The following is an 86794-nucleotide window of genomic DNA, read 5'->3' on the forward strand; positions in this document are numbered from 1 at the left end:
GTTTTGCTATTCGTGAAGGTGGTCGTACTGTTGGTGCCGGTATCGTCTCTAAGATCATCGAATAAATAATGCTTGTTTAAGGGGTGTTAAAAGTGTTTTAGTTTTGAGAGTTAGGGGTATAGCTCAGTTGGTAGAGCGGCGGTCTCCAAAACCGCAGGTCGCGGGTTCAAGTCCTGCTGCCCCTGCCAAAGGGGAATAGAATTTTACATATAAGGGAGTAGATTTTGCTGCCTTTTTCGCTTTTTTTGATATAGGGCTTGTTTTTTTGTGTATGAAACGGTATTGAATAGGAAATAAGGAAATTGCATAAGTCTGAAAGTTGGCTTTTGCATTTTTTTCTGTTTATTTTATTGTATAAAACACGATAGGGCTAGAGAGAGTATAGTGTGACGATGGCATCTAAAACCAATCCGATTACCTTTTTGAAGCAGGTTTATGCAGAGACAATTAAAGTGAAATGGCCTACACGTCGTGAGACGGTTATTTCTACTATTATGGTTTTGTTGGTAACTGCGTTGGCTTCAGCTTTCTTTTTTATTGTGGATCAGGTTATGCATTTTGGTGTTTGGCGGGTTATTGATCTTCTGAAATATCTTTTTAGTTGAGAATGTAAGGAAGTGTGACTGTGGCAGCTCGTTGGTATATTGTTCAGGCATATTCAAATTTTGAAAAGAAAGTAGCGGAGGCTATTGATAAGGAAGCAAAGCAAAAAGGACTTGATCATCTTTTTGAAAAGATTTTTGTTCCAACAGAGCGTGTTGTAGAGGTTCGTCGTGGACGCAAAGTTGATGCTGAGCGAAAATTTTTTCCTGGTTATGTTCTTGTTCATGCTGAGTTAACAGATGAAGTTTATCATCTTATTAAGAATACACCTAAAGTGACAGGTTTTTTAGGATCGGATGCGCGTCCTGTTCCCATTTCTGATCGAGAGGTTGAACAAATTCTCAAACAAGTTCAAGAAAGGGTTGAGTCTCCAAAGTCTTCTGTATTGTTTGAGGTTGGAGAGCAGGTTCGCGTTGCTGATGGTCCTTTTGTTTCGTTTAATGGTATTGTTCAAGAGGTTGAAGAAGAGCGCTCTCGTCTTAAGGTTGAAGTGCTTATTTTTGGGCGTCCTACGCCTGTTGATTTGGAATTTGGTCAGGTTGAAAAACTCTGATTAAACTTAGAGTAGTTTTAATTACTTTAAGGAAGGAGTGGGAGGTGATTTATGGCTTTTGTCGGCTTAATGATCCGAACCACGTAACTGCAGCGGGTAGCGGGCAAGATAAATTGTCAGTATACCAGTGAGATTAAAGGCAGATTGTTATGGCAAAAAAAAGTATAGGTCAGCTTAAGTTGCAGGTTCCTGCAGGGGCTGCTACTCCATCTCCACCGATTGGTCCAGCTCTTGGGCAACGCGGTATTAATATCATGGAATTTTGTAAGGCGTTTAATGCAGCTACACAAGAAATGGAAAAGGGAGCACCGATTCCAGTTGTTATTACGTATTACCAAGATAAGTCTTTCACATTCTCTCTCAAGACGCCTCCTGTATCATTCTTTTTAAAGAAGGAAGCAAACCTCAAATCTGGTTCAAAAGAGCCTGGTAAAGTGTCTATAGGAAGCATTTCTCGCGATAAAATTCGTTCGATTGCGGAATCAAAGATGAAAGATCTTAATGCGAATGACATTGAGGCAGCAATGCGTATGGTTGAAGGTTCTGCTCGCTCGATGGGCTTGGAAGTGGTGGGCTAATATTATGGCAAAAGTAGCAAAAAGAATAAGAAATATCCGAAAAGATATTAATTTTAATGAACTTTACGCTTTAAAAGATGCCGTTTCAATGGTTAAGGAGCGTGCAGTTGCTAAGTTTGATGAAACAATTGAAATTTCAATGAACTTGGGTGTTGATCCTCGTCATGCTGATCAAATGGTTCGAGGAGTTGCTCATTTGCCTAATGGAACAGGGAGAAATATTCGTGTTGCCGTTTTTGCTCGTGGGGATAAGGCTGAGGAAGCTAAGGCGGCAGGAGCTGATATTGTGGGGGCCGAAGATTTGTTTGAAAGCATTAATGGAGGGACTATAGACTTCGATCGTTGTATTGCAACACCAGACATGATGCCTCTTGTTGGTCGTCTTGGTAAGATTCTTGGTCCGCGGAGTTTGATGCCGAATCCGAAAGTTGGTACTGTAACACTTGATGTTGCCGGTGCTGTCAAAGCTTCTAAAGGTGGTGCTGTTGAGTTTCGTGTGGAAAAAGCTGGTATTGTGCATGCTGGTATTGGTAAGGCTTCTTTTGGTGTTGAAAAAATCGTAGAAAATATAAAGGCCTTTGCAAGTGCAGTTATTAAAGCCAAACCGCAAGGTGCAAAAGGTGAATATATTAAGCGCGTTACTGTTTCTTCGACTATGGGGATTGGTATTAAAGTTGATCCAGCAACAGTTCGTTCAGAGCTAATATAAGCTGATTTATAATTTTATTTTGAGGTGTGTGAATATCAAAATTGTATTTAAAATGCTGGTTTTGATCAGCATTTAGCTATCTAAGCTTTATAGGGCTTAGGTTATACCGGAAGAAATTCCGGAATATCCTGTCCGAGATTGTAGGTGATGCTTTTAAGTATCTTAATCAAAAAAACCTGCATGAGACTGGGGTAAAAACTGAGAGTTAAAAGACTTAAAGGGTTTGAGCCAAGGTTGCCTTTGAACGCTGTGCGTGAAAAAGGGGACAGGATCCTCATCGGTGACATGAAGTATTTTATGTTATCAAAGGTAACCAACAGGTTTGTTTTAAGTAAATCTGTTAAATGGAGAGAGACAGTGAATAGAGCGGAAAAACGCGAATTTGTTACATGGCTTAACGAGGCTTTTCGGAAGTCTGGTTCTGTTGTTGTTGCACATTATTCCGGTCTGACAGTTTCACAGATGAATGATCTACGTTCGAAAATGGGTGAAGCTGGCGGTGCCGTTAAAGTCGCCAAAAACCGTCTTGCTAAAATCGCTCTTCAGGGCACGGAATCTGAATCGATAGTGGGTTTGTTTACTGGACAAACACTTATTGCTTATTCAGAAGATCCAATCACAGCACCGAAAGTTGCTGTTGATTTTGCGAAAAGCAATGACAAATTTGTCATCCTTGGCGGTTCAATGGGTGCAACAAGTTTAACTGTAGATGCTGTGAAGTCATTGGCTTCATTGCCTTCATTAAACGAGTTGCGTGCAAAACTTGTGGGTATGATTTCTACCCCTGCGACCCGTATTGCACAGGTTGTTAATGCTCCTGCTGGTCAGGTTGCACGTGTCATTGGAGCATATGCTCAGGAGGATAAGGCGGCTTAAGGCTGTTTGTATTCACGTTTATGGAAGGGCTTTAATGCTTTTCTGTTTTTTTGGATAAGATTTAATAATGGTTCAAATCTTTTAATTGAAGGAATTTAAAAATGGCTGATCTAGAGAAGATCGTAGAAGACCTTTCTAATCTAACCCTTTTGGAAGCCGCTGAGCTTTCTAAGTTACTTGAAGAGAAGTGGGGAGTTTCGGCTGCTGCTCCTGTAGCTGTCGCTGCTGTTGCTGGTGCTGCTGCTCCAGCTGCTGAAGAAAAAACAGAATTTGATGTTATTCTTGTTGAAGGTGGCGCGCAAAAAATTAATGTTATTAAGGAAGTTCGTGCTCTTACTGGACTTGGTCTTAAAGAAGCTAAAGATCTGGTTGAAGGGGCACCTAAGCCTATTAAAGAGGGTGCTTCTAAAGAAGAAGCAGAAAAAATTAAATCTCAACTTGAAGCTGCTGGTGCTAAAGTGGAACTTAAGTAAATTTAATTTTATCGGCGGGCATTTATGTTCGCCGATTTTCTTTCTCTTAATACAAAGAGAAAAAATAATGAGTAAAAAAACCTTTTCCCAACGGTTTCGTAACAGTAACGGGATAGGTTGGCACTACCCGTCCCTTCATCATAGAGTCAAAAAGATAAATGGCTTATGTTGATGGGGAAAGTTAAAGATGCTCATTATTGAGTATCAAGTGAACTGGTCTGCATATGCAGGTTAATGATATAAGGCTTTCAAGGTTGGTCTACCTTGAAGAGTAAAGATCAAGGAGCGACGATGGCTCAGACTCACGCAATGATGTCTCAATTCAATGGTCGTAAGCGCGTACGCAAATTTTTTGGTAAGATTCCTGAAGTAGCAGAAATGCCGAATCTTATTGAGGTTCAAAAAGCGTCATACGATCAGTTTCTCATGGTTGAGGAACCGAAAGGTGGACGACCAGATGAAGGTTTGCAAGCTGTTTTTAAATCGGTTTTTCCTATTTCAGATTTTTCCGGTACAGCTATGCTTGAGTTTGTTGGTTATGAATTTGATTTACCAAAATTTGATGTTGAGGAGTGCCGTCAACGTGATTTAACTTATGCTGCCCCATTAAAGGTCATATTACGTTTGATTGTTTTTGATGTTGATGAGGATACTGGCTCCAAAGATATCAAAGACATTAAAGAGCAAGGCGTTTATATGGGCGATATGCCTTTAATGACGACGAATGGTACCTTTATTGTTAATGGTACGGAACGTGTTATTGTTTCGCAGATGCATCGTTCTCCTGGTGTCTTTTTTGATCATGATAAAGGAAAGTCCCATTCATCAGGAAAGCTTCTTTTTGCTGCTCGTGTTATTCCATATCGTGGTTCTTGGCTTGATATTGAGTTTGATGCTAAGGACATCATTTATGCGCGTATTGATCGACGGCGCAAGATTCCTGTTACTAGTCTTTTGATGGCACTGGGTATGGATGCGTCAGATATTTTATCGACGTTTTATGATAAAGTGACTTATGAGCGTGATGGAGAAGGATGGCGAGTTCCTTATTCTGTTGATCGCTTTAAAGGAATGAAGCTCATTTCTGACCTTATAGATGCAGATAGTGGTGAAGTTGTCGCGGAGGCTGGTAAAAAATTAACAGTTCGTACTGCGAAGTCTTTGGCAGAAAAAGGACTTAAAGCGGTTAAAGTTAGTGAAGATGATTTATTAGGTTGTTATCTAGCCGAAGATATCGTCAATTACGAAACAGGTGAAATTTACCTTGAAGCTGGTGATGAAATTGACGAAAAAGTATTAAAGGTTTTGCTTGATGTTAGTGCTGATCAAATCAATATCCTTGATATTGATCACATGAATATTGGCGCTTATATCCGCAATACTTTAAAGGTGGATAAAAATGAAAGTCGGCAGGATGCGTTATTTGATATTTACCGAGTGATGCGTCCAGGTGAGCCCCCAACAATCGATACAGCAGAAGCAATGTTCCATTCATTGTTTTTTGATCCAGAGCGTTATGATCTTTCAGCCGTTGGGCGTGTTAAGATGAATTTGCGTATGGATCTTGATTGTCCAGACACAGTTCGCATTTTACGCCAAGAGGATATTCTCGCTGTTGTTAAGATGTTGGTTGAATTGCGTGATGGTCGTGGCGAAATTGATGATATTGATAATCTTGGCAACCGTCGCGTTCGTTCCGTTGGGGAGTTAATGGAAAATCAATATCGCATTGGTCTTCTTCGTATGGAGCGTGCGATAAAAGAGCGTATGTCATCGGTTGAAATTGATACAGTTATGCCACAGGATTTGATCAATGCAAAGCCTGCTGCAGCAGCAGTTCGTGAGTTTTTTGGGTCTTCGCAATTGTCGCAGTTTATGGATCAAACTAATCCATTGTCGGAGATTACCCATAAGCGCCGTCTTTCTGCTCTTGGTCCAGGTGGTTTGACTCGTGAACGTGCGGGTTTTGAAGTCCGTGACGTACATCCTACGCATTATGGTCGTATTTGTCCGATTGAAACACCGGAAGGCCCCAATATTGGTCTCATTAACTCCTTAGCAACATTTGCGCGAGTTAACAAATATGGCTTTATTGAAAGCCCATATCGAAAAATTGTTGATGGAAAAGTCACAAAAGAAGTTATTTATCTTTCAGCGATGGAAGAAGCAAAGCATTATGTCGCTCAAGCTAATTCGTCATTAGATAGTGAAGGTCGTTTTACAGAAGAGTTTGTTGTTTGCCGTCATGCTGGTGAAGTTTTAATGGCGCCGCGTGATCATGTTGATTTGATGGATGTTTCACCAAAACAGTTGGTTTCAGTTGCAGCAGCGCTTATTCCTTTTTTGGAAAATGATGATGCGAATCGTGCGCTTATGGGATCGAACATGCAGCGTCAGGCAGTTCCTCTTGTACGTGCTGAAGCGCCATTTGTTGGGACGGGAATGGAAGCCATTGTTGCGCGCGATTCAGGAGCTGCTGTGAGTGCAAAACGTAGTGGTGTTGTTGATCAAGTCGATGCTACCCGTATTGTTATCCGTGCAACAGAAGATTTAGATCCTTCAAAATCAGGCGTTGATATTTACCGCCTACAGAAATTTCAGCGTTCTAATCAGTCCACTTGTATTAATCAGCGTCCTCTTGTACATGTCGGTGATAGGGTAGAGAAAGGTGATATCATTGCAGATGGCCCATCCACGGATCTTGGTGATTTAGCTCTTGGGCGGAATGTTCTCGTAGCCTTTATGCCTTGGAATGGATACAATTATGAAGATTCTATTTTGTTATCCGAGCGCATTGTTGCTGATGATGTTTTTACTTCAATTCATATTGAGGAATTTGAAGTTGCAGCACGCGATACAAAACTTGGGCCTGAGGAAATTACGCGCGACATTCCTAATGTTGCGGAAGAAGCGTTAAGAAATCTTGATGAAGCTGGCATTATTTATATTGGTGCTGAAGTTCAACCAGGTGATATTTTAGTTGGAAAGATTACCCCAAAAGGTGAAAGTCCCATGACGCCGGAAGAAAAGCTTCTGCGTGCAATTTTTGGGGAAAAGGCATCCGATGTTCGTGATACTTCTATGCGTATGCCTCCTGGAACTTTTGGTACTGTTGTTGAAGTTCGCGTTTTTAATCGCCATGGCGTGGAAAAAGATGAACGTGCGATGTCAATTGAGCGTGAAGAAATTGAGCGTTTAGCAAAAGACCGTGATGATGAGCAGTCTATTCTTGATCGCAATGTTTATGCGCGCCTTACTGATATGTTGACAGGTAAAGTTGCTGTAGAAGGTCCGAAAGGCTTTTCGGGAAGCAAAAAGCTTGATAGTACAGTAATGGGGCATTATCCACGATCCCAGTGGTGGCAATTTGCTGTTGAGGATGAAAAGCTTCAAAATGAAATTGAAGCTTTGCGCAAGCAATATGATGAATCAAAAGAAGCATTACAACGTCGCTTTATGGATAAAGTTGAAAAGGTCCAAAGAGGTGATGAAATGCCTCCTGGTGTCATGAAAATGGTGAAGGTTTTTGTGGCTGTGAAGCGCAAAATCCAACCAGGTGATAAGATGGCAGGACGTCACGGGAATAAGGGTGTTGTTTCACGTATTCTTCCCGTAGAAGATATGCCATTTCTTGAAGATGGGACTCATGCTGATATCGTCTTGAATCCGCTTGGTGTGCCTAGTCGTATGAATGTTGGACAAATTCTTGAGACGCATCTTGGTTGGGCATGTGCGGGGATGGGCAAGAAGATTGGTGATTTGTTAGAATTGTATCAAGAGACTGGAGATATATTGCCGTTGCGTCAGCGTATTGAAAATCTTATGCCTGATGATAATCAAAATGAACCAGTCCGTCAGTATGATAATGAAAGCCTTTACAAATTGGCATTACAGATGAAGAAAGGGGTTTCAATTGCAACGCCTGTTTTTGATGGAGCACATGAGTCTGATATTAACATGATGCTGGAGGACGCAGGCTTAGATAGTTCAGGGCAGGTTACGCTTTATGATGGTCGTACTGGAGAGCCTTTTGATCGTCCAGTAACGGTGGGATATATTTACATGTTGAAATTGCATCACCTTGTTGATGATAAGATTCATGCACGTTCTATTGGTCCCTATTCACTTGTTACGCAGCAGCCATTAGGAGGCAAGGCACAGTTTGGTGGTCAGCGTTTTGGTGAAATGGAGGTTTGGGCACTTGAAGCTTATGGTGCTGCATATACTTTGCAGGAGATGCTAACAGTAAAATCAGATGATGTGGCTGGTCGAACGAAAGTCTATGAGGCAATTGTGCGTGGTGATGATACATTTGAGGCGGGTATACCCGAAAGCTTTAATGTGTTGGTAAAAGAAATGCGCTCACTTGCTCTTAATGTGGAGCTTGATGATGCGCGTGAACTTATTGCACAGCGGGCATTGTCTGATACAGCAGAATAATAATTCAAGGAGCGCAGTAGAAAAAGGTTGCGCTCTGATTATTTTAAGAGGCTCAATAACCTTATTAAGGTTATACAGGTCATTTTTAAAAGTAAATGTATTTTAAAGAAGATCTGTTATAAAACAAATGAGATATTACAACAGGTTCTAAGAATCTTTGAAGGAGAACAGCATGAACCACGAGGTCATGAATCTTTTCAATCCTCAAGCGCCAGCGCAGACATTTGACTCTATTCGCATTTCTATTGCGAGTCCTGAGAAAATTTTGTCCTGGTCGTATGGTGAGATTAAGAAGCCTGAGACTATTAATTATAGGACTTTTAAACCAGAGCGTGATGGTCTTTTTTGTGCACGTATATTTGGCCCTATTAAAGACTATGAATGTCTATGTGGCAAATATAAACGCATGAAGTATAAGGGCATTATTTGTGAAAAATGCGGTGTAGAGGTTACTCTTTCGCGCGTACGTCGTGAGCGTATGGGGCATATTGAACTTGCGGCACCTGTTGCGCATATATGGTTTCTTAAATCATTACCAGGTCGTATTTCTACACTTTTAGATTTAACTTTAAAGGATATTGAGCGGGTTCTTTATTTTGAGAATTATATTGTAACCGAACCAGGATTGACATCTCTTAAGCTCCATCAGCTTCTTTCTGAAGAAGAATATATGCTTGCTATTGATGAGTTTGGAGAAGATCAGTTTACAGCTATGATTGGCGCTGAAGCTATTTACGAGCTTTTAGCTGGTATGGAGTTAAATAAAATCGCCAATGATTTGCGTCTCGAATTAGCTGAAACAACTTCAGAGTTAAAGCAGAAAAAATTGATTAAACGACTTAAAATCGTTGAAAATTTTCTTGAATCTGGAAATAAGCCAGAGTGGATGATTATGAAAACAATTCCGGTTATTCCACCGGATTTGCGTCCATTGGTTCCGCTTGATGGTGGGCGTTTTGCGACATCAGATCTGAATGATCTTTATCGGCGGGTTATTAATCGTAATAACCGCTTGAAACGGTTAATTGAATTGCGTGCTCCTGGAATTATCGTGCGCAATGAAAAGCGTATGGTACAAGAAGCTGTTGATGCATTGTTTGATAATGGACGGCGTGGGCGTGTGATTACTGGAGCCAATAAACGTCCTCTCAAGTCTTTATCAGATATGTTGAAGGGCAAGCAAGGACGTTTTCGTCAGAACTTACTTGGGAAGCGTGTTGATTACTCAGGGCGTTCTGTTATCGTGACTGGTCCTGAATTAAAATTGCATCAATGTGGTCTTCCCAAAAAAATGGCTCTTGAATTGTTTAAGCCTTTTATTTATGCGCGGCTTGATGCAAAAGGCTATTCATCAACGGTAAAGCAGGCAAAGAAGCTTGTTGAAAAAGAACATCCAGAAGTTTGGGATATCTTGGATGAGGTTATTCGTGAACACCCTGTTTTACTCAACCGTGCGCCAACATTGCACCGTTTGGGGATTCAGGCTTTTGAACCTATCTTAATTGAAGGCAAAGCTATTCAACTTCATCCACTGGTGTGTACTGCTTTTAATGCGGATTTTGATGGAGATCAGATGGCGGTTCACGTTCCGCTTTCTCTTGAAGCACAGCTTGAAGCCCGTGTTTTGATGATGTCGACCAATAATATTCTTCATCCGGCTAACGGTGCCCCAATTATTGTTCCCTCACAGGATATGGTTCTTGGTCTTTATTATCTTTCAATTGTTTCTGAAAAAGAACCAGGTGAAGGAATGGCTTTTTCTGATATAGGTGAGCTTCATTATGCCTTGGAAAATAAGGTTGTAACGCTTCATACGAAGATTAAAGGCCGCGTTAAGAATATGGGGAAGGATGGAAAAGAAGTTTCTAAACTTTATGATACGACACCTGGTCGTTTGATTATCGGTGAGCTTTTGCCAAGAAATGCGGATATCTCATTTGATATTGTCAATCAAGAAATGACGAAAAAGAATATTTCCAAAATGATTGATCATGTTTATCGGCACTGTGGACAAAAAGAGACGGTTATTTTTTGTGACCGTATTATGCAGCTTGGCTTTTCTTATGCTTGTCGTGCAGGAATTTCATTCGGTAAGGATGATATGGTTATTCCTGATAGTAAGTCGCGTTTAGTTGCAGAGACAGAAGCTTTGGCTAAGGAGTACGAACAGCAATATAATGATGGTTTGATTACACAAGGTGAAAAATACAATAAGGTTGTAGATGCTTGGGGTAAATGTACAGATCGCGTTGCAGATGAAATGATGAAACGTATTCAAGCCGTCGATTTTGATCCTAAAACAGGTCGTCAACGGCCGATGAATTCGATCTATATGATGTCACATTCTGGAGCACGTGGTTCTGCTAACCAGATGAGACAATTGGCCGGTATGCGTGGATTAATGGCAAAACCATCGGGTGAAATTATTGAAACCCCCATTATTTCAAATTTTAAAGAAGGTCTAACTGTTAATGAATACTTCAATTCCACGCATGGTGCACGTAAAGGACTTGCTGATACTGCGTTAAAGACGGCGAACTCTGGTTATTTAACACGGCGTCTTGTTGATGTTGCACAGGATGCTATTATTTCAGCAGTTGATTGTGGTACCGCAAAAGGGCTTACTATGCAGCCAATTGTTGATGCAGGACAAATTGTTGCCTCCCTTGGGCAAAGGATTCTTGGTCGTACAGCGCTTGTTGATATTCTACATCCTGTCTCTGGAGAGGTTATCCTTGAAGGTGGAGCGATGATTGAGGAAGCTGATGTCGCGAAGATTGAAGAAGCTGGGATTCAATCTGTTCAAATTCGTTCTGCTTTAACATGTGAAACACGTCTTGGTGTTTGTGCAAAATGCTATGGGCGTGATTTGGCGCGTGGAACACCTGTTAATCAGGGAGAAGCCGTTGGTGTTATTGCTGCTCAATCCATTGGTGAGCCGGGAACACAGCTTACTATGCGTACTTTCCACTTAGGAGGAACTGCGCAGGTTGTTGATTCATCTTATTTAGAGGCATCTTATGAAGGTAAGGTGGAGATTCGTAATCGTAATGTGGTTCGTAACTCTGAAGGACATTTGGTTGTGATGGGGCGTAATATGGCTATCCTTATCAAGGATGAGTTAGGAAAAGAACGCGTTGTACATCGTGTTAGCTATGGTGCTCATATTTTTGTTGATGATGGTGATATGGTTAAACGTGGCCAACGTATAGCAGAATGGGATCCTTACACACGTCCAATTTTAACGGAAGTTGAAGGCTATGTGGGTTTTGAAGATATGATTGATGGTTTATCTGTCACTGAAACAGCTGATGAATCTACGGGTATTACGAAGCGTTTGGTGATTGATTGGCGCGCTAATCCACGTGGTGCGGATCTTAAACCAGCCATTATTATCCATGCAGATAAAGAAGGTGAATCCATTGCTAAATTGTATAAGGGAGGTGAAGCCCGTTATATGATGTCAGTGGAAACTATTCTTTCTGTTGAGCTTGGTGCTCATGTTAAGGCTGGTGATGTTATTGCTCGTTTGCCAATGGAAAGTGCCAAGACGAAAGATATTACGGGTGGTTTACCACGTGTGGCTGAGCTTTTTGAAGCGCGTCGTCCAAAGGATCATGCGATTATTGCTGAAGTAAGTGGTACGATTCGATTCGGCCGTGGTTATAAGAATAAACGTCGTATCATTATTGAACCAAATGATGAAACTCTTGAGGCAGTAGAATATTTGATTCCAAAAGGTAAGTTGTTTCACTTCCAAGAAGGTGATCAAATTGAAAAGGGAGATTATATCCTTGATGGAAATCCAGCACCTCATGATATCTTGGCGATTAAGGGGGTTGAAGCTTTGGCATCTTATCTTGTTAATGAGATTCAGGAGGTTTATCGTTTGCAGGGAGTTCTTATTAATGACAAGCACATTGAAGTGATTGTTCGTCAAATGTTGCAAAAAGTTGAAATTACTGAATCTGGAGATTCTGGTTATATTCCAGGTGATAATGTTGATCGTATTGAACTTGATGAAATCAATGATAATTTGATTGCAGAAGGGAAGAAACCTGCATCTGGTAATCCCATTCTTCTTGGAATTACAAAAGCTTCTCTTCAAACGCCTTCTTTCATTTCGGCGGCATCGTTTCAGGAAACAACACGTGTTCTTACTGAAGCAGCAGTTTCTGGTAAAATTGATACTTTGCAAGGACTTAAAGAGAACGTTATTGTCGGTCGTCTTATTCCAGCAGGTACAGGTGGTACGATTTCTCAAATCCGTCGTATTGCTGCCGTTCGTGATGATTTGATTGTAGATGAGCAGCGTAAGTCTAGTAATAACGAAGTGGCAAAGGCTATGTTGACAAATATGACAACTGGGGCTGTTGCTGAATAATTTAAATATAACATCACATAATAAAAAAACGTCTGAACTTTCTATTCAGACGTTTTTTTATCTCGAAATGCAGAAGTTGCATATTTTCCTGAAAATATCAAAAATTATAAGGCGATAGTTATTTTAAGCATCTTTAGTAGCTTATTATTTTGTAATGATGCTTATCTTTTTTGTTGCTTTATTTTAAAGTTTCTTAATTTCTAAAAGCAGTATAGAATTTTTCCAAAATATGTGAAGCTCAAAAGCCATATTCAAGGAAAAGAGTTGATTATCTACAAATTGAATAATGATTGATTTTGAATTTTAGGAAAATTGTTGATTGATATCTTCTATAAAGATTTTAAAGGACTTATAATGAAAGATCGATAGTCTTTTCTGTAATCTAAAAAATAATTAATTCTCTACTATACAATACTTGTGTGACAAGAATGTATCTTCTTCTAAATTAGAATGCAGGAGAGTAGAGATTAGGGTGCTCACTAAGTATTATAAAAAATAGACATATTTCTTATCACAATGAGATCTATGAAGACAGAATGAAAAAATGTACGAATATTATTCAATTGGAAAATTAACACGTGAGTTTTCAATAACAGCTCGGACTTTGCGTTATTATGAAGAAGAGGGACTTCTTATTCCTTTTCGGCGTGGAAATACACGGCTTTATACACAAACGGATCGTCATAAGTTAAAACAAATTCTGCGTGCTAAAAGAGTTAAATTTTCGTTGTCTGAAATATCTGATATGTTGACAATGGTTGGAAAACCACCTGATGATGAGAAAAAGCTTAAGAAATTAATTGCAGGAATTCATAAAAAACGAGCTGATTTAAAGCAGATGCAGCATGATATTGATGATCTTCTACAGGATTTAGAACGAATTGAGGAGAGTTTTTTTGAGAGCTTAGCGGAGTTGGGGGTTAATCATTGATTATAAAATTTATTTCATCTGCTTTTAGACAATTTTTTTCTATTAAAAGAGATGGGTTATACTATCTCTAAGGGGAATCTTTAACACTACGTGAAATGTGTAAGTTATTTAAAGAAATAGAGTGTTCGAAAAAAGCTGCGAAGGTATTTTCGCAATATATTGTCCTTGATAAGTAAAAAATTATTTTTCATAAAGAAAGTAAAAACAATGGCAGTCTCTCCTATGAGTGTTTTTCAATCTATTTTATCACGAAAGTCAATTCGCGCTTTTACTGATCAGCCAGTTAGTTTGGAAACAATCAAAGAAATCTTAAAACTTGCAGCACGTGCACCATCTGGAACAAATATTCAGCCATGGCAAGTGATTGTGCTTACAGGAAGTGTATTACAGAAAGTAGGGCAAGAGCTTTCACAACTTGTGCTTTCAGGTGTAAAAGGAGAGCGTGAGTATAGTTATTATCCACGTCAGTGGCGTGAGCCTTATATTTCAAGGCGTCGAAAAGTTGGTTTGGATCTTTATCAGAGTCTTGGAATTCAAAAAGGTGATGAAGAAAAAATACTTCATCAAAAGGCGCGAAATTTTTTATTTTTTGATGCACCTGTAGGACTCTTATTTACAATGGATCACGACATGGAAATGGGGAGTTGGCTTGATTTGGGTATGTTTATGCAGACCATTATGTTAGCTGCACGTGGATTTGGATTAGATACCTGTCCTCAAGCTGCTTTTGCTGATTATCATAAACAGATTCGTACGCTTTTATCTATTCCTTCTGATCGCCATATTATCTGTGGTATGGCACTTGGTTATCGCGATATGAGTGCTCCAGAAAACAATTTTGAGACAGAACGAGAACCGTTAGAAAACTTTGTACGTTTCATTGAAACATACCCATAAAATATTTTATATAATTAAGCATACGTTTTGAAGAACTTGGTGCATTATGAAAAATATTTCCGATAAGAATTTCGCATCCTTATTGAATTTTAATATTGCATATTAACACTTATTTTACTACGTTTGAAATATTAAGAGCGGTGGCTCTAGGGGCATTGTCCGTTTTTTGAAGGTGAGTCTAATGGAAAACACTATAGAGAGAAAGTGTTGGGTGGTAGCAAGACGAGCGACATTCGTGTTTATTGCTGTCATTTTTTTAGTTTATCTCGCAATTTGATTTTAAACGGGACAAACGTTATGAAAAAGCATATATGCTCAAGCTGTACTATAGTTTTGAGGTGATACGTGTTTCTATCTGTTTTTGAACTTTTTAAAATTGGGATTGGTCCTTCTAGCTCACATACGATGGGACCGATGACAGCTGCTAATATGTTTTTGCAAAAGATAGGAGATTTTTCTCGGTCGTCTGATATTCAAGTTTCTCGTATACGTGTTTATCTTTATGGTTCTTTAGCTTTCACGGGTATTGGTCATGCAACAGATAGGGCTATCATATTAGGACTTTTAGGAGAAAAAGCTTCTACTGTTGATCCTGATAGCATGGGGGGATTGTTAGAAAAAGTTATACGTGAAAAAAAAGTGCAACCAGAAGGACATCCCGCTTATCAGTTTGATGTGCAGCATGATCTTATTTTTGAACGAAAGAAAATCCTCCCAGGACATACAAATGGACTAGCCTTTGAAGGACTTAATACTGATGGGAATGTTCTGTTGCGGCAGATTTATTATTCTATCGGTGGTGGCTTTGTTGTGACTGAGGATGAGTTAAGCCATATGAATGATAATATACAACCAGAAACATTAGAGGTGCCATATCCATTTGATTCTGCTGGTGCAATGTTATCAATGGCAGAAAAATCAGGACTTTCAATTGCTGAAATGAAGCGCTTAAATGAAGAAACAAAGATAGAGCGTTCTTCTCTTGATACAGGGCTTGATGAAATTTTTTCAGCGATGACAAATTGCATTGATAGAGGTCTTTCACAAGAAGGTGAGTTGCCTGGTGGATTGCGTGTTCTAAGGCGTGCTAAAAAGCTGCATGAAACGCTTTTGGAAAATCAAAAGAAAAATCGCAATTATCCACTTTGGGCAAATGATTGGCTTTCGGTATATGCTATAGCAGTCAATGAGGAAAATGCAGCAGGTGGTCGTGTTGTTACAGCCCCAACAAATGGGGCAGCTGGTGTTGTCCCAGCAGTTTTGCGTTATTATCTTCAATTTAATGATGATTCAGATCGAGAGGGAATACATAATTTTCTATTAACGGCAGCAGCTATAGGCGGTGTTATCAAACATAATGCCTCTATTTCTGGTGCAGAAGTTGGGTGTCAAGGTGAAGTTGGAACGGCATCTTCAATGGCCGCAGCAGGGTTGACTGCAGCGTTAGGTGGAACGCCAGCTCAAATTGAAAATGCGGCAGAAATTGCGCTTGAACATCATTTGGGAATGACATGTGATCCTGTTGCAGGTCTTGTACAAGTTCCTTGTATTGAGCGTAATGCAATGGGAGCTGTTAAGGCGGTAACGGCTTCTTCTCTTGCATTATATGGTAATGGAGATCATTTTGTTTCTCTTGATGCTTGTATAGAAACAATGCGCCAGACTGGTCATGATATGAGTGAACGCTATAAAGAGACAAGTAAAGGTGGTCTTGCAGTCAATACAATATCTTGTTAGGAGCTGAAACATTTTTCAATCCATAACTGGAATTTTTGGGAGGGGGATCGTATTTCCTGATAAAGCTTATGTTTTTTTGTTACTTATAAATCAAAATTCCACTTTAATGCAACAGCAGCTTGAAATAAATTTGAGATGATTCAGTGTTTTCTTAACGAATAGTAGTTTTGGCATGCAAGTTTGGAGGGGGAGTAGTATCAGTATCTATCTGATTTGTTTCTAAAATGGGAAAAAAGTCTAATTTAGAAAAAATAAAAAAGCGTAAAGTAAAATTAGTGATCAGTCTGCCATTATTTTTTAGCTGGGTTTTATGGCTTTTAAAAGTTTCCATAGCCATATCTTTTAAGTAATGGAAGATTATGCCTGAGTATCCAAGGAAAATTTGTGTTAAATCTGAATAATTATGATGAGGAGAGAGAATTTTAAAGATTTTAATTTTTAGAAGTGAAGATTTTTTGGTACCTAGTATGGTAAAAAAATACCTTGAAAAGAAACGCTAATTTACAATAATTAAGAGATATATTGGAAATATCTTTTTTATTTATAATTCTGTACCATCAAAAAAACTAAAATAAATTAACGTATACATTAAAAAATATTTATCAAAATTCTTATGAGAATAGAATGCACACGATAGAACATTATCGTGTTACTCATTCATGAGTTTTTTTTAAAAGAAATATCTCTTAACGCTTCCAAACTCATTTCGCGATGGCATTTGTGAATGGTATAACGATAAATCCATTGAGCTATCCCCATCTTTATACTTAATAAAAAGAGTACGCCGGCACGATTACCAACTCTGCCAGCCCCCCTTTATGGGGATCAAAGCCTTTGGCATTTGAAACAGTTCATTATAGACATTTTGAATCTTTTTTGTACAGATTACTAATCTCGCTCATAACATGCAATAGAAGGGGTTTGATTGATTCAACATAAATAAATTTCAAATGAGAGAATCTTAAGATATTCGAGATTCTCATCTAACATAAAAAATAATGAACTATCTTTATAAATCAGTATTTTGCATATGAATAATACAATGTAAGTTTTCCATGAATGGTATAAAATCTATAGAGTATAAGCATCTTTATTTATAGACGGAAAAAACCAACACTATCATCCTTTTTTTCAACTTTCAATGTTACAAAAGATCCTAGAGTATTTGAAATGATTCATAAGAGATATTTTGATTTCTTTTTTAAATAGTTTATATGCCAATCTTGCTCGTGATGAGCAAGCGAACGACTTTGACTGATTCAATAAAAGAAAATAAGAGAATTTTACGAAAACCTCTTATTCAATATACAAAAAATAAATTATAAATTAAAATCTTATGGAAATCGTTATCACGATATTTAATCTGATAATTTCTTTTACGTTTTTTCATCGATGTATTTGTATTTTCCAATTTGCTTTGTCTGTTGAAAGAAATAAAAGTAAGAGGAATTAGATTATTTTTTACAGCGTTTATGTTGTAGAGGCACCATTATTAAGAGGGACTTCCTTTATTGAACTTTTACAATAATCCCTAAAATGATGAAGCTTTCATCCAATGAAACTATTCATTTTTTCCAAAAAGATATCAAGGATAATTTTTATATTAAATCCAGAAGTGGAAAAATATTGGGTGTTTTTTATGTCTTTAATAATGGTTTTATTGAAAGCTTGGAGGTATTGGATAGTTGGAAAAGCTGTCAGCACATTCCATAATTTAAGAAAAAAGTATGTTTATCAAAGGGCTTCCTAAGGCTGTAGATAATGGTTAGTAATAAAATAATTTTTTAGAGATGGTCTGTAGAATTAGATATTTGTTGCTCCTAGACGGATTTTAATAGGCACATTACCAGTTTGGCTAGCAACGCGTAAGTGAATGCGTACAGGAGGCATTATGAGACGACGGTTGCGTATTGTTTGGCAAATGAGAAGGTTAACAAGAGATTGTGTATCTAATGCAGTCGAATTACATTTTAAACCAGTAAGTTTTGCGGCAGCATCGTGAAGAGAACGCAATGAAAGGAGGGATGATTGCTTCAATAAAATTTCTTTTTTATGGAATGAAGCAAAAGCATTATCTGTCATAATACTATCCTTAACGCAGAATTCAAAAATTTTTAGTAGGCTACAGTATAGCAGTTAAAATTTGCTTTCTTTAATGTAGAGCAAGCATCAAATGCAGCTTTTTTTGATTGAAACCCTGTAAAGCGGGCTCGGTAATAACGCTGCCCACTTTTTTCAAACAGTTGCATGTGTGAAGATGCGCGCTTTAAAGTAGAAAAAGCTATATTTTTTGCTTTTAAAAGTAAAGTTTTTGCTTGTTCCTCACTAGGAAGAGAACCAATCTGGATAGCCCATCCGGCATTTGTGGACAAAGAGGCTGTTACAATTTTATGAGTCTCAACCGGTATAGTTTTTTGAGGGTTTGGTATTGGTATAATTACCTTGTTTACAGCCGTTATTGCGATATTGGAGTTTTTAGGTTGTTCTGCAAATGCTGTCAACATAGTTGCAATTTCATCGTCAAAATTACTTGAATCAGCTTTAATGGTCGGTATAGGAGTATTGGCGCCAGTCGGTAAGTGGTAGCGTACAGAAGCCATTAAACGTTCACCACTTTTCATTTGGCTTGCTTTGGGTAAATATTGATTCAATAGGCTAGCCATATGCTCGTCACGTGCAGTAGATGATTTACCTCCCATAACAACAGCGACAACAGAGCGCCCATCAAGACGCATTGAAGTTGCTAAATTAGAACCTGACATTTGTGTGTATCCTGTTTTAATTCCATCGACACCTTTCATTATTTTAACGAGTTTATTGTGGCTGTTAATTTTATGTCCACGGAAATTAAAACTTTTTGTTTTGAACAATTTATATTGTTTTGGAAAATGTTTACGTAAAGCTAATGACAAAGTCGCTATATCTCGTGCTGTAGAATAATTGTGCACATCCGGAAGTCCTGAAGCATTTGCGAAATGTGTATGTTTCATGCCAAGTTTACGAGCTTTTATAGTCATCATTTGAGCGAATTTTTTTTCACTACCTCCAAGATATTCTGCAATGGCAGCAGCAACATCATTTGCGGATCTTGTAATGAGTGCTTTAGCTGCTGATTCTGCAGAAATTGTTTGGCCTGCTTTAAACCCAATTTTTGTCGGTGGACGCATTGCTGCATAATGTGAAACAGGAATTGGTGTATTTGGTGTCACACGACGCATCTGCATAGCTTCAAAGAGTAAGTACAATGTCATCATTTTTGTCAAAGAAGCAGGATAACGTTTCAGTGTTGCATTGGCTTGAAATAGAGTTTTTCCCGTAGTAGCATCTATAACAATAGCCGCATACTTATCAGGATAGGCTCCTTGAGGTGTGGCTGATGCCCAACAGTAAGAAAAAGCTAACACAACAAAAGAAATTGCTATTGTTTTACAGTAGCGCATAATTTTTTGATAATTAATATACACTTGCAGTATCCTATTTCTCCATTTATCCAGAAAAACTTCTATAAAGCTTCCTTTTCTGTAATTTGTTGATGCAGTTTAGACGAATGGTATTACTAATTTGTTTACAGAAGTTATTTTATGAGTGAGGGATTGAAGTCTAACCATAGAGGGAATCTTTTCCTAATACATACAGGTATTGCAATAGTTATGAAAGAATTTAAAATTAATAAAAATGTGCTGCATGGAGAACGGTAATGGGACAGACGCTCATAATAAACTCTATAGCTCATATTATGCATAATGAAAAGGGCAAGAATTGGGATGAAGTTAGGCATGGTGCGGTTATAATGCCTAAGGCTAGAGCAAAACTCGAAAAACCTAAATTATGTCGAGTTTTTTTGCTTAATGATGATTACACACCTATGGATTTTGTTGTTTTCGTTTTGAAGAACTTTTTTAAAAAAAGTTTCGAAGAGGCAACGCAAATAATGTTAAATGTTCATCACAGTGGGATAGGAGAATGTGGAACTTATACTTATGAAGTTGCTGAAATGAAAATATTACAAGTGAGGGAGTGTGCGCGTCAAAATGAACATCCGTTACAATGTGTAATGGAATGGAAGTGAGGAATTATGCCATCTTTTACACCTAGTCTTGAAGAGGTTTTGCATCGTGCATTAACAATTGCTACTCAAGCACGGCATGAATACGCAACATTAGAGCATCTTCTACTTGCGCTATTAGATGATGCCGATGCAAATTCTGTTATTCAGGCTTGCCAGGTAGATGTGGAGGAATTGCGAGAGCGCTTAACCAATTATCTTCGCTCAGAGTTAGATGAACAGATTAGAACTGATGAGGATACGAAGCCTACAGCTTTTTTCCAGCGTGTTATCCAACGTGCGGTGATTCATGCACAATCAGCTGGAAAAGATGAAGTATCGGGGGCAAATGTTCTTGTTGCAATTTTTTCTGAACGTGAAAGCCATGCAGCATATTTTCTTCAAGAAATGGGAATGACACGCTATGATGCTGTACGTTTTATTTCGCATGGTATCACACGTGATGATGGGTTATCCATGTTACTTGAAGGACTTGAAGAGCAATTAGATCAGCAGATTTCGGATAATGGTGAAAGAGGAACAAGTGCTTTAACGAATTATTGTGTTGATCTCAATTGTAAAGCGCTTAATGGAAAAATTGATTTATTAATTGGCCGTGAAGTAGAAATTTCACGCATGATTCAGATTTTATGTCGAAGGTCAAAAAACAATCCGCTTTTGGTTGGTGATCCTGGAGTGGGGAAAACCGCTATAATTGAGGGATTGGCAAAGCGCATTGTTGATGGGCAAGTGCCTGAAGTTTTATCAAATGCAACAATATTTTCTCTTGATATGGGGGGGCTTGTTGCTGGTACACGTTATCGCGGTGATTTTGAAGAACGCTTAAAGCAAGTTATTAAAGAGTTTGAGCTGTATCCAGATGCTATTTTATTTATTGATGAAATTCATACCTTAATTGGAGCAGGAGCGACATTAGGAGGAAATATGGATGCAGCAAATCTTTTAAAACCTGTATTATCTTCTGGAACTATGCGATGTATTGGTTCGACGACTTACAGAGAATATCGCAAATTCTTTGAACAGGATCGTGCTTTAGAGCGTCGTTTTCAGAAGATTGATATTAATGAACCTTCTGTTACAGATGCGATTAAGATTTTGCAGGGAATGAAGCCTTACTTTGAAGATTTTCATCAGATTAAATATACAGATCAGGCGATGAAGGCATCGGTAGAATTATCTTCGCGTTATATAATTGACCGTAGGTTACCTGACAAAGCAATTGATATTATTGATGAAAGTGGCGCAGCGCAAAAGCTTTTGCCACAAAAACAACGCAAGAAGAGTATAGGTGTTAAAGAAATTGAAGCAACTGTTGCTACAATTGCAAGAATTCCACCAAAAACAGTTTCTCGGAATGATCAGAAGATACTGAGTAAGCTTGAAAGAGAACTCAAACATGTTGTTTATGGGCAAGATCAGGCAATTTCCGTCTTAGTTTCATCCATAAAATTGGCGCGAGCAGGTTTACGCGAACCGGATAAACCAATAGGAAGTTATTTATTTTCAGGACCAACAGGTGTAGGAAAAACTGAAGTTGCGAAACAGCTTGCATCATATTTATGCATTGAATTATTGCGTTTTGATATGTCAGAATATATGGAACGGCATACGGTAGCACGTTTAATCGGAGCTCCTCCAGGTTATATAGGGTTTGATCAAGGAGGTCTCCTTACAGATGCTGTTGATCAGAAGCCTCACGCAGTCCTATTGCTAGATGAGATTGAGAAAGCACATCCAGAGTTATTTAATATTTTATTGCAGGTAATGGATTATGGTAGATTAACAGACCATAATGGTAAGAAAATTGATTTCCGCAATGTTATTTTGATTATGACAACCAATGCTGGTGCTTCAGATATGGCAAAATCAGCTATTGGATTTGGGAAAGTACATCGTGATGGTGAGGATATAGAAGCAATCAATCGGTTATTTCCACCAGAGTTTCGTAATCGGTTAGATGCAATTATTCCGTTTGCACCTTTATCTCATTTAATCATCAATCAGATAGTGCAAAAATTTATTTTTCAGCTTGAAGCACAATTAGCTGATCGGGGAATTTGTTTTGAATTAAGCCCTTCTGCAACTTTATGGCTTTCCAATAAGGGATACGATTCTCAGATGGGAGCACGCCCATTAGGGCGTGTTATACAAGAATATATTAAAAAGCCATTAGCTGATGAAATTTTATTTGGAAAGTTACGCAACGGTGGCATTGTTCGCGTATTGACACAAAAATCAAATGGCAAAAAAGAAAGCTTACAGTTAGAAATTTCATCTTCCGATATATCTGCAAGTTCAAAGAAAAGTAAAATGGAAAATTTTACAAAAAAACGTGTAGGAAAAAAAAGCACAACAACTTAAGAGTGTGTTATAAGGCTGCACGGATTTTCTTTGCATTCTCTTCAAGTATTTCTGTAGGCGTTATTATATTATTATGAGGGGTAAGTTCTATTCCCTCCATACGTGGTATAATATGGAAATGGAGGTGATAAACGGTTTGTTGACTAGCTGCTTCATTAAATTGCATGACAGTTATGCCATCTGCTTGAAAGGCTTTTTTGACGGCATTTGCAATTTTTTGAACAGCTTTAATAACAGGAAATAATGTTTCAGTATCTGCATCAAGTAAGTTTCTAGAGCCTTTTTTAGGAATGACCAGCGTATGACCTGGTGCCTGTGGCATGATATCCATAAATCCAATAACATCATCATCTTCGTAGACACGAACAGAAGGGATTTCATTGCGAATCAATTTAGCAAAAATATTGTTATTGTCATAAGCTTGTTTCATACAAATATTTCCTTTTATTGTAAGTTTAAGATTTTAATTAAAAACGAAAAAATACAAAGTTTATCAGAGTTTAAGACAAAGAAGTATTTTGACTTTAGTTATATTTAGGATGGTGCACTGTCTTAATGAAGGCTTAGATTTCTATGATGGCTTCAACTTCTACAGGAACATCCATAGGAAGAGAGGCAACACCAATAGCAGAACGGGCATGTTTTCCAATTTCACCAAGGATATTGACGAATAAATTAGAAGCTCCATTGGCAACAAAAGGAATATCGGTAAAATGAGAATCTACAGCCACAAAAACAGTAATTTTTACCACACGTTTTATTTTATTTAAGTCACCTAGAGTTGCCTTGAGTTGAGCGAGAATATTGATAGCGCAAGCTTCTGATGCTTTTTGGGCTTGTTCGGTATTCACAGTTTCACCAACTTTACCGATGGCTATTGGTTTTCCATTAATAAGAGGGAGTTGTCCAGAAATAAAGAGTTGATTGCCACTTTGTGAAGTGGTGATGTAATTGGCAAGGGGGGGGATTACTTCAGGAAGAGTGATTCCGAACTTCTCTAAGTTTTTTTCAATCATATTGGTCATAATTTAAACTCCATAGCTACTCTATAATACATTCATTGTATAATCTATTTTTTGATTTAAGGAAATGTGTGGTTAATTGAGAAATTAGCCTTTTTTGCCTTATTGTATGATGTTATGCAACGGGGATAAAGTTCGGAATTTGGGAATGATTAGATCATTATTTATAATAATTTTATATATTGTTTTTTTATGTACAGCGAGAGCTGAAGAGCCTATTTTTATTGTGCCTCATCGAGCAATTTATGATTTTCATCTTGATAGCGTTTCTCATGACATGACAATTTCTGCGATGTCAGGGCGAATGGTTTACGAGCTTACTGGTTCGGCATGCCAAGGCTATAGCACACGTTTTCGTTTTATTAGCCGTGTTCACATTGAAGATATGCCGGTACGTTTAACGGATCAACAGACGACGAGTTATGAAACAGGAGACAGCCGTACATTTCGTTTTAATATTACAGATCAGGAGGGAGAAGAGGTTGCGCATCGTGCTGAGGGGGTCGCGGAGCGTACTCAAGATGGTATTACAGTTACTTTAAAAAAGCCAAAGGAAAAAAAGTATAAGCTTGCAATGGCTGAATTTCCAATGATGCAACTAAAAAATATTATCCGCCATGCAAAAGCAGGACATCATTTTTATAATGTTACTGTATTTGATGGGACAAATAAAGCAGATAAAGTTATAAAAGAAAGTATCGTCATAGGGGAAAAGAAGGCGCTTTTATCTGATAGCGAAACGGAAAAAGTGAGAAAATTGGATGAAGACAAATATTGGCCTGTGACAATTTCTTATTTTGATGATGGAGAAAATAAAGATGGTTTGCCGGTTTATCGTAGCAGTTTTCTCTTACATGAGAATGGTATCATGCGTGATCTTCATATAGATTATGGAACTTTTTCAGTGCGTGCAAAATTGAACAGTCTTGAATTCTTGGAGCTTGGAAAAGATCTTAATCAATGTGAAAATGCAAATATTAAATGATTAAAGAAAATGACTTGAAAAAGAATCAAATATTAGTATGTTTGCGCTATTCCACACGCGGAGTTTGGGTGTTTGAAAATAATTTGTGAGAAAATTCTAGCAAGCATCCGCCGGTAGTAGGTTTTCCTGCTTTTTCCGCGGAGGTTGAACCGGAAAGGATAAAATTTATGGCACTACCCGATTTTACTATGCACCAGCTTTTAGAAGCAGGTGTGCATTTTGGTCACCAGACTCATCGTTGGAATCCCAAAATGACTCCTTATATTTATGGTCAGCGTAATAATATCCATATTATTGACCTTGCTCAGACCGTTCCGCTTTTACACCAAGCGCTTAAACTTGTTTCAGATACTGTTGCGCGTGGTGGTCGTATTCTCTTTGTTGGTACGAAACGGCAAGCATCTGATATTATCGCTGACGCAGCGAATCGTTCTGCCCAGTATTACGTTAATGCACGTTGGCTTGGCGGCATGCTCACAAACTGGAAAACGATTTCCAATTCAATACATCGTTTGCGAAAGCTTGACAAAATTCTTGCTGCTGAGGCGCAAGGTTTTACTAAAAAAGAACGTTTAAATCTTGAACGTGACCGTGAAAAGCTTAATCGTGCGCTTGGTGGTATTAAAGATATGGGATCTGTTCCAGATCTTATATTTGTCATCGATACGAATAAAGAAAATATTGCTCTTCAGGAAGCAAAACGTTTAGGCATTCCTGTTATTGCTATTATTGATACCAATTGCGATCCTGATGACGTAACGCATCCGATACCAGGTAATGATGATGCTTCACGTGCAATTTCTCTTTATTGCGATCTTTTTGCTCGTGCCGCCCTTGATGGTATTGCACGTCAGCAAGGAGCAATGGGTATTGATTTAGGAGCTCAAGTTGATGCGCCTGTTGAGCCTATTTTGGAAGAAAATGCGGTTTCAGAAGTTTCTGAATAATATAAAACGCCTAATTAAGGTACTTTTATTATCTAGAGAAGAAGTTATAGGCGTGCAGAGGGGTTTTGCACGCTTTCACTATTACAAAATAAAGAGGCAAATATGAGCATTACTGCTGCACAAGTAAAAGAACTTCGAGAACTATCTGGCGCTGGTATGATGGACTGTAAAGCCGCTCTAGCTGAAACCAGTGGTGATATAGAAGCTGCTGTTGATTGGCTTCGTAAAAAAGGAATAGCTAAAGCAGATAAAAAGGCTGGTCGTACAGCGGCTGAAGGATTAATCGGAGTCGTATCAAAAGATTTAAATGCGGTTTTGGTTGAGATTAATTCTGAAACAGATTTTGTTGCACGCAATGCCGGATTCCAAGACATCGTGCGAAATGTAGCAACTGCTGCTTTAGATACGCCAGGTGATGTTGAATCTGTTTCTGTTTCTCTTTATCCTGGTTCTGAGAAGACTGTAGAGCTTACGATTAAAGATGCAATTGGTACAATTGGCGAAAATATGACATTTCGTCGTTCCGCTAAATTGTCTGTTGAGAATGGTGTTGTTGCGACTTATATACACAATAGTGTAGCTGATGGTCTTGGTAAGCTTGGTGTTTTGGTTGCGATTGAAACAACAGGAAATAAAGAGGCTTCTCTTGCTTTTGGTCGGCAGGTTGCGATGCATATTGCGGCAACCAATCCGTTAGCGCTTACAGCACAAGATGTTGATGCTGTTGCTATTGAACGTGAAAAAGCGATTTTTTCAGATCAAGCACGACAGTCTGGAAAGCCTGAAAATATCATTGAAAAAATGGTAGAAGGACGTATGCGTAAGTTTTTTGAAGAGGTTGTTTTGCTTTCTCAAGCTTTTGTTATGAATCCTGATATGACTGTTGAGGCAGCTTTAAAGGATGCTGAAAAATCAATTGGTGCACCAGCAAAAATTACAGGCTTTATTCGTTTTGCATTGGGTGAAGGTGTGGAAAAAGAGGAGTCTGATTTTGCTGCAGAGGTTGCTGCTGCTGTAAAAGGCTAGTTATTGCAAACTCTTGATTAGAGATTTAAAGTCATATCGTTGGTTGTAGAATCTCTGATGGGGATGATGTAATTGTTGAGAGGGCGTCACGTGAAAAAAGTGGTGCCCTTAGTGATGTCAAAAGCAAAAAGTAAATGTGCTTTTGGGGAGATTATTAATGGCATTAGCACTTCCGTATAAACGTATTCTTTTAAAGGCTTCTGGTGAAGCTCTTATGGGGGGGCAAAGTTTTGGCATTGATGTTTCTGTTGTAGATCGTATTGCCGCTGATATTGCAGAAGTGCGCACAATGGGGATAGAAGTTGCGGTTGTTATCGGTGGGGGAAATATTTTTCGTGGCGTTGCTGTTGCTTCACATGGTGGAGACCGAGTGACAGGTGATCATATGGGAATGCTTGCAACTGCTATCAACTCTTTAGCATTGCGAACATCTTTGACAAAATTAGGGGTTGAAACTGTTGTACTCTCTGCGATTGCTATGCCACAAATTTGTGAAAGTTTTTCGCAACGTAAAGCAATAGCTTATATGAATCAGGGAAAAGTTGTTATTTTTGCGGGCGGTACAGGAAATCCATTTTTTACCACTGATTCTGCTGCTACTTTGCGTGCAGCTGAGATTGGTGCGGATGTCCTTCTTAAAGGAACACAAGTTGATGGTATTTATTCAGCAGATCCAAAGATAGACCCTACGGCTAAGCGTTTTGACCAATTAACACATGTTGAAGTGTTACAATGGGGATTATCTGTTATGGATTCAACGGCGGTCACTTTAGCACGTGAGAACAATGTACCGATTATTGTGTATTCCATTCATGAAAAAGGCGGTTTGGCTAAGGTCTTGAATGGAACAGGACGCTTTACAATAGTATCAGAATAAGGGTAAGCTTCAAAGGACAATTGAAGGAGACAGAAATATGAATGTTACATCAATTATGGATGATCTGAAACGTCGCATGGATGGTGCTATTACGGCTTTTAAACATGAATTAGGTGGTTTGCGGACTGGACGTGCATCGGCCAGTTTATTAGAGCCGTTGACCGTTGAATCTTATGGTTCTGTTGTGCACATAAATCAGGTTGCTAATATTTCTGTTCCCGAGCCTCGGATGCTTTCTGTTTCTGTATGGGATAAAACGATGGTAGGAGCTGTAGAGCGCGCTATTCGCGATTCTGGTCTTGGTTTAAATCCCATAACTGAGGGTACGAATTTACGTATTCCTTTGCCTGAGTTGAATGAAGAGCGCCGTAAAGAACTTGTAAAAATTGCGCATCACTATGCAGAGCAAGCGCGTGTTGCTACACGTCATGTTCGTCGGGATGGTATGGACAATTTGAAAAAGTTAGAAAAAGATGGTGAAATTGGACAAGATGAAGCCCATAGTTTGTCTGAAAAAGTTCAAAAACTCACAGATGAAACGATTGCTGATATTGATAAAATTTTAGCCGTAAAAGAATCTGAAATTATGCACGTTTAAGACGATTTTGTTGTTAGAAAAGGATGTTTACTCCCAGCCTGTAAATTGTTTCTATAGATAAGGGAAGTGGTGTGCTCTGTGATAACAAGGTGTGATGCAGGAAGGTATTTTATCATTTTGATATGGGAGAGATTGATTTGAAAGGGCAGATGTTTTAATTTTTTAATCTGCGTGGTAAATCATGTCCTTTGCTGGAAGACGCTATTGAGCAGCGTGGTGAGGGCTTTCAGTTTAGCATGTCTTTGTTAAACAGCATAATGAAAGCATTCTTAGAAATTATTTAAATATTCTAAGATGAGGGTTGGGGAAAGAATATAACACAAAAAAACAAACCTAACCTTTCTCTTATTTTCCATTATAAAACATGTGAGTATAATCGATGAAGCAGATGCTATATGGTGTAATTCGTTTTTTTACGACGAATATTTGATAGAGAAGTGTTTTTATATGAAACCTATATTAGTTAATTTATATGGGGCATAGGTAGCTGCTTTTTCATTTTATATTTGAGAAAATATTAAAAAAAATACTTTAGGATCAATCTTGACGGAGATTTCCGAAGCTGTTTTCATTGATTATTTGTCTCATAAGTGCTATCTTGGTAAACTAAATTGTTTATGATAAATTATAAGGGAAATTTATACAAGTATGAAATAAAAATATTGCGTAGGGAGGTTTTTCTTACGTCAATTTTAGAGCTTGTATTTTCTATTTTTATTGTTTGGATGTTGTTTTGTCTAATTTGGTTTATCGTGTTCTGACAGCTTTTGTGTTTGGTTTTATTGCATTGTATCTAACATGGTTGGGAGGAATCTCCTTTTTTTTATTTGTATGGTGTATTGGCGGTTTTGTTCTTTATGAGTGGATGAGTATTACTAAAGAGAAATGGTGTATTTTACAAAAAATATTAGCAGGTACCTTTTATTTGATCTTTGGCTTTTTTTTAGTGTTGAGTGTATCTGCTTCATTGATTTTTTGTGTTTTAATCGTTTTGGCTGCGGTGTTGGCTATTATATCTATAAAAAAGAGTGGTTGGGTTTTTTGTGGTTTTTTATATGCATCTTTTCCTGTTGTTGCTTTATGCTTTCTACGGGATCATGAAATGTTGGGGTTCCAAGTTGTTATTTTCTTATTTACGATAGTGTGGGGAACAGATATTGGTGGGTATTTTATCGGACGTGCATTAGGGGGACCTAAATTAGCACCACAATTTTCTCCTAATAAAACATGGTCAGGAGCACTTGGTGGTACATTTGTCGGAGTTTTCGGTGGTATATGGGTTGCTTTTGGATTTTTTGATATAAATTTAGCAAGTTTTTTTGTGCCACTCCTTACACTTGTTTTGTCAATTGTTTCACAATTGAGTGATTTAGGACAATCATGGCTCAAAAGACGGTTTTCTGTTAAAGATTCTAGTTCTTTATTGCCTGGACATGGTGGTTTTATGGATCGTATAGATGGATTGGTAGGGGCAGCTTTTCTTCTTTATTTAATTGGTTCATTTATGTCTGATATGGATGCACCTTTTAATCTTTTTAGTATGATCTAATTGGGAGAAGGTAGTTTGGGACTTTTAAATTATATCGTCACTATGGGTGATTTTCTTTTAAGAAGTTTGAGTATTCTTTTCATCATTATGATTATCATTTTTGTGCACGAATTTGGGCATTATCTCATTGGTCGGTGGTGTGGTATTAAGGCGTTAGTTTTTTCGCTTGGATTTGGGCCAGAAATAGCGAGTTATAAAGATAAGCATGGCACGAAGTGGCGCTTAGCACTTATCCCCGTAGGAGGGTATGTAAAGTTTGTTGGGGATGAGAAAAAAAATGATACGGTATCATCCCAATCATCTCTGATTGTTGACGGTTCATTTGCTAGTGCGCATGCTTGGAAAAAAGCAGCAACTGTTTTTGCCGGTCCTTTTTTCAATGCCCTTTTTACTGTTGTTATTCTAACATTTTTTTTCTTTATCTATGGTCGTGTAGCTATTGAGCCCGTTGTTGGTTCTTTGGTAAAAGATAGCCCTGCTCTTCAGTCTGGTTTGGAGTTAGGTGATCGTTTTGTTGAAATGGATGGACGACGGGTTGAAAGTTTTGAAGATTTGATGAATTATGTGGCTTTTCACGGAAGAGAACCCATAGAGTTTAAAATAGAACGCATGGGGCGATTCTTTACAACGGTGATTACTCCGAAAATCGTTGAGCGAGATGATGGATTTGGTAATCGAACACGAAGTGCTATGATAGGTGTAGGTGTTCCTATTGATTTAAATAATCCTGCACATTTAGATCCAACTTATATAAAACATATTCGCTATGGTTTTGTAACAGCTGTAAGAGAAGCGTCAGACCGTACTGTGTTTATCGTCACTCAAACCGTTCTTTTTATGAGTCGTTTAATAGGAGGAAAAGAGGACCGTTGTCGGCTAAGTGGACCTTCTAAAACCGTTAAAATTGCTTGGAAAGTGAGCGAGACAGGTTTTGTCTCTTTGTTGAATTTGGCAGCTTTTCTTTCAATAAGTGTTGGGCTTATTAACCTTTTTCCGATTCTACCGCTTGATGGTGGGCATCTTTTATTGCATGTCATTGAGGTCATTACTGGGAGGGAAATATCTGCTAAAATCCAAGGAATTATTTTTCGTTTAGGTTTTTCCATTCTTCTCCTTTTTATGATCTTTGTCTTTTTTAACGATTATTTTTGTTGGTTTAGCTAATTAAATTATGGAAAACGCTTTATAAATTGAGTAATAATAGCGAAAACAAATTGAAGGTTGTTTACCATGTCTGCAAAATGTTGTGGCGTCGTACATTATAATGAGTAATTAAGGAATGAAAAGTCTCGCTGTAAAAAGGTTGTTATGGCAGTTAGCTTTTTAAGGCATCATGTCCAAGGAACAAGAGTAAGGTAAAAAAGCCAATGACTACAAATTCAAAGTTTTTAAATGCAGCATCTGTATTGGTGTTAAAAATGGGGATGATTACCCCAGCAACGGTTTTTATGTCAATTGCTGCGGTTGGAGAAATACAAGCATCTGTAGTCCGTTCTATTGAGGTTCGTGGGAATAAGTTTGTAAGTTCTCAGGCGATTCGAGACAATATGGGGATTAAGGCTGGACAAGGGGTTTCCAGTGCTGATGTTGATAATGCTGTGAAGAATCTTTTCGAATTGGGTTTATTTTATGATGTTAAAATAAATCCGGTAGGTGATAAATTGGTTGTATTCGTAAAAGAATATGAGGTTGTCAATCAGATATTGTTTCAGGGAAATAAATCTTTTAAAGACCCAGATCTTAAGCGGTTTATTTCTTTAAAACCGAATGAGCCTTTTAATTCTGCTAAGCTTTCTGCTGATATAAATACAATTCGTGAAGCTTATAAAACTCTTGGTCGTAATAATATCACTGTCAACGTTCAAACGATTAACCTTGGAAAAGGGCGGGTTAATGTGGTATTTAATGTTGTTGAAGGGCAAAAAACAAAGATTGGTGATATCACTTTCAAGGGAAATAGTGTCTTTGGAAGTCGCCGTTTGCGTGATGTGATTTCAACAAAAACTTCAGGAATTTTTTCGAAGTTGTTGGGAGGTGATGTTTACAGTGAAGAGCGTCTCGCTGCTGATGAAGAAGCTTTACGTCGCTTTTATTATAATCGTGGTTATGCAGATTTTCGCGTAGTTTCTTCTAAAGCGACTTTTGATGCAGCAAGCAATACGTATAAAATTTCTTTCGTTCTTGATGAGGGTGTGCGCTATAAAATTAGTGATATTCAGGTTGAAAGTGATGTTGATGGAATTGACGTTCAATCTGTGAAAAGGGTGCTTAAAACCCAGCCAGGTGATGTCTATAGTGCAGAAGATATTGAACAGTCTGTTGCAATTATTAATAACAAGGTTGCTGATTCGGGATATGCTTTTGCTAAAGTTGAACCGCGGGGAAATCGTAATTTAGCAAATCATACAATTTCAATTTTATATAATATTGAACAGGGGACACGTGCTTATATTCAGCGTATTGATATACGTGGCAATGAGAAAACGCGTGATTACGTCATTCGCCGTGAGATTGATTTAAACGAAGGGGATGCTTACAATCAAACTTTATTACAGCGGGCAAAACGTCGTCTAGAAAGTTTAGGTTTCTTCAAAGCCGTTAATATTTCAATGGTTCCCACAGATCAATCTGACCAAGTTATTTTGGTAATAGATGTCGTTGAAGCTTCAACAGGAGATCTCTCTCTTTCTGGAGGGTATACAACAGGGGGAACAAGTCCTGGTATGTCACTTGAAGTTTCTGTTACTGAACGTAATCTTGGGGGACGTGGTCAATATGTTCGTTTAGGATTAGGTGCGGGGCAAGAAAAATCTCGTAATTATAATTTATCATTTGTTGATCCTTATTTCTTAGGTTATCGTTTATCTGCTGGCGTTGATGTTTTTCGTAGTACTTATCGTGCTGATAAGGCCTATGATGTACGACAGACAGGTGGATCGCTGCGGTTTTCGTTACCTATTAATAATCAATTATCTGCTAATGTAGCTTATTCTTATGTGCAAGAAGAATATGATTTTGGTGGAGAGTATGATTTTGACAAAGAGAGTGACGTAATAGAATTATATGGGAAATATTCTGGTGCGATTGTTCAAGCTGCAAAACAAAGTCCTTGGAAACGTTCATCAATTAGTTATGGTTTCACCTATAATACGATTGATGATATGAGATCCCCCCATGATGGGTGGTACGTGCACCTTCTTCAGGAATATGCAGGGCTTGGTGGAAGTGCAAAGTTTTTGAAGACCACGGGTAAGGCGATGGTGTACAAGACCCTTTCTGACCAGAAAGATATTGTTGGTTTGCTTTCCTTTGGGGGTGGTTATATCCACGGAATGGGCCGAGATGGTGTTCGTATTTTCGATATGTTTAAAGCGAATACTGATATGATTCGAGGGTTCAAATATAATGGAATAGGTCCGCGTCAGGTTTCCAGTAAAGGTGAGGTTTATTTCTTGGGGGGAACGACATATATGAATGCGACTGCTGAAGTACAGTTTCCTATCCCTGTTGTGCCTGAAGGGTTCGGGTTGCGCGGTGCTTTATTTGCGGATATTGCCACGCTTTATGGCAATAATTATAAAGCTGTTTTTAAGGGTGAACCGTCTGTTACCAATACCAAAAGTGCTTGGCGTTCATCTGCAGGTGTGAGTTTGATGTGGGATTCTCCGTTTGGTCCTTTGCGTTTTGATTATGCTTGGCCAATAACGAAGCAGGAAGGTGATCGTTTGCAACAATTGAATTTTGGTATTTCTACGAAGTTCTGATTTGAGCGATTTTAAGAAGGAAAAACTTGAAGAGAATAGCTTAAGCTGGGAGAGAAAGTGTTTTGATGGCGGATACATTTTTTTTTACGCCGTCCCGGCAATTGACAGTTGCAAATGTTGCTGAGTTGACGGGTGCAAAGCTTCTTAATCCAGAGTTTTCTCATAAAGTTATCAATACTCTTTCTTCACTTGAGAGTGCTGTGGAAGGTTCTCTTGTTTTTGTAGAGCATCGGAAGTTTTCTGATGCTCTACTGGACAGTTCCGCTGTTGCTGTTTTTTGTACGAATGAGATTGTTTTTAAAGTTCCGGAAACTATGGCAATTTTGGTAACATCCACACCACAGCGTGACTTTGCTCAGATTGGTCGTATTTTGTTTCCAGATTCTGTCAAGCCAATGCCTTGGTTAGGACCGAAGGGGATTTCATCGCATGCGCATATTCATCCAACGGCTAAGTTGGCACATGATGTGTGTATTGAAGCGGGAGCTGTTATTGGTAGAAATGTTGAGATTGGTGCAGGAACTCTTATTTCATCCACAGCTATTATCGGTGAAAATTGCCGTATTGGATGTGACTGCTATATTGCTCCTAAGGTAACAGTTCAGTGTTCTATAATAGGTGATAAGGTTCAGCTTTATCCTGGTGTTTGCATTGGGCAAGATGGTTTTGGTTATGTTGGGGGCGTTTCTGGAATCGAGAAAATTCCACAGCTTGGTCGCGTTATTATTGAGGATGGTGTAGAAGTTGGTGCGAACACGACAATTGATCGTGGGACATTTCAAGATACTGTTATTGGTGAAGGAAGCAAGATTGATAATCTTGTACAAATTGCCCACAATGTAAAAATTGGCCGCTATTGTCTTATTGCCGCTCAATGTGGCATTGCGGGAAGTACATCGATAGGAGATATGTCTCAGCTTGGCGGAGGTGTTGGAGTAGCCGATCACATCATAATAGGTAAATGTGTTCAGATTGCTGCTCGTAGTGGTGTTATGAATGACATTCCGGATGGCGAAAAATGGGGAGGTAGTCCAGCGCGACCATTTAAACAATGGTTTCGTGAAGTAGCGACGTTGCGCAGTATGGGAAAAGTTAAAAAGGAGAAACGCTGATATGATCAGCAGTGAAAAGACTAAAAACTTAGAGGCTGTCGATATTGAAAAACTATTATCAATATTACCGCACCGTTATCCATTTTTATTAATCGATCGTATCGTTGATATTGATGGTGAGCAAGAAGCGATTGGTATTAAAAATATAACGATTAATGAGCCGCATTTTACGGGACATTTTCCCGCGAAGCCTGTTATGCCTGGAGTTTTGATTTTAGAAGCTATGGCACAAACAGCAGGAGCAATAGCACTTTTAAATTTAGGTAATAAGCAAACAAATTTAGTTTACCTTATGACGGTTGATAATGCAAAATTTCGTAAGCCGGTTATGCCTGGTGATCAGCTCAAGATTCATGTTCAGCTCTTGAAAAAAAGATCTGGTATGAGACGTTTTTCGTGCGTTGCAAAAGTAGAAGATGTCCGCGTCGCTGAAGCAGAAATTGCTGCGATGATTGTCGAACAAGAATAAAAGATATTTGATGGGAATTTAAAAATGTCCGGTACGAAAATCCATCCAACTGCTCTTGTGGAGAATGGAGCGCAGCTTGGTGAGAATGTACAAGTTGGACCGTTTTGTCATATTAGTTCAGATGCTGTTATTGGTGATGGATGCAGTTTGATGAGTCATGTTGTGATAATGGGGAAGACAACGTTAGGAGCCAAGAGTAAAGTATTTTCTCATGCAGTTTTGGGAGCAGATCCGCAAAATAATAAACATAAGGGAGGGGCTACGACTCTTTCGATTGGTAAAAACTGCACGATTCGTGAAGGCGTAACAATGCATAGGGGTTCCGATTCGAGTGTAGGAATGACAGTTGTTGGTGATAATTGCCAATTTTTTTGTTATGCGCATATTGCTCATGATTGCCATGTAGGGAATCATGTAACATTCGCAAATAATGTGATGATAGCTGGTCATGTTATTATTGGTGATTATGTGATTATTGGTGGGGGTGCTGCTGTGCATCAATTTGTTCGTGTTGGGCATCATGCATTTATTGGTGGTGTATCGGCATTGGTTGGTGATCTCATTCCCTATGGAACAGCTGTTGGGGTACAGGCAAAACTTGCTGGCCTCAATATTATCGGCATGAAGCGTGCAGGACTTGAGCGTCAAGATATTCATGCACTCCGTCATGCGGTTGCCATGCTTTTTGATCATAGCAAACCATTTAAAGAGCGTGTCAGTGATGTTGCTTCTTTCTATTCTTCTTCTCAGTCTGTTCTTGATATAGTTAATTTTATTAAGGAAGAAGGAAAACGTTTTTATTGTACACCAAAATTTGAAGGTGATAGAGTAAAAGAACGTAAGGATTAAAAATGCCTATGTGGGGAGCCAGAAGTTTTCTTTCCGGCCGTACTGCTATTATAGCAGGAAATGGTGTTCTACCGATTACTGTTGCGCAGGCTCTTGAGAAGAATGGAGAGAATCCTTTTCTTGTTCTTTTGCGTGGTGAGGCAGATTCTGTTCTTTATCGCTATGAGCATTGCGAGCTATCAATTGTGGAGTTAGCGCGACTCGTTAAAATCTTAAAAGAGGCTGGAGTTTATAATGTTGTTTTGGCAGGTGGTGTGAAAAAGCGCCCACTTCTTAAACAATTGCGACTGGACTGGACAACATTTTTAGCTCTCCCTAAGTTAATCGGAGCTTTGAAGAGAGGGGATGATGCGTTATTAAAAACTTTTATACGGATTATTGAAACGTATGGTTTTCGTGTTGTTGGTGCTCACGAGATAGTCGCAGATCTTTTAGCTCCCGTAGAGTTTGATTTAACAGTGCGGCGTGCTACGCGAAAAGAAAAAAAAGATATTTTTTTAGCAGCAGAAGCAGCAAAGCTGTTAGGTCAATTAGATATCGGGCAAGCCGTTGTCGTTGTCCAAGGAAGGGTGGTTGCACTGGAGGGCGCTGAGGGAACTGATAATATGTTGTGGCGTGTTTGTGAAATGCGAGAAAGAGGGCAAATTCCCCTTAAAGGTGGCGTTCTTGTAAAATGTGCAAAACCACAACAGGATAATCGCGTTGATTTACCATCAATTGGGCCCGCGACAATAATGAATATTGCAAAGAGTGGTTTATCTGGTGTTGCGGTGGAGGCAAATAGAAGTCTAATATTATCGGTGAAAACAACAATAGAAAAAGCCAACAAATATTCTCTATTTATAGAGACATTTGAAAAGTTTGGTCATGAATAATTGTTTTTTAAAGATTGCTGTGATTTCAGGGGAGGAATCTGGTGATTTACTTGCGTCCGATTTAATTTCTTGTTTATCACAACAAACAGGATGCAATATTCATTTGATTGGTGTTGGGGGGAGGCATTTAAAGGCATTAGGTTTAAAAAGCTTTTTTGATTCCCATGATATTGCTTTAATAGGTTTAAAGGAGGTATTGAAAAAACTACCATTATTGTTGCTACATATTCGCAATTTATCCAAATTTATTGCACAAGAACAACCTGATTGCCTCATTATTATTGATAGTCCTGATTTCACGCATCGTGTTGCAAAAAAGGTGCGCGTTTTAGCGCCTTCTATTCCTATCATTAAATATGTTGCACCAACCGTTTGGGCATGGCGTCCAGAGCGCGCTAAAGCTATGCGCAAGTTTGTTGACCATGTTTTAGCGGTTTTTCCTTTTGAAGAAAAGATTATGCAAGATTTGGGTGGTCCTCCCACGACTTATGTTGGACATCGTCTTTTGACATATCCTTCCCTTTTGATAGTTCAGTCAGAAAAAAAATGCCAATTAGAACAAAGAAATTTGATTGATACACAAACATCATCGCCTACATTAGTTATTTTACCAGGATCACGCAATTTAGAAATTCGTTCTTTAATGCCTATTTTTCGAGAAACAGTAGAGATTCTTGTAAAACGTATTCCTCATTTACGTATTATTTTACCAACCTTACCACGTTTAGCGGATAAAATTCGTGATTTTGTACAAGGCTGGAAAAGCAAAGTGGAAATTGTAGTTGGTGAAGATGCAAAATGGCGTGCTTTTGCACAAGCAGATGTTGCACTTGCAGCATCTGGAACGGTTTCACTTGAATTAGCATTAGCTAAAATTCCAACGGTCCTTTGCTATAAACTTGATCGTTTTTCTAAATTCTTTATTTTCCCTAAAATAATTTTATGGAGTGCAGCTCTTCCCAATATTATTTCTGATAAGCCTATTGTACCGGAATATTTTGATGAATTTCTACGCCCAGGCATGTTAGCAAGACAAGTAGAACAACTTTTGTTTAATCCTTTAATACGACAGGCACAACTCGATGCCTTTGAGATGGTAGAACAGAAAATGAAAACTGAAGTACCATCGAGAGTTGTTGGCGCACAAACAATTATCACTCTTTTAAAAAGCAGGAATAAAATTGTATAAATAAAGCAATATATTAATAATTAATATTTAATTTTAGCAAGAAAATTACAAGCACGTTGGCTTTTAGGATTAGTAAAAAATTCTTCAGAGGCTGTATCTTCAATAATTTTTCCATTTTCTAGAAAGAGTATTCTTTCTGAGACTTTACGTGCGAAGCCCATTTCATGGGTAACACAAAGCATTGTGATCCCTGTATCGGCCAATCGAGCCATCACGTCTAAAACTTCTCCCACACTTTCTGGATCAAGAGCAGAGGTTGGTTCATCAAAAAGCATGACTTCAGGTTCCATACAAAGTGCACGGGCAATCGCAACACGTTGCTGTTGCCCACCAGAAAGTTGTAAAGGATATTTTTCACAGTGTTTTTCAATACCAACATGCGTTAAGTAACGAATTGCCCGTTCTTGTGCTTGTTGTTTGGAAAGTCCTTGAACTGTCATAGGTGCTAAAATACAATTTTGTATAACGCTCATGTGGGGAAATAAATTAAAATTCTGAAAGACCATTCCTATCTTACGAAGAACATTTTTTTGCTGTTGTATAGGAGCGGTATGGATATCAACATTATGGATACAGATTGAACCTTTTTGTGCTTGTTCTAATTGATTAATACAACGGATTAACGTTGATTTTCCTGATCCCGATGGTCCACAAATAACGATATGTTCACCAGCTTGAACATTAAAGTTGATATCATGTAGGACCTGAAAGTTTCCATACCATTTATTTAGATTTCGAATAGAGATCACAGGGTTTTTACAGGGAGAGATCGATTTATTATTTTTCAAATTCATCTTATTTTATTCTTTCATTGATGAATAACTTGATTAATTTAATATTTTTGTTTGTAAAGTTTTTTATGATCATTTTATTTACCGTAAATATCGAGTGAGGCGCTGTTCGATAAAAACAATAAAACGATGAATGAGTTCAACGATAAAGAGATAGATAAGAGCAGCCCAAACGTAAACTTGAAAATCGAAAGTCCGTGAATAAGTGAGTTTAGCAACCCCCATTAAATCATAAACAGTAATAAGTGAGGCAAGAGCACTGGATTTAATCATTAAAATCAACTCATTTCCTAGGGGGCGTAATGCTACAATCATTGCTTGTGGAAGAATAACTCTAAAAAATGTGACAGAGTTACTTAGACCTAAAGCTTTTGATGCTTCACGTTGCCCAGTTGTTACGGATAGAAAACTTCCTTTAAAGATCTCAGATTGATAGGCAGCAGAATTGAGAGTAAAAATAAAAAGACAACAATACCACGCGTTTTGAAAAAACCACCACAAACCAACCTGCTGCCAGAAGTCATTCATTGAACCAAGTCCATAATAAAAAAGGAAGAGTTGAGCTAATAAAGGAGAGCCACGGAAAAAATAGACATAAGCGTTTGCACAATACTGTAAAAATGTATTTTTTGATAGACGTGCAAAAGCAATAAGCATACCAAGAAAAAAACCAAGAGAACAAGAAATAGAAACAAGCTCAACAGTAACAATAAAGCCATTAATAAATTTTGGTCCATAATGGCTTAAAAGATCAGGATTGAAAAGGAAATAAAGCCACTCAGGAATCATTGACGTAGCACCTTTTTATCGCCTATTTGAGTGTATGTTTCCAAATGGCGTAAGATTGCAGTAAAAACCGCTGAAAATAACAAATAGAGTAAGCATGCTACAAGATAAAATAGCATGGGTTTATTGGTAGCAGCGACAGCTAAGTTCGTTTGTCGCATGAGGTCAACAAGTGCGATGGTTGAAACAAGGGATGTATCTTTCAGTAAAGTAAGCCAATTATTAGAAAGTCCTGGCAAGGCATTTCGGATGAGCTGAGGGAAGACAATACGAAAAAATGTGGTTGATCGTGAAAAACCTAAAGCTTTAGCCGCTTCGTATTGGCCTTTATCAAAAATATTAAATGCTCCAAGCCAAACTTCACAAGAAAAAGCTGCAAGAACCATACTAAGCGCAAGAACACCAGCAACAAAAGCATTGATACTGAACATGACTTCAAAATTAAAATAGTCAAAGACATTTTGAATAAGGCTTTGTAACCCGTAGTAAACTAAAAACAAAGTTAAAAGCTCTGGTAGCCCACGAAATACCGTTGAAAAGAGGCGTGCCATCGCTTTGGCAATCTTAATATTGGATCGAATCATCACTGCATTTAGAAGACCTAGAGGAAGTCCTAGAAGTCCACAACATAATGCCAATGACAATGTCATTCCTGCACTAGAAAGTATAACCGCTCCCCATCCACCATTGCTAAATGATAGCAATGCTAAATTTTCAATCATTCTTGTGTTCCTCATGAAAGAGTTAGATAATATTTTTCAGAAATAACTAGCGGGTTTCATTTAAACATCATATTGATATTTAATAGATATCACTTGTAAAATATTTTTTCATAATTTTCTCATAAGTTCCATCTAAACGGATTTCTTTTAGCGCCTTATTGAACTTATTTTTAAGATCATTATTATTTTGACGCAGTGCAATTGCAACAGGAAAATTTGTTTCTTCTAGAGTTCCTAGGAGGAGACAACAATCTTTTCCTTCATTTTTAAGCCAATTTAATGCTTGTAATTTATCAACAATAATCACATCAAGTCGATGATTTAAAAGGTCACGATTCACTTCTATTGTGGAAGGGTAGAGTTTGATTTTCACCTCTTCAGAAGCATAATGATCTTCTGCATAGAAAGCTTGTGTTGTATTTGATTGTACACCAAGATTTTTACCTCTAAAGTCTTGTGTTGAGATTTTTTTAATTCCCGAATCTTTGGTAACAATAACAGCCAGTGCTGTATCGTAGTAAGGATCTGTGAAGTCAATTTTTTGTAAGCGCTCTTGTGTGAGAGAGAGGGAGGCAATGATAGCATCATATTTTTTTGCAATAAGTCCAGGGATCATTCCCTCGAAGTCTTGTGTGACAACAGTACACTCAACATTCATTTTTTTACAAAGTGCATAAGATATATCAATATCAAGTCCCTGCAATTTATTATTTGAGTCAATATAACTAAAGGGAGGGTAGGTGCCTTCACTCGCAATTTTTAATGTTTTTGCATCAGCCAATTGGGTGAATAGTGCGGCGCTTATTATAAGAGCTCCTGCTAATAGTTTCATGATGTTCTCCTATTGGATAAGCGGCAAATATGAAATCACTATGTTCTTATAATCTGTAAGCTTTTTTGGAGCAATTCAAAAATTTATTGATGTTTATTTTAGATCATTATGCTGGACATTATTATCAAAAAATTATCTTTTTATTGATAAAAAAAGAATAAATATCTTATTGCTTGTATGATAGCTTAATTTTCACAAAATGATTGATTTGAATCATTTCATGAGTAAAAATTAAGGATTTTTCTTGAAAATAAGGCTATTCAATTTGAACATAAAGAAAAAATTAGATTTTGATACGATAAAAATACAACCTTATAGGTTTCATTATATTCTATAAAATGTTTAGATATCGAAGAACAATTAAAAGTTATTTTGATAAATGTAAATTTTCTTACAAAAATGCCGAAATTCCAATTATATTTCCATGTCCCATAAAGAGTTTAAAAATACTCCTTAAATATAAAGCCTGAATTTTAATTCATAGTGATATCTAATCGGTATCGAAAGTAAAATATTTTTTCATAATTTTTTCATAGGTTCCATCGGCGCGAATTTCTTTTATTGCTTTATTAAAACTGTTTTTAAGATCATTATTATTTTTACGGAGTGCAATTGCAACAGGAAAATTTGTTTCTTCTAGAGTTCCTAGGAGGATGCAGCAATCTTTTCCTTCATTTTCAAGCCAATTTAATGCTTTTAATTTATCAAATATAATGATATCAAGCCGATGGCTTAAAAGATCACGATTAGCTTCTGTTGCTGTAGGATAAAGTTTGATATTCACTCCTTCAGAGGCGTAATGATCTTCGGCATATGTAGCTTGTGTTGTATTCGATTGTACTCCAAGATTTTTACCTCTAAAATCTTGTGTTGAGATTTCATTAATTCCCGAATTTTTGGTAACGATAACAGCGAGTACAGTATTGTAGTAGGGATCTGTAAAATCAATTTTTTGTAAGCGCTCTTTTGTAGGAGAAAGGGAAGAAACGATAGCATCGTATTTTTTGGCAAGAAGACCGGGAATCATTCCTTCGAAGTCTTGTGTGACAATAGTACATTCAACATTCATTTTTTTACAAAGCGCATAAGATATATCAATATCAAACCCTTGAAGCTTGTTATTTGAGTCAATATAACTAAATGGCGGATAAGAAGCATCGCTTGCAATTTTCAGCGTTTGAGAATTAGCCGATAGGGTAAACAGTGTTGCGCTTATTATAAGAGCTCCTGCTAATAATTTCATTATGTTCTCCTATTAGATAAGCTGGCAAATATGAAACCATCATGCGTTTTTATAATCTGTAAGCTCTTTTGGAGCAATGTAAAAAATTTATCTATGTTTATTATGCTAGATATCATTATAAAAAAATGATTTATTCTTATCAAGTATGGGAATAAAAAATACAGGAAAGAAGTACACTTCTTGTTGATTATATGATGATTTTTAATAATTTTATTTAAAAATCAATAAATTATTTTTAAGAGGAAAACTATTAACTTAAATACAAAGAAAATTTAAGCTCTTAACAGGATAAAATGTAAAGTATTTTTATTCTAATCTACTTGGGGAGGGATAAGAAGTTTTTGGCATTTTAAAGAAGCAATTAATGTAAGCCTTTTGCAATTTTATCTAGAGAAGATAGAAAGTAAAATTCTGACATTGCTAGATTTTAGTATATAATAAGGTTTTTAAACATGAGGCAATGACAGGGAATACACTTCCCTTAAAGATAATGAGAATTATAAAGTAAAATTTTCAATTTCTTTTTGCTAAATGTTTGGCTAATTTGCAGAAGGATGTTCTCAATTGAAAACTTAGAATTTTTTAGTAAATTTTTATGATGAGATTACCTCTGTAGAAAGAGTTTTTAAATCACGTTTTATAAAAATTCTTAAAGGATGTTTTTGGATTATTCTCAATAAAGCTTCAGTTTACTGAAGCTTTATTGATTTCTTTTTTTAATTTGCACGTTCATCTATAGGAACATAGTCACGCATAGCATAACCTGTGTAGAGTTGTCGAGGACGACCAATTTTTTGTGCAGGGTCTTCAATCATTTCTTTCCATTGTGCTACCCACCCGACACTGCGCGCCAATGCAAAAAGAACAGTAAACATTTCAGTTGGAAAACCTAGAGCTTTTAATGTAATACCGGAATAGAAATCAACATTGGGATAAAGCTTTTTTTCAATAAAATATTCATCACTTAAGGCAATTTTTTCAAGTTCTATTGCAATATCAAGAAGCGGGTCATCTTGAATGTTGAGTTCTTTTAAAACTTCATGACAGGTTTTTTGCATGATTTTTGCACGTGGGTCATAATTTTTATAGACACGGTGCCCAAAGCCCATAAGGCGGAAAGGATCATTTTTATCTTTTGCACGTGCAATAAATTCAGGAATTCTTTCAATAGAACCTATTTCTTGTAGCATTTTTAGACATGCTTCATTGGCACCACCATGTGCTGGTCCCCAAAGGCATGCAACGCCTGCTGCAATACAGGCAAACGGATTAGCACCCGAGGATCCAGCAAGACGTACCGTAGATGTAGAAGCATTTTGTTCATGATCTGCATGAAGGATAAAGATTTGATCCATCGCTCGAGCAAGTACAGGGGGTATTTTATATTCTTCACAAGGAACAGCAAAGCACATACGAAGGAAATTTGCAGCATAACTAAGATCATTACGTGGATAAACAAATGCTTGTCCGATACTGTATTTATAGGCCATAGCAGCAAGCGTTGGAACTTTTGAGATAAGACGAACAGAAGCAATCATTCTCTGGTGAGGATCTGTAATATCAATAGAGTCGTGATAGAACGCAGACATAGCGCCAAGGCAGGCAACCATGACGGCCATAGGATGAGAATCACGGCGGAAGCCATGGAAAAAGCGTGCAAACTGTTCGTGTACCATGGTATGCTGCATAATACATCGATCAAATTCATTTTTTTCTTGCTGTGTTGGGAGTTCACCATAAAGTAAAAGATAACAACTTTCGAGAAAGTCTCCTTTTTCAGCTAATTGATCAATAGGATAACCACGATAAAGTAATATGCCTTTATCACCGTCGATATAAGTAATTTTTGATTCACAAGAAGCTGTTGAAGTAAAACCAGGATCATAAGTAAAAATATCGGCTTTTTTGTAGAGAGAAGCAATTTCAATGACTTCAGGTCCACTCGTGCCTTTACGCAAGGGAAGCTCTACTTTTTTATCATTCACAATAATATATGCGTTATTCTCAGACATTCGGTATTCCTTTCAGATCCTTCACTTCTAAAAATTAAGACTCTGCTTCATCAGAGTGGGGGATGTATAACTGAAGCTTTTCTTACTTATATTTAAAGGTAGATTGCCTCTAAAAGTGGGCACATGCAATCTAAAATATTTCCTTATTGATCATTATTACTCAATAAAAAATGTATTTCAATGATATAACATAAAAACTCTTCTAGGGCACGTTGAGATATCTGTATAGATCCCTATTTGAGAAAATATACTCAGTACACATCATGAACATATTGTTGTGATAAGTTGGTCCTTGATGCGATTAAGGGATTCATCGCGTCCTAATAAAATAAGAACATCCAAAACACCTGGTGATGTTACACATCCTGTAAGAGCTGCGCGCAGTGGTTGGGCGATAGATCCAAATTTGAGATTCTGTGTTTGTACACAAGAGCGCAGTGTTTCATTTAGGGTTTTTGTATCCCAAGAGGGGCAAGCTTTCAAGGCAAGATAAAGATCATTTAAAATGGTTCGTCCATTTTTATCTAAGAGCATTTGTGCCTTTTCATCAAGTTGTAAAGGTCGTTGCGTAAAAATGAAGGAGGCATTGTCAATCAGTTCGCACAGTGTTTTTGAACGTTCTTTTAAATGCGGGATTGCTTTTAAAAATTGAACACGGCGTTTTTCATCAAGTCTTTCAATAATTTGTGCTCCCCTATCGGTTTCTGGTAGAATATTAAGAGCGGCATCAAAAAGTTCTTGATCATTACTCATGCGCATATAGTGTCCGTTGATGGAATCGAGCTTTTTGAGATCAAAACGAGCAGCACCTTTGTTAATATCCTCAATGTCAAACCAAGAAATCATATCTTTAAGCGACATCAGTTCGTCATCACCATGACTCCAACCTAAACGGACAAGGTAATTACGCAAAGCAGCAGGAAGATATCCCATTGTTCGGTAGGCATCAACACCGAGTGCACCATGTCGCTTTGATAATTTTGCACCGTTTTCACCATGAATAAGAGGAATATGTGCCATAACAGGAATGTCCCATCCCATTGCCTTAAAGATGATCATTTGTCGGGCAGCATTGGTAAGATGATCATCACCACGTATAATATGTGTAATGCCCATATCATGATCATCAACGACAACAGCATGCATATAGGTAGGCGAACCATCAGAACGCAAAATAATAAAGTCATCGAGATCTTTATTAGGAAAACGAACATCACCTTGAACACGATCATGTACAATCGTTTCTCCATCTTCAGGGGCTTTGATGCGAATAACAGGCTTAATACCTTTAGGAGCTTCAGAACGATCACGGTCCCGCCAACGTCCATCATAACGTGGTGGGCGCCCTTCTGCACGGGCTTTTTCACGCATTTCAGCTAACTCCTCAGGTGAAGCATAACAATAATATGCTTTGTCATTTTCGACCAACTGTTTGGCGATTTGGCGGTGACGTTCAGCACGTTCAAATTGCGAAATAGGGGCGCCATCATAACTAAGCCCCATCCAGTGCAAGCCATCTATAATAGCTTTTACAGCTGCTGCTGTTGAGCGCTCTCGGTCCGTATCTTCAATTCGTAAAAGCATTTTTCCACCGGTATGTTTTGCATAAAGCCAATTAAAAAGAGCAGTACGAGCGCCACCAATATGAAGGAAGCCAGTGGGTGAAGGGGCAAAACGAGTAATAACAGACACGAAATATTTTCCTTTAAACTGAGATATTACTTATAGAACTTTATAGAAAAATCATGTTAGCATAGGTGATGGGGTGTGCAATAGCCATTATTGCGAGTTAAAGTGGGGGGCGGATGTTTTATCAAAGTAAAGTTAAAGAGGGTTTATCCGAAAAATCTGTTACAGAAAGAAAAAAGCCATGTCAAATAGGGCAGAGTATTTTTTCTAGATATGATGATGCAAAGAACGGTAGTTATAACCAACAAAAACTTTTTTTATTGACACTCTCAAAAGAAGTAATCATTCGTTTTCGCAAATGGCTAGAAGATTGTATCAATAAAGAAGTTTCTTTTGGTATCCTTTTTTCGCTGATTTTAGTCTTTTTTGCCCTAGGAATCATTTTTTATTTTCATTTAGAGTGGGAGCCAAGTTGGGGACAATTGGGGGCGTTGGTCAGTATTTTTCTGGGAATATTCTATGTTGCACGTTTTTATCGAAAAATATGGATTCCCGTGGGATTTTTGTTTTGTATTATATTGGGTGCTTTGGCGGCAAAAATAGAAACGTGGCGTATTGCAACACCCATGTTAAGCAGTGACATCGTCACCACATTGACGGGAAGAATTGTTTCTATTGAGTCAGGCACCAAAGGGGGATTTCGTTTAGTTTTGGATGTTTTGAGTACAGAAAAGCCCATATTATGCCATAGTCTTCATCGTATTCGTTTATCGGCAAGATATTTGCCATCTGGCTTAGCAATTGGTGATGGACTATATGGGAAAGTTAAGATTCGTGCATTTTCTGGGCCAGTGCGTCCAGGAGGCTACGATTTTAGTTTTCATAATTATTTTAAAAGAATTGGGGCACAAGGCGTTTATTTAGGAAAACCAAGAAAAATATCGGTTTCGCAGCCTGATGGAATATTCGCTATCATTCTACAGAAAATTGAAAATTTACGCACGAAGATGACACAAAGAATCCGTATAGCCCTTGAAGGAGAAAAGGGGAGTGTTGCTGCTGCTCTCATAACAGGGCAGCGTGCTGGCATTTCAAATGAGACAAATGAAGCATTACGTACGGCTGGATTAGCCCATATTTTATCAATATCAGGTTTACATATGGCGTTGTTAAGCGGCATAGTTCTTTTGAGTATCCGTAGTTTTTTAGCATTTTTTCCAGTTTTTTCTTCCTATTATTCCAGTAAAAAATTTGCTGCTATCGTTGCGTTTATGATAACAGCTTTTTATTTGTTATTGTCGGGCTTAGCAATATCAGCACAAAGAAGTTTTGTGATGATTGCTGTTATGTTGTTTGCTATATTGTGTAATCGCTCTGCTATAACAATGCGTAATTTTTCTATTGCAGGGTTGATAACCCTGGCGATGACACCCCATGAAATATTAGGTCCTAGCTTTCAAATGTCCTTTTCTGCGACTGCTGCTTTGATCGCTTTTTTTGATTGGTGGAGTGGAAGATCATTTTTTCGTAAAAGAAAAACAACTCCCTCTTATGTTGGAGGAGGAGTGATAAATTTTGCTTTCTTATCGATGCTTTCAACATGTGCTTCTTCCCTTGTTGCAGGGAGTGCAAGTGGAATTTATGCTGCTTATCATTTTTCTAATACGGCATCTTTGAGCATTATCAGTAATGCTTTTGCTTTGCCTGTCATTTCAATTTTCGTCATTCCTTTTGGATTAATTGCAGTCCTCGCAATGTTAGGAGGATTCGAATGGCTTCCCCTTCAAATTATGGGGTTTGGTGTTGATCTTGTGATAAAGATTGCGCATGCTATCAAGGCTATTTCTCCTGATTTGAATCCTGGTTTTATGCCGTTATCTGCGTTGGTTTTATTGAGTATAGGCTTGGTTGGACTGACTTTTTGCAAAACACCCATCCGGCTCTTTTTTAGTTTGTTTATTTTGGCTGGTATTTCTATTTGTGTAATGCATTCACCTGTACAACTGATTATAGCAGATAATATGCGTCTCGTGGGCGTTATCCATGATAAAAAATTATATATTGATCGTTACCATATTTCTAAGTTCACGACATCCATATGGAAAAAGTCATTTCGTGTGAATGAAACGATTAAACCAACAAAATATGGTCCTTCATTGCACGGACAATTTATTTGTGATTATCATGTATGTACGTCATTATTAGAGAATGGATTAAAAGTGGTTGTTTTACAGAGAGAAACAGATCAATGTGTAGAGGCAGATATTCTCATTCAGACATTTGTAATGCGTAATCCAACATGTTATAAGAAGGCAAAAATAATATTTACGCCTCAACAATTGTTATCACGAGGAAGCGTTATGATGACCAAAGGTGGAGATATTATTTGGTCTTCGCTAGGGTTTCATAGACCATGGAATATGCACAGACAGCATTCATAAAAAATATAATCTATCATATTTTGCTTCACATTTGGATAATGATAAAACAAAAAATAATAGAAGACTTTTCTGATAAAATTTTGCGGTATTTAAATTAGTAAGTTTATCAAAGTCATTGAAACGAGATAATAACCTACAGTTTTCTAGAAATAGATGATTTTTATATCTGATCATTTTAAATTTTTCAAAAAAAATCAATATGTGCATCCTATTGATAGCACAAGATAAATCAAAAATTCTTATTGAATGAGAAAAATGCTAACAAATTTTCTCAAAGAAATAAAAAAGATAATTGTTGATTATTCTATTTTATTCTTATCATATATTTGTATAACGAGTAACATCTCTTCAAGAAAAAGATGATGGTAAATTTAAATAGATTGCGTCAAGAGGTTATCTTTTATTATCATTATTATCGGTGGTAATAAGGATGATAAATGCTGCTTATACGGATAAAAGGCAAAGTCATTCATGGATGTTCAGCAGTTAAAAAAAATGGCAGCTATTAAAGCGCTTGAATTTATTGAAGATGGTATGCGGCTTGGTATTGGATCTGGTTCGACAGTCAATGAATTTATTCGTCTTCTTGGTGAGCGTGTTGCGAATGGTTTGCGAGTGACTGGTGTTGCTACTTCACGATATTCTGAACAACTCTGTCGTAAGTTTGGAGTGCCTGTTAGCACTTTAGAACAAATACCTGAACTGGATCTTGATATTGACGGAGCAGATGAAATTGGTCCTGAGATGATGCTCATTAAAGGTGGAGGGGGAGCATTGTTGTATGAAAAAATTGTAGCATCGGCATCCCGTGCAATGCTTGTCATTGCTGATGAAACAAAGGTGGTAAAACGACTTGGTGCTTTTGCACTACCAATTGAAGTTAATCCATTTGGTATCCATACAACACGCAGAGCCATCGAAAAAGTCGCTGATGACTTAGGGCTTTCTGGAGAAATTGTATTGCGAATGAATGGAAAAAATCCTTTTGAAACAGATGGTGGTCATTTTATTCTTGATGCATTTTGGGGCTGCATTTTGGAACCAAAACCATTATCGGACGCACTTCTTGCCATTCCTGGTGTTGTTGAGCATGGCCTTTTTTTGGGATTGGCTTCACGTGCAATTGTAGCTATGGCCGATGGTCAAACAAAAATTTTAGAATCTTTTGATTTTTAGAGAAGACAGTTTCATGACGATATGTTAGCACAGTAAAAAAAGATCTTAAAGATTTTAGATAGAAAACGAATTAAAATTATAATTAGCGATCGGGGTAATCATTAAATGAGAATAATATTTTCTTTTCAGCGTTTTGTCGTATATTTTGGTGCAATTGCTATTTTTATTGTGAATATTGGAATGGCTTATGCACAAGGTGTGAGCGATCAACATTTAGCTTCAGCTAGAAAAGCTATAAGTGCCATTCACGCAACAGATCAGTTTGATAGTTTTTTACCAAATGCGGTAGATGATCTTAAAACTGCACTGATGAGGGATGATCCAAATTTGGCAGAGGCTATTTCTGATATTGTTGATAAGCAGGCGCTTGCTTTAATTAAAAGGCGCTCTGATCTAGAAAAAGAGATTGCTCATGTATATGCAAAATATTTTACTCAAAAAGAGCTTGATGCAATAACAGCATTCTACAGTTCTGATACCGGTAAAAAGTTTTTGACAGAAGTCCCCAATATCGCACGTGATTCTTATTCAGCGTTTGATGTATGGCGTTCTGCGCTTATGCGGGATCTTGTAGAAAATGTGAAAAAAGAGATGTCTGAAATACTTAATTTGAATAATTCTACTATGCCTACAAATATACCTATAAAATCAGAATCTTCAGAAAATAAAAAATAGCTTGATTGATATCATGACAACCAATGGGCAATTTCTGATTTTTTAAATAGCGGCGGTTTTTCCGCCGTTTTTAATATTTTAATGAGAGTAGGTCTTTTTAGAATACGGCATTTATAAAAAATGCTTCTTCAAAAGAAGAAAAGACTTTCATTTGATAATAAATGATCTTAGCCTATTCTTGCAGGTATATAAGAAGGAATAATTCATGGGCTCTTTTGACTTTGATTTATTTGTTATTGGAAGTGGTTCTGGTGGAGTGCGTGCAGCACGGCTTGCTGGAGGACTTGGTAAGCGAGTTGCTATAGCAGAAGAATATCGGATAGGGGGCACTTGTGTTATTCGTGGTTGTGTTCCCAAAAAACTTTATGTTTATGCATCACAATATGTAAAAGAATTTAAGAAAAGTGTTGGTTTTGGGTGGAAATATGCGGATCCAATTTTTAGTTGGGAGAAGTTGGTTGCAGCTAAAAATAAAGAAATATCAAGATTAGAAGGGCTGTATCGTAAGGGATTAGAGAATAACAATGTGCATATTTATGAAAGTCGTGCTACTTTTGTAGATGATCACACATTAGAGCTTTCTGCCACGGGTGAGCGGGTAAGTGCAGAAAAAATTTTGATTGCAACAGGGGCAAAAGTTGCACCAAATACTTCCATAGAAGGCGGTGGATTTTGCCTCACTTCTAATGAGATTTTTGACCTTGATCAACTCCCAAAATCAATAGTCATTGTTGGTGGAGGGTATATTGGTGTTGAATTTGCTAATATTTTTCATGAATTAGGTGTAAAAACAACGCTGCTCCATCGTGGTGATTTAATCCTTCGTGGTTTTGATCATGATTTGCGTCAATTGCTCAGCGATGAAATGACTGAAAAAGGGATTTCTATTCTCTATGGCCTAACAATTTCTAAAGTGCAGGCTGCAGAAAATTGTTATGAAGTTATTTTATCAAATGGGCAAACGATTAGTGCCGATCAGATTATGTTGGCTACGGGGCGTGTACCAAATACAACAGGTTTAAGACTTGAGCGAGCAGGTGTTCAAGTGGATGAATTTGGTGCAGTTGTTGTTGATGAAAGAATGACAACGAATGTACCCCACATTTGGGCTGTTGGTGATGTAACAGGTCATATTCAATTAACACCTGTTGCGATTCATGATGCAATGTGTTTCGTGAAGACTGCGTTTGAGAATATTCCCACGACACCTGATTATGATTTAATTACGACGGCAGTTTTTTCTCAGCCAGAGATTGGAACAGTTGGTCTTTCAGAAGAAGATGCGGTACGTCGTTATAAGCGTCTTGAAATTTATCGTACAGTTTTTCGTCCTATGCGTAATGTTCTTTCTGATAGTTCAGAGAAAATGCTTATGAAACTCATTGTTGATGGTGAAAGCCGTATTGTTGTGGGCGCTCATATTTTAGGGGAAAACGCTGGTGAGATGGCACAGCTTATTGGGATAGCTCTCAAAGGAAAGCTGACGAAGGATATCTTTGATGAAACGATGGCAGTGCATCCAACGATGGCAGAAGAATTGGTAACGATGTATAAACCAAGTTATATATATGAAAATGGGAAGAAAATAGAAAGTTAAACAGCATATATTGCGGTAAAAAGCTTTTGATATGCCAATCTGTAAGATTAATCTTTAGAGAGAGTGTAATGATAAAAGAATGGGCACCTGACTCTTGGAGAACAAGGCCAATTAAACAAGTTCCGACTTATCCGGATAAGTCTATGTTAGAAGATGTTGAACGAAAACTGAGAAGTTATCCTCCTTTAGTTTTTGCTGGTGAAGCACGTGATTTAAAAAATGAATTAGCAGCTGTTGCAAAAGGACAAGCTTTTTTATTGCAAGGTGGTGATTGTGCCGAAAGCTTTGCAGAACATGAAGCTGATAATATCCGTGATTTTTTTCGTGTATTTTTGCAAATGGCGATTGTTTTAACCTTTGGTAGTTCTAAACCGGTTGTTAAAATTGGTCGTATTGCTGGTCAATTTGCAAAGCCCCGCTCTTCTGATATCGAAAGCAAAGAGGGAGTTGAATTTCCTGCTTATCGGGGGGATATTATTAATGGCATTGAGTTTGAAGCCGATTCTCGTATTCCAGATCCGCAACGGATGTCTATGGCTTATCGCCAATCTGCGGCAACACTTAATCTATTGCGTGCTTTTTCACAAGGTGGCTATGCTAATTTAGAAAATGTACACACATGGATGTTGAGTTTTGTTTCTAACAGTCCGCAGGGGGAACGTTATGAATTATTGGCAGAGCGTATTTCTGAAGCAATTGATTTTATGCGTTCTATAGGGATTACATCCAAAACACATTCTTCATTGCGTGAAACATCTTTTTATACCAGTCATGAAGCACTTTTGCTTGGTTATGAAGAGGCTTTGACTCGGATTGATTCAACTTCAGGAAATTGGTATGCAACATCCGGTCATATGGTATGGATTGGTGATCGTACACGTCAGATTGACCATGCTCACGTTGAATATTGTCGCGGCATTAAAAATCCTATAGGATTAAAATGTGGTCCTTCCATTGAGTCTGATGAGCTTTTAAAATTAATTGATATTTTAAATCCAGAAAACGAGCTGGGGCGGCTTACTCTCATTACGCGTTTTGGGTATGATAAAGTTGAAAGTTATCTGCCTAAACTCATCCGTGCCGTTGAACGTGAGAAGCGTGCGGTTATATGGTCATGTGATCCAATGCATGGCAATACGATTACTGCCAATGGTTATAAGACGCGTCCCTTTGATTATGTTTTAAAAGAAGTAGAGAATTTTTTTGCAGTACATCATGGAGAGGGAACTTATCCAGGAGGCATCCATATTGAGATGACAGGTCGTGATGTTACTGAATGTACAGGAGGGGCGCATGCTATTTCTGTAGACGATTTATCTGATCGTTATCATACGCAATGTGATCCACGGTTAAATGCAGATCAAGCGTTAGAATTGGCTTTTCTTGTTGCTGAACTCCTTAAAAAAAATCGTGTGACTGATTCGTTAGGAATTGCTGCTGGTGGGTAGGAAAAAATTTCCTAATATACTTTTAGGTCATTATGGCAGAAGAGAATTTTTAAAAAAGTGATATTTCCTGATGATGAAGAATAAAGTTGTGGTTGCTAAACTGATGAAATGATACAAAGGCTTATGAAAAATGATTTTCGGGTATCAATTGCCCAATTAAATCCTATAGTTGGTGATATTGAGGGGAATTTTTCTTTGGCTGTCATGGCACATCAAAAGGCCAAAGAAGAGGGGGCTGATCTTGTTTTATTCACGGAACTTTTTGTAAGCGCTTATCCGCCGGAAGATCTTGTTCTAAAACCTGCTTTTACAAAAACATGTGAAGAGACTGTTAAGAAATTAGCAAAGATAACCGTAGGCGGACCAGGAATTGTCATTGGTCTTCCATTAAGACGCAATGGCAATATTTACAACGGTGTCATGCTTCTTGATGAAGGGCGAGTCATTGCCGAAAGTTTGAAGTTTGATCTACCTAATTATGCTGAATTTGATGAAAAGCGTTTATTTTCTTCAGGCCCACGACCTGAGCCTCTTATCTATCGTGGGGTAGGACTAGGAATAGTGATTTGTGAAGATATTTGGAATGATTCTTCACTTTGTGCGGAGCTTGGTAATAAAGGAGCGGAAATTATTCTTGTCCTTAACGGATCTCCCTACTATCGTAATAAAATCTTAAAACGTATAGATGTTGTTCATACGCAAGCTCTACGATCTGGGGTACCAATTATTTATGCTAATCAAGTTGGTGGTCAAGATGAGCTCGTTTTTGATGGTGGGTCTTTTGCCTTGAATGGAGAAGGAAAAAAGATATTTCAAATGAAGCACTTTGATAGCCATATTGCTTTAAGCCATTGGCAAAAAATAACGACGGGATGGCACTGTATTTCAGGTCCTAATGAAAGTCTTCTCAATGGATTAGCGGCCGATTATCAAGCTTGTGTTTTAGGTTTGAGAGATTACGTTAATAAAAATCGCTTTAAGGATGTTATTCTTGGTCTTTCAGGAGGAATTGATTCAGCCCTGTGTACGGCAATGGCGGTGGATGCTCTTGGCTCTGAGAGAGTTCGCACCATTATGATGCCTTATCACTATACTTCACAAGAATCGTTAAAAGATGCTAAAGAATGTGCACAACTTCTAGGATGTCACTATGAAATAATACCGATTGAGCAAGCTGTTGAAGTTTTTTTAAAGACAATGACGCCAGTTTTTCTAGGCTTACCCCCTGATATAACAGAAGAAAATCTTCAAAGTCGTATACGCGGTACACTTTTAATGGCTCTTTCAAATAAATTCGGTTCATTGGTGGTAACGACAGGCAATAAGTCAGAAATGGCTGTAGGATATGCGACACTGTATGGTGATATGAATGGCGGGTTTAATCCTCTTAAAGATATTTATAAAATGCAGGTTTATGCATTAGCTGAGTGGCGCAATAAAAATCACTTGCACAATTTGAGAGGACCAGAAGGGATTGTCATTCCATCCAATATTATAGAAAAAGCGCCTTCTGCAGAGCTGCGGGAAAATCAAAAAGATGAAGATTCTCTTCCGCCTTATCCTATTCTAGATGATATCTTGCAATCTCTTGTAGAAAATGACATGAGTATTTGTGATATTATTAAACGTGGGCATTCACGGGAAACTGTTGAGAAAGTTGAACAGCTTCTTTATGGTGCCGAATATAAAAGACGACAATCTGCACTCGGTGTAAAAATCAGTTACAAGAGTTTCGGACGCGATCGTCGCTATCCCATAGTCAATCATTTTCGCGATAAAAATTGAGTATTATTTTATGGTTAAAGTTCGTTTTGCTCCCTCTCCAACAGGTTATATTCATATTGGCAATATCCGTAGTGCGCTTTTCAATTGGCTTTATGCGCAAGCGTATAAGGGAGAATTTATTTTGCGCTATGATGATACAGATGTTGAACGTTCTAAACAAGAATATATCGATGCTATTGCTGTTGACCTTGAATGGCTTGGTATTCAACCAGATTCAATTTATTATCAATCTAAGCGATTTAATCGATATGATGAAGTTGCGGAAACTCTCAAACAACGCGGGCTTCTTTATCCCTGTTATGAGACTGCAGAAGAATTAGAGCGACGTCGTAAAATCCAGCTTTCACGCAAATTGCCTCCTATTTATAACCGTGCAGCATTAAAATTGACAGCAGAAGAGAAAAAAAACTTTGAATCTCAAGGTCGTAAACCCCATTGGCGATTTCTTCTTCCTAATTTTGAAAGTGATCCTTTGCAAACAAAGCGAACAGAAGTTTGCTGGAATGATGCAATAAAGGGAAAGCAGACGATTGATTTGGCTTCTCTTTCAGATCCTGTTCTTATTCGTGAAGATGGAAGCTATCTTTATACATTGCCCTCTATTGTTGATGATGTAGATATGGCTATTACGCATATTATTCGTGGGGATGATCATATTACAAATACAGGCGCTCAAATTGCTATTTTTAAAGCTCTTAATGCAGAATTACCGGTTTTTGCTCATACCAATTTATTGGCGACAGTTTTAGGAAAAGGATTTTCAAAACGTAATAATGATCTTTCTATTCGTTCTCTACGGGAAGAAGGATTTGAATCTATAGCTGTTCAATGCCTTGCCGTTTTGATTGGGACATCGCAAAATGTGCATCCCTATCCTAATCAAGCAGCGCTTTTAGAGCATTTTAATCTCCAAGATACGTCAAGATCCGTTGCAAAATTTGATATTGCTGATCTTCTTGCTTTGAATAGTCATCTTGTCCATGAGTTAACCTATGAGGAAGTAAAAATGCGCCTTAAAAAACTTTCTATTGAGGGAGATAAGGCGGAATATTTCTGGAACGCGATAAGAAGCAATATTAATAAAGTCAATGATGCTGTTTTGTGGTGGAAAATCATTCATGATGAACAGAATTTTGATACAGTGACACTAGAGGATCGTGCTTTTGTGCGCCAATCACTCGATTTCTTACCTGAAGGTGCTTTGAAGGAGGAAAGTTGGAAAATTTGGACAACAGCATTAAAAGAAAAAACAGGTCGAAAAGGAAAAGCTTTATTTATGCCATTACGTCAGGCACTTACAGGCATGGATCATGGACCTGAAATGGGAAAAATTTTGCAGCTTTTAGGGCGTGAAAAGATAGCAGAAAGACTCTCTAGGAAATAAGAGCGGCTTTTTTTAAAGCATTTCGTTCATTTCACTCTTCAAGAGAGTAAAGAACGGATTTATTTACACGTTTTTATAAGCATGAAAGCAGGAATATCATCACCAAATCCAAGGGGCGTGTAATTCTTATTTTTTCGTGGGCGTTGGTGCTCAGAGGGTTTCTCTTTATTATTTGCATTTTTGATATATTCTGTTTTATTCTCTTCTACAGATTTTTTAGTGTGAGCAACAGGCTCTTTGGGAGCAGTTTTCTTTGATGATTTTGAAGATTTTTTCTTTACAACAATATCTTCTGTTTGATCATCGACTATTAAAGTTGAGAGATCTCCATTGAGCCATTCAATTTTTTCATTACTCATTTCCTCAATGGCATTGATATATTTTTGATCAGCTTTTGTGACAATTGTAAAAGCTTTTCCGCTACGATTTGCACGCCCTGTACGACCAATTCGATGGATATAGTCTTCAGCATGTGTAGGAACATCATAGTTAAAGACATGACTTACAGCTGGAATATCGAGTCCACGGGCAGCAACATCAGAAGCAACAAGAAGTGTAAGTTTATTATTTTTAAAATCAGCTAGGGTGTTCATGCGCGAATATTGGTCCATATCTCCATGAAGTGCCCCTACATTAAAGTTATGTTTGATGAGCGATCTAAAAAGTTCAGAGATATCTCTCTTTCGATTACAGAAAATGATTGCATTTTGAAGCTCTGCACCTTCATTATGAATAAGTTCTCGCAAAACAGCTCTTTTATCCCATGACTTACTTCCAGATTTGACGAGCCTCTGTGTAATTGTGGTTGCGGTTGAGGATGCTTTTGTAACTTCAACAGATACAGGAGAATGTAAAAATTGTTTCGTTAATTTTGTAATTTCTGGTGCCATTGTTGCAGAAAAGAACAAAGTTTGACGCGTAAAAGGAGTTAGCTTACAGATGCGTTCAATATCAGGAATAAAGCCCATATCCAACATGCGATCAGCTTCATCAATAACAAGGATTTCAACGCCCATCAGGAGCAGTTTACCGCGCTCGCAATGATCAAGAAGGCGTCCTGGCGTTGCGATAAGAACATCAGCTCCCCGTTCAAGTTTGCGATCTTGGAGTTCAAAAGAAACTCCACCAATCAAAAGAGCAACATTTAAACGATGATTTATTCCGTATTTATCGAAATTTTCTTCAACTTGAGCTGCAATTTCTCGTGTTGGTTCTAAGATGAGCGTACGGGGCATTCGTGCTCTTGCACGACCTTTTTCAAGGAGAGTGAGCATAGGCAATACGAAAGAAGCGGTTTTACCTGTTCCCGTTTGGGCGATTCCTAAAACATCTTTTCTTTGAAGGACATGCGGAATTGTTTCACTTTGAATAGGTGTTGGAGTTGTATATCCCGCTGATTTCACCGCATTAATAACCTTTGCGGAAAGACCTAAATCATCAAAACTGTTTAAAGATGGTATCATTTTTTTATCAATTGCTCTGTGATTTTAACTGCGCTATCTAAATGATGATTATAACCAATATTCTACACTCTTAAAAAGTGTTAAGATGTTTTCACAAAAAAACTAACTATAACAATCATATACATATAAAACGCATAATACAATCATTAATAGCGAAATTGTTCTGATAAAATGCGCTCATCCCATGAATGATTTGAGTCAAAAAGGATTGAAGCTGTTACTTCTGTTGCCATTGAAATAGTAACTGAATGAACAGATTTAACTTCAATATTATCTGCAGCAGCGTTGACAGGGCGTTTGTCAGGTTCAAGCATATCAAAGCGCACTATTACTGTATTGGGAAGCAAAGCTCCATGCCAACGCCGAGGGCGAAAAGGACTAACGGGAGTGAGGGCCATAAGGGGGGCCATAAGAGGTAAGATAGGTCCTTGTGCTGATAAATTATAGGCGGTTGATCCAGCTGGTGTAGCGACGAGGACACCATCACAACTTAATTGTTCCATGCGTACGTTGTTATCAATGGTGATGCGAATTTTTGCGGCTTGATAAGATTGCCGAAAGAGGGATACTTCATTAATTGCAAGCGCCTCGATAGAATCTTGACATTCAGATTTTGCAATCATGCGCAGGGGATGAATTTCTTTTTTATGTGCGACAGCAATACGATTGGGTAATTTTTTTTCATGAAATTCATTCATAAGAAATCCTACAGAACCTTGATTCATACCATAAATAGGTTTGCCTGTGTTCATGACGTCTCGTACGGTTTGTAACATTGTCCCATCACCACCGATTGCAACAACAATATCAGTTTCTTCCAGAGAAGAATGACCATAAACGGAAATTAATTTATGGGTAGCTTTGATAGCGTCCTCAGTTTCTGCGGAAATAAAATGAAAGCGACTTGGTAATGTAGTCATTAAAAAATTATCCTGATATTTATAATGTATGTTGTAACTTATTTTTGAGAGTTTTGAAGTTGTAACAAAAGCTCTTTTTATAATAAAAAGAGCATTGAATAAAGAGAAGTTATTTCAAGGTAAAGTATCATTGAAAAGTAAGAGGAGTGTGTTGTTAGATAAGCTACAAACAAGTAATTTTTTATTAAAATGATAATTTAGCATTGAAGCTAAGAGTATGATTGGTTAAAAGACCATAACTGATTTTAATAATCAGTTTGAAGCACCCGTAGCTCAGCTGGATAGAGCGCTGCCCTCCGAAGGCAGAGGTCACAGATTCGAATTCTGTCGGGTGCACCAAATTCTTCAACTTCATATTATCCTAAATAACAATATTACCTAAAAAAAGCCAATTTCCTCTTTTATGAAAATGGTCATTTGAGTTGTTTATTAAGTTTTATAGCGAATAAGAAAATGATTTTAAGAGAAGTAAAGTTTACGGTTGCGTATATAATTTTTCGATTAGTCATTTTGAATATCGAGATAAAAAAGCAAGATTATCTAAATATGCTTTCAATTTAATTATAACATTTATAACATAAAAATACATATTAATTCAATATGTTATTATATAATTGATCTGGCAATTTTGACAGTAGATCGCTAAATATATTGTTTTGAGCATTAAAATAGATAGCTAAATTTGCTTTTATTCTATTTTGGGAGCTAAAGGCTGTTATGGTGAAATGGAACGCGGATGAGGAATATCACCAGTTAAAGGAATAATAATAGGGATAAAAATAATCGTCAAGATTTGAATTATTTCAAAACGCTGTATTCGGTATGGTTCTTATGGTTTTGAGAATGGGTATCGGGTGATTTCTCTATACACCAATATTGCCGGTTATATTGGATGAGGGATTGTTTATCTTTAATCAACCTTTTTATATAGCTAGCGCTAATTATGGTGGTTATTTAGTTGGGAGTATGTTCTTTACGTTTGGCAGAATTGGGAATATATCTCTTGCTCCTCACATGCCTATCTTGTGCAGCTATAGTAATGAGTGCACTTATTATTTCCATGGCGTTAACACTTGGTCCTTTTGATCCGATTTGCTTCTTGTGTTGCGAGTGCAGCAATGATGGTTTTGGGTTCTATTATGGTCATGCAGCATAGCCATAATAGGCGGATTATTGCTTCGCTTTATGCAGGTGTAGGAGTTGGTATTCTACTAGGTAATGAATATGTTATTATTAGTTTGAATAGGGCGCTTGATGCGACAAACATTTGGTTTGAAGTCGGCTTAATGTCTGTTCAAAACTTTTAAAAACATACAGGTTTAATTATAACAACGATAGCAAAAAACACCCCCGTTATTTCTTCTATTGAAAATGAAATCGCTTCTGTTAATAAGAAAAAACCATCCAAAAAATATAAATTGACCAATCAAATGAATTTCGTGACTGGCCATATATTATATCGCATTCGTGCTTTAAAAGATTTTGGTGATGTAAAAAAGTGATCTAGATGGTTTTATTGAAAATGAAAGCAACCATCTTTCATGATGGCAATTGCTGAGTTGCTGATATGCCTGTGTTGTAAAATCTGGTCGTGTTTATGAAAATGCAAGGGGCAATGGCTATGCTGCCATTGGTGGCTATGTGTATGGCAATGCCCTTATATGTGATAAAACTCGCGTGTATTTTGGTGCTCATGTTTATGACAATGCTCATCTTTCTTATAAGGTTTGAGTTTATCATTATGCACGGGTTTATGGAAATGCAAAATTATCCGGTAGTGTAGCTATTCATAGCAATGCCGAGGTTTATGATCATGCTGTTGTTAATATGGCAAGATTTATGGCAATGCCAAGATCTCTGGTTATTTCGTGATTAGAGGTAATGTATATGGCAATGCAAGAATAAAAAGACATAGCGATTTATATTCGGTTCCCATAAAATTTGAGGTTTATGAAAGTGATAACGTTGTCAAGATTGATAAACAGAATAAATGACAGGCGTGGGGAGCGCCTTTTTGATGGCTATAAACCCATCATAAAAGAGAAAATTCATAAAAGAAAGTCGTGCCAATTGATATGACGCGGCTTTTAAATAAAGGTTCTACAGATCATACAAAAGAAATCTATAATGAATGCATATATACAACGTATCATATTGCAAGCGCTCTATTTTATTGATTAAAACTTATCAAAAGGAACGTAAATGACAGGTATGATTTTTAATCACTCATTTGAATTACAGAACCTATAAACACTTTATTTATGGCTATAAAACGTATCAAGAATAACACCTTCATTTTTGAGGGGGGCATTTGAAACAAAGCACATTATCAAAATGCCTCTTTTAAAATGTTTTTTACTTGTTTGCTTGCGTTATATCATTAAAAGACTTTTGATTTCATAAGACATAATATTATCAATATAATACCTGTTTATTACCTGTTGTGATGATAGTATCTATATAATACCTGCTTGTCATTTACTAACTTTTTAGTAAGCGGTGCTTTAAAATCGACTTGTCTTTAAATCCTTTTATGTGTTTTTAATGAATTAAAATCTATCTTATAATAGCTTCAAATGATTATTTCTTTTAAGGTTTTGCTCAAAAAAAGAAAAACCCATACTATATTCTTTAAGCGTATGCGATTTATGTGTGATAAAAACGTATCATAAAATTTATGAACTGTTATGAATGATAGCTGCTTTTCACTTCATTTGAATGTGGACATGTCTTATAAGATTTGCATCATAATTTGCTTTTTATAGTCTATTCATACATGGCAATTGTTTATAAAAAATGGTCAATTGAATCACGTATAAAGTGTGAATTCTAAATGGAATTCATATAAAATAATTTCACACAAACTATTGACTTTGTTGTGTATTTTTTATGATAAGATTATTCTCTTATACGGCATTATCAATTTTATTTGCAAAAATCTGCTTCGCTTTTGACTTTTGATATGAATACAACCTCTTTTGAGGTAGAGCAAAGAATTTTTTAGCCATGGAGAGTGCAACAGCACTCTTCAAAAATCTTGATTGGTCTGTTGAAAAAATTCAAGAGGTAGATAATTATTCAGTACGTTATCAACTACCAGATCGTGAAGTACAAGTTCTTTATAATGACGCAATTATCAAAGTTTATCCGCAATTTGATGTTGGATTTTCGATTAATACTGGTATTTTAGCTGCTGCCTGCATGGTAATTGATCCCTATCAATTCTCAGCATTTACAAGATCTAAAACTTGACTTTGATAAAAAGTGGTTGAGAGTTTGTGAAGAAGAAATATATGCGGATTGGTTGGAATTAGAGCTTGATTATGTCTTGAAATGGGCGATGGAAAAAATTGATCTTCATAAATGCTTTTATTCCAGATATGGAGCACTACCTTGGCAAAAGAGTGAAGTTGAGGCACATAAGGTTATCAAGATAGATGATGCAGGTTATAGCTTACTTTATATTGGTGCACTGGCTTTATTGGGTGATGTTGCAACCTTACAATCTTATTATCAAAGTTTCAGTGCAGGGGATCATTTAGGCTTTGATGAAAATACCCAACAGATTCATCTTGAACGTGCATTGGCTTTAGCCAAAGAAGTAGTGAAATCTAAGCAACTCAGCTACACTTTAATTGCAAAAGTAGCAAAAAATATGAGTTCATCTGAAAGAAAAACAAAGTTCTTAATAAGAGCTTTCCAGAGAGGTGGAGCTTTATTCTTGGAAGGAAAAAAATAGCTAAATTTATCGAAACAAAAGATAAGAAATATCAAGAAGGTCTCAAAAAATTATAGGAACCAGAGTCTAGTTTAACGCTGCCATTATCAGTTGAGTGAACCCAACAATGGCAAAGTTCTATCCATTGGCGGAAATCTGATGTTTGAAAGATGATTTCTTGATGTGAAGCTAATGTTATAATAAATCAATATGTTGTATATATTCATAATTTTTGAGATTAATGACCATTGACAAATAATTTTGCATCATTTTTTCTCTTACAGCTTTTTGTAAACCATCAATGAAAATTTTTATAATGGAAAGTTTATTGATAACATAACTTTTGTATGTTCATTACCTTACGCTTAAAAAATATAAAAATAATGAAATGCAATTAAGTCATCAACTTCTTATTCTTTTCAATTTTTAATCATAAAAAAATCTTTTTATTCATCTTGCTTATAAAAAGAATTAGCTTTTTTCTGGTAAGACAATTGGAGAAATAAGGATTTTAGATATGTTTCGGCGTTCCATTTCAATCACTTTAAAGTGTAAACCATCAGTTTCAAAACTTTCTCCCTCATTTGGTAAATGACCAAACTGCCAAAGCATAAAGCCTGCCAGAGTCGTATAACGATCTGCTTCATCCACAAGGTTACGCCCAAGATAACCACTTAAACGGCGGATATCAGCATATCCCTCAACAAGAAGACTGCCATTTTCAAGTTGTTCTGCGATCATGAGTTCTTCATCGTCATCAGGAAAGTCTCCTGCAATAGCTTCAAGAATATCGGTTGGTGTTGCAATTCCTTCAAAAGATCCATGCTCATCAACAATAATTGCAAGCTGAATCGAAGAATGACGTAATTGCTCCATCAATCGTAAAACACTTGTATTTTCATGAACAACGAGGGGTTCTCGCATAGCTTTTTTCCAATTAATTTTTTCCCCCTCAGCCAAGTTCAAAAGAAGATCTTTTGTCAACGCAACGCCAACAAATTCATCTACTTTTTCACGCGCAAGAATTAAGCGGCTATGTTTAACCTTTTGTAATTCTTCACGCATTCCATTTTCATCAGCATTTAAATCTAACCACTCAATCTCATTACGCGGCGACATGATAGAGCGAACAGGGCGATCAGCTAAATCGAGAACACCACGAATCATCTCCTTTTCTTCTGGTCTAAACAACTCAGAAGCTGCAGCCTGTTCAGCAATAACATCTACAGTCTCAGCAAGATGACTATCTTTACTTCCTCCTCCTAAGAGCCTCAAAACAGCATCAGCTGTTCTACTGCGTAGATCATTTGTTTTAATCATTTTTTCACGGTTACGACGTCCAATTTGATTAAAAGCTTCGATGAGAACAGAAAAACCAATAGCAGCATACAAATACCCTTTGGGAATATGAAAACCAAATCCTTCAACAATGAGAGTAAAACCAATCATCATCAAAAAACCAAGACAGAGAATTACAATAGTGGGATGACGATTAATAAAACGCATAAGAACACCAGATCCGCACATCATTACTCCCATAGCAGCTATGACTGCGATATACATAACTGTTGCCTGCTCTTTTGCAATCATACCTGTTGCGGTAATAATACTGTCTAGTGAAAAAACGGCATCCAGCACCACGATTTGAACAATTACTTGCCAAAAAACAGCATAAGCAACGCCTGTTTTTCTTTCATGTGATACGCCTTCTAACCTTTCATGTAATTCTAGCGTTCCCTTTGCTAGTAAAAAGGCTCCACCACCGATTAAAATAAAGCTATGCCAACTAAAGATAAAAGATGAAAGTGAAAGAATTACCCTATCGAGTCTCATAACCCATCCTATAACTGTAAGAAGGAAGAGCCGCATAATTAATGCTAAAGTAAGACCTAGAAAGCGTGCGCGGTCACGCAAATGCAGTGGTAATTTTTCAGCTAAAATTGCAATAAAGATAAGGTTATCTATTCCTAAAACAATTTCGAGAAAAACTAGCGTGATCAAACCAAACCACGCATGGGGATCAGTGATCCATTCCATCATTCCTCACCTTTTAGAAGCTTAAAAGCGCGCGATTGACAAAAAAAATTCATAGGCTTTTATTCGTATATTGGATCATGAATATTGAATGTAAAAAAATTTATATTCAACGAAAAAAACAGCAAAATATTGCTTGAATGCATGTGATTATTGATAAAACAAAATGACGCCCCATCCCGCTTACAACCACAAGAAGGTTCCTCTAAATTTTGCTCGGGCATTATGCTCGATAATCCTCCAACTGTAGGTTCTGTATAACAATCAGAACATTTATTTATAAAGCTTCCTATAATGGGTTTATTTTTATATAAGATCAAGTGGTGAATATCATATTTTTAACCTTACAGACAATGAGTCTATATAACAAACAACAAAATATCTGGACATCCATCCTTAGGAGCGTTATAGAAACGCTCATTCTCATCTTTCGGGAAGCTTATGGGTGATTAGCTCAGTCGGTAGAGCAGCTGACTCTTAATCAGCGGGTCGTGGGTTCGATCCCCTCATCACCCACCATTTGATTTGATACCATAAATAACGTATTGATTGCGTAAATTTTTTTAAGATACGAGTTGCTAAATAAAATTGGGAAGTAGGATTTTCCCATATGCGTTTGTGTAAAAGTAAAGATTGTTGATATAGCTTAGTCATCAGGTTTTGTACTTTTAGGGGGCTTAAAGATCTTTTAATGCGTATTGTTTCTTTTTTTTAAATCGCAATTGGTAAGGAGAAGTTTCTTACCGACAATTGTGTTATTTAAAGGGGTATAAAAATCAACAGTTTTCACTTCTTTTAATATAAATTGACTAAAATTTTTTGGATTTTGGGCATATTGTTTAAAGATAGAAGAAACGTTACATTTTAGTTGTGTCAGCAGCGTGGATATTTTTTGATAACTCTCCCGCTTAAACAAAAAATCTCTGTAATAATCATCAGTATTCGAAGAGGGTGAATCAAGATAAAACAAAGTAATTAGCTGGAAATAACAGAAATAAAATTAGATCAGTTTAATGGTTTAAAGCTAATACCTGCTAAACGATAGAAAATAAGCTTTAATAAGGATTCAAGTTCTAAAATATTAAACCGTGCAGTTACGTTATGCTGTTTTCCCGTTAGCTTAACCGCTAAAAAGATAAACATTAAGAAAGCTGCTCAGAACCATTATAATATATTTATTTATAATAATTAATTACTATTTTTTAAAAAACTTTATTGTCATAAACTTCTTTTGTTTCAATCCCTCTTATAATGAATTAATTAAAATTATTACTTTTGCGTTATAAATGAGATTAACGTGTGGATAAAGACTATTGAAGAAAAGCATAAAAATGATTCTTATTAACGTTCTTAAGCGTCAAAAGTTATCACAACATTGGAAAAATAGTATAATGGTGCAGGCTTGCTCTTTTATTAAGTATAAAGATGATGGTGCAACAATGGCTTTACTATTATACCATTTACGGGTGTTACTGTGTAATGGGGAAGAGCACTGAGAGATGAAAATTTCGTAAAGTTTTTCCTTGTATTTTTATATGATCGTTCAGGAAAAATTCTTTTATTAAAAGGGTTAAGTATTCTTGATTTATATACTTTTTCTTTTTTTAATAATAAAATGAAGTTATTTTCAGATAGAGGTTTTTAATTTGAGCATTTGTTTTTTGCAATGATGTGTTTTATCCAACATAAAAATCGATTACATAATGAAATAGTCCTTTTAATATTCAAGTCTATGGGAGTTTTTTTGAAGGAAAATAGATAAATATTTCTATGCTTTTTGTAAAGTAAGATTCTTATAAAAGGGGACCTTCAAGTTTCAATATAAAAAAGATAAACACAAGTAATGATTGTGTTTATTTACATCTACAATCGAATTTAGCATGGATGATAATCTTTATAGGCACACAAAAAAGAAGTCGTTGATAGCCTTTTATTTATTCAGGTGGTGTTTTGGAGGCTCTTTTCCAATATTGATGCGCTTCAAAAATGGCGACCACAAATAATGAAATGATGAGCGGTATAATCAAATAAAACATTCTAAAGACAATAAGTGCTGCAATAACATCGGTTGGATTTATATTGGGCATGCCTGTTATGAAGAGAGCTTCAAGAACTCCTACTCCTCCTGCTGGAGCATTGGAGAGAAGAGTTATCGTAAAAGATGCTAGGAAAACACCAAGAACAGAGATAAAATGAATATCTGCGTTGTGTGGGAGAACAGCATATATAATTCCTGCTGCTCCTAAAAGCTCTAGAGGGCTAATGAGAAGCTGTTGAATAACAATTTTCAACCGTGGATAGGAAAGTTTAATTTTCTTACCCAAGCGTAAGGGTTTTAATTGAAGCCAGCTGCCAAACGTATAAAGTGCTATACAGCTGAGTAAAATTGCTCCACTCGTTGTCCCTAGCCATTCAGGAAGTTCTTTATGAATGAGGGTGATAATTTCGGGTTGCAGCACCAAAACGATTCCCAAAAGTAAGATTGTGCCGATTACAAAAGTAAAAGAGCAAAAACCTACTAATATTGCGATTTCTGTTCCGCTTAATCCTTTCATTTTATAGGCGCGATAGCGCACAACGGCACCAGAAAAAACTGAAGCACCGATATTGTGTGAAAGAGCGTAGGTTGTAAATGAACATATAGCGATAAAAATCCAAGAAATTTTATGGCCTAGATGTTGTAGGGCAATTCGATCATATCCAGCAAGAGCAGCATAAGCTAGGAGGGAACATAAACAGGCTAGTAACCAGTGCTGTGCATTTAAATCGCTCAAGCGCTCCAATACATCCCCAAATGAAATGGCAGAGAGTTTCATATAAAGAATCCGAATAGATATCAGCATTGCTAAGATACCAATCAAGGGCCATATAAATTGCTTTATTTTCACGATTCTTTATCCATTTTATGTTTTCTATAAATTTTCATGATTGAGCACATTCTGTACAGATCTTCGTTCCGTTATATACTCCATAATGCCATTGGCAACTTCTTCATCATCCGTTACTACAACATCAGCACCTAAATCAATGAGATATGCTGTTTCTGTGTCGGATAATGCATGTGTGATTATCTGGATATCTTTCTTCATATCACGTATATTCACGATACATTCTCCTACTTCAATGGTGCTTCGCATTGTAATAACAACTTTATGTGCATTATTTATATTTGCTGCGTTCATTATTTCTTGTTGAATGATATTACCGCAAATAGCCTCAAAGCCATCTGCAATCGCTTTATCAGAGAGGCGTTTTGATTCTTCTACGATCACTACAGGGTTACCTCTATTTATTAAAGATAATGCAACACATTTACCAATACGACCATAGCCAATAATTACGATATGGTTATTTTTTAAGGTCATCGGTAAAAAATCTTGGTCAGGATCTTGTGGATCAATATCAATAATTGTTTGGGTATTTTGTGAAGATGCAGAATTTTTTTCTAGACGTTTTTTAATTTTATTACAGGCAATGAAAACAAGAGGATTGAGCAAAATAGAAAAAATTGCTCCTCCAAGAATTAAATCATGAGCGTCATTGTTTAAAAGTCCTAAGCTTAAACTTAAACCAGCAAGGATAAAGGAAAATTCTCCGATTTGGGCAAGGCTTGCAGAAATAGTCAAAGCTGTTGCATTAGAATAGCGAAAAGCCTTAACGATGAAAAAGGCAACAGCAGATTTTCCGATTACGATAATGAATAAGGTTGCCAAGAGAGGAAAAAAATGAGTTAAGAGTTTCTCTGGGTCAAATAACATGCCTACAGAAACAAAAAAGAGAACAGAAAAGGCATCGCGCAGTGGTAAAGATTCTTCCGCGGCACGGTGGCTTAATTCTGATTCGCTCATGACCATACCAGCAAAAAAAGCACCAAGAGAAAGAGAAACACCAAATAAATGAGCAGCTCCGAAAGCTACTCCTAATGCAATAGCAAAAACGCTAAGACGAAATAATTCACGTGATCCCGATTGTGCGCTCATTTTTAAAAGCCATGGGATAACGCGTCTCCCAATGATGAGCATAAGTGCAATAAATACGATCACTTTCAGGATGGTGAGACCAAAAATACCCCAAATACTTAAATCCAACCATTGAACAAGAGGATCCAACGCTTCTTTTTTGGTATTGCTGAGGGCACTTGCCAAGGAAGGAATGAGGACAAGTATAAGGACCATTGCTAAATCCTCAATAATCAACCATCCAACGGCAATGCGTCCTTTTTCTGTTTCAATAAGATGACGCTCTTGCAAAGCACGTAGTAGGATAACAGTACTTGCTATGGATAAAGCAAGGCCGAAGATCAAACTACCACTGAAGCCCCATCCCATAATCAAACCAAGGCACAAACCTAGAAAAGTAGAAAATGCCATTTGTGCAATAGCAGCGGGGACAGCAATAGCTTTGACAGATAAAAGATCTTTTAATGAAAAGTGGAGTCCAACACCAAACATCAGCAAAATAATACCAATTTCAGCAAGTTGATTAATGATAACGGAATCTATTTTAAATCCGCCTGTATTGGGTCCCACAATAACACCGGCTAACAAATAGCCTACAAGTGGTGAAATCCGTAAACGGCTAGCAATCATTCCTAAGAGAAATGCTAAACATAAACCTGCAACAATAGTTGTGATAAGTGGTGTGTCGTGGAGCATGGATTATTTACTATTCTTGATCAAAAAGCGAATGAATGAAAATGACTATATTTCTATGAGAAGAGAAGCGAAATGTATCATACGTATTAAAGGGCATTTTTATTTCACTTTGGTATTCGCACGATTATTTCGCTCACGCCACCAATTTCCTAGCAGGAGTAAAATAGGAGCAGCAATAAAGATAGAGGATGATGTTGCAATAATAATCCCAAAGACCATGGGCAATGCAAAATTATGAACAGCACTTCCACCCCATATCGCCATGGGGAGCATAGCAAGAATTGTTGTGGCTGATGTAAAAAAACAACGTACCAGAACCTGATTAATTGACAGATCAATCAGCTCGCGCAACGGCATTTTTTTATAAAGACGCATATTTTCGCGCATCCTATCATAGACGACAACTTTATCATTTATAGAATATCCAACAATTGTTAAGAGTGCAGCGATAGCCGTTAAATTAAAATCAAATTGAAATAAAGCAAAAAAGCCAATCATTTTTGTGGTGTCTAGAATGAGAGTGATAATTGCTCCAATAGCAAAGAACCATTCGAAGCGTAACCATATATAGAGAGACATGGCAATAGCCGCAAGAATAACAGCAGTAAAAGCAGCTGTGGCAAGCTCGCCTGAAATTTTGGGACCAACAACTTCTATTTGATCGAATGTGGTATCGGGATAGATATTTTGTACAGCTGTTTTAACTTTATCGATGGCGATGGTTTGTTGTGCTTCACTACCGCTTTGTTTCTGCATGCGAATTAATACGGTGTTTTCGTTATCAATATTTTGCAAGGTAACTTCACCAATATTAAGAGTAGAAAGCTTGGAACGCAGAGTTGCTAGATCTGCAGGTGCTTTCGTGGTAATACTCATTTGGCTTCCGCCAATGAAATCAATTCCGAAGTTCAATCCAGGCTTAAAAAAGAGAAAAACTGAAGCCATTGATAAAACAATTGAGACGCCAATACCAATGAAGCGTGCTTTCATAAAGTGGAAAGTTGTGTTTTGTGGCATGATGTTGAAAGCAGAGTGAATATGTAATTTTTTAATTTTCCATTTACGAACGATCCAAATCATGATGATGCGTACAATGGTGATATTTGTAAACATGGAGATGATAATACCAAGCAACATTGTTACGGCAAAACCACGAACCGGACCGGTACCAAACCAAAATAGTAAGACAGTCGCTATAATTGCCGTAACATTTGCATCAACAATGGTTGCAAAAGCGTGTTTAAATCCACGATCTAGGGCTGCAAAAGCACTGACACCTTTTCGACTTTCTTCACGGATACGTTCATTGATGAGAATATTAGCATCAACGGCAATACCGATGCCTAAAATAATACCAGCAATACCAGGTAGCGTAAGCGTAGCTCCCAAAAGACTGAGTGCAGCAAATGTTAAAATCGTGTGCAGAGCTAGTGCTATATTGGCAATTAATCCCCAAATACGGTAGAGAAGAAAAATAAAAATTGCAACAAGAATAAAGCCAATTATGCCGGTGTAAAGTCCCATTTGGATGGCATCAGCACCAAGATTTGGACCTACGGTTCTCTCTTCAATAACCGTGAGTGGTGCGGGGAGGGAACCAGCACGAAGCAGAGCAGCCAGAGTTGAGGCTTCTTTGGGGTCAAAGTTTCCTGTAATTTGACCTTGTCCATTGGGAATGACACTATTGATGGTAGGAGCGGTTAAAACCTTATTATCCAGAACAATGGCAAAAGGACGGTTAATATTTTGTCGTGTTATATCGGCAAATATTTTTGCACCAGCGGAATCTAGAGTAAATGAAATAATGGAACGTCCTGGTATTTGGGGGTCAAAACCTGCACGGGCATCTTTCAGGACATTTCCATCTAAAGCGATTTGATCATAAATTGCATAATGTTGTGTTGCATCAGTATATCCAGGAAGAATAGAAACACCTATAGGGGGATTATTGGGGTCCACATTAGAAGGAACAAGATGAAAACTCATTTTAGCGGTTGTTCCTAAAAGATCACGTAGTTGTTTTGGATCTTGTAGGCCGGGCAATTGGACCATAATACGATCATTTCCGACCTTTTGGATGGCTGGTTCTGAAACACCAACTTGATCTATACGGCGACGGATGATTTCTAAGCTTTGTTCAATAGCATTGCTTACACGGTCTTTTATACCAGCTTCTGTTAATGTGATGCGGAGAGTTTCATTTTGAGCATTGATCGTGATGTTATGTTCTGTTGTACCAAAGCTACTGTGTATGGGGGTTATTAATGTTTTCAAAGCAGAAAGTGCTTTTTCAGTTTGCGATGGATCAGAAATAAGGACAATAACGCTATCTTCAACGATACGCACACTTGAGGTGCGGATTTGTTTTTCACGCAATATATTGCGTATACTGCCTAAAACTATATGTAACTGATCGCGTTTTAACGTTTTGCTATCAACCTCGAGCAGGAGAGAAGAGCCTCCTTGAAGGTCAAGACCAAGTGCTACACGGGTGTCGGGTAAGAATTTGGAGTTTTTAACTTGTTCGTATGAAAATAAATTGGGTAAGGCAACATAAATGCTGCTTAAAAGAATAAAACAATAAAGGGTAGTTAACCAACCAGGTGTACGCATGATATATTCCGCTAATAGGCAATCTAACAGTTATTCAAAGTTAAAAGCACAAGTAAAATAAGATGATCGTTTTATAATTCAAGGAAGAGAATTTAAGTGTGTTCATTAGGAGGAGCGCGTTTATTTGAGAAATATTGCGTTTTAACGCTACGAAATCGTGTATCAATAGCTGGAATCTTTATTAAAAAGAAATTCAGTGTTAGGATTTTTTGAAAGGTTCTTGTAACAATAGATTCTGTATGGAGTGTTACAAGTTTTTTGTTTTCAGTTGTGGTAACATTCAACTGATCACACTTATTGTGTAAATCAAATTTATTCCTTTTAATGATATTATTGGTGTGTGATTGTTTGATTAAATAAGCACGCGTTCCCAGGTTGCTCGTCAAGAATACACCTAAACTGGATAAAAAAATCCAAGTTGTCAAAGGAAGAAAATTTTCTTTTTTGCAATAGAGGTGCAAAAAACACATGCTAGAGTGCCTTCTTTAATCTTATTGAGTTCAGCTTATTTATTATCCTTTTCTCTTATTATCAGTATTATAGGATAAGGGAAAGCTTTTATAAGATTATTCTACAAAAGTTGAAAATATCTGCTTTATACCATATTAAAGAGGGGGGGATAAAATCCTTTTTGTGCGCATAAGGTAGATATGTATTCATTTTGTAGAGAAAACATCCACATACTTTTCCTTCTTTTGGGGATTATCTTTGTATTTAATTCTGGTGCATGGGGGAATAGGGGTGCACAAAATACAATTGTCGAACAAACAATAGCTTCTTATTCAGTTGATGAAATTATTCAACAACAACAGTTGATTATTAAGACTCTTGAAGAAAATACTGAAACTTTAAAAAGAGATTTTGATAGAAAGTCAGAAGATGAGCGTGCTTTAGAAGAATTGCGGTTACGTGCACAAGATATTAGTGAACGTGCTATTGAGGCAGCATTTGTTTTGCGTCCTCATCTTAATGAGATTAATACACTTCTTGATCAATTAACGGAGCTCCATCGTGACGTAAAAAGACAGAAAAGCTCAGTGAAGGAATATCCTTACTTGATAGAGCAAAAAGCTAAAATTAATAGTATCATGCTTCGTTTTGAAGAAATTTTCTTAGCGGCAAATGGAATAGCTGAACTTTCTATTTCTCAGTCTCGGGAGCTTTTTAAACGCACGCTTACGTATAGGCTTGAGTTTTCGATTCCAATGGTTAAACAGCTCGCCCAAAAAACAAAAGAGGCTTCATCAGATTTTCTTTTGTTGTTAAATTTTTGGTGGAATTTTATATTTTATTTCAAGTTATTACAACTATTTCTTTCCTTTTTAATTCCACTTTTTATTACTTTTGGTCTTTCGTATTTTTCTAGAAAAGTTCTTGTTCATGTGTATTGCCACTTTAGGAAGTCTAATGAGGAAATATCTTATTTACAACGCTTATTAATCGCCTTTATTTCAGTTCTCTTACCTTCGCTTGTATGTACTGTTTGCGTTTATCTTGTGTTGTTTTTGTTTCGTAGTTTTAACTTAGAACTAGGTAAGCTTACAACAGTTTTTGATATGATAGGTTGTCAAATTATTTTAGTGTTTTTAATCAATCGCTTAGCAATTGTTCTTTTATCTTCGAATATGCCCCATGTACGTCTTCTCAGTATTGCACCATCGTCTGCTTATCAATTAGTGATTTTACTCACTTCTTTAGGGGGTGTTTTGGCATTTGACGCTGTTCTTGATAGTATTTATCAGATCATTTCAGCGCCTCTATCTTTGACAATTGCTACAAGTTTTATTGCTGTTTTTCTTGTAGCGATATTGCTGTTTATAATATCATTTGTACCTTTGCGATTTAGACGTAAGCGTTTTCAAGGAGAAAAAAAAGAACCATACTTTTGGCCATTTTATATACGCATTCCTCTTATTGGCTTGGGGTTACTGCTCTTTGTGTTGAATCTTTTAGGTTATGTTGGTCTTGCACGTTTTATTATGCAGCAAATTATGATTGGTGGAGCATTTTTAATTCTCATGTATTTAGGAATACAAAGCGCTCAAGCACTTGGGACTAAAGGCCAGTTTATGAAAACAACGGTTGGTCATCTTTTGATGCAGAGGTTTCATTTAGAAGAAAAAACGATGAATCAATTGGGAGTTTTTGTGAGTGTTTTTCTCAATTTATTTGTTGTTGTATTTTGTGCAATGCCAATTGCTGTACAGTTTGGATTTTCCTATTCTGATTTGAAAGCAGTATTGTGGCAATTGGTTACTGGTTTTCAGATTGGAAATATTACTCTTTCTTTGATTTCTATTGTAACAGGAATTATTTCTTTTTGTGTTTGCTGGTTTCTTATTCGCCGATTTATTGGTTGGTTAGATAGTGTGGTGTTGGTTCATGGAGAGTTTGATTCTGGTATACGTAATTCTGTCAAAACAGTGATAAGTTATGGAGGCGTTGTTGTGTCTGCTTTGACGGGATTGTCAATGGCAGGTTTGGATCTTAGAAATTTCGCTCTTATTGCAGGAGGACTTTCACTTGGTATAGGTTTTGGTTTACAGAATATTGTCCAAAACTTTGTCTCTGGACTTATTATTTTAGTTGGAAGACCATTTAAAATAGGAGACTATATAGAATCTGGATCAGTAGGTGGTGTTGTTAAGCGTATTAGTGTGCGTGCAACGGAACTTGAGACCATTCAGCGTAAGACAATTATTATTCCCAATTCAAGCCTTATTAATAACAATGTTAGTAATTGGACTAGACGTAATAAAGTAGGACGAATTGATATACCAGTTACTGTATCATCTAAGGTTGCTCCAGAGCATGTTGCTGAAATTTTGTTGGAGATTGCTTTTGCGACAGAAGGCGTTTTAAAAAATCCTACCCCGCAGGTGAGTTTTACAGCATTTGATCATAAGAGTTTTTCCTTTAATTTAGCGATTTATGTGCCTAATATTACCTCACCTTCTCATGTAACCAATGCTCTTCAATTTGTCTTATATAAGCGTTTTGCTGAGGAAGGAATCTTAGAATGCTGAAATATATTTATGCTTTAATTACAGTTATTCTGTTGAATATTTTTACCATAACAGCTTTTGCCGCAACAGTGAAGAATACAGATTTAAAGGTACAATCTCTCGTTGTTGTCGAGGGAAGTATACCTTCAAAAGTTTCTTTAAATACTCATCAAACAATTACAATTTGTATGAAGGGATGTTTTATAACTTTTCCTAATAAAGACCGTTTTGCAATAAAGGCAGATGATAATATAGAAATCAGTAGGGGAAGAGCAATTTTTAAATAAAATGATTGAGAATTTTTATTTTGAGACAAGATTTAGAAAGATAATGATATTGTCGTGTTAATAATCTCATTCTTTAGAAGAAGGTAGAAAAAAGGTATGATTTTATTATAAAATAAATGTATTTTTTTATACTATGTAGAATCTACATTATGCATTTTGGATATAAATATTGAGGTATTTATAATATTTTTAATGAATATCTATTTTTAAAAAATAGTACATCGTTTTTAGAATTTTTCTCACGAAAAAAAGGCGTAAAATATACTATTTTGTGATTTTTTTGCGTTTGTTTTGATACAAAATGTTTTATATTTCTTCATTTAAAAAAATATAATAGGTATTTTTATTAAATATTTATTATTTGAAGTATTCATTATTTTAATGTTTTAAAATTTATTTGATAATATTAAATTTTGATGTAATGATATATTAATCTAGTGATAGATTTAAATGTAACTATAAAGGAGTACATGCGATTTTGCGGCATAAGATTTTATAAAACTTTGTTTTTCTAAATGTGATTTTTGATTATATTTAAATTTAGCAATGGGGTATGATTTTATGAATACAAAATTTATAACAGCATCTGTTTTTTCCTTGATTTCACCTTCTATAGTACAGGCTGCAGATGTGGTGGCTCATGAAGAGCCAGTACATGTTGCCTCAGAAGTTGTTGCTTCTTCACCTTTTTCTTGGGGAGGTATTTATTTTGGGGGGCAAGTTGGTGGCTTTTCAGGTAAGACTTCTGCAATAACGCGTGATGTTGATATTCCTCTCTATCCTGATGAGGAGAGTAAAAGTAAACCATGGATACCTGTCGAGAAACAGTATATGCCTGAGCTTTCTGGATTTATAGGTGGTTTTTATGCGGGTGTTAATTTTGATCTCGGTAATAATTTTATTGTGGGGATTGATACGGATATGCTTTTAACGGAAAAAAAGGATACAAAAACAAGATTTCAGACTGATGAATCGAGTGCTGGTGGTCCTGGCACTGAAGGATCGGGCACTGAAGGATCGGGTACTGAAGGATTGGGTACTGATACTGAGAAATTAGGTACAGAAGAAAAAAGTCGAAAAAAGGCAAAACTTGTCAGGAAACAGGGTAGAGGCTTGTCTCGCTCTGTTGCAGAGGATAAAGACAGTTTAACTTTTAATCATACGTTAAAACAAAAATGGACAGGTGCTACACGGGTGCGTGTTGGGTTTTCTGCGGGGCGTGTGATGCCTTATATTGCTGGTGGTGTTGCTTATGGACAGTTTCAAGATATTTTGTCGATAGTAATTACGGGAGGTGAGCCCTTTAATAGGACATCGGATGCAACAAAAACGATGATTGGTTATACTCTCGGTGGTGGTGTTGATTTTGCAATGACAGATCATCTTGTTGTGCGTGCGGAATATCGTTATTCAGATTTTGGTAAAAAGAAATTTAAAGACGAGATTGAAGTTAAATATAAGACGAATGATTTTCGCGCAGGAATAGCTTACAAATTCTAGTTTTGTAGGATAAAGGAGCTTAAATTTAAGAGGTCCTATCTCTTTGATAGGGCCTTTATTTTTTAATGTTATGCATTGTAAATGCTATTTTATGGTGAAGAAAGGAGCTTTGACTTTGAGTGATGATGAGGAGATAAGAAAGAATTATTTAAATTCTTAATTGTTAAGAATGAAAATTCTTTGGTTCACAAGGTGTAGCTAAAATATTTATTTGCAAAGATGGAATGATTCGTTTTTTATATTATCACGTTATCATATGATAATATCATTATAGCGTAAAAAAAAAGTAAACTGAAAGATAGTTTTTCTATCTAAACAATTAGAAGATAAAGAAAATTCACATAGAGTGGTGCGGATGGCGTGCACGTTTATGCACCAATTTTTTCCCTTAGAATTCTCTATAATATCACCTGATAGCGCGGTTTATCTTTTTTCTATTTAATAACTAATTGTTTTTATTTTATTTATTAAATTTTTTTTATATAATCTTGGTATCAGATGAAAGTGCTCCAAGCGCGATTCAAAAGGTGGCTTTTAAAAGGTGGCTTTTAAAAGGTGGTTCGAAAAATAAGAACATGTGATAGGCTATTAGTCTTATCTGTAAAAAATCTATCTAAAGGCAAATATGCTAACAGAGCTGGTTTATGGCTTATAAAAACTGCATCAGATCAAGGATGATGGATTTTTAGGTTTGACCTCAATAAAAGACGACGAGAAACGGGATTAGGCTTTTGTAGCAATGTATCTTTAAAAGAAGCACGGTTCAAGGCTTCAGCTTGTTATGACTTTTGGGATCAAGGAATTAATCCAATTCACCAAAAACAAAAAGAAAATTTGCGTCGGGCAAGGGGGGGTATTTCTTTACGAGAAATTGCCTCCAGCACTGTTTGTATGTCTATAACCTATTGTCCACACCCCAATGGCATCTTATTGCATAAAAATTTATGGATTTCACAGTATGACATAAAAGAAATTGTTATTTCTATGGATTCGACTAGTGTCCAAGGATATTATGATATACGGGGGGCGAATAAATTTGATCGTGTGTGGAAAAACATTGAAACAGTTAAGAATCTTCGACCTCTGCAAACTATAGGAATAAGAGCGACAGTTACTAAAGAGATTCTAGAAAATATTATTAATTTTATCGATTTTTGTATAAGCAAAGATGTCGATTATATCGGATTCAGCCCGCTCGATACGTCGTCATTTAGTTTTTCTAGAAAAAATAATACAAAGGATCGATCTAAGGCTTTAAGAAACAAAATTCTTCCGCCAAACGCCTCACTTTTTCATTTGAGAGATGAATTATCAAGGAAAGAATCCCCCCTCCAGATTTATATAGATAAAAAGTTCCAAGAAAGGAAAATCTCATGGACGTCACAAAATTTTGTAAATTGTATTAATTATTACTTAGGCGAAAATTCTACGTACGTTTCGTCGCCGTTAATGTGTTTATTTCCATTTTCATCCTTGGTATTGGACTATAATGGAGATTTAAAAAATTGCTTTTATTCAGAAGCTTTTGGGAATCTACAAAATTATGAGGCAATAGATTGGTCTGCTCAAAGCGTTTTAAAATCTTTGAAAGAATCTGGCGCATGTAGCGGATGTCGTGGGAAGGTATTTTGTGGATAAGGTTAAGCAATTTAAGATTTATAGTGTTAGCAAGTCTACTGCTCTAGTGGTTGCTGTTTTACCACTTTTTTTGTCGGAAAAATTGCATTTGTCGCAAGCGGATATTGTTTTAATCGGTAGTTATTTTTTATTGCTTCCTTTGATCTTAGAAGTCCCCTTGGGTTTATTATCAGATGTTTATGGAAGTAAGCGCGTTATTTATACTGGGCTGTTTTTCTTTCTTTGCGGTTTTTTAGCTCTTTTTATGAATTATGCATATTTTGCTTACGCCACTTATTTGTTGTGTATTACATTAGCAGCCGCTTGTTTCTCAGGTGCGGAAGATAGTTTACTCTTTTCTGTAGTACCAAAGCATCGCACACTGTTTTCCGTTAAGTCCGAAGTGGCTGCTGTTACCTATAGTGTGACAACGGTACTTATTTTTTTAGGGGGAATACTTTATTATGTGCATCCTGCATTGCCTGTGATTTTTCAAGTCCTTTCATTAATTTTTGCTATTTTTATGTTTTCAAAACTGACGAAGGGATTAGATAGTTTTCATATCAACGCTCATCCGAGTATTTTCACAGTTATGTGCGCCAGCCGTAAAGAAGTCAAAAATCCTTATCGCTTCACTCTTATTTTTTTAAGTGCAGTTTCAGCTTTTGCTATTTTGGTTAATAATCGAACTGTTTCTATCGCATTTTCTGATTTTTTGCCATTTCAACCTGCTATTTTGGTTTCAATTATTTTTATCATTGGGAATTTTTTTTCAGCAAGTTCCAATATATTGTTTCAGAAGTATTTTTCAAAGTTTCAAAATCCTATTTTTCCCGTCTTAATGATTGGTTGTATGGTAACCATTGCTTTTTTTCTCATGTCATTTCAAATCATTGCGGCTCTTATATTAGGATTTTTACTTCTATGTGTTTTTAAATCTGCTTATCGATCTTATCTGTCGTCTCTTCTTATAAATTCACTGATTGATCCCAAAGCTATCGCGACTGTTTTATCATTTACAGCCATTATTACAGCTGTTGTATCCTTTGCATTCAGTTTTTTATACGGTCATGTTTTTTCAACATTCTGGCAAGCTAATTTGTGGTTGGCAGTGATTATGGCTGTGATTTTTGGGGTGTCTGCTTTAATTATTTTTGTCAGAAAACAAGAAATCATTTGGTTACAGCCTGAAAATGCACAATCGTCAAAACAACATTTCTTGAAACGCAAGCATCAAGAGTTTTGCTATGGGCAAATTTATCCGGAAGCATCGTGCATTAATGAAAACATCAAGGATGGCTCTTTTCGACAAAGTCTCTATCCTGCACCAAATTTGATAACACTTTGCGATGAAGTAATCGAATGGGAGTTTATCCGGGGTACTGTATTGAGCCAAATGGACTTGCTACATCAAAAGGCGATTATTGATCAAATCAATAAGATCTTTCAAGATCGATTAAGCAAGAATATAATCTTATCACATGGAGATTTACATCCTGATAATATCATTGTTACTCCTGATAGTTCTTTTATGGTAGTGGATTGGGATTTATGTCAAGAAGCCAGTCCGGAATTGGATATCTTAACATTTTTCACCAGTCCAAGATTATCTCTCAATTTAGAAGAACGGATAGACTATATTTCTCATTTGCTGTCTATATCAAAGGATGAAGCTTTACCAATGATAAAAGCGTTTGTGGCTAAAAAAATTTCTGATCTTTGTCTATACCAAAATATTTTCATGAAACAATTAGTATTGGATTATATGAACTTGAATAAGAAAATTCATGGGCGATAATATTGTAATTTGTAATAAAAATTGCAGTGCGGGATGCAATCATTGTCCGTATTCGATGGAATGTATGGTGAGAGATGACGCGTTGCCTGAATCTTTATATACAATAAATGACATAAAATCTGATTTTATTATTCTTTCTGGTGGAGAGCCTTTTGAGCTCGATAATGATTTACTTCATAAATATACTTGTATGTGTCTCATTTGTAAAAAATATTTTCGGATTGCAACAGGGGGGCATATCTATATTCAACCATATTTGAAGCTATTAAAGAGTAATCCGTTCTTTTTAGGGATACAAATAGGCACAGATGTTATTTCAGAGATAAGAAATCTAGACAGTAAAAAATATAAACAAAAGTGGGTGCGTAACATAGAATGTATGAAAAAATATAGCGTACCATATAGTGTGACGATTACTTTATCGGAGAGATTCGATTTGGCAGAAGTGTTAGCTCTAATATGTATCGCTACTCCCGAGTTCATTTTAGTTAATTTTGAAAATAGAAAAAAGTACGAGAATACATTTCAGTTAAATATGATACGGGATTTTTTTTCTGGCTGTGAGATAAAATATGGATATACGCATCAGAGTTTACACCAATAAATATAAATTATCGGATTCTTTTCACAGTTCTTCTGGTGTGTTAGTTGAAAAAACAGAACTGATAATTTTATTTACTGTTCGGGATAAAGTTATTTCGCCCTTTGCTATGGAGTTGCCATTGTCACCTAGTCACGGAGAAATGCCGGACGATTTTATAAAATCTGTAAATGAAAGATCAATAAATAAAAGTAAACACTTTTCAAATTCTTTAAGCTATTTCTTTGGGTTGGAAGATTTTTTTAAAAAAGTTGAAATGGCTAAAATTATTAATTCTGGATTAATAAAATCTATTAAAACGATAGGAATAGGTGAAATTATTGATGATGAGATACGTAATTACGATTTGATAAAATTGAAATCATCGAATCAGTATTTGGATGATACAATTGCAATTGTTAATGAAAACAAAAATGTAAAATTTATTATTGATTTCAATGCAAGTATTAATTTTGAGCAGTGGAATTATCCTATTGATAGGATAGATAAGAATAATTTGTTTGGAATAGAACAGCCTATGAAATTTCCTTCAAAAATTCCAGATTTTGGTTTCTTAAATATCGCTGATGAGACATTCGTGAAATGTGGTTATGAAAAAATTCACGAATATGGCTATAATGCTTTTGTCTATAAGCCATTTGCAAGTAATATTAAAGAATTATATAAGTGTTTTGAGAATAAAAATAACTACGTTGGTATGGTTGGAAGTAATGTTTCTGGCCCTTTAGATTGTAGTTTTTGTAACATCATAAATCATTATATGCCTACCAAATTAGCAGGAAATCGTGCAAGTAATTTTGAAGCGCATCCGTTAAATAATAAAACTGAGGATTTAATGAGAATTCGAGAAAAAAAGATATATCTCTCTGATGAATTGTTTATTTATCTTGATAAATTTTGCCGAAAGGTATCGGATTTGTATTTTGATATGAATAAATTAAAAGAAACTGCTACAAATATATAGTGTTTCCCACTCTGAAGCAGCTATGTTTCGTGAATAGATATAGGGCATACCGATGGAAGAACGATATGGTGCTTGTCTCATGTATCGGAATCTTATATACTAAAAGTGTCAAAGATGGTGGCAAAATTGGCTTTGATTTTTTTGATATTAGCAGTAATTTAAACAGCAACTTGCCTTTTTTATTCAAGATTTTTGATGAGAAAGAATTATAGGTATTTCAGCTTGATGTTTATTATAAAGCTGAGCTCAACCCCAATCAGAACAGTATAGCAGGTGGCCTTTCTTACTTAAAGGGGGCTAGCTAAGAAGCATACGCTTGTTATTATATCGAATGTTCTCAATTTGCATTCGATTAAACTTACAAATTAAGATGGCGTTTATTCTAATACCATCAATACTGGGCTTATAGATTAAACATTCAAGTCCAATAGTTCGCAGAACAAATGAGCCATGCATCCAAAATGCCAATTACGAGTAATATAAATCCAGATGATATTGTAGCTGATATTCACGTAATACCATCAATACTCCCAAATGACTTCTATTATCGTAAGTTTTTCTTTTCTCTAGAGATAATCACCAATGTCATAAAAATATATTTTACCATACTGTTGCACGTTTGGACTTTTTACAAAAATAGAAATTTCCATAGAGTAGCTCGAGATCCTAAACAAAAATATTAAAATATAATGTTTTTTATTATTTAAAAAATAACATAAACATTGGAATAACTCTCCAAAAGCAACAAAACTCTTTGTAAGAAGAACTCTGATCATTTTCTTTGAAAAAAGAGCAATGAAGAGAATATCACTAAAAAGAGCTTTGAGCGATTGGCTTGAAAAACTCTCAAAAGAGATTTCTCTATTGTGTGGTCCTATGATTTTTCACCAAGGTGGGCTATTCATAGCGTTTTGTAGGCCGACTGCCTTTTGGGTTTTTTGTCTTCATAAATTTCACGAAGATAGTTGCAACAGCATAAAAGCTCTAAAGTTTGTTGAATAATTCCTTTATCCTTTAAAAGCTTCCAATCACGCTTATAAACATCTCGTGCAGCTAAAACCATCTGGTAAATGATCACAAGGCTCTACAATGAGTTTTGCATGACTTAACAAATAGGGTGATCAACACAATGTCATAGGGAGTGAAGGCAAGCCTATTTCAAAACGCCCTCCTTCAACAAGTTCAAAAATCAATGCAAGGGTTGGTATGGTTTTATTCATTTTCAAAAGATGCGCTTGTAAACTTGATGAGAAATGACCTCCTTTGATTGTTCTTTGAAAATTTTCCCACCATTCACGAAACATTTCTTGAGCTTCAGTAGAAAAGCGTATGGTAATAGGGTGTTTTGGTGATCCTAAAGGTTTATCATAAAGAGAACGAAAAATTCTTTGATAACTTTCCCATGCTTTTTGATTGGGAGGTCTATCAACCCATAACCGCTCTTGTCGTTCATCGGGCCACACCAGCATTTGAAATCGTTGCAATAAGCCGTCATTATTTGTTCCATGGTGTATTGCTTGAATAATGGGAATAATCCGTGAAGGTTGAATGCCCCCAATAATGGAAATGGTTGCATTGGGAATAAAAATGGTTCCACGTCCTATACGGTCATAGGTGTATGATTTTTTGCCATTAAAAGCTGTTAGATAAAAAGAACGGTCTGTTTGATATTCTCTTCGTTCCAGATTGGCTAAAAAGCCAGACAATTCATCACGCACCATTAAGAGACCGCGGGGGGGCTTGTAAGAGTTCCCCAAGCTTTTCAACAGTGATATCATTGACAATAAAACGAGAGACATCATAATCATTGTCTTTAGAGAGGGTTTCAGACAAAAGAGCACGGGCTGTTTCAAGATCTCCTTTTTGTATTGCTTTATGGGCTTGTTTTTGCTTTTCGGATTTGTCTAAAGTCTCAAGTATCTCTTCAATTTCTTGTCTCTCTTTCTGCTTTAGCCACTCTTTATACCATTTCTTTTGAAGGCAAGTGATAGGAGCTAAAGCGGCTTGCATGGTAGGTGTTTTCATCGTTGAAGGTTGACCAATAAGAGCGCCCCAGAGATTAGGGACAATCTTCCAATCATCATGCTGTTTTGGAGCAACCCGCACGTCATTGCCAATGAGAGCAGCCAAGCCACACACAGCAGCGACAGCCACAAAATCGAGAGGAGCTTGTTGACGATCAGCAACGTCATAAACATAGCGACTTAAAGTTAAAGGCATTTGCGTAACATGAAAAGGCTCAACGGGTAAGAGAGTATATTCAAGTGGTTTTAATCCCCCCCCCCAACCGTTTTGTTGCAAGGCTTGTTCATAAGGAATTGCTTCTAAACAAGTATTATCATTTAAAGAAACATTATCGTTATCATTGAATGAAACATTTTGATTGTTGGTATCTACAATATTATTTTATTCTCTCTCATTTATTTATACCTTTCAGTATCAAAAAATCATTGAAATCTAGACCGTAGGGGGCTTGCATGATAAAGACCTCAAAGCCTTGGCTATAAGCACGCGCAGCTAGGGTAAAACCTGCTTTACGACCCGCATCATCGCCGTCCATTGCAATTGTCAGACGTCCTTTTATCGGGGGTAAATTCACACGCATCATGCCACTGGTTGAAAGAGACGCCCATAAATCAACGGGCTCTGATAACAACCCAGACAGAAGAGACAGACCCGTTTCAATGCCTTCACAAATGACCAGATGTTTTGGATTGGTTTGACTTAAATGCACCCCACCACCCGTTACAGATCCCAACATGGCTTTTGCTGGTCTTTGATCTGTTTTGCAGCCATTGTCTTTTAAAAAGGTTCTATGAATGGCAAAGGAGCCAGCACCCTTAACAAGAGCAACCAACGCGGGCAGTGTAATTCCAGAGGGGTGTGGACATTTGTCGTGAAAACGTAAATCGGGAGGCAACTTACATGTAATACCCCGCATACGTAAATAGGTTTCTGCTAAAGTATTTTTGATTGGTTGTGGCTTTGTTGCCAAATTGCTTTTGCTCTCTCTGCTTTCTGTTTTGCTCGTTTGAAATCAGCAGAAATCTGTTTTGAGAAAGAAGGGGCGTGATCATAAGCTTGTTTTCCAAGCAAGCCAATTCTAATGAGCGCTTGTATGATCTCTCTAAAAGAGCAGCCAGCATAACAAGTGAGTAAAAGACGCCCATCATATCCATTGGCAAGGGATAAGCTAGGCAGCCTATCATCATGAGCAGGGCAACGGGCTATCCCATAATATCCATGCCAACCCCCGGCACAGCACCGTGTAATACCCTGCGCATTCTTAAAAGAACACATCATTTTAAATCCTATAACGTTGCGTCATAGGACGGATTGTGCACTCTTTAGATTGATGAGTTTGAGAAAGCCTTGTCCGTCCTTATGTGACAAGGTTTTTTTTATGCCGCGTCACTTTGACGTTGCTGTTTTGCTTGCTCGATTACATTGATAAGATCTGATTGTAACCAACGCGATAAAAAACCAAATTTTAAAGGTTTTGGTAAAGAGCTATTGGTAACATGACGGCGGAATGTTGAGACACTCATATGAAGCAGTTTTGCACTTTCACGGTCTGTCAAAAGAATATCATTTTCTGTCATAATAAAATCCTTTCTATCAAAAAATGAGAACAAATCATAACTATTTATTAACCACATTTTAGTTCATTTAGAAAGATGTTTTATTCATAGAAAACAATATTTTATTATACAATTTCTAATGTGATAATTTATGAGTCTTATTGAGAAAGAATGAGAGAGAAGAGAGCTAAAGTTATCCACAGATAATGGGGTTATTCACCCCATATCTTAAGATTGACCCGTGACATAAGCCGCCCATTTATCCATATAGACACGACGCTGTTCTAGATAGTCAGTACGACGATAGGCACGCTCTACTTTACCGCCTACCGTATGACTTAGAATGGTTTCAGCGACCTCATAGGGAGCATCGGTTGTTTCAGCGAGCCAATTGCGTAAACTAGAACAAAAACCATGGGGGCAGGCTTCAAGTTTATTATGTCTCATATATTTTGCCATACAATTCTCAGCAAGGGGAGCACGACCGGAAAAAGACAGAATGAAATTACTTTTGGAAATACAACGGGCTTGTTTAATCACTTTTAGCGCTTCAGATGATAGAGGTACGCGAAATTCTGTTGTAGCGTCACGCAAACCTTTCATATTCTCAGCAGGAATAGTCCATATATCATCTTCAATCTGATCTTCACGAATATGACGCAAAGGGTTGGTACGAACGCCTGTCAGGATAAGCAAGCGCAAAGCCAGTTGTGTTATGTTTTGTGTTTTACAGAGTAACTGATAAAAGGCGGGGACATCTTTCCAATCCATTGCAGGTCTATTAGTGGTTTTATGACGTTGTTTACCTAAGAGCGCGCGTGCTTTTTCTGTTGCTTGTAAATCAACATCTAACCCTAATGCAGCCGCATGTTTGAGACAAAGATTAAGACGATTTAGTGCTTTCTCTGCTGTTGCAGCTTTTGTATGCCAGATAGGAGCAAGGGTATTGCGTATCTCTGTTTGTGTAATCTCTGAAACGGGCAGACAGCCTAATTTTGGGAGAATATGAAGGCGTAATGGTAAAAACCAATCACAAGCTTTACCATCTCTTTTTAATTCAGCTTTACGGCTTTCAAAAGCATCTAGAGCAATATCTTTTAAATAATGGAGATTGCGCATTGCCTCACGCTTTTGTTTATCGCGTTCTTTAATGGGGTCACGACCCTCATGTAAAACAGCACGCCATTGGTTTGCCAATTCACGGGCTTTTTTTAAAGAGACATGTCTTAAGGCGCCCAAGCCCATTTCACGGCGCCGACCGTGAATGGTATAACGATAAAGCCATTGAGCACCACCATCTTTACGCTTATGGAGGATCAAGCCGGCACCATCATTATATTTGCCAGCTCCCAATGTTGCGACAGCCCTTGCGTTAAGACGATTCATAAGAACCATTTTCATTCCTTTCTTATACAGTTTTACCCACACACTCATCCCACTTGTTATGTGCAAGTAAGTGGTTTTAGTTGATTCAACATAAACAGACTTGAAATGAGAGAATCTTAGAATATTCGAGACTCTCATTCAACATACAAAACAGTAAATTATCATTATAAATCAGTGTGTTGTAGGTTTACAGAAAAAGACAAGCCGCCTCGCTTACCTTGGTTTATCAGGAGCCCCTTTGCTAATTTTTTATATTATTCA

At 36.8% G+C, this 86794-nt stretch carries 64 protein-coding genes, 3 tRNA genes and 5 pseudogenes; 50 read left to right on the forward strand and 22 right to left on the reverse strand.

Translation table 11 applies throughout. The annotated features are described in order from the left end of the window. The 13 genes and pseudogenes from ACFIKO_RS06010 to ACFIKO_RS06070 all read left to right on the forward strand — a co-directional run. A pseudogene (locus ACFIKO_RS06010) lies at positions 1-65 on the forward strand (elongation factor Tu); the annotation flags it as partial. A gap of 47 nt (positions 66-112) precedes the next feature. Next, positions 113-188 (forward strand) — tRNA-Trp (locus ACFIKO_RS06015). A gap of 204 nt (positions 189-392) precedes the next feature. Further along, on the forward strand, positions 393-605 hold the full coding sequence (gene secE / locus ACFIKO_RS06020) for a preprotein translocase subunit SecE (protein ID WP_273790652.1): 213 nt from the start codon (positions 393-395) through the stop codon (positions 603-605). Between the two features lie 20 nt (positions 606-625). Then, positions 626-1156, forward strand: a complete 531-nt coding sequence (gene nusG, locus ACFIKO_RS06025) for a transcription termination/antitermination protein NusG (protein WP_375620054.1) — start codon at positions 626-628, stop codon at positions 1154-1156. A 149-nt stretch (positions 1157-1305) separates the two neighbouring features. Then, positions 1306-1734 carry a 50S ribosomal protein L11 gene (rplK, locus tag ACFIKO_RS06030; protein WP_375620055.1) on the forward strand — a complete coding sequence of 143 codons (429 nt, stop codon included), beginning with the start codon at positions 1306-1308 and terminating at the stop codon, positions 1732-1734. A gap of 4 nt (positions 1735-1738) precedes the next feature. Further along, positions 1739-2443, forward strand: coding sequence for a 50S ribosomal protein L1 (rplA, locus tag ACFIKO_RS06035; RefSeq protein ID WP_375620056.1), 705 nt, complete (start codon positions 1739-1741; stop codon positions 2441-2443). A gap of 357 nt (positions 2444-2800) precedes the next feature. Continuing rightward, positions 2801-3319 (forward strand): 50S ribosomal protein L10, encoded by a 519-nt coding sequence (rplJ, locus tag ACFIKO_RS06040; RefSeq protein ID WP_012755027.1) that lies wholly within the window; start codon positions 2801-2803, stop codon positions 3317-3319. A 101-nt stretch (positions 3320-3420) separates the two neighbouring features. Further along, the gene (gene rplL / locus ACFIKO_RS06045; RefSeq protein WP_012755028.1) at positions 3421-3792 is read left to right on the forward strand and encodes a 50S ribosomal protein L7/L12; all 372 of its coding nucleotides are present in this window, start codon (positions 3421-3423) and stop codon (positions 3790-3792) included. Between the two features lie 291 nt (positions 3793-4083). Further along, positions 4084-8232, forward strand: a complete 4149-nt coding sequence (gene rpoB, locus ACFIKO_RS06050; RefSeq protein WP_375620057.1) for a DNA-directed RNA polymerase subunit beta — start codon at positions 4084-4086, stop codon at positions 8230-8232. Between the two features lie 172 nt (positions 8233-8404). Then, the gene (gene rpoC, locus ACFIKO_RS06055; protein ID WP_375620058.1) at positions 8405-12616 is read left to right on the forward strand and encodes a DNA-directed RNA polymerase subunit beta'; all 4212 of its coding nucleotides are present in this window, start codon (positions 8405-8407) and stop codon (positions 12614-12616) included. Positions 12617-13160: 544 nt separating this feature from the next. After that, complete coding sequence (locus tag ACFIKO_RS06060; protein ID WP_012755031.1) at positions 13161-13547, forward strand: MerR family DNA-binding transcriptional regulator; 387 nt, start codon at positions 13161-13163, stop codon at positions 13545-13547. Between the two features lie 207 nt (positions 13548-13754). Next, the gene (locus tag ACFIKO_RS06065; RefSeq protein ID WP_012755032.1) at positions 13755-14444 is read left to right on the forward strand and encodes a nitroreductase; all 690 of its coding nucleotides are present in this window, start codon (positions 13755-13757) and stop codon (positions 14442-14444) included. 345 nt (positions 14445-14789) lie between these two features. Then, a complete protein-coding gene (locus ACFIKO_RS06070; protein ID WP_375629041.1) occupies positions 14790-16181 on the forward strand; it encodes an L-serine ammonia-lyase in 1392 nt (463 codons plus the stop codon). Between the two features lie 1803 nt (positions 16182-17984). Here the strand turns inward: ACFIKO_RS06070 and ACFIKO_RS06075 are convergent. Both ACFIKO_RS06075 and ACFIKO_RS06080 read right to left on the reverse strand, forming a co-directional pair. Further along, positions 17985-18263 (reverse strand): hypothetical protein, encoded by a 279-nt coding sequence (locus ACFIKO_RS06075; protein WP_375620062.1) that lies wholly within the window; start codon positions 18261-18263, stop codon positions 17985-17987. A 32-nt stretch (positions 18264-18295) separates the two neighbouring features. Next, positions 18296-19645, reverse strand: coding sequence for a D-alanyl-D-alanine carboxypeptidase (locus ACFIKO_RS06080; RefSeq protein WP_375620063.1), 1350 nt, complete (start codon positions 19643-19645; stop codon positions 18296-18298). Positions 19646-19878: 233 nt separating this feature from the next. Between ACFIKO_RS06080 and clpS the strand changes: the two genes are divergently transcribed. After that, complete coding sequence (clpS, locus tag ACFIKO_RS06085; RefSeq protein WP_375620064.1) at positions 19879-20250, forward strand: ATP-dependent Clp protease adapter ClpS; 372 nt, start codon at positions 19879-19881, stop codon at positions 20248-20250. Between the two features lie 6 nt (positions 20251-20256). Beyond that, entirely contained in the window at positions 20257-22608 is a 2352-nt protein-coding gene (gene clpA / locus ACFIKO_RS06090) for an ATP-dependent Clp protease ATP-binding subunit ClpA (protein WP_375673518.1), read from the forward strand. 7 nt (positions 22609-22615) lie between these two features. On the opposite strand, the gene ACFIKO_RS06095 is transcribed toward clpA, so the two are convergent. After that, positions 22616-23038 carry an HIT family protein gene (locus ACFIKO_RS06095; RefSeq protein ID WP_012755038.1) on the reverse strand — a complete coding sequence of 141 codons (423 nt, stop codon included), beginning with the start codon at positions 23036-23038 and terminating at the stop codon, positions 22616-22618. A 133-nt stretch (positions 23039-23171) separates the two neighbouring features. Next, positions 23172-23633 carry a RidA family protein gene (locus ACFIKO_RS06100; RefSeq protein ID WP_375673519.1) on the reverse strand — a complete coding sequence of 154 codons (462 nt, stop codon included), beginning with the start codon at positions 23631-23633 and terminating at the stop codon, positions 23172-23174. A gap of 145 nt (positions 23634-23778) precedes the next feature. Here ACFIKO_RS06100 and ACFIKO_RS06105 point away from each other — a divergent pair, with 145 nt between their 5' ends. The 13 genes from ACFIKO_RS06105 to lpxB all read left to right on the forward strand — a co-directional run bounded on the left by ACFIKO_RS06105 (position 23779) and on the right by lpxB (position 37870). Further along, on the forward strand, positions 23779-24615 hold the full coding sequence (locus ACFIKO_RS06105; RefSeq protein ID WP_375620067.1) for an EipB family protein: 837 nt from the start codon (positions 23779-23781) through the stop codon (positions 24613-24615). Positions 24616-24782: 167 nt separating this feature from the next. After that, positions 24783-25562 carry a 30S ribosomal protein S2 gene (gene rpsB, locus ACFIKO_RS06110; protein ID WP_273788135.1) on the forward strand — a complete coding sequence of 260 codons (780 nt, stop codon included), beginning with the start codon at positions 24783-24785 and terminating at the stop codon, positions 25560-25562. A gap of 102 nt (positions 25563-25664) precedes the next feature. Then, positions 25665-26588 (forward strand): translation elongation factor Ts, encoded by a 924-nt coding sequence (gene tsf / locus ACFIKO_RS06115; protein ID WP_375673520.1) that lies wholly within the window; start codon positions 25665-25667, stop codon positions 26586-26588. Positions 26589-26745: 157 nt separating this feature from the next. Next, complete coding sequence (pyrH, locus tag ACFIKO_RS06120) at positions 26746-27465, forward strand: UMP kinase (protein ID WP_012755043.1); 720 nt, start codon at positions 26746-26748, stop codon at positions 27463-27465. Positions 27466-27502: 37 nt separating this feature from the next. Further along, positions 27503-28063, forward strand: coding sequence for a ribosome recycling factor (gene frr, locus ACFIKO_RS06125; RefSeq protein ID WP_375620069.1), 561 nt, complete (start codon positions 27503-27505; stop codon positions 28061-28063). 733 nt (positions 28064-28796) lie between these two features. Continuing rightward, positions 28797-29612, forward strand: coding sequence for a phosphatidate cytidylyltransferase (locus tag ACFIKO_RS06130; RefSeq protein ID WP_375620070.1), 816 nt, complete (start codon positions 28797-28799; stop codon positions 29610-29612). A 15-nt stretch (positions 29613-29627) separates the two neighbouring features. Then, positions 29628-30776, forward strand: coding sequence for an RIP metalloprotease (locus ACFIKO_RS06135; protein ID WP_375620071.1), 1149 nt, complete (start codon positions 29628-29630; stop codon positions 30774-30776). Between the two features lie 203 nt (positions 30777-30979). Then, the gene (bamA, locus tag ACFIKO_RS06140; RefSeq protein WP_375620072.1) at positions 30980-33376 is read left to right on the forward strand and encodes an outer membrane protein assembly factor BamA; all 2397 of its coding nucleotides are present in this window, start codon (positions 30980-30982) and stop codon (positions 33374-33376) included. A 65-nt stretch (positions 33377-33441) separates the two neighbouring features. Continuing rightward, complete coding sequence (lpxD, locus tag ACFIKO_RS06145; protein WP_375673521.1) at positions 33442-34488, forward strand: UDP-3-O-(3-hydroxymyristoyl)glucosamine N-acyltransferase; 1047 nt, start codon at positions 33442-33444, stop codon at positions 34486-34488. 1 nt (position 34489) lies between these two features. After that, positions 34490-34957, forward strand: coding sequence for a 3-hydroxyacyl-ACP dehydratase FabZ (gene fabZ, locus ACFIKO_RS06150; RefSeq protein ID WP_012755049.1), 468 nt, complete (start codon positions 34490-34492; stop codon positions 34955-34957). Positions 34958-34981: 24 nt separating this feature from the next. Further along, positions 34982-35806: an acyl-ACP--UDP-N-acetylglucosamine O-acyltransferase gene (gene lpxA, locus ACFIKO_RS06155; RefSeq protein WP_375620074.1), complete on the forward strand. Its 825-nt coding sequence runs from the start codon at positions 34982-34984 to the stop codon at positions 35804-35806. A gap of 2 nt (positions 35807-35808) precedes the next feature. Further along, positions 35809-36681 (forward strand): LpxI family protein, encoded by an 873-nt coding sequence (locus ACFIKO_RS06160; protein ID WP_375620075.1) that lies wholly within the window; start codon positions 35809-35811, stop codon positions 36679-36681. After that, on the forward strand, positions 36674-37870 hold the full coding sequence (gene lpxB, locus ACFIKO_RS06165; protein WP_375620076.1) for a lipid-A-disaccharide synthase: 1197 nt from the start codon (positions 36674-36676) through the stop codon (positions 37868-37870). The genes ACFIKO_RS06160 and lpxB overlap by 8 nt, the downstream gene beginning before the upstream one ends. Positions 37871-37890: 20 nt before the next feature. On the opposite strand, the gene ACFIKO_RS06170 is transcribed toward lpxB, so the two are convergent. From ACFIKO_RS06170 to gltX (ACFIKO_RS06200), 7 genes are all read right to left on the reverse strand, one after another. Beyond that, complete coding sequence (locus ACFIKO_RS06170; RefSeq protein WP_012755053.1) at positions 37891-38664, reverse strand: amino acid ABC transporter ATP-binding protein; 774 nt, start codon at positions 38662-38664, stop codon at positions 37891-37893. A gap of 78 nt (positions 38665-38742) precedes the next feature. Continuing rightward, positions 38743-39450 (reverse strand): ABC transporter permease, encoded by a 708-nt coding sequence (locus ACFIKO_RS06175; RefSeq protein WP_375620077.1) that lies wholly within the window; start codon positions 39448-39450, stop codon positions 38743-38745. Then, the gene (locus ACFIKO_RS06180; protein ID WP_375620078.1) at positions 39447-40169 is read right to left on the reverse strand and encodes an ABC transporter permease; all 723 of its coding nucleotides are present in this window, start codon (positions 40167-40169) and stop codon (positions 39447-39449) included. Before ACFIKO_RS06180 ends, ACFIKO_RS06175 begins: the two co-directional genes overlap by 4 nt. 79 nt (positions 40170-40248) lie before the next feature. Next, positions 40249-41001 (reverse strand): transporter substrate-binding domain-containing protein, encoded by a 753-nt coding sequence (locus ACFIKO_RS06185; RefSeq protein ID WP_375673522.1) that lies wholly within the window; start codon positions 40999-41001, stop codon positions 40249-40251. Between the two features lie 490 nt (positions 41002-41491). Beyond that, on the reverse strand, positions 41492-42244 hold the full coding sequence (locus ACFIKO_RS06190) for a transporter substrate-binding domain-containing protein (RefSeq protein WP_375620080.1): 753 nt from the start codon (positions 42242-42244) through the stop codon (positions 41492-41494). Between the two features lie 716 nt (positions 42245-42960). Further along, positions 42961-44256: a citrate synthase gene (gene gltA / locus ACFIKO_RS06195; RefSeq protein ID WP_375620081.1), complete on the reverse strand. Its 1296-nt coding sequence runs from the start codon at positions 44254-44256 to the stop codon at positions 42961-42963. A gap of 261 nt (positions 44257-44517) precedes the next feature. Further along, positions 44518-45948 (reverse strand): glutamate--tRNA ligase, encoded by a 1431-nt coding sequence (gltX, locus tag ACFIKO_RS06200; RefSeq protein ID WP_375673523.1) that lies wholly within the window; start codon positions 45946-45948, stop codon positions 44518-44520. A 113-nt stretch (positions 45949-46061) separates the two neighbouring features. On the opposite strand from gltX (ACFIKO_RS06200), the gene ACFIKO_RS06205 reads away from it, so the two are divergent. The 7 genes from ACFIKO_RS06205 to gltX (ACFIKO_RS06235) all read left to right on the forward strand — a co-directional run bounded on the left by ACFIKO_RS06205 (position 46062) and on the right by gltX (ACFIKO_RS06235) (position 56391). Then, positions 46062-48326, forward strand: a complete 2265-nt coding sequence (locus ACFIKO_RS06205) for a ComEC/Rec2 family competence protein (protein WP_375673524.1) — start codon at positions 46062-46064, stop codon at positions 48324-48326. A 471-nt stretch (positions 48327-48797) separates the two neighbouring features. Further along, the gene (rpiA, locus tag ACFIKO_RS06210; RefSeq protein WP_375673525.1) at positions 48798-49502 is read left to right on the forward strand and encodes a ribose-5-phosphate isomerase RpiA; all 705 of its coding nucleotides are present in this window, start codon (positions 48798-48800) and stop codon (positions 49500-49502) included. 105 nt (positions 49503-49607) lie between these two features. Beyond that, positions 49608-50177, forward strand: a complete 570-nt coding sequence (locus ACFIKO_RS06215; RefSeq protein ID WP_375648405.1) for a DUF2059 domain-containing protein — start codon at positions 49608-49610, stop codon at positions 50175-50177. A 205-nt stretch (positions 50178-50382) separates the two neighbouring features. Then, positions 50383-51774: a glutathione-disulfide reductase gene (gor, locus tag ACFIKO_RS06220; protein WP_375673526.1), complete on the forward strand. Its 1392-nt coding sequence runs from the start codon at positions 50383-50385 to the stop codon at positions 51772-51774. A gap of 68 nt (positions 51775-51842) precedes the next feature. Next, positions 51843-53222, forward strand: coding sequence for a class II 3-deoxy-7-phosphoheptulonate synthase (locus ACFIKO_RS06225; RefSeq protein WP_375620085.1), 1380 nt, complete (start codon positions 51843-51845; stop codon positions 53220-53222). Positions 53223-53345: 123 nt separating this feature from the next. Continuing rightward, a complete protein-coding gene (locus ACFIKO_RS06230) occupies positions 53346-55007 on the forward strand; it encodes an NAD+ synthase (protein ID WP_375673527.1) in 1662 nt (553 codons plus the stop codon). Between the two features lie 10 nt (positions 55008-55017). Next, on the forward strand, positions 55018-56391 hold the full coding sequence (gene gltX, locus ACFIKO_RS06235; protein ID WP_375673528.1) for a glutamate--tRNA ligase: 1374 nt from the start codon (positions 55018-55020) through the stop codon (positions 56389-56391). Between the two features lie 59 nt (positions 56392-56450). Here the strand turns inward: gltX (ACFIKO_RS06235) and ACFIKO_RS06240 are convergent, their stop codons facing one another. Both ACFIKO_RS06240 and ACFIKO_RS06245 read right to left on the reverse strand, forming a co-directional pair. Further along, positions 56451-57854 carry a DEAD/DEAH box helicase gene (locus tag ACFIKO_RS06240; RefSeq protein ID WP_273788120.1) on the reverse strand — a complete coding sequence of 468 codons (1404 nt, stop codon included), beginning with the start codon at positions 57852-57854 and terminating at the stop codon, positions 56451-56453. A gap of 146 nt (positions 57855-58000) precedes the next feature. After that, the gene (locus ACFIKO_RS06245) at positions 58001-58774 is read right to left on the reverse strand and encodes an NAD kinase (protein ID WP_012755068.1); all 774 of its coding nucleotides are present in this window, start codon (positions 58772-58774) and stop codon (positions 58001-58003) included. Positions 58775-59036: 262 nt separating this feature from the next. Between ACFIKO_RS06245 and ACFIKO_RS06250 the strand changes: the two genes are divergently transcribed. The 6 genes and pseudogenes from ACFIKO_RS06250 to ACFIKO_RS06275 all read left to right on the forward strand — a co-directional run bounded on the left by ACFIKO_RS06250 (position 59037) and on the right by ACFIKO_RS06275 (position 62513). Next, a tRNA-Arg gene (locus tag ACFIKO_RS06250) sits at positions 59037-59113 on the forward strand. A gap of 561 nt (positions 59114-59674) precedes the next feature. Continuing rightward, a complete protein-coding gene (locus ACFIKO_RS06255) occupies positions 59675-59860 on the forward strand; it encodes a hypothetical protein (protein ID WP_375673539.1) in 186 nt (61 codons plus the stop codon). Then, entirely contained in the window at positions 59848-60081 is a 234-nt protein-coding gene (locus ACFIKO_RS06260) for a YbfB/YjiJ family MFS transporter (protein ID WP_375673529.1), read from the forward strand. The genes ACFIKO_RS06255 and ACFIKO_RS06260 overlap by 13 nt, the downstream gene beginning before the upstream one ends. A 123-nt stretch (positions 60082-60204) precedes the next feature. Then, positions 60205-60768, forward strand: a pseudogene (locus tag ACFIKO_RS06265) (hypothetical protein). 1012 nt (positions 60769-61780) lie between these two features. Then, on the forward strand, positions 61781-62026 hold the full coding sequence (locus ACFIKO_RS06270; protein ID WP_375673530.1) for a hypothetical protein: 246 nt from the start codon (positions 61781-61783) through the stop codon (positions 62024-62026). Positions 62027-62078: 52 nt separating this feature from the next. Beyond that, positions 62079-62513, forward strand: a complete 435-nt coding sequence (locus ACFIKO_RS06275; protein ID WP_375673531.1) for a DUF6990 domain-containing protein — start codon at positions 62079-62081, stop codon at positions 62511-62513. A gap of 450 nt (positions 62514-62963) precedes the next feature. Here the strand turns inward: ACFIKO_RS06275 and ACFIKO_RS06280 are convergent, their stop codons facing one another. After that, entirely contained in the window at positions 62964-64532 is a 1569-nt protein-coding gene (locus ACFIKO_RS06280; RefSeq protein WP_375673532.1) for a TerC family protein, read from the reverse strand. 437 nt (positions 64533-64969) lie between these two features. Between ACFIKO_RS06280 and ACFIKO_RS06285 the strand changes: the two genes are divergently transcribed. Further along, positions 64970-65045 (forward strand) — tRNA-Lys (locus ACFIKO_RS06285). 1415 nt (positions 65046-66460) lie between these two features. On the opposite strand, the gene ACFIKO_RS06290 is transcribed toward ACFIKO_RS06285, so the two are convergent. From ACFIKO_RS06290 to ACFIKO_RS06305, 4 genes are all read right to left on the reverse strand, one after another. Next, positions 66461-67414: a YbhN family protein gene (locus tag ACFIKO_RS06290; protein WP_375673533.1), complete on the reverse strand. Its 954-nt coding sequence runs from the start codon at positions 67412-67414 to the stop codon at positions 66461-66463. 24 nt (positions 67415-67438) lie between these two features. Continuing rightward, positions 67439-69181 carry a YbaL family putative K(+) efflux transporter gene (gene ybaL, locus ACFIKO_RS06295; RefSeq protein WP_375620093.1) on the reverse strand — a complete coding sequence of 581 codons (1743 nt, stop codon included), beginning with the start codon at positions 69179-69181 and terminating at the stop codon, positions 67439-67441. A gap of 99 nt (positions 69182-69280) precedes the next feature. Next, on the reverse strand, positions 69281-71794 hold the full coding sequence (secD, locus tag ACFIKO_RS06300) for a protein translocase subunit SecD (RefSeq protein WP_375620094.1): 2514 nt from the start codon (positions 71792-71794) through the stop codon (positions 69281-69283). A gap of 92 nt (positions 71795-71886) precedes the next feature. Beyond that, positions 71887-72264, reverse strand: coding sequence for a hypothetical protein (locus tag ACFIKO_RS06305; protein WP_375620095.1), 378 nt, complete (start codon positions 72262-72264; stop codon positions 71887-71889). A 180-nt stretch (positions 72265-72444) separates the two neighbouring features. Here ACFIKO_RS06305 and ACFIKO_RS06310 point away from each other — a divergent pair, with 180 nt between their 5' ends. The 8 genes and pseudogenes from ACFIKO_RS06310 to ACFIKO_RS06345 all read left to right on the forward strand — a co-directional run bounded on the left by ACFIKO_RS06310 (position 72445) and on the right by ACFIKO_RS06345 (position 81566). Then, on the forward strand, positions 72445-74820 hold the full coding sequence (locus tag ACFIKO_RS06310) for a mechanosensitive ion channel family protein (protein ID WP_375673534.1): 2376 nt from the start codon (positions 72445-72447) through the stop codon (positions 74818-74820). After that, positions 74814-75086 carry a hypothetical protein gene (locus tag ACFIKO_RS06315; RefSeq protein WP_375620097.1) on the forward strand — a complete coding sequence of 91 codons (273 nt, stop codon included), beginning with the start codon at positions 74814-74816 and terminating at the stop codon, positions 75084-75086. Before ACFIKO_RS06310 ends, ACFIKO_RS06315 begins: the two co-directional genes overlap by 7 nt. A gap of 561 nt (positions 75087-75647) precedes the next feature. Next, positions 75648-76586, forward strand: a complete 939-nt coding sequence (locus ACFIKO_RS06320) for an outer membrane protein (protein ID WP_375620098.1) — start codon at positions 75648-75650, stop codon at positions 76584-76586. Positions 76587-77267: 681 nt separating this feature from the next. Next, a pseudogene (locus tag ACFIKO_RS06325) lies at positions 77268-77405 on the forward strand (integrase); the annotation flags it as partial. A 165-nt stretch (positions 77406-77570) separates the two neighbouring features. Continuing rightward, positions 77571-78224, forward strand: coding sequence for a hypothetical protein (locus ACFIKO_RS06330; RefSeq protein ID WP_375673535.1), 654 nt, complete (start codon positions 77571-77573; stop codon positions 78222-78224). Next, the gene (locus ACFIKO_RS06335) at positions 78217-80001 is read left to right on the forward strand and encodes an MFS transporter (protein ID WP_208433112.1); all 1785 of its coding nucleotides are present in this window, start codon (positions 78217-78219) and stop codon (positions 79999-80001) included. The genes ACFIKO_RS06330 and ACFIKO_RS06335 overlap by 8 nt, the downstream gene beginning before the upstream one ends. Beyond that, positions 79991-80605 (forward strand): hypothetical protein, encoded by a 615-nt coding sequence (locus ACFIKO_RS06340; protein WP_375620100.1) that lies wholly within the window; start codon positions 79991-79993, stop codon positions 80603-80605. Before ACFIKO_RS06335 ends, ACFIKO_RS06340 begins: the two co-directional genes overlap by 11 nt. Then, entirely contained in the window at positions 80574-81566 is a 993-nt protein-coding gene (locus tag ACFIKO_RS06345; RefSeq protein ID WP_375673536.1) for a hypothetical protein, read from the forward strand. The genes ACFIKO_RS06340 and ACFIKO_RS06345 overlap by 32 nt, the downstream gene beginning before the upstream one ends. 897 nt (positions 81567-82463) lie before the next feature. Here the strand turns inward: ACFIKO_RS06345 and ACFIKO_RS06350 are convergent. The 4 genes and pseudogenes from ACFIKO_RS06350 to ACFIKO_RS06365 form a co-directional block, all read right to left on the reverse strand. Beyond that, a pseudogene (locus ACFIKO_RS06350) lies at positions 82464-83966 on the reverse strand (YfjI family protein). A 16-nt stretch (positions 83967-83982) separates the two neighbouring features. After that, positions 83983-84869, reverse strand: a pseudogene (locus ACFIKO_RS06355) (toprim domain-containing protein). A gap of 98 nt (positions 84870-84967) precedes the next feature. Next, the gene (locus ACFIKO_RS06360; RefSeq protein WP_375673537.1) at positions 84968-85168 is read right to left on the reverse strand and encodes a helix-turn-helix transcriptional regulator; all 201 of its coding nucleotides are present in this window, start codon (positions 85166-85168) and stop codon (positions 84968-84970) included. Between the two features lie 207 nt (positions 85169-85375). After that, positions 85376-86542 carry a tyrosine-type recombinase/integrase gene (locus ACFIKO_RS06365; RefSeq protein ID WP_375673538.1) on the reverse strand — a complete coding sequence of 389 codons (1167 nt, stop codon included), beginning with the start codon at positions 86540-86542 and terminating at the stop codon, positions 85376-85378. Positions 86543-86794 lie beyond the last annotated feature (252 nt).

Origin of the sequence: Bartonella sp. TS82HLJMH (genome assembly GCF_042193495.1) — a bacterium.
In the GTDB taxonomy this organism is placed as follows: domain Bacteria; phylum Pseudomonadota; class Alphaproteobacteria; order Rhizobiales; family Rhizobiaceae; genus Bartonella; species Bartonella grahamii.

Bases quoted from the DNA above. Each gene is read 5' to 3' on its own strand.
- secD (WP_375620094.1), bottom strand. From the start codon at position 71,794: ATGCGTACACCTGGTTGGTTAACTACCCTTTATTGTTTTATTCTTTTA.
- ACFIKO_RS06280 (WP_375673532.1), bottom strand. From the start codon at position 64,532: ATGATGGAATGGATCACTGATCCCCATGCGTGGTTTGGTTTGATCACG.
- rplL (WP_012755028.1), top strand. From the start codon at position 3,421: ATGGCTGATCTAGAGAAGATCGTAGAAGACCTTTCTAATCTAACCCTT.
- gltX (WP_375673528.1), top strand. From the start codon at position 55,018: ATGGTTAAAGTTCGTTTTGCTCCCTCTCCAACAGGTTATATTCATATT.
- ACFIKO_RS06180 (WP_375620078.1), bottom strand. From the start codon at position 40,169: ATGATTGAAAATTTAGCATTGCTATCATTTAGCAATGGTGGATGGGGA.
- ACFIKO_RS06365 (WP_375673538.1), bottom strand. From the start codon at position 86,542: ATGGTTCTTATGAATCGTCTTAACGCAAGGGCTGTCGCAACATTGGGA.
- gltA (WP_375620081.1), bottom strand. From the start codon at position 44,256: ATGTCTGAGAATAACGCATATATTATTGTGAATGATAAAAAAGTAGAG.
- lpxD (WP_375673521.1), top strand. From the start codon at position 33,442: ATGGCGGATACATTTTTTTTTACGCCGTCCCGGCAATTGACAGTTGCA.
- rpiA (WP_375673525.1), top strand. From the start codon at position 48,798: ATGGATGTTCAGCAGTTAAAAAAAATGGCAGCTATTAAAGCGCTTGAA.
- pyrH (WP_012755043.1), top strand. From the start codon at position 26,746: ATGGCATTAGCACTTCCGTATAAACGTATTCTTTTAAAGGCTTCTGGT.
- rpoB (WP_375620057.1), top strand. From the start codon at position 4,084: ATGGCTCAGACTCACGCAATGATGTCTCAATTCAATGGTCGTAAGCGC.
- secE (WP_273790652.1), top strand. From the start codon at position 393: ATGGCATCTAAAACCAATCCGATTACCTTTTTGAAGCAGGTTTATGCA.
- ACFIKO_RS06175 (WP_375620077.1), bottom strand. From the start codon at position 39,450: ATGATTCCTGAGTGGCTTTATTTCCTTTTCAATCCTGATCTTTTAAGC.
- ACFIKO_RS06230 (WP_375673527.1), top strand. From the start codon at position 53,346: ATGAAAAATGATTTTCGGGTATCAATTGCCCAATTAAATCCTATAGTT.
- ACFIKO_RS06240 (WP_273788120.1), bottom strand. From the start codon at position 57,854: ATGATACCATCTTTAAACAGTTTTGATGATTTAGGTCTTTCCGCAAAG.
- clpA (WP_375673518.1), top strand. From the start codon at position 20,257: ATGCCATCTTTTACACCTAGTCTTGAAGAGGTTTTGCATCGTGCATTA.
- ACFIKO_RS06190 (WP_375620080.1), bottom strand. From the start codon at position 42,244: ATGAAATTATTAGCAGGAGCTCTTATAATAAGCGCAACACTGTTTACC.
- ACFIKO_RS06345 (WP_375673536.1), top strand. From the start codon at position 80,574: ATGGATATACGCATCAGAGTTTACACCAATAAATATAAATTATCGGAT.
- ACFIKO_RS06160 (WP_375620075.1), top strand. From the start codon at position 35,809: ATGCCTATGTGGGGAGCCAGAAGTTTTCTTTCCGGCCGTACTGCTATT.
- ACFIKO_RS06310 (WP_375673534.1), top strand. From the start codon at position 72,445: ATGTATTCATTTTGTAGAGAAAACATCCACATACTTTTCCTTCTTTTG.
- rplK (WP_375620055.1), top strand. From the start codon at position 1,306: ATGGCAAAAAAAAGTATAGGTCAGCTTAAGTTGCAGGTTCCTGCAGGG.
- ACFIKO_RS06205 (WP_375673524.1), top strand. From the start codon at position 46,062: ATGTTTTATCAAAGTAAAGTTAAAGAGGGTTTATCCGAAAAATCTGTT.
- ACFIKO_RS06270 (WP_375673530.1), top strand. From the start codon at position 61,781: ATGGAGAGTGCAACAGCACTCTTCAAAAATCTTGATTGGTCTGTTGAA.
- ACFIKO_RS06245 (WP_012755068.1), bottom strand. From the start codon at position 58,774: ATGACTACATTACCAAGTCGCTTTCATTTTATTTCCGCAGAAACTGAG.
- clpS (WP_375620064.1), top strand. From the start codon at position 19,879: ATGGGACAGACGCTCATAATAAACTCTATAGCTCATATTATGCATAAT.
- bamA (WP_375620072.1), top strand. From the start codon at position 30,980: ATGACTACAAATTCAAAGTTTTTAAATGCAGCATCTGTATTGGTGTTA.
- tsf (WP_375673520.1), top strand. From the start codon at position 25,665: ATGAGCATTACTGCTGCACAAGTAAAAGAACTTCGAGAACTATCTGGC.
- lpxB (WP_375620076.1), top strand. From the start codon at position 36,674: ATGAATAATTGTTTTTTAAAGATTGCTGTGATTTCAGGGGAGGAATCT.
- ACFIKO_RS06185 (WP_375673522.1), bottom strand. From the start codon at position 41,001: ATGAAACTATTAGCAGGAGCTCTTATAATAAGCGCCGCACTATTCACC.
- rpoC (WP_375620058.1), top strand. From the start codon at position 8,405: ATGAACCACGAGGTCATGAATCTTTTCAATCCTCAAGCGCCAGCGCAG.
- rpsB (WP_273788135.1), top strand. From the start codon at position 24,783: ATGGCACTACCCGATTTTACTATGCACCAGCTTTTAGAAGCAGGTGTG.
- fabZ (WP_012755049.1), top strand. From the start codon at position 34,490: ATGATCAGCAGTGAAAAGACTAAAAACTTAGAGGCTGTCGATATTGAA.
- lpxA (WP_375620074.1), top strand. From the start codon at position 34,982: ATGTCCGGTACGAAAATCCATCCAACTGCTCTTGTGGAGAATGGAGCG.
- frr (WP_375620069.1), top strand. From the start codon at position 27,503: ATGAATGTTACATCAATTATGGATGATCTGAAACGTCGCATGGATGGT.
- gor (WP_375673526.1), top strand. From the start codon at position 50,383: ATGGGCTCTTTTGACTTTGATTTATTTGTTATTGGAAGTGGTTCTGGT.
- ACFIKO_RS06105 (WP_375620067.1), top strand. From the start codon at position 23,779: ATGATTAGATCATTATTTATAATAATTTTATATATTGTTTTTTTATGT.
- ACFIKO_RS06075 (WP_375620062.1), bottom strand. From the start codon at position 18,263: ATGACAGATAATGCTTTTGCTTCATTCCATAAAAAAGAAATTTTATTG.
- ACFIKO_RS06225 (WP_375620085.1), top strand. From the start codon at position 51,843: ATGATAAAAGAATGGGCACCTGACTCTTGGAGAACAAGGCCAATTAAA.
- ACFIKO_RS06330 (WP_375673535.1), top strand. From the start codon at position 77,571: ATGGATTCGACTAGTGTCCAAGGATATTATGATATACGGGGGGCGAAT.
- rplA (WP_375620056.1), top strand. From the start codon at position 1,739: ATGGCAAAAGTAGCAAAAAGAATAAGAAATATCCGAAAAGATATTAAT.
- ACFIKO_RS06360 (WP_375673537.1), bottom strand. From the start codon at position 85,168: ATGACAGAAAATGATATTCTTTTGACAGACCGTGAAAGTGCAAAACTG.
- ACFIKO_RS06315 (WP_375620097.1), top strand. From the start codon at position 74,814: ATGCTGAAATATATTTATGCTTTAATTACAGTTATTCTGTTGAATATT.
- ACFIKO_RS06320 (WP_375620098.1), top strand. From the start codon at position 75,648: ATGAATACAAAATTTATAACAGCATCTGTTTTTTCCTTGATTTCACCT.
- ACFIKO_RS06305 (WP_375620095.1), bottom strand. From the start codon at position 72,264: ATGTGTTTTTTGCACCTCTATTGCAAAAAAGAAAATTTTCTTCCTTTG.
- ACFIKO_RS06060 (WP_012755031.1), top strand. From the start codon at position 13,161: ATGTACGAATATTATTCAATTGGAAAATTAACACGTGAGTTTTCAATA.
- ACFIKO_RS06170 (WP_012755053.1), bottom strand. From the start codon at position 38,664: ATGAATTTGAAAAATAATAAATCGATCTCTCCCTGTAAAAACCCTGTG.
- ACFIKO_RS06100 (WP_375673519.1), bottom strand. From the start codon at position 23,633: ATGACCAATATGATTGAAAAAAACTTAGAGAAGTTCGGAATCACTCTT.
- ybaL (WP_375620093.1), bottom strand. From the start codon at position 69,181: ATGCTCCACGACACACCACTTATCACAACTATTGTTGCAGGTTTATGT.
- ACFIKO_RS06340 (WP_375620100.1), top strand. From the start codon at position 79,991: ATGGGCGATAATATTGTAATTTGTAATAAAAATTGCAGTGCGGGATGC.
- ACFIKO_RS06065 (WP_012755032.1), top strand. From the start codon at position 13,755: ATGGCAGTCTCTCCTATGAGTGTTTTTCAATCTATTTTATCACGAAAG.
- ACFIKO_RS06095 (WP_012755038.1), bottom strand. From the start codon at position 23,038: ATGAAACAAGCTTATGACAATAACAATATTTTTGCTAAATTGATTCGC.
- ACFIKO_RS06215 (WP_375648405.1), top strand. From the start codon at position 49,608: ATGAGAATAATATTTTCTTTTCAGCGTTTTGTCGTATATTTTGGTGCA.